115 protein-coding genes, 1 tRNA gene and 1 pseudogene (2 of these 117 only partly in view) are annotated in these 110,809 nt (G+C 59.6%); 40 read left to right on the plus strand and 77 right to left on the minus strand.

What is annotated here, in order from left to right; all coding sequences use genetic code 11:
- Together phoR and phoB are read right to left on the minus strand one after the other, a co-directional pair.
- Nucleotides 1-198, minus strand: the 5' end (the start) of a protein-coding gene (gene phoR / locus ACUTQY_RS12275; protein ID WP_004940434.1) for a phosphate regulon sensor histidine kinase PhoR. The gene continues 1,119 nt to the left of window position 1, outside the view; the window shows 198 of its 1,317 coding nt (coding positions 1-198); its start codon is at nt 196-198; its stop codon lies beyond the left edge, outside the window.
- Between the two features lie 24 nt (nt 199-222).
- Entirely contained in the window at nt 223-912 is a 690-nt protein-coding gene (gene phoB / locus ACUTQY_RS12280) for a phosphate response regulator transcription factor PhoB (protein ID WP_004940438.1), read from the minus strand.
- Between the two features lie 215 nt (nt 913-1,127).
- Here phoB and sbcD point away from each other — a divergent pair, with 215 nt between their 5' ends.
- The 3 genes from sbcD (at nt 1,128) to licT (ending at nt 6,688) form a co-directional block, all read left to right on the plus strand.
- Nucleotides 1,128-2,360, plus strand: coding sequence for an exonuclease subunit SbcD (gene sbcD / locus ACUTQY_RS12285; RefSeq protein ID WP_033651069.1), 1,233 nt, complete (start codon nt 1,128-1,130; stop codon nt 2,358-2,360).
- Nucleotides 2,357-5,608 carry an exonuclease subunit SbcC gene (gene sbcC / locus ACUTQY_RS12290; protein ID WP_342188273.1) on the plus strand — a complete coding sequence of 1,084 codons (3,252 nt, stop codon included), beginning with the start codon at nt 2,357-2,359 and terminating at the stop codon, nt 5,606-5,608. The genes sbcD and sbcC overlap by 4 nt, the downstream gene beginning before the upstream one ends.
- A 231-nt stretch (nt 5,609-5,839) precedes the next feature.
- Complete coding sequence (licT, locus tag ACUTQY_RS12295; RefSeq protein WP_033642044.1) at nt 5,840-6,688, plus strand: BglG family transcription antiterminator LicT; 849 nt, start codon at nt 5,840-5,842, stop codon at nt 6,686-6,688.
- Here licT and ACUTQY_RS12300 read toward each other — a convergent pair.
- From ACUTQY_RS12300 to mak, 3 genes are all read right to left on the minus strand, one after another.
- Complete coding sequence (locus ACUTQY_RS12300) at nt 6,685-7,071, minus strand: type II toxin-antitoxin system VapC family toxin (RefSeq protein ID WP_033651066.1); 387 nt, start codon at nt 7,069-7,071, stop codon at nt 6,685-6,687. The genes licT and ACUTQY_RS12300 overlap by 4 nt on opposite strands.
- On the minus strand, nt 7,068-7,301 hold the full coding sequence (locus ACUTQY_RS12305; RefSeq protein WP_004940455.1) for a type II toxin-antitoxin system Phd/YefM family antitoxin: 234 nt from the start codon (nt 7,299-7,301) through the stop codon (nt 7,068-7,070). Before ACUTQY_RS12305 ends, ACUTQY_RS12300 begins: the two co-directional genes overlap by 4 nt.
- A 102-nt stretch (nt 7,302-7,403) precedes the next feature.
- Complete coding sequence (gene mak / locus ACUTQY_RS12310; RefSeq protein WP_046688346.1) at nt 7,404-8,318, minus strand: fructokinase; 915 nt, start codon at nt 8,316-8,318, stop codon at nt 7,404-7,406.
- A gap of 216 nt (nt 8,319-8,534) precedes the next feature.
- On the opposite strand from mak, the gene rdgC reads away from it, so the two are divergent.
- The gene (gene rdgC, locus ACUTQY_RS12315; protein ID WP_004940461.1) at nt 8,535-9,446 is read left to right on the plus strand and encodes a recombination-associated protein RdgC; all 912 of its coding nucleotides are present in this window, start codon (nt 8,535-8,537) and stop codon (nt 9,444-9,446) included.
- Between the two features lie 65 nt (nt 9,447-9,511).
- On the opposite strand, the gene ppnP is transcribed toward rdgC, so the two are convergent.
- The 10 genes from ppnP to ACUTQY_RS12365 form a co-directional block, all read right to left on the minus strand.
- A complete protein-coding gene (gene ppnP, locus ACUTQY_RS12320) occupies nt 9,512-9,802 on the minus strand; it encodes a pyrimidine/purine nucleoside phosphorylase (protein WP_004940463.1) in 291 nt (96 codons plus the stop codon).
- Nucleotides 9,803-9,953: 151 nt separating this feature from the next.
- Nucleotides 9,954-10,745, minus strand: coding sequence for an energy transducer TonB (locus ACUTQY_RS12325; RefSeq protein WP_046688345.1), 792 nt, complete (start codon nt 10,743-10,745; stop codon nt 9,954-9,956).
- Nucleotides 10,746-10,747: 2 nt separating this feature from the next.
- Nucleotides 10,748-12,079, minus strand: coding sequence for an HlyD family type I secretion periplasmic adaptor subunit (locus tag ACUTQY_RS12330; protein ID WP_033642040.1), 1,332 nt, complete (start codon nt 12,077-12,079; stop codon nt 10,748-10,750).
- Nucleotides 12,076-13,854: a type I secretion system permease/ATPase gene (locus tag ACUTQY_RS12335; RefSeq protein ID WP_046688344.1), complete on the minus strand. Its 1,779-nt coding sequence runs from the start codon at nt 13,852-13,854 to the stop codon at nt 12,076-12,078. The genes ACUTQY_RS12330 and ACUTQY_RS12335 overlap by 4 nt, the downstream gene beginning before the upstream one ends.
- Before the next feature lie 72 nt (nt 13,855-13,926).
- Complete coding sequence (locus ACUTQY_RS12340; RefSeq protein ID WP_033642038.1) at nt 13,927-14,493, minus strand: heme acquisition protein HasA; 567 nt, start codon at nt 14,491-14,493, stop codon at nt 13,927-13,929.
- A gap of 78 nt (nt 14,494-14,571) precedes the next feature.
- The gene (locus ACUTQY_RS12345) at nt 14,572-17,271 is read right to left on the minus strand and encodes a TonB-dependent receptor (RefSeq protein ID WP_046688343.1); all 2,700 of its coding nucleotides are present in this window, start codon (nt 17,269-17,271) and stop codon (nt 14,572-14,574) included.
- Between the two features lie 157 nt (nt 17,272-17,428).
- Nucleotides 17,429-18,382: a FecR family protein gene (locus tag ACUTQY_RS12350; protein WP_046688342.1), complete on the minus strand. Its 954-nt coding sequence runs from the start codon at nt 18,380-18,382 to the stop codon at nt 17,429-17,431.
- Nucleotides 18,383-18,458: 76 nt separating this feature from the next.
- The gene (locus tag ACUTQY_RS12355) at nt 18,459-18,959 is read right to left on the minus strand and encodes an RNA polymerase sigma factor (RefSeq protein WP_046688341.1); all 501 of its coding nucleotides are present in this window, start codon (nt 18,957-18,959) and stop codon (nt 18,459-18,461) included.
- Nucleotides 18,960-19,102: 143 nt separating this feature from the next.
- Nucleotides 19,103-19,303, minus strand: coding sequence for a YaiA family protein (locus ACUTQY_RS12360; RefSeq protein ID WP_046688340.1), 201 nt, complete (start codon nt 19,301-19,303; stop codon nt 19,103-19,105).
- A gap of 47 nt (nt 19,304-19,350) precedes the next feature.
- The gene (locus ACUTQY_RS12365; protein ID WP_046688339.1) at nt 19,351-19,755 is read right to left on the minus strand and encodes a nuclear transport factor 2 family protein; all 405 of its coding nucleotides are present in this window, start codon (nt 19,753-19,755) and stop codon (nt 19,351-19,353) included.
- A gap of 96 nt (nt 19,756-19,851) precedes the next feature.
- On the opposite strand from ACUTQY_RS12365, the gene ACUTQY_RS12370 reads away from it, so the two are divergent.
- Nucleotides 19,852-20,595, plus strand: a complete 744-nt coding sequence (locus ACUTQY_RS12370; RefSeq protein WP_047572480.1) for a helix-turn-helix domain-containing protein — start codon at nt 19,852-19,854, stop codon at nt 20,593-20,595.
- A gap of 36 nt (nt 20,596-20,631) precedes the next feature.
- On the opposite strand, the gene aroL is transcribed toward ACUTQY_RS12370, so the two are convergent.
- The 4 genes from aroL to ACUTQY_RS12390 form a co-directional block, all read right to left on the minus strand.
- Entirely contained in the window at nt 20,632-21,156 is a 525-nt protein-coding gene (gene aroL, locus ACUTQY_RS12375; RefSeq protein ID WP_033642032.1) for a shikimate kinase AroL, read from the minus strand.
- Between the two features lie 109 nt (nt 21,157-21,265).
- Nucleotides 21,266-21,784 carry a GNAT family N-acetyltransferase gene (locus ACUTQY_RS12380; protein WP_033642031.1) on the minus strand — a complete coding sequence of 173 codons (519 nt, stop codon included), beginning with the start codon at nt 21,782-21,784 and terminating at the stop codon, nt 21,266-21,268.
- Nucleotides 21,785-21,837: 53 nt separating this feature from the next.
- On the minus strand, nt 21,838-23,961 hold the full coding sequence (locus ACUTQY_RS12385) for a TonB-dependent siderophore receptor (protein WP_046688336.1): 2,124 nt from the start codon (nt 23,959-23,961) through the stop codon (nt 21,838-21,840).
- Nucleotides 23,954-25,069: an ABC transporter substrate-binding protein gene (locus ACUTQY_RS12390; protein WP_046688335.1), complete on the minus strand. Its 1,116-nt coding sequence runs from the start codon at nt 25,067-25,069 to the stop codon at nt 23,954-23,956. Before ACUTQY_RS12390 ends, ACUTQY_RS12385 begins: the two co-directional genes overlap by 8 nt.
- Nucleotides 25,070-25,285: 216 nt before the next feature.
- On the opposite strand from ACUTQY_RS12390, the gene ACUTQY_RS12395 reads away from it, so the two are divergent.
- Complete coding sequence (locus ACUTQY_RS12395; RefSeq protein WP_033642028.1) at nt 25,286-25,747, plus strand: GNAT family N-acetyltransferase; 462 nt, start codon at nt 25,286-25,288, stop codon at nt 25,745-25,747.
- Here the strand turns inward: ACUTQY_RS12395 and ACUTQY_RS12400 are convergent, their stop codons facing one another.
- Nucleotides 25,748-26,305 carry a class I SAM-dependent methyltransferase gene (locus ACUTQY_RS12400; RefSeq protein ID WP_033642027.1) on the minus strand — a complete coding sequence of 186 codons (558 nt, stop codon included), beginning with the start codon at nt 26,303-26,305 and terminating at the stop codon, nt 25,748-25,750.
- A gap of 240 nt (nt 26,306-26,545) precedes the next feature.
- Nucleotides 26,546-26,830, minus strand: coding sequence for a YdgH/BhsA/McbA-like domain containing protein (locus tag ACUTQY_RS12405; protein WP_033634035.1), 285 nt, complete (start codon nt 26,828-26,830; stop codon nt 26,546-26,548).
- A 309-nt stretch (nt 26,831-27,139) separates the two neighbouring features.
- On the opposite strand from ACUTQY_RS12405, the gene ACUTQY_RS12410 reads away from it, so the two are divergent.
- Nucleotides 27,140-28,315, plus strand: coding sequence for a low temperature requirement protein A (locus ACUTQY_RS12410; protein WP_046688333.1), 1,176 nt, complete (start codon nt 27,140-27,142; stop codon nt 28,313-28,315).
- Between the two features lie 200 nt (nt 28,316-28,515).
- Here the strand turns inward: ACUTQY_RS12410 and ACUTQY_RS12415 are convergent, their stop codons facing one another.
- On the minus strand, nt 28,516-29,877 hold the full coding sequence (locus tag ACUTQY_RS12415) for an esterase-like activity of phytase family protein (RefSeq protein ID WP_046688332.1): 1,362 nt from the start codon (nt 29,875-29,877) through the stop codon (nt 28,516-28,518).
- 426 nt (nt 29,878-30,303) lie between these two features.
- On the opposite strand from ACUTQY_RS12415, the gene aqpZ reads away from it, so the two are divergent.
- Nucleotides 30,304-30,999 carry an aquaporin Z gene (aqpZ, locus tag ACUTQY_RS12420; protein WP_033642023.1) on the plus strand — a complete coding sequence of 232 codons (696 nt, stop codon included), beginning with the start codon at nt 30,304-30,306 and terminating at the stop codon, nt 30,997-30,999.
- A 57-nt stretch (nt 31,000-31,056) separates the two neighbouring features.
- On the opposite strand, the gene ACUTQY_RS12425 is transcribed toward aqpZ, so the two are convergent.
- The gene (locus ACUTQY_RS12425) at nt 31,057-31,827 is read right to left on the minus strand and encodes a class I SAM-dependent methyltransferase (protein ID WP_046688331.1); all 771 of its coding nucleotides are present in this window, start codon (nt 31,825-31,827) and stop codon (nt 31,057-31,059) included.
- A 117-nt stretch (nt 31,828-31,944) separates the two neighbouring features.
- Here ACUTQY_RS12425 and ACUTQY_RS12430 point away from each other — a divergent pair, with 117 nt between their 5' ends.
- The 3 genes from ACUTQY_RS12430 to ACUTQY_RS12440 all read left to right on the plus strand — a co-directional run bounded on the left by ACUTQY_RS12430 (nt 31,945) and on the right by ACUTQY_RS12440 (nt 34,231).
- Nucleotides 31,945-32,748, plus strand: coding sequence for a helix-turn-helix transcriptional regulator (locus tag ACUTQY_RS12430; protein ID WP_033642020.1), 804 nt, complete (start codon nt 31,945-31,947; stop codon nt 32,746-32,748).
- 107 nt (nt 32,749-32,855) lie between these two features.
- Complete coding sequence (locus ACUTQY_RS12435; protein WP_033642019.1) at nt 32,856-33,587, plus strand: DUF2076 domain-containing protein; 732 nt, start codon at nt 32,856-32,858, stop codon at nt 33,585-33,587.
- 95 nt (nt 33,588-33,682) lie between these two features.
- Nucleotides 33,683-34,231: a GNAT family N-acetyltransferase gene (locus ACUTQY_RS12440; protein ID WP_046688330.1), complete on the plus strand. Its 549-nt coding sequence runs from the start codon at nt 33,683-33,685 to the stop codon at nt 34,229-34,231.
- On the opposite strand, the gene ACUTQY_RS12445 is transcribed toward ACUTQY_RS12440, so the two are convergent.
- The 5 genes from ACUTQY_RS12445 to ACUTQY_RS12465 all read right to left on the minus strand — a co-directional run bounded on the left by ACUTQY_RS12445 (nt 34,222) and on the right by ACUTQY_RS12465 (nt 37,193).
- On the minus strand, nt 34,222-34,473 hold the full coding sequence (locus ACUTQY_RS12445) for a hypothetical protein (RefSeq protein ID WP_033642017.1): 252 nt from the start codon (nt 34,471-34,473) through the stop codon (nt 34,222-34,224). The genes ACUTQY_RS12440 and ACUTQY_RS12445 overlap by 10 nt on opposite strands.
- 86 nt (nt 34,474-34,559) lie before the next feature.
- Nucleotides 34,560-35,012 carry a thiol-disulfide oxidoreductase DCC family protein gene (locus ACUTQY_RS12450; protein WP_033642016.1) on the minus strand — a complete coding sequence of 151 codons (453 nt, stop codon included), beginning with the start codon at nt 35,010-35,012 and terminating at the stop codon, nt 34,560-34,562.
- Nucleotides 35,013-35,087: 75 nt separating this feature from the next.
- Nucleotides 35,088-35,417: a hypothetical protein gene (locus ACUTQY_RS12455; RefSeq protein WP_042783760.1), complete on the minus strand. Its 330-nt coding sequence runs from the start codon at nt 35,415-35,417 to the stop codon at nt 35,088-35,090.
- Nucleotides 35,418-35,568: 151 nt separating this feature from the next.
- Nucleotides 35,569-36,195: an isochorismate family cysteine hydrolase YcaC gene (gene ycaC / locus ACUTQY_RS12460; RefSeq protein ID WP_004928476.1), complete on the minus strand. Its 627-nt coding sequence runs from the start codon at nt 36,193-36,195 to the stop codon at nt 35,569-35,571.
- A gap of 116 nt (nt 36,196-36,311) precedes the next feature.
- The gene (locus ACUTQY_RS12465) at nt 36,312-37,193 is read right to left on the minus strand and encodes a pirin family protein (RefSeq protein ID WP_016928920.1); all 882 of its coding nucleotides are present in this window, start codon (nt 37,191-37,193) and stop codon (nt 36,312-36,314) included.
- A gap of 125 nt (nt 37,194-37,318) precedes the next feature.
- On the opposite strand from ACUTQY_RS12465, the gene ACUTQY_RS12470 reads away from it, so the two are divergent.
- Nucleotides 37,319-38,227 (plus strand): LysR family transcriptional regulator, encoded by a 909-nt coding sequence (locus ACUTQY_RS12470; protein ID WP_033642013.1) that lies wholly within the window; start codon nt 37,319-37,321, stop codon nt 38,225-38,227.
- Here the strand turns inward: ACUTQY_RS12470 and ACUTQY_RS12475 are convergent, their stop codons facing one another.
- Together ACUTQY_RS12475 and ACUTQY_RS12480 are read right to left on the minus strand one after the other, a co-directional pair.
- On the minus strand, nt 38,228-38,611 hold the full coding sequence (locus tag ACUTQY_RS12475; RefSeq protein ID WP_046688328.1) for a VOC family protein: 384 nt from the start codon (nt 38,609-38,611) through the stop codon (nt 38,228-38,230).
- A 2-nt stretch (nt 38,612-38,613) separates the two neighbouring features.
- Nucleotides 38,614-39,396, minus strand: coding sequence for a DeoR/GlpR family DNA-binding transcription regulator (locus tag ACUTQY_RS12480; protein ID WP_033642011.1), 783 nt, complete (start codon nt 39,394-39,396; stop codon nt 38,614-38,616).
- A gap of 138 nt (nt 39,397-39,534) precedes the next feature.
- Between ACUTQY_RS12480 and ACUTQY_RS12485 the strand changes: the two genes are divergently transcribed.
- Both ACUTQY_RS12485 and ACUTQY_RS12490 read left to right on the plus strand, forming a co-directional pair.
- Entirely contained in the window at nt 39,535-40,224 is a 690-nt protein-coding gene (locus tag ACUTQY_RS12485) for a hypothetical protein (RefSeq protein WP_033651048.1), read from the plus strand.
- A 106-nt stretch (nt 40,225-40,330) separates the two neighbouring features.
- Nucleotides 40,331-40,948, plus strand: a complete 618-nt coding sequence (locus tag ACUTQY_RS12490) for a hypothetical protein (protein WP_046688326.1) — start codon at nt 40,331-40,333, stop codon at nt 40,946-40,948.
- A gap of 36 nt (nt 40,949-40,984) precedes the next feature.
- Here ACUTQY_RS12490 and ACUTQY_RS12495 read toward each other — a convergent pair whose 3' ends face one another.
- The 4 genes from ACUTQY_RS12495 to ACUTQY_RS12510 all read right to left on the minus strand — a co-directional run bounded on the left by ACUTQY_RS12495 (nt 40,985) and on the right by ACUTQY_RS12510 (nt 43,141).
- Nucleotides 40,985-41,248 (minus strand): putative hemolysin, encoded by a 264-nt coding sequence (locus ACUTQY_RS12495; protein ID WP_019454261.1) that lies wholly within the window; start codon nt 41,246-41,248, stop codon nt 40,985-40,987.
- Nucleotides 41,249-41,299: 51 nt separating this feature from the next.
- The gene (locus ACUTQY_RS12500) at nt 41,300-41,788 is read right to left on the minus strand and encodes a DUF2501 domain-containing protein (protein ID WP_033651046.1); all 489 of its coding nucleotides are present in this window, start codon (nt 41,786-41,788) and stop codon (nt 41,300-41,302) included.
- A gap of 126 nt (nt 41,789-41,914) precedes the next feature.
- Nucleotides 41,915-42,505, minus strand: a complete 591-nt coding sequence (pagP, locus tag ACUTQY_RS12505; RefSeq protein ID WP_033642007.1) for a lipid IV(A) palmitoyltransferase PagP — start codon at nt 42,503-42,505, stop codon at nt 41,915-41,917.
- A 156-nt stretch (nt 42,506-42,661) separates the two neighbouring features.
- On the minus strand, nt 42,662-43,141 hold the full coding sequence (locus tag ACUTQY_RS12510) for a universal stress protein (protein WP_046688325.1): 480 nt from the start codon (nt 43,139-43,141) through the stop codon (nt 42,662-42,664).
- A 671-nt stretch (nt 43,142-43,812) separates the two neighbouring features.
- Here ACUTQY_RS12510 and ACUTQY_RS12515 point away from each other — a divergent pair.
- On the plus strand, nt 43,813-45,492 hold the full coding sequence (locus ACUTQY_RS12515; protein ID WP_033642005.1) for an alpha-keto acid decarboxylase family protein: 1,680 nt from the start codon (nt 43,813-43,815) through the stop codon (nt 45,490-45,492).
- 52 nt (nt 45,493-45,544) lie between these two features.
- Here the strand turns inward: ACUTQY_RS12515 and ACUTQY_RS12520 are convergent, their stop codons facing one another.
- Nucleotides 45,545-46,648, minus strand: coding sequence for a DUF1615 domain-containing protein (locus tag ACUTQY_RS12520; RefSeq protein ID WP_042783757.1), 1,104 nt, complete (start codon nt 46,646-46,648; stop codon nt 45,545-45,547).
- Nucleotides 46,649-46,826: 178 nt separating this feature from the next.
- On the opposite strand from ACUTQY_RS12520, the gene tehB reads away from it, so the two are divergent.
- Nucleotides 46,827-47,690, plus strand: coding sequence for an SAM-dependent methyltransferase TehB (tehB, locus tag ACUTQY_RS12525; protein WP_046688324.1), 864 nt, complete (start codon nt 46,827-46,829; stop codon nt 47,688-47,690).
- Here tehB and ACUTQY_RS12530 read toward each other — a convergent pair.
- Together ACUTQY_RS12530 and ada are read right to left on the minus strand one after the other, a co-directional pair.
- Nucleotides 47,685-48,398, minus strand: coding sequence for a 2OG-Fe(II) oxygenase (locus ACUTQY_RS12530; protein ID WP_046688323.1), 714 nt, complete (start codon nt 48,396-48,398; stop codon nt 47,685-47,687). The genes tehB and ACUTQY_RS12530 overlap by 6 nt on opposite strands.
- Entirely contained in the window at nt 48,395-49,450 is a 1,056-nt protein-coding gene (ada, locus tag ACUTQY_RS12535) for a bifunctional DNA-binding transcriptional regulator/O6-methylguanine-DNA methyltransferase Ada (RefSeq protein WP_046688322.1), read from the minus strand. Before ada ends, ACUTQY_RS12530 begins: the two co-directional genes overlap by 4 nt.
- A gap of 237 nt (nt 49,451-49,687) precedes the next feature.
- Between ada and leuE the strand changes: the two genes are divergently transcribed.
- Entirely contained in the window at nt 49,688-50,326 is a 639-nt protein-coding gene (gene leuE / locus ACUTQY_RS12540) for a leucine efflux protein LeuE (protein WP_004940625.1), read from the plus strand.
- A 159-nt stretch (nt 50,327-50,485) separates the two neighbouring features.
- Nucleotides 50,486-51,985, plus strand: coding sequence for an aldehyde dehydrogenase family protein (locus ACUTQY_RS12545; RefSeq protein ID WP_042783752.1), 1,500 nt, complete (start codon nt 50,486-50,488; stop codon nt 51,983-51,985).
- Between the two features lie 33 nt (nt 51,986-52,018).
- On the opposite strand, the gene feaR is transcribed toward ACUTQY_RS12545, so the two are convergent.
- From feaR to ACUTQY_RS12560, 3 genes are all read right to left on the minus strand, one after another.
- On the minus strand, nt 52,019-52,918 hold the full coding sequence (gene feaR / locus ACUTQY_RS12550; protein ID WP_046688588.1) for a transcriptional regulator FeaR: 900 nt from the start codon (nt 52,916-52,918) through the stop codon (nt 52,019-52,021).
- Between the two features lie 138 nt (nt 52,919-53,056).
- A complete protein-coding gene (locus tag ACUTQY_RS12555) occupies nt 53,057-53,698 on the minus strand; it encodes a DsbA family protein (protein ID WP_046688321.1) in 642 nt (213 codons plus the stop codon).
- A 233-nt stretch (nt 53,699-53,931) separates the two neighbouring features.
- Nucleotides 53,932-54,336, minus strand: coding sequence for an Exc2 family lipoprotein (locus ACUTQY_RS12560; RefSeq protein WP_046688320.1), 405 nt, complete (start codon nt 54,334-54,336; stop codon nt 53,932-53,934).
- Nucleotides 54,337-54,528: 192 nt separating this feature from the next.
- Here ACUTQY_RS12560 and ACUTQY_RS12565 point away from each other — a divergent pair, with 192 nt between their 5' ends.
- Entirely contained in the window at nt 54,529-54,777 is a 249-nt protein-coding gene (locus ACUTQY_RS12565; RefSeq protein WP_046688319.1) for a hypothetical protein, read from the plus strand.
- On the opposite strand, the gene ACUTQY_RS12570 is transcribed toward ACUTQY_RS12565, so the two are convergent.
- Nucleotides 54,774-55,541, minus strand: coding sequence for an NAD(P)H-dependent oxidoreductase (locus ACUTQY_RS12570; protein WP_046688318.1), 768 nt, complete (start codon nt 55,539-55,541; stop codon nt 54,774-54,776). The two genes, ACUTQY_RS12565 and ACUTQY_RS12570, sit on opposite strands and share 4 nt — an antisense overlap.
- An 84-nt stretch (nt 55,542-55,625) precedes the next feature.
- Here ACUTQY_RS12570 and ACUTQY_RS12575 point away from each other — a divergent pair, with 84 nt between their 5' ends.
- The 6 genes from ACUTQY_RS12575 (at nt 55,626) to ACUTQY_RS12600 (ending at nt 61,763) form a co-directional block, all read left to right on the plus strand.
- Nucleotides 55,626-56,006, plus strand: coding sequence for a winged helix-turn-helix transcriptional regulator (locus ACUTQY_RS12575; RefSeq protein ID WP_046688317.1), 381 nt, complete (start codon nt 55,626-55,628; stop codon nt 56,004-56,006).
- A gap of 128 nt (nt 56,007-56,134) precedes the next feature.
- Entirely contained in the window at nt 56,135-57,736 is a 1,602-nt protein-coding gene (locus ACUTQY_RS12580; protein ID WP_033641991.1) for an ABC transporter substrate-binding protein, read from the plus strand.
- Between the two features lie 269 nt (nt 57,737-58,005).
- Nucleotides 58,006-58,530: a cytochrome b561 gene (gene cybB / locus ACUTQY_RS12585; RefSeq protein WP_079451037.1), complete on the plus strand. Its 525-nt coding sequence runs from the start codon at nt 58,006-58,008 to the stop codon at nt 58,528-58,530.
- 53 nt (nt 58,531-58,583) lie between these two features.
- Complete coding sequence (locus tag ACUTQY_RS12590) at nt 58,584-59,870, plus strand: hypothetical protein (protein ID WP_046688316.1); 1,287 nt, start codon at nt 58,584-58,586, stop codon at nt 59,868-59,870.
- Complete coding sequence (locus tag ACUTQY_RS12595) at nt 59,867-61,042, plus strand: hypothetical protein (RefSeq protein WP_128868777.1); 1,176 nt, start codon at nt 59,867-59,869, stop codon at nt 61,040-61,042. Before ACUTQY_RS12590 ends, ACUTQY_RS12595 begins: the two co-directional genes overlap by 4 nt.
- Before the next feature lie 16 nt (nt 61,043-61,058).
- Nucleotides 61,059-61,763 carry a hypothetical protein gene (locus ACUTQY_RS12600; RefSeq protein WP_046688314.1) on the plus strand — a complete coding sequence of 235 codons (705 nt, stop codon included), beginning with the start codon at nt 61,059-61,061 and terminating at the stop codon, nt 61,761-61,763.
- Between the two features lie 3 nt (nt 61,764-61,766).
- Here ACUTQY_RS12600 and ACUTQY_RS12605 read toward each other — a convergent pair whose 3' ends face one another.
- Entirely contained in the window at nt 61,767-62,864 is a 1,098-nt protein-coding gene (locus ACUTQY_RS12605) for a hypothetical protein (RefSeq protein ID WP_128868776.1), read from the minus strand.
- 500 nt (nt 62,865-63,364) lie between these two features.
- On the opposite strand from ACUTQY_RS12605, the gene ACUTQY_RS12610 reads away from it, so the two are divergent.
- Entirely contained in the window at nt 63,365-63,898 is a 534-nt protein-coding gene (locus tag ACUTQY_RS12610; RefSeq protein ID WP_046688312.1) for a hypothetical protein, read from the plus strand.
- A 50-nt stretch (nt 63,899-63,948) separates the two neighbouring features.
- Here ACUTQY_RS12610 and ACUTQY_RS12615 read toward each other — a convergent pair whose 3' ends face one another.
- The 5 genes and pseudogenes from ACUTQY_RS12615 to ACUTQY_RS12635 all read right to left on the minus strand — a co-directional run bounded on the left by ACUTQY_RS12615 (nt 63,949) and on the right by ACUTQY_RS12635 (nt 68,519).
- Nucleotides 63,949-64,167: a TM2 domain-containing protein gene (locus tag ACUTQY_RS12615; RefSeq protein ID WP_033641985.1), complete on the minus strand. Its 219-nt coding sequence runs from the start codon at nt 64,165-64,167 to the stop codon at nt 63,949-63,951.
- 841 nt (nt 64,168-65,008) lie between these two features.
- Nucleotides 65,009-65,571: pseudogene (locus ACUTQY_RS12620) on the minus strand (toprim domain-containing protein); the annotation flags it as partial.
- Between the two features lie 81 nt (nt 65,572-65,652).
- Nucleotides 65,653-66,522 (minus strand): SMP-30/gluconolactonase/LRE family protein, encoded by an 870-nt coding sequence (locus ACUTQY_RS12625; protein ID WP_089194322.1) that lies wholly within the window; start codon nt 66,520-66,522, stop codon nt 65,653-65,655.
- A 108-nt stretch (nt 66,523-66,630) separates the two neighbouring features.
- A complete protein-coding gene (locus tag ACUTQY_RS12630; RefSeq protein ID WP_046688587.1) occupies nt 66,631-67,104 on the minus strand; it encodes a DMT family transporter in 474 nt (157 codons plus the stop codon).
- Between the two features lie 14 nt (nt 67,105-67,118).
- A complete protein-coding gene (locus ACUTQY_RS12635) occupies nt 67,119-68,519 on the minus strand; it encodes an amidohydrolase family protein (RefSeq protein WP_046688310.1) in 1,401 nt (466 codons plus the stop codon).
- A 144-nt stretch (nt 68,520-68,663) separates the two neighbouring features.
- On the opposite strand from ACUTQY_RS12635, the gene ACUTQY_RS12640 reads away from it, so the two are divergent.
- Nucleotides 68,664-69,569, plus strand: coding sequence for a LysR family transcriptional regulator (locus ACUTQY_RS12640; RefSeq protein WP_046688309.1), 906 nt, complete (start codon nt 68,664-68,666; stop codon nt 69,567-69,569).
- A gap of 163 nt (nt 69,570-69,732) precedes the next feature.
- On the opposite strand, the gene ACUTQY_RS12645 is transcribed toward ACUTQY_RS12640, so the two are convergent.
- Together ACUTQY_RS12645 and ACUTQY_RS12650 are read right to left on the minus strand one after the other, a co-directional pair.
- Entirely contained in the window at nt 69,733-70,314 is a 582-nt protein-coding gene (locus ACUTQY_RS12645) for an NAD(P)H-dependent oxidoreductase (RefSeq protein ID WP_046688308.1), read from the minus strand.
- A 127-nt stretch (nt 70,315-70,441) separates the two neighbouring features.
- The gene (locus tag ACUTQY_RS12650) at nt 70,442-71,632 is read right to left on the minus strand and encodes an MFS transporter (protein ID WP_046688307.1); all 1,191 of its coding nucleotides are present in this window, start codon (nt 71,630-71,632) and stop codon (nt 70,442-70,444) included.
- A gap of 87 nt (nt 71,633-71,719) precedes the next feature.
- Between ACUTQY_RS12650 and ACUTQY_RS12655 the strand changes: the two genes are divergently transcribed.
- Nucleotides 71,720-72,514: an AraC family transcriptional regulator gene (locus ACUTQY_RS12655; protein ID WP_046688306.1), complete on the plus strand. Its 795-nt coding sequence runs from the start codon at nt 71,720-71,722 to the stop codon at nt 72,512-72,514.
- Nucleotides 72,515-72,684: 170 nt separating this feature from the next.
- Here the strand turns inward: ACUTQY_RS12655 and ACUTQY_RS12660 are convergent, their stop codons facing one another.
- A complete protein-coding gene (locus ACUTQY_RS12660) occupies nt 72,685-73,119 on the minus strand; it encodes a winged helix-turn-helix transcriptional regulator (RefSeq protein ID WP_197665291.1) in 435 nt (144 codons plus the stop codon).
- Between the two features lie 70 nt (nt 73,120-73,189).
- On the opposite strand from ACUTQY_RS12660, the gene ACUTQY_RS12665 reads away from it, so the two are divergent.
- The 6 genes from ACUTQY_RS12665 (at nt 73,190) to ACUTQY_RS12690 (ending at nt 79,276) form a co-directional block, all read left to right on the plus strand.
- Entirely contained in the window at nt 73,190-74,128 is a 939-nt protein-coding gene (locus ACUTQY_RS12665; protein ID WP_046688305.1) for an aromatic alcohol reductase, read from the plus strand.
- A 574-nt stretch (nt 74,129-74,702) separates the two neighbouring features.
- Nucleotides 74,703-75,701 (plus strand): ABC transporter substrate-binding protein, encoded by a 999-nt coding sequence (locus ACUTQY_RS12670; protein ID WP_046688304.1) that lies wholly within the window; start codon nt 74,703-74,705, stop codon nt 75,699-75,701.
- Nucleotides 75,701-76,738, plus strand: a complete 1,038-nt coding sequence (locus ACUTQY_RS12675) for a FecCD family ABC transporter permease (protein ID WP_342188282.1) — start codon at nt 75,701-75,703, stop codon at nt 76,736-76,738. Before ACUTQY_RS12670 ends, ACUTQY_RS12675 begins: the two co-directional genes overlap by 1 nt.
- Complete coding sequence (locus ACUTQY_RS12680; RefSeq protein ID WP_128868775.1) at nt 76,738-77,499, plus strand: ABC transporter ATP-binding protein; 762 nt, start codon at nt 76,738-76,740, stop codon at nt 77,497-77,499. The genes ACUTQY_RS12675 and ACUTQY_RS12680 overlap by 1 nt, the downstream gene beginning before the upstream one ends.
- A gap of 11 nt (nt 77,500-77,510) precedes the next feature.
- Nucleotides 77,511-78,752 carry an MDR family MFS transporter gene (locus tag ACUTQY_RS12685; protein ID WP_342188283.1) on the plus strand — a complete coding sequence of 414 codons (1,242 nt, stop codon included), beginning with the start codon at nt 77,511-77,513 and terminating at the stop codon, nt 78,750-78,752.
- Between the two features lie 152 nt (nt 78,753-78,904).
- Complete coding sequence (locus ACUTQY_RS12690; protein WP_206358902.1) at nt 78,905-79,276, plus strand: hypothetical protein; 372 nt, start codon at nt 78,905-78,907, stop codon at nt 79,274-79,276.
- Between the two features lie 850 nt (nt 79,277-80,126).
- Here ACUTQY_RS12690 and ACUTQY_RS12695 read toward each other — a convergent pair.
- The 13 genes from ACUTQY_RS12695 to gpt form a co-directional block, all read right to left on the minus strand.
- Entirely contained in the window at nt 80,127-82,460 is a 2,334-nt protein-coding gene (locus ACUTQY_RS12695) for a primase-helicase zinc-binding domain-containing protein (protein WP_089194319.1), read from the minus strand.
- A gap of 10 nt (nt 82,461-82,470) precedes the next feature.
- Nucleotides 82,471-82,806 (minus strand): DUF5375 family protein, encoded by a 336-nt coding sequence (locus tag ACUTQY_RS12700; protein WP_089194318.1) that lies wholly within the window; start codon nt 82,804-82,806, stop codon nt 82,471-82,473.
- Complete coding sequence (locus tag ACUTQY_RS12705) at nt 82,803-83,066, minus strand: hypothetical protein (protein WP_015376194.1); 264 nt, start codon at nt 83,064-83,066, stop codon at nt 82,803-82,805. The genes ACUTQY_RS12700 and ACUTQY_RS12705 overlap by 4 nt, the downstream gene beginning before the upstream one ends.
- Nucleotides 83,063-83,608 carry a host cell division inhibitor Icd-like protein gene (locus ACUTQY_RS12710; protein ID WP_089194316.1) on the minus strand — a complete coding sequence of 182 codons (546 nt, stop codon included), beginning with the start codon at nt 83,606-83,608 and terminating at the stop codon, nt 83,063-83,065. The genes ACUTQY_RS12705 and ACUTQY_RS12710 overlap by 4 nt, the downstream gene beginning before the upstream one ends.
- Entirely contained in the window at nt 83,595-83,807 is a 213-nt protein-coding gene (locus ACUTQY_RS12715) for a hypothetical protein (protein ID WP_232092559.1), read from the minus strand. Before ACUTQY_RS12715 ends, ACUTQY_RS12710 begins: the two co-directional genes overlap by 14 nt.
- Complete coding sequence (locus ACUTQY_RS12720; RefSeq protein ID WP_063990842.1) at nt 83,807-84,070, minus strand: helix-turn-helix transcriptional regulator; 264 nt, start codon at nt 84,068-84,070, stop codon at nt 83,807-83,809. The genes ACUTQY_RS12715 and ACUTQY_RS12720 overlap by 1 nt, the downstream gene beginning before the upstream one ends.
- Nucleotides 84,071-84,849: 779 nt before the next feature.
- Nucleotides 84,850-86,031, minus strand: a complete 1,182-nt coding sequence (locus ACUTQY_RS12725) for a tyrosine-type recombinase/integrase (protein ID WP_046688294.1) — start codon at nt 86,029-86,031, stop codon at nt 84,850-84,852.
- A 162-nt stretch (nt 86,032-86,193) separates the two neighbouring features.
- Nucleotides 86,194-86,269: transfer RNA gene (locus ACUTQY_RS12730), tRNA-Thr, on the minus strand.
- Between the two features lie 191 nt (nt 86,270-86,460).
- Nucleotides 86,461-87,714, minus strand: a complete 1,254-nt coding sequence (gene proA / locus ACUTQY_RS12735) for a glutamate-5-semialdehyde dehydrogenase (RefSeq protein ID WP_046688293.1) — start codon at nt 87,712-87,714, stop codon at nt 86,461-86,463.
- Nucleotides 87,715-87,723: 9 nt separating this feature from the next.
- Nucleotides 87,724-88,827: a glutamate 5-kinase gene (proB, locus tag ACUTQY_RS12740; RefSeq protein ID WP_033651028.1), complete on the minus strand. Its 1,104-nt coding sequence runs from the start codon at nt 88,825-88,827 to the stop codon at nt 87,724-87,726.
- 116 nt (nt 88,828-88,943) lie between these two features.
- Entirely contained in the window at nt 88,944-89,345 is a 402-nt protein-coding gene (gene crl, locus ACUTQY_RS12745) for a sigma factor-binding protein Crl (protein ID WP_033641981.1), read from the minus strand.
- Nucleotides 89,346-89,405: 60 nt separating this feature from the next.
- On the minus strand, nt 89,406-90,653 hold the full coding sequence (frsA, locus tag ACUTQY_RS12750) for an esterase FrsA (protein WP_046688292.1): 1,248 nt from the start codon (nt 90,651-90,653) through the stop codon (nt 89,406-89,408).
- 141 nt (nt 90,654-90,794) lie between these two features.
- A complete protein-coding gene (gpt, locus tag ACUTQY_RS12755) occupies nt 90,795-91,253 on the minus strand; it encodes a xanthine phosphoribosyltransferase (RefSeq protein WP_025301674.1) in 459 nt (152 codons plus the stop codon).
- A gap of 338 nt (nt 91,254-91,591) precedes the next feature.
- Between gpt and pepD the strand changes: the two genes are divergently transcribed.
- Nucleotides 91,592-93,052: a beta-Ala-His dipeptidase gene (gene pepD, locus ACUTQY_RS12760; protein ID WP_046688291.1), complete on the plus strand. Its 1,461-nt coding sequence runs from the start codon at nt 91,592-91,594 to the stop codon at nt 93,050-93,052.
- Nucleotides 93,053-93,094: 42 nt separating this feature from the next.
- Here pepD and dinB read toward each other — a convergent pair whose 3' ends face one another.
- A complete protein-coding gene (gene dinB / locus ACUTQY_RS12765; protein ID WP_042783740.1) occupies nt 93,095-94,156 on the minus strand; it encodes a DNA polymerase IV in 1,062 nt (353 codons plus the stop codon).
- 183 nt (nt 94,157-94,339) lie between these two features.
- On the opposite strand from dinB, the gene ACUTQY_RS12770 reads away from it, so the two are divergent.
- Nucleotides 94,340-95,236 carry a glycerophosphodiester phosphodiesterase family protein gene (locus tag ACUTQY_RS12770; protein ID WP_342188286.1) on the plus strand — a complete coding sequence of 299 codons (897 nt, stop codon included), beginning with the start codon at nt 94,340-94,342 and terminating at the stop codon, nt 95,234-95,236.
- A 66-nt stretch (nt 95,237-95,302) separates the two neighbouring features.
- Here the strand turns inward: ACUTQY_RS12770 and ACUTQY_RS12775 are convergent, their stop codons facing one another.
- Together ACUTQY_RS12775 and ACUTQY_RS12780 are read right to left on the minus strand one after the other, a co-directional pair.
- Nucleotides 95,303-95,722, minus strand: coding sequence for a putative T6SS immunity periplasmic lipoprotein (locus ACUTQY_RS12775; RefSeq protein WP_046688289.1), 420 nt, complete (start codon nt 95,720-95,722; stop codon nt 95,303-95,305).
- 4 nt (nt 95,723-95,726) lie between these two features.
- Nucleotides 95,727-96,260 (minus strand): hypothetical protein, encoded by a 534-nt coding sequence (locus ACUTQY_RS12780; RefSeq protein WP_046688288.1) that lies wholly within the window; start codon nt 96,258-96,260, stop codon nt 95,727-95,729.
- Nucleotides 96,261-96,481: 221 nt separating this feature from the next.
- Between ACUTQY_RS12780 and ACUTQY_RS12785 the strand changes: the two genes are divergently transcribed.
- Nucleotides 96,482-96,703: a hypothetical protein gene (locus ACUTQY_RS12785; protein WP_046688287.1), complete on the plus strand. Its 222-nt coding sequence runs from the start codon at nt 96,482-96,484 to the stop codon at nt 96,701-96,703.
- A gap of 32 nt (nt 96,704-96,735) precedes the next feature.
- On the opposite strand, the gene nqrM is transcribed toward ACUTQY_RS12785, so the two are convergent.
- Genes nqrM through ACUTQY_RS12825 form a run of 8 tightly spaced genes read right to left on the minus strand, consistent with a single transcriptional unit; the run spans nt 96,736 to nt 103,845 of the window.
- Nucleotides 96,736-96,963 (minus strand): (Na+)-NQR maturation NqrM, encoded by a 228-nt coding sequence (gene nqrM / locus ACUTQY_RS12790; RefSeq protein ID WP_016928987.1) that lies wholly within the window; start codon nt 96,961-96,963, stop codon nt 96,736-96,738.
- 7 nt (nt 96,964-96,970) lie between these two features.
- Complete coding sequence (locus ACUTQY_RS12795; RefSeq protein ID WP_122016491.1) at nt 96,971-98,002, minus strand: FAD:protein FMN transferase; 1,032 nt, start codon at nt 98,000-98,002, stop codon at nt 96,971-96,973.
- Nucleotides 98,003-99,226 (minus strand): NADH:ubiquinone reductase (Na(+)-transporting) subunit F, encoded by a 1,224-nt coding sequence (gene nqrF, locus ACUTQY_RS12800; protein ID WP_033634097.1) that lies wholly within the window; start codon nt 99,224-99,226, stop codon nt 98,003-98,005. It lies immediately after the preceding gene.
- A gap of 15 nt (nt 99,227-99,241) precedes the next feature.
- The gene (gene nqrE, locus ACUTQY_RS12805) at nt 99,242-99,838 is read right to left on the minus strand and encodes an NADH:ubiquinone reductase (Na(+)-transporting) subunit E (RefSeq protein WP_004930235.1); all 597 of its coding nucleotides are present in this window, start codon (nt 99,836-99,838) and stop codon (nt 99,242-99,244) included.
- A 6-nt stretch (nt 99,839-99,844) separates the two neighbouring features.
- Nucleotides 99,845-100,474, minus strand: coding sequence for an NADH:ubiquinone reductase (Na(+)-transporting) subunit D (locus ACUTQY_RS12810; protein ID WP_004930232.1), 630 nt, complete (start codon nt 100,472-100,474; stop codon nt 99,845-99,847).
- Nucleotides 100,467-101,261, minus strand: a complete 795-nt coding sequence (locus ACUTQY_RS12815; RefSeq protein WP_033651018.1) for a Na(+)-translocating NADH-quinone reductase subunit C — start codon at nt 101,259-101,261, stop codon at nt 100,467-100,469. Before ACUTQY_RS12815 ends, ACUTQY_RS12810 begins: the two co-directional genes overlap by 8 nt.
- Nucleotides 101,251-102,492, minus strand: coding sequence for an NADH:ubiquinone reductase (Na(+)-transporting) subunit B (locus ACUTQY_RS12820; RefSeq protein WP_016928991.1), 1,242 nt, complete (start codon nt 102,490-102,492; stop codon nt 101,251-101,253). Before ACUTQY_RS12820 ends, ACUTQY_RS12815 begins: the two co-directional genes overlap by 11 nt.
- Nucleotides 102,493-102,495: 3 nt before the next feature.
- Nucleotides 102,496-103,845: a Na(+)-translocating NADH-quinone reductase subunit A gene (locus tag ACUTQY_RS12825; protein ID WP_042783737.1), complete on the minus strand. Its 1,350-nt coding sequence runs from the start codon at nt 103,843-103,845 to the stop codon at nt 102,496-102,498.
- Nucleotides 103,846-104,397: 552 nt separating this feature from the next.
- Here ACUTQY_RS12825 and dpaA point away from each other — a divergent pair.
- Complete coding sequence (gene dpaA, locus ACUTQY_RS12830) at nt 104,398-105,165, plus strand: peptidoglycan meso-diaminopimelic acid protein amidase (protein WP_033641973.1); 768 nt, start codon at nt 104,398-104,400, stop codon at nt 105,163-105,165.
- Here dpaA and ACUTQY_RS12835 read toward each other — a convergent pair.
- A complete protein-coding gene (locus ACUTQY_RS12835) occupies nt 105,100-105,903 on the minus strand; it encodes a class II glutamine amidotransferase (protein WP_019454310.1) in 804 nt (267 codons plus the stop codon). The two genes, dpaA and ACUTQY_RS12835, sit on opposite strands and share 66 nt — an antisense overlap.
- Before the next feature lie 103 nt (nt 105,904-106,006).
- Complete coding sequence (lpcA, locus tag ACUTQY_RS12840) at nt 106,007-106,588, minus strand: D-sedoheptulose 7-phosphate isomerase (protein ID WP_004930220.1); 582 nt, start codon at nt 106,586-106,588, stop codon at nt 106,007-106,009.
- 246 nt (nt 106,589-106,834) lie between these two features.
- On the opposite strand from lpcA, the gene fadE reads away from it, so the two are divergent.
- Entirely contained in the window at nt 106,835-109,291 is a 2,457-nt protein-coding gene (fadE, locus tag ACUTQY_RS12845; RefSeq protein ID WP_004930218.1) for an acyl-CoA dehydrogenase FadE, read from the plus strand.
- 289 nt (nt 109,292-109,580) lie between these two features.
- A complete protein-coding gene (locus ACUTQY_RS12850) occupies nt 109,581-109,733 on the plus strand; it encodes a Hok/Gef family protein (protein WP_004930217.1) in 153 nt (50 codons plus the stop codon).
- 73 nt (nt 109,734-109,806) lie between these two features.
- On the opposite strand, the gene ACUTQY_RS12855 is transcribed toward ACUTQY_RS12850, so the two are convergent.
- Nucleotides 109,807-110,809, minus strand: the 3' portion of a protein-coding gene (locus ACUTQY_RS12855; RefSeq protein WP_046688284.1) for a HoxN/HupN/NixA family nickel/cobalt transporter. 41 nt of this gene lie beyond the right edge of the window; only the last 1,003 of its 1,044 coding nucleotides appear in the window; its start codon lies beyond the right edge, outside the window — the gene reads right to left on this strand; its stop codon occupies nt 109,807-109,809.

Genomic DNA, 110,809 nt, shown 5'->3' on the forward strand with positions numbered 1-110,809 from the left:
CGGCGGCGTCATGCTGCGGTCGATCCACAGCCAATGGGAGAGTTTGAGCTGGTTGTAGAAATTCCACACCAGCGCAGCCAGCGCGGAGGCCAGCAGGAACCAGGGCAGATAACCGAAAATCAGCCCCAGCAGTAAGGCGGGCAAACAAAAAAGAGCCAGCTCCAGAGCCAGCCTCTTCCACGACAGACGTTCTAACACGGCATATTCTCCAGCGCAGCGCGATCAGTAGCGCGTTGAGAACCGGTAGCCGGTGCCCCGAACGGTTTGAACCATTTTATCATGCCCACTGGTTTCTAACGCCTTGCGGAGCCGACGGATATGCACGTCAACGGTACGGTCTTCCACATAAACGTTAGTGCCCCAGACGTGATTAAGCAACTGCTCACGGCTATAAACCCGCTCCGGGTGGGTCATAAAGAAGTGCAGCAGCTTGAACTCGGTCGGCCCCATGTCCAGCGCCTGATCGTTCGCCATCACGCGGTGGGAGGACGGGTCCAGGCTCAGCCCTTGCATTTCAATCACCTCCTCCACCGCCATCGGTGAAATGCGGCGCATGACCGCCTTGATGCGCGCCACCAGCTCCTTGGGCGAGAACGGCTTGGTGATGTAATCATCCGCCCCCACTTCCAGGCCGCGTACCCGGTCTTCTTCTTCGCCGCGCGCGGTCAACATCATCACCGGGATATCGCGGGTCAGCGCTTCGCGCTTCATATGTTTGATAAACTGAATGCCGGAACCCCCGGGCAACATCCAGTCAAGCAACACCAAATCAGGGAACGGCTCAGACAGACGCGTCACGGCGCTGTCATAATCCTCGGCTTCCAACGGTTGGTAACCATTTTGTTCCAACACAAAGCACACCATCTCACGGATCGGCGCTTCGTCTTCCACCACCAGTATGCGTCTTGCCATCGTCAATCCTGCCAATGTGTTAGCGACTTTTCGGGCGCCATTATGCGTCAGTTTTGTGACACTTTTATGAAAAAAACCGGCTGTTATAGGCAGTAAGCATAGCGATTATTTCCCGGCGCAAAGAAAAATCATTCCATGGTCATCGCCATTGCGCCGGGACAGCCGCCGCCGCGGCCTTTATAATCATCGCCATTATCTTTGCATCCGGGAGTGTCATGCGCCTGATCCACACCTCTGACTGGCATCTTGGCCAGTACTTTTTCACCAAAAGCCGCGCCGCCGAGCACCAGGCTTTTCTGAACTGGCTGATCGAGCAGATCGAGCAGCAGCAGGTGGATGCGCTGATCGTCGCCGGGGATCTGTTCGATACCGGCTCACCGCCCAGCTATGCCCGCGAACTGTACAACCGCTTCGTGGTGGAACTGCAGCGCACCGGCTGCCAGCTGGTGGTGCTGGGCGGCAACCATGACTCGGTGGCGACGCTGAACGAATCGCGGGAGCTACTCTCCTGCCTGAACACCACGGTGATCGCCAGCGCGCAGGGCGCTCCGGAACAGCAAATCGTGGTGCTGAACCGGCGCGACGGCCAGCCGGGCGCGGTGCTGTGCGCCATTCCGTTCCTGCGGCCGCGCGATCTGCTCACCAGCCGCGCCGGCGAATCCGGCGCACAGAAACAGCAGGCGCTGCAGGAAGCCATCGCCGAACATTATCAGACGCTGTATCAGGCGGCCTGCGAGCGCCGCGACCAGCTGGGCTTGCCGCTGCCGATCGTCGCCACCGGCCACCTGACCACCGTCGGCGTCACCACCTCCGACTCGGTGCGCGACATCTATATCGGCACCCTCGACGCCTTCCCGGCGCAGGCTTTCCCGCCCGCCGACTATATCGCGCTGGGCCACATTCACCGCGCGCAGAACGTCGCCAAATCGGAGCATATTCGCTATAGCGGCTCGCCGATCCCGCTCAGCTTCGATGAGCTGGGCAAAGCCAAAAGCGTCTTCCTGGTGGATTTCGCCGACGGCACCCTGCAGCGGGTTGACGCGTTAACGATCCCGCAGTTCCAGCCCATGCAGCTGATCAAAGGCGATCTGGCCGAGATCGAACGGCAGCTGCGGCAATTTGCCGACTATGCCGGCGAGCGGCCGGTGTGGCTGGATATCGAAGTGGCGACGCAGGACTACCTCAGCGACATCCAGCGCCGCATCCAGCTGCTGGCGGATGAGCTGCCAGTGGAAGTGGTGCTGCTACGGCGCAGCAAAGAGCAGCGCCGCCAGGCGATTGCGCAGCAGGATAAGGAAACGCTGAACGAGCTGAGCGTCAACGAAGTGTTCGAACGGCGCCTGGCGCAGGAGGCTGAGATGCCCGAAACGCGTCAACAGCGGATGCGCCAGATGTTCCGCCAGGTGGTCGAGGCGGTGCAGCATAACGCCGAGGAGACGAATTCATGAAGATCCTCAGCCTGCGGTTAAAAAACCTCAACTCGCTGCAGGGCGAATGGAAAATTGACTTCACCGCCGAGCCTTTCGCCAGCAACGGCCTGTTCGCCATTACCGGCCCGACCGGCGCGGGCAAAACCACCCTGCTGGACGCCATTTGCCTGGCGCTGTATCACCAAACGCCGCGCCTCAACGTCACGCCGAGCCAGAATGAGCTGATGACCCGCCACACCGCCGAGTCGCTGGCGGAGGTCGAATTCGAGGTCAAGGGCATCGGCTATCGCGCCTTTTGGAGCCAGCGCCGCGCCAAAAATGCGCCGGACGGCAATCTGCAGGCGCCGAAGGTCGAACTGGCGCGCCGCGAGGACGGCAAGATCCTGGCGGATAAGGTACGCGACAAGCTGGAGATCACCGCCGCCATCACCGGGCTGGACTTCGGCCGCTTCACCAAATCGATGATGCTGTCTCAAGGGCAGTTTGCCGCGTTCCTCAACGCCGACGCCAACGATCGCGCCGAGCTGCTGGAAGAGCTGACCGGCACCGAAATCTACGGGCGGTTGTCCGAACAGGTGTTCGAGTCGCACAAGCAGGCCAAAACCGACCTGGATGCGTTGCACCAGCGCGCCAGCGGCATCGAGTTGCTGAATGATGAACAGCGCCACTCCCTGACTGAACAGCTGACGGCGCTGAGCGCGCAGGAAAGTGCTCTCGGCGAGCAAACTCAGCAACAGCAACAGGCGCTGAGCTGGCTGCAGCAATGGCAACGCCTCCGGCAACAGCAAAACGAGGGTCAACGGCGGCTGGAAACCGCCCAGCGCGAGCAGGCCGAGGCCGCCCCGCAGTTGCAGCGGCTGGCGCTCAGCGAACCGGCCGAGAAATTGCGGCCGCTGCGCGGCGAACGCGATCGCTGCCGCACCGAGCTACAAACGATACAACAGCAGGCTGCCCAGCTGACGCAGCAACAGGAACAGCACTCGGCGCAGCTGGCACCGCTGCAGCAGGCGGTGGAAAAAGCCCGCCTGGCGCAGCAAACCCATGCCGAGCATATGCGGCAGCAGCAACAGCTGATCGATGAGCAAGTCGCTCCGCTTGACCACCAAATAGCCCAACTGCAGTCGACACAGGCCGAACGGCGACAGGCCGTCGATGCCGCCGCGCAGCAGTGCGCCCAGCAGCAAACGACGCTGGAGCAGCTCACCGCTCAGCGCAGTTTGCTGACGACGCAGGCCGCACAGCATCAGCAGCAGTTGAATGCGCTGAGCGAAGCGCTGGCCGCTCAACAGCAACAGCAGCAGGCGTTGGAGGCGCAAACGCCGCTGGCCCCGCTGCGCCAGCGCCTGAGCACCCTGGCAGACCTGCGCCCGACGCGCCAGCAGTTATTTACGCTCGCTTCCCTTTACCGTCAGACCCGCGAGCGTCTGGCCCGGCAACAGGCGGAGCACGCCGAGCGGCAAACGCAGCTCGCCGGGCTGCAACACCAGCTGGAGAACGCGCGTCAGCAATTCAAACAGCACAAGGCGCAGCTGCAGGAAGTGGAGCGGATCCACGAGCTGGAAAAACGCATCGTCAGTCTGGAAGCGGAGCGCGCCCTGTTGCAGAGCGGCGCCCCCTGCCCGCTGTGCGGCTCCACCAGCCATCCGGCGGTCGAGCAATATCAGGCAGTGCAGCCTTCGGCGACGGAACAACGCTTGGTTGAGATGCGCACCCTCGCCGAGAAACTGCAAACCCAGGGCACCGAGTTGCGCACCCGCTGTGAAGGCCTGCGAGAGCAGCAGCAACGCCAGCAGCAGGCTATCGCGCAGGATGAACAGCAGCTGGCTGCCCAACAGCAGCAGTGGCAGCAGCTCAGCGCACCGCTGGCGTTCGACTTTACGCTGGCGGAGAGCGAGCGACTCAGCGCCTGGCTGAGCGGCTGCGACGACGAAGAGCGGTGCGGGCAACACGCGCTGCAGCAGCATGAACAGGCGGCGCAGGCGGTACAGCAGGCAAAAGACGCGCTCGCCGCTCTGCAAACGCAGCAGCAGCAGGCGCAGCAACAGCTGGCGCTGCTCGAAGAGCGCTTTACGCTGCTGCAGAAAACCCATGCCGACAGCCTGCAACAGCAGCAAGAGCTGCAACAACGCTGGCAAGAAGGCGAGAAAACCCTCGCCGAGCGGCGTACGCAGCGGTTGGCGCTGTTCGGCGAACAGCGGGTCGCCGAGGTGCGGGAACAGCTGCGCGCCAAACAAACCGCCTGTGAACAGGCTTGCTTGCAGGCCGCCGAGCGGTGGCAAAAGGCGCAGGAGCTGCGCGAACGCCTGGCCGGCCAACAGGCCGGGTTACAACAACAGCACACCCAAATGCAGGAACGGCTGCAGCAGGCGCAGCAGCAATGGCAGCAGGCGCTGGCCGACAGCGAATTCGCCGATGAAACCGCCTTCGCCGCCGCGCTGCTGGACGACGCCCTGCGCCGCGAATTGCAGCAGCGCAAAGAGCAACTGCAACAGCGGCAGGTAGAGGCTGCGGCCCTGCTGACTCAGGCGACGCAAACGCTGGAGCAGCATCGGCTGAACCTCCCTGAATGGGTGGATGAAGCCAACGCGGATCTCGACGCGCTCACCCAATCGCTGGCCGAGCTGGCACAGCAGTTGAAGGCGCTGCAGCTGAGCCAGGGCGAACTGCGCAACCAGCTGGAAAGCGACGCCGCCCGTCGTCTCAATCAACAGGCGCTGTTCGAGCAAATCGCCCGCAGCCAGCAAGACTACGACGACTGGAGCTACCTCAACCAGCTGATCGGCTCGAAAGAAGGCGACAAGTTCCGCCGTTTCGCTCAGGGGCTGACGCTCGATCATCTGGTCTATCTGGCCAACCGGCAGCTCGGCCGGCTGCACGGGCGCTACCTGCTGCAGCGCAAAACCAGCGACGCGCTGGAGCTGCAGGTGGTGGACACCTGGCAGGCCGATGCGCTGCGCGATACCCGCACCCTGTCCGGCGGCGAGAGCTTCCTGGTCAGCCTGGCGCTGGCGCTGGCGTTGTCCGATCTGGTTAGCCACAAAACCAGCATCGACTCGCTGTTCCTCGACGAAGGCTTCGGCACGCTGGACGCCGAAACCCTCGATACCGCGCTGGACGCGCTGGACAGCCTGAATGCTTCCGGTAAAACCATTGGCGTGATCAGCCACGTCGAGGCGATGAAAGAGCGTATTCCGGTGCAAATCAAGGTGAAAAAGGTCAACGGGCTCGGCGTCAGCCGGCTGGAAGCGCACTTCAGGCTGGAATGATCCCGCGGCTCGCGGCGCAGAAGTGTGACCGCGGCGGCACTCCGCGGTGAAAAGCGTTGAGCCGCGGCGGGCACGGGTTATTATGCCAGCATAACAGGATTGTTACTGTATCCCCTCCGCCGCTCAGGCCGCAGGGCAGAAAGATAAAATACAGGCAAAACCTGACGCCCGGGATCGCTTCCGGGCGTCAGGTTTTTTCGTTTTCAGGATGCTGAAACACCGGGAAAAACCATGAAAATCGCTAAAATACTCAATAATAACGTGGTGATTACGCTGGACGACCGTCAGGCAGAGACGGTGGTGATGGGAAAAGGAATCGGCTTTAAAAAGAAGCCCGGCGATACGCTGGACGAAAGCCTGATCGAAAAGGTCTTCACCCATAACGGCGGAGAAATCGCCGAGCGCTATAAAGAGCTGCTCGCCGAGATCCCATTGGCCTGCGTCACCACCGCCGACAGAATCATCACCCTCGCCCGCGAACGCCTGCCGGGCAAGCTGCATAACATCGTCTACATCACGCTGACCGATCACATCCACTTCGCCCTGCAGCGCCATGCGCAAGGGCTGGATATCAAGAATGCGCTGCTGTGGGAGATTAAAAAACTCTATCCGGCCGAATTCGCCGTCGGGCTGGAGGCGCTGGCCCTGATCGCACAGCGGCTGGATACCGTGTTGCCGGAGGACGAAGCCGGATTTATCGCCCTGCACCTGGTCAACGCTCAGCTTAACGACGAGATGCACAACACGCTGCACATTACCCGCGTGATGCAAGAGATCCTCAACCTGGTCAAGTACCATTTCCGCTTTGATTACAACGAGGAATCCCTGAGCTACCACCGGTTCGTCACCCACTTGAAATTTTTCGCCCAACGGCTGCTGGGGAAAAACTACGTCGACAGCGACGACGATTCGCTGTATCAGGTGGTGAAAGAGAAGTACCCCGAGTCATTCGCCTGCGCCGGTAAGATCAACCGCCACATCGAAAAGCACTATCAGCATCAGCTCACCACGGAAGAGATGATGTTTCTGACCATTCATATCGAACGGGTGCGCAGCGAAAGCGAGGAAAAGCCGGCTTAACGGCGGGCGTCCGCCACCCGCACGCCGTACTGCGGAAACACCGCGTCGGCGGAGATCAGCGTCAGCCCCTCGGCCTGCGCCTGTGCGATCAGCATGCGATCGAAAGGATCTTGATGATGGGGCGGCAGCTGCCCGGCCTGTTGGCAGTGAAAGGCGTCCATCGGCAAAGACAGAAAATCCTCGGCCTCGATGATCGCAAAGATGTCTTCCGGCAGCGCCAGTTTGCCCAGCGCCTGCTTGATCGAGATCTCCCAAATGCTGGCCGCGCTGACGTACACCGCATTGCCCGGATCGGCGATCTGCCTTTTGGCGTTCACGCCCAGGCAGGCGTCGTCGATCAGCCACCACAGCAACGCGTGGGTATCCAGCAACAGGCGCTTCATTCATCGCCCTCAAACAACGCCGCAATGGCCGCATCCCCGGCGTTGAAATCCGCCGGCACGGTGAACCTGCCCTTGGCGGCGCCAGGGCGGCGCGCTTCCCCCTTGATGGCGACCAGCTGTACGTACGGCTTCCCTGCTTTTGCAATAATCACGGTTTCTCCCTCCGCGGCTCTGTCCGCCAACTGGCTCAGATTGGATTTGGCTTCGTGCATATTGGCCTGAATCGGCATACGCGTCCTCCTTAGCTAAGTTAGCTAAAGCATAAAGCGCCGTCCAGTTTTTGTACAGTGAAGGGTTTAAAGCGCGAGCAGCCTCGCGCTTTGTTGCAACGCTTAGCGCTGCTGTTGCGGCCACAGCCAGGCCGCACCGCGCACGCCGCTGGAGTCGCCGTGAACGGCCTTGCGGATCGGCGTTTCACACTCGCCGCCGAACACCCAGCCTTTCACCAGTTGCGGCACCGTGCGATACAGACGATCCACGTTGCTCATACCGCCGCCGAGCACCACCACATCCGGATCCAGCATGTTGATCACGTGCGCCAGCGATTTCGCCAGCCGCATTTCGTAGCGGCCAATCGCCTGCTCCGCCAACGCATCGCCCCGCTCGCTCAGCGCCATGATCTCATGCCCTTGCAGCGCATTGCCGCTCAGGCGCGCATAGTCGGTGGCGAAACCGGTGCCGGAAACAAAGGTTTCGATGCAACCCGGCTTGCCGCAGTAACACGGCACTTCGCGGGCGTAACGCAGCTCATCGTCATCCTGCCACGGCAGCGGATTGTGCCCCCATTCACCGGCGATGCCGTTGCCGCCGGCATGCGCCTGGCCGTTCAGCGCCACGCCGGCGCCGCAGCCGGTGCCGATGATAACCGCAAACACGGTTTTCGCGCCGGCGCCGGCGCCATCGGTGGCTTCCGACACCGCCAGACAGTTGGCATCGTTGGCGATGCGCACCTCTCGCGTCAGCAGCGCAGACAGATCCTCGTCCAGCGGTTGGCCGTTGAGCCACACCGAGTTGGCGTTTTTCACCCGCCCGGTAAACGGCGACAGCGTGCCGGGAATGCCGATCCCGACCGATCCCCGTTCGCCGGTATGATCCTCGGCCAGTTTCACCAGCCCGGCGATCGCCGCCAGAGTTTGCCGGTAGTCATGGCGCGGCGTGGCGATACGATGGCGAAACAGCTCCCGCCCGTCGTCCGCCAACGCAATCACTTCAATTTTCGTTCCACCCAAATCGATGCCAATGCGCACGTATTTTTCTCCTCGATGCCGCGCAGCGTTGCCACAGCCTAATGTAAGCGCGCGAATGAATCACCTGTTTCCCACCCTCCGTCCCGTCCTTTCTCGCTGCGTAAAGCGACGCAATTCAGAGAGAATGGGGCGATTTTTCAGCGTCAATTCGTTATCATGCCGCCCTGCTTTTGACGAATCAGCGTGCCGAACGCACGCCCAGCCTGGGATAACATTATGCTGTGGTTTAAGAATTTGATGGTTTACCGTTTGAGCCGCGAAGTGGCGCTAAACGCGGATGAAATGGAAAAACAACTCAGCGCGTTCGCCTTCACGCCGTGCGGCAGCCAGGACATGGCGAAGACCGGCTGGGTCTCCCCGATGGGCTCGCACAGCGATGCGCTGACGCACGCGGTCAACGGTCAGATCGTCATCTGCGCGCGCAAAGAAGAGAAAATCCTGCCGTCGCCGGTCATCAAGCAAGAGCTGCAGGCCAAGATTGAGCGCCTGGAGGCGGAACAACACCGCAAACTGAAGAAGACCGAGAAAGACGCGCTGAAGGACGAAGTGCTGCACAGCCTGCTGCCGCGCGCATTCAGCCGCTTCAACCAGACCTTCATGTGGATCGACACCGTCAACGATCTGATCATGGTCGATGCCGCCAGCGCCAAACGCGCCGAAGATACGCTGGCGCTGCTGCGCAAAAGCCTCGGTTCGCTGCCGGTGGTGCCGCTGACGATGGAAAGCCCGATCGAACTGACGCTGACCGAATGGGTGCGTTCCGGCGAGATGCCGGCCGGCTTCGCCATTCAGGATGAAGCGGAATTGAAAGCGATTCTGGAAGAAGGCGGCGTGATCCGCTGCAAAAAACAGAATCTGATCAGCGACGAAATCGCGGTGCACATCGAAGCCGGCAAACTGGTGACCAAGCTGGCGGTGGATTGGCAGGAGCGCATTCAGCTGATGCTGTCGGACGACGGTTCATTAAAACGTCTGAAGTTTGCCGACACGCTGCGCGAGCAGAACGACGACATCGATCGCGACGACTTCGCCCAGCGCTTTGACGCCGACTTTATCCTGATGACCAGCGAGCTGGCGGCGTTGATCAAAAACACCATCGAAGCGCTCGGCGGCGAAGCCCAGCGTTAATCCCGCCTCAGAAACGACCAGGGCCCAGCGTTCGCTGAGCCCTGCGTTCCCCTAACGAGCAACCTTTATTTGCTCAGGTAGCGGCACAGATAGGCGGTCGCGTCGGCCACCTGCAGGTTGAACTCGCTGTGCCCCGGCACGAAGAATTTCTCGCCCGGCGTAAACACCTGCCAGTCCGGCGCGCCCGGCAGCAGCACTTTCAGCGCCCCGGTGATCACCGTCATTTCTTCCGGCTGCGCGGTGGAGAAGGTGTATTCGCCCTCTTCCATCACACCCACGCTGGTAAGACCGATGCTGCTACTGTCAAAACCGATAGACTTCACTTTTCCGGCAAAATACTCATTCACTTTCAGCATAGACTGGCACCCGCGTCATCATCTTGTATGGAAAATCCATATTGGGGGATTGCGGTTGATCTGTCACTGGTTTTTCACGCGAAATGCGATCGCGGCGCAGAGGCAAAGGTTACCGTGCACAACGCCCAGGCGTCGGCATGAAACCACCGCGTCAAAAACCCACGCCGCGTAAACTGAAATCGATCGGCAACGTCAACTCCACCGTGCCGTTGACGTAAGCGTCCGCCGGCGGCGTCGGCAGCGGCGAAGCGCGCTTGACCAGCGCCTGGATTTCACGATCCAGCGACGGCAGCCCGGCGCTGCTGACCAGCGTTACCGCCAGCACATGGCCCTGCCTGTCCAACGTAAAACGCACCTGCCCGACGCCCTGGCGCTTCAGCCGCAATGCGTCTTTGGGGTAACGCTTAAAGCGATTAAGGCGGCTGTTGATGCGGCTGCGCCAGCTATCCTCTCCTGTCTGCGCATAGGGCATCAGGCGGGTTTGCGGCGCGGCCGTTTTATCCGCCCGGCCCGGCGGCGGCGCGCCGGCGCTTTGCTCCTGAACCTTCGGCGGCGCGATCGTTTTCTCCTGCGGCGGCGTGCGCGACAGGTTTTTTTTCTTCACCGGCTTGGGCGGTTTTTTCTGCTTCGGCGGTACGGCGATGTTCGGCCGTACGGCTTCAGGCACCTTCACCGTCGGCAAGGGTTCCGGCGGTGCCGGCGGTTCAACCTGAGGCGGCGGCGTCCTTTGTCCCGGCGGTTGTTTTACCTCGGCCGGGGCCTGCGGTGCGGCGGCCATCAGCACCATGACCGCCGGCGGTGGCACCCACGGCGGCGCGGCCTTGTCTCGCCAGGGCCAGAGCAGCGCCGCGGCCAGCAGATGCAGCGTCAGCACCAGCACCAGGCAGCGGCGCCAGGGCATGGCGGCACCGGGTGCGGCGAAAGGCAGCGACGAAACCGACATGCTCACTCTTCCGTCAGCGCCAGATGAAGGCGATCGGTCAGCGGTTTGAACAGGTAGTTCATCATCGAACGCTCGCCGGTGCGGATGAAGCCTTCGACCGGCATCCCCGGGCGGATCTCCAACCCGTTCAGGCGTTGCAGCCCCGCTTCGCTGACCTTGGCGCGCACGCTGTAATAGGGCGCGCCGCTTTTCTCGTCGGTCAGGCGATCGGCCCCGACCAGCGTCACCTCGCCCTCGACGCGCGGCGTGGTGCTTTGGTTAAACGCCGAGAACAACAGCTCGACCGGCAATCCCACCTGCACCTTGTCGATCAGCTCGACCGGGATACGCGCCTCCACCTGCAGCCCCCGATCGCTGGGCACGATCTCCATCAGCTGCTGACCGGCGCCGATCACGCCGCCTTCGGTGAACACGCTCAGCCCCACCACGGTGCCCGCCACCGGCGCTTTCACCTGCGTATGGCCCAGATCGGCCTCCGCCTTGGCCAGGCGGTTATCCAGTTCGTCCAGCTTCATCCGCACCTCGGCCAGCTGGCTGCTGACCTCTTTCTGATACTCTTCCCGCCGCTGGATCGCCCGCAGCTTCAGCTCCAGGATCTGGCGCCCCAGGCGGCCGATATTGCCGGTATCCTCGGATGCCTGGCCGTCAATCTGCGCATACTGTCCTTCCAGATCCAACAGCCGGTTGCGCGCCACATACCCCTGCGCCGCCAGCTTGCGCATGCCGCCCAGCTGCTCCTGCAACATGGCCTTTTGCCGCTGTTTGCTGGCGTAAGACTGCCGGATCCCCTCCAGCATCGCCTGCGATCCGGCGATGCTCTCCGCGATCGCCGCCAGCTCGCTCTGCAACGCCGCACGGCGGCTGGTGAACAGCTGCTGTTGCAACAGCATCAACGACATCACCTCCGGCTCCTCCCGCCGCGCTTGCAGCAATGCCGGGAAAGCGATCGCCTGCAGGCCGTCGCGCTCAGCCTGCAGCCGCGCCCGCTGCGCGGCGTTGCTCAACTGCTGGCTGCGCAGCGCATCGCGCTGGGTGCGGCTGTCGACGGTATCCATCAGCAGCAGCACCTGCCCGGCGTGAACCCGGTCGCCTTCATGCACCTGAATTTGCGACACCACGCCGCCGCTCGGGTGCTGTACCGCCTTGCGGTTACCGGCCACCACCACGCTGCCGGAGACCGGTACGCCTTTGTCCAGCGGCGCCAACAGCCCCCACAGCAGGAAACCGCCAAACCCCAACAGCACCAGCCAGCCGCCGAGCCGCAGATGGCGCCCTTCGTCGAACTGCCGGGAAAGGGCGTCGATATCGCCGGGGATCACACTCTGATTGCTCATACTTTTCGTTCACCGCTGGCCGTTTTGGCAAAGTTGGCGTAGTTGACGTTGAAGCCACCGCTGCTGCGGCCGACGTTGGCCGGTACGGCAGCGGGCGCAAAACCAGGCAACTTTTTCAGGATGGCGTCACTGGGGCCGAAGTGCTGCACCTGGCCAGCGGCCAGCACCAGCAATTTGTCGGTGGTCGCCAGGATCGCCGGTTTGTGAGTCACTAACACGATGGTGGTGCCGCGCGCCTTCAACGCTTCGATCGCCCGCTGCAGCGCCTCTTCCCCTTCACGATCGAGGTTGGCATTCGGTTCATCCAGCACTACCAACGCCGGAGAACCGTACAGCGCGCGCGCCAGCGCCACGCGCTGACGCTGGCCGCCGGACAGGCCGCTGCCGCCCTCACCCAGCTCAGTTTCATACCCTTTGGGCAAATGCAGGATCAATTGGTGCACGCCGGCCAGCGCGGCGGCGGTCACCACCTTCTCGGCGTCAACCTGGCCAAAGCGGGCGATGTTTTCCGTCAGGGTACCGGCGAACAGCTGGATATCCTGTGGCAAATAGCCGATATGCGGCCCCAGCTGCTGTTTATCCCACTGCCGGATATCCGCGCCGTCCAGCCGCACGTCGCCGCTGAGCGGCGTCAACGCGCCGACCAGTTGGCGCATCAGCAGCGTTTTGCCGGAGCCGGATGCGCCAATGACGCCCAGTACCTCACCGGCCTCCAGACGAAAACTGACGCCGTGCAATACCGGTGCGCTCCCGCCGGGCGCGCTGGCGGCCAGCTGATTCACGGTCAAGGTGCCATTGGGGGCCGGCAGCGGCAGGCTCGCCGCCTGCGGCGGGTTGGCGGCCAGCATCACCTCCAGCCGCTGCAGGGACTGGCGCGCCGACGACCACTGCTTCCAGGCGCCGATCAGCTGATCGATCGGCCCCAGCACCCTGCCGATCAGGATCGATCCGGCGATCATCATGCCCGGCGTAATGTCGCCGTTGACCGCCAGCAGCGCGCCGCAGCCCAACATCAGCGACTGCAGCGCCAGCCGCACGGTTTTCGACCAGGCGGTGACGGCGGCGATTTTCTCGCTGGCGCGGTTCTGCAACAGCAGGAACTGCTGATGCTGCCGCAGCCAACGCAGACGCAAGTCGGTCAGCATCCCCATGGCGGCAATGGCTTCGGCGTTGCGCAGGTTGCCGTTGGCCTGCTGCGTGGCGCTCAGCGCGACCCGGCCGGCCTCCGCGAGCGGCGCCTGCGACACCCGCTGGTTGAGCCAGGCCAGCAGCACCAGCACGATTACCCCGGCGCTGGCCAACGCGCCAAGCCAGGGGTGGAGCAGAAACACCACCAGCAGATAAACCGGGAACCAGGGCGCATCGAAGAACGCAAACAGCGCATTGCCGGTGGCGAACTGGCGCAGGTTGGTCAGATCGTTCAGCGCCTGTCCCGCCAGCGGGTTGCCGGTTTTCAGATTGGTTTCGAAGGCGGCGTCGTAGACCCGCTGATTCAGGCGCATATCCATCTGGGCGCCGAGGCGGATCACCACCTGACTGCGGACCCACTCCAGCAGCCCCATAAACAGGTAAAGGCCGACCACCATCAGGGTCAGCATCGCCAGCGTCATGCGGTTGCCCGACGGCAACACGCGATCGTAGACCTGCAGCATGTACAGCGCCGGGGCCAGCATCAGCAGGTTGATCACCGCGGTAAACAGCGCGATGCCCCAAAATCCGCGCCGGTATGCGGCCAGCACGCTCATCACTTCTCCGCGCCTGACGGCGTTTTTCATGGCGTTTTCCATCGGCTAAAAACGAGAAAATGCCCACCGGGGCGCGCGGCGCCGGCGGGCAAACGGCCGCGATCAGGCCGCCAGCAGTTCCGGGCTGTCGGCATGCTGCACGCCCACCGCCGTCGCCGCCGCCACCTGATCGAAGGTGGAATTGACGCTCAGGCCGTAGTCGTCGAGGATGCCGTTCAGCGCGGTTTCCAGCGCGCCGGTATCGCCGGACATCAGGCCGTACACCACCTGGTGCACCACGCCATCGTGGCCCTGCGCCTGCAGGCTGCTGAGGTTCAGGCCGCCGAAGCTGACGTCAGGCACCTGGATGTTGTACGGCGTGGAGCCGCCGCCGTTCAGGCCGTCGCCGAACGACAGCGAATCCAGCTGGCCGTACAGGGTGTGCGCCGGGGCATTGAACAAGGTGTAGGTCAGGTTGCCGCCCGCCACGAACGAGGTAACGTTGTTGGCGGTGCTGGTCACGGCGTATTGGCTGCCGGACAGGCTGCCGCCATAGAAGCCGCCGCTGTTGGAGTCGGTGACGTTACCGTTGGTGTGGTTGATATCGCCAAATGACGACGCCCACTCGTTCAGATAGTTATGGATGCTGTAGCTGCCGAAGCTGCTGTCATAGTTGACTGAAAATGCCATTTCTCTATCTCCATTGATGAATGGCGCCCCTTGCGAGGCCGCCCTTGTGCTCAAGAATGAGCAACGCCCTTTTACTGCTTAAAAACGGTATTCCACCCCGCCCTGCACGGTGCGGCCGCGCCCCAGCGTGTTGGCCAGCGTCTCGCCGTAGCTGACGACGTAGGCGCGGTTGGTCAGGTTCTCCACCGAGCCGCGCAGCGTCAGGCTGTCGGTCAGCTTGTAGCTGGCATACAGATCGAACAGGGTGTACTTCGGCCAGTCGGCCAGGTACGGGTAGTTGGACGGCACCGAACTGTCCTGATAGCCCGGCGCGAAGCGCACGGTCACCCCGGCGTCCAGCTTGCGATCGAAAGCGCGGCCGCCCAGCGTGACCGAGCCGCGATCGCCCGGCAGATAGGCGGCAGTGCCGAACTGCGAGCCCCCGTCGCACGTGACGGCATCATTGGACGCGGCATCCGGTTCAACATAGAAGTTGCCGCGGCGCGAACCGTCGCCATAGCGCAGGCGTCCTCCCAGCCAGGCTTTGTTCGAGCAGAACTCGTTTTTGCCGATCATGTGGGTGTAGGTCAGATCGGCGTAGAACACCCCGGCGTCATAGTTGAGCTGGTACTCCAGCCCGCGGAAGCGGGTTTTCGACAGGTTGTTGACGTAAGCGGCATTGCCGATGCTCGGCTGCACCAGCCCCGGTTTATTGCGGTCTATCGCCAGGTTGATGTAGTTATCCACTTTGGTGTCGAAGTAGGCCACCTTGGCCACCAGCCGATCGCCCTCAAACCACAGATCCGGCTGCTGCACGTTGAACCCGACTTCCCAGGCGCGCGAGCGCTCGGGCTGCAGAAACGGGTTGGGGTATTGCGTGGAGGAGCCGTGCGCACTGCCGTTGGTCAGCGTTTCGGTGATCGCCGGCGGCCGCCAGGATTTGCCGTAGGTGGAATACAGCTCCAGCCACTCCACGCCGGGACGCACCGCCACCGCCAGCGTCGGCGACAGCTTGCCCTGATCGCGATCCACGTCCCAATCTTCGCGGGTGGTGGTTGAACAGCCGGTCAGACGCAGCGCTTTGCAAGGATTGTCAATCGTGTAGCGTTGCCCATCCTTGGCCAAATCCGGATAGCTCAGGCCGGTCTGGCCGCGCAGGCGATAGCGGTCGTAACGCAGCCCGCCCTCCAACGTCAGCCAGCCGTCGTAGTCGTAGGTCAGGTTGGCGAACAGGCTGGCGACCGAACGGTTGCCGGCCGGCGTCACCCCTTCCATGCCCTGACGAGAAGAGTCGCTGGTCGCCTTGTCGTAATAGAACTCCAACCCGTAGTTGGCGCGGAAGTCATGCCCCGGCGCCAGGCTGAAGCGCGAGGTGTTTTGCGCCTGCGCGCCATAGGTACGCAGCCGGGTACGCGTCGCGTAGCCGTTGTCCAGCAGCGAGCTGGTGCTGTAGGTGTCGCTGTCGTCCTGAGTATCGACGTAATACAGCTTGGCCTGAAAATCGAGCCAGTCGACGCCTTCCGGCGCCAGGCTGTAATCAAACGCCGCGTTGCGCGCCATCACGTCGCTGTAACCGGTGCGCTTCCAGCCCAGTTCATAGGGTGGGCGAGTGCCCAGGTTGGTCAGCGTGCCGGCGATCGGCGACGCAGTCTGGGTCTGCAGATAGCTCAGCTGCAGGCGCTGATTGGCGGGCAGATTCCAGCCCACCTTGGCCAGCCGCGAGTGCATGCGGTAATTTGTGTCGGGGATTTTGTTGTTCTTGATGCTCTCGGCGTAGCGATCGTAATTGCCGGTGTCATTATTGATACGAATGTTACCGATATCGCCCTTGTTGCCGGGCCAATAGTCGCCGAGGTGGCGTTCGCTGGCGGCCAGCAGGATATCGCCGGTTTCGTTGCCCAATGCCAGTATGCTGCTGCCGATGAAGTGGGTGCCGTTATCGCCGGTGCTGGCGTGCAGCTTGCCGCCCAGCTCTTTGCCCGGCGCCAGGAAATCGCTCGCGCTGACGGTATTGAAGGTGGCGATGCCGCCGAGCGTGCCGGCGCTGCCCATGCCGCCGGTGGTGCCCTTGTCGATGGTCACGCCGGACAGCAGTTCGGAATCGATGTACATGGTGCCATTACGCTGGCCATGGCCGCTCTTTTGAAAATTCTGCCGCATGCCGTCGATGTTCATGTTCACCCGGCCATAGTCTTGTATGCCGCGGATGTTGACCGACAGCGCCGGATCTTGCTGGCTGACGCTGGAATAGGCCCCCGTAGTCTGCTCCAGAATATCGGCCGCGTGCCGCGCCGGGCGGTTGTCCATCTGTTCGCGGCTGATGACGCTGACCGAGCGCGGTTCGTCGTAAACCCAATCGTTGGCGTTGATGCCGCCGGCGCCCAGCACCGTCAGGCTGTCCAGCGCCAGCGCGCCACCGTCGCCGTTTGCCGCTGGCAACCGGCTCAATACGATCTGCCCCTGCGGCTGCAGGCGGAAAGCCACCGGATTGTTGCCAATCAAGCGCCGCAGGCCCTGTTCAACGCTCATGCTGCCGTTCAGCGCCGCCGCCTGCATGCCGTCGAGCTTCACCTCGTCGAAAAATACCTGCATATCGGCCTGCTCGGCGAAGCGCAACATGGCGCTCTGCAGCGGCTGCGCCGCAATGTTGAAATTCTTTTGCTGTGCGGCCTGCGCGCTGCTCGCATCAGCCTGGGCGGCGAGCGCTACCGCCGGCTGAGTCAGCATCATCGCCGCCAGCGCGGCGCGTACCGCCGTGGCCAATCGGCCGGCCGGCGTGGTTCCCTTGTGAATAAACATGCGTGTGTGTTCCACCCGAAAGAATGCCAAACTAAGTGATAATGGAAATCAATCTCGTTTAAACATAAGGACGTTCCGGGAGGCAAAAACCCGTAAAGATTTTTTACAGAAAGTGAAAATAGCGGCGAAACGGGCATCCCGGCCCGCCTTTAGCCGCTCAGTAAAGCAATGTGATGCCGGGGAGATTCAGTTGGCGGGCGGAGAGTTCCTGACGAATGGCGCCGACGCCGTCGTCGAGTTTATTGAGCGCGAACACGCCGCTCACCGTGCGCGCTCTTAGCGCGGGATTGACCGCCACGATGCGGGTTTCGCGATAGCGATTGAGCTGCGCGAGCGCCTGCGTCAGCGGTTGGCGGTCGATCACCAGCCAGCCGCGCCGCCAGGCGTCATCGCCGGCCGTTTGCCTCGTCAGCCACAGCAGGCCGCTGCGGTAATGCGCCGCCTGACGTTGCGCGACCACCAGCGAGCGCTCGCCGCGCTCGAGCGTCACCCGCACGCTGTGCTGATGCACGCTGACGTCTACGCCCTGCCCGGTGCGCGCCACGCTGAACTCGGTGCCCAGCGCCTGCGTAACGCCGTTTTCCGCCTCCACCCTGAACGGGCGACGTTCCGACCCGCCCAGCGGCGCGACGATAAAATAGGCGGTACCGCGCAGCAGCCGCACCTTGCGCTCGTCTGCAGAATACGCCAGCGCGATCGCGCTGCCGCTGTCCAGCGCCACCCGGCTGCCGTCCGGTAGCGCGACTTCGCGCACCTCGCCGCGAACGGTTTGATAATCCGCCTGCAGGCCGCTCCACAGATCCGGCCCGCGATAAACGCCGAAGGAAACGGCGATCGCCACCGCAGCCGCCACCGCCCAGCGGGGCCATCGATGGCGAGAGGGCGTTTTCAGCGCCGCCACCTGCGGCTGTAGCGCCTGCCGCTGCTCTGGCGGCAGCTGCCCCAGCGTCGCCCAAAGCAGGCGAGCCTGACGCAGCGCCGCCGGATGCTGCGGATCAGCGGCCAGCCAGGCGTCCAGCGCTTGCCGCCGATCGTCGGGCAGCGCCCCTTCGGCCAGGCATACGGCCCAGGCCGCCGCCTGCTGTCGCACCTGTGCGGTTAGCGGTTTCATGATGACGTAGACCCCTGTTTTTTCTGGTTATAGGTTAAGACGTCTGAGGGCGGATAAACCCGTAAAAAAATTGCCATTATTGTTCGCCCATCCGCGCCATCAGCCGCTCCAGCGCGCTGGCCAAGTGTTTCTCCACCGTGCTGAGCGACACCCCCAGCTGCGCCGCCACCTGCGCCTGGGTCAGCCCGTCGAGCCGGTTAAGGCGGAAAACCTGCTGCGTGCGCGGCGGCATGCCCGCCAACGCCTGTTGCAACAGCTGCAGCAGTTGGCCATCGATCGCCCGCTGTTCGAGCGCCGGTTCGCCGGAGGGGTACTGCGCCAGAATGTCGTCTTCTACCGCTTCGGTTTGCCGCCGCTGCTGCTGCCGCAGATGGTCGAGCATCAGATTTTTGGCGGTTTTATACAGGTAGGCCTCGATATCGAGAATATTGCCCTGCGGGTATTGCTCGGTGAGGCGGGTAAAACTTTCCTGCGCCAAATCCGCGGCCAGCTGAGGGTCGCGCAGTTTGGCATTCAAATAGGCTTGCAGCGGCCGCATGTGGCGCAGAAATAGCGCCTGCAACTCGGAATTGGACATCTCTTTTCCCAGAAGTGAAACACCCAATAGGGGCGATAAAAATCACATAAATGATTATCATTATCAATATTGTTCTGGGAAATATGTGCTAAGGCGGGAATAACAGGAAACCGGCCTGACGCCGGTTTCCGCTGGGCTGCAGGTCAGAGCTCTAACGCCTCGTCCTCATAGCGGTGCTTGGCGTCGAGCGCTTCCTGCTCGGTTTCATGTTCACTGAGCAGCGTATTCGGCTCAATGTCGTCGGTGCGCACTTCAAAACGGCGCAGATGCAGACTCGGGTCGCCCCGAAACACCTCTACGACGCGGGCGCTCCGTGGATAAGCAGGTTGATCATTTTCGCGCATGCCGTTCTCCCGTGTGTTTCACACAGTAGCAAGTATAGCAGCCGCCCTCATTCCGACACGCGCGAGCCAAGATCGCGATCGCCGGGGGCGCCCACCAACAGCTCGGTCAATTCGTCGCAGGCGCAAATGCGGCCTTCACGCACGGTGAAGTGCGCCAGCACCCGCACGCGGCTGCAGGAGCCATCGCGCTTTTCCACCTCGACCAGATGGTGGGTCAGCACCGCCTCGCCCTGCGCCGCCGCCGCGATCACGCTCAGCGTCATGCGGCGAGTTTGCCGCTTCAGCAGCGCCATGTGTTGCTCAAACTGCTCGAAGTTCAGCACCTTGCCATCCACCTGCTGGCGGTAGCCTGCGCTGAAACGGGCGGCGAGCTGCGTCGGCCGATGTTCCGGGCTGGCGACAACCTGCTGCAGCGTATCGAGTACCAGGTTCAGCGGGGTAAGTTGAGTCATCACGTTTCTCCGAAATGGGGGGAATGGCGATCCTATCCCGGCCAGGCGATGGCATAATAACCGCATCAAGACTTTCAATAACGTTAAACGGCCAATATGACGCAGATCCGCAGCCAACGCCTTCAGCATGAAAGAAAGCACCTGACGCCCTGGCACCGGCACGACGGCGGCCAGATCTATCTCTTGACGCGCGGCATGCTGGCGCTGGAACTGCCTGGCCGGCAATGGGCGATCACCGGCGGTGCGCTGGGCTGGCTGCCGCCGGGGTGCCCCCATCAGGCACTGGCCTGTGGCGATGTGGCGGGCTGGAGTCTGTATCTGCCGGTGGAAAGCGCGCCGGAGATGCCGCCGCAGCCGCAGCTGTTCACCGCCTCAGCGCTGTTGCAGGCCCTGGTGGAACGCATCGCGCAGTTCTCCGCCGGCCCGATGAGCGCGCCGCAACGGCGGCTGCTGCAGGTGCTGCTGGATGAAATGCACACGGCAAGCCGCGCGCCGTTGCAATTGCCGCTGCCGCAGGACGCCCGGTTGCTGAACATCGCCCGGGCGCTGCTGAACGATCCCGCCAGCCTGCACAGCCAGCGCGACTGGGCCGCCTGGGCCGGGCTCAGCCCGCGCACCCTGAGCCGCCGCTTTCTGCAGGAAACCGGCATCAGCTTCGCGCTGTGGCGCCAACAGGCGCGGGTATTGCGTTCACTGGAGGGATTATCACGCGGCGAAGCGGTCAGCGAGGTGGCCGACGCCTGCGGCTATGACAACGTCAGCGCCTACATCGCCGCCTTTCGCCGCCGCTTCGGCGTCACGCCCGGCGCGTACTTTGCAGCCGCTCGGCAAAGGGAATAAGAAAACGGGCGCCCAGCGCCCGAAGAGAAGAAAAGGTTATTTCACCGTCTCACGCGGCAGCACCGCGAGGATTTGTTCCACCACCCGCTGGGGATCGGCGGCGCCGTCCATCACGTAATGCGCGGCATCCTGATACAGCGCTTCACGCGCGGCCAGCACCTCGAGCATCTCTTCGGCGATCGGCCTGCCGGTGAGCGTCGGGCGCTGCGCATCTTCCGGGTACTCTTCCAACCGCTGCGCCAACACGCTGGCCGGCGCGCGCAGGTAGATAACGGTGCCATGCTGGCGCATAAACTGACGGTTTTCCTCCGCCAGGATCGCCCCGCCGCCAGTGGCAACTATAGTTGACGGCTTGGTCACGGTTTGCAACGCGATGGTCTCGCGGCGACGAAACCCCAGCCAGCCCTCGCGCTCGACCATTTCCGCCACGCTCATCTGCGCCGCCTGCTGCATAAACAGATCGGTATCGACGAACTGATAGCCCAACGCCAGCGCCAATGCGCTGCCTACCGTGGTCTTGCCGGCTCCGCGAGCGCCTATCATGAATAGGGTTTGTGTCATTACGGGTTGTCCCTTATGCGGTGACTTGAGTGCATTGCATACCAAAATACCGAGCGGGTGCGATGGCGTGGTGGCAGCATCATACCCCGCCCACTCTGTATTTCAATATTTACGATAGTGTAAATTCCATGGCACAGCGACTGCCAGCGGCAAAGCCGTGCGCCAGATCCTCATCCAGATGCCGCCGCAAGGCGGCCGTGAGCCGCGCGTCGTCGAGCGGCCGGAACCCCAGCCGCCGGTAATAAGGCGCATTCCACGGCACGTCAATGAAGGTGGTGAGCGTCAGGCGAGCGGCGCCCTGGCGTTTGGCTTCTTCCGCCACCGCCCCGATCAGGCGGCGGCCGACGCCCTGCCGTTGCCAGGCGCCGGCGACCGACAATTCGGCGATATGCCAGTCTTCCCCCTGAGCCTGCACGGCGATAAAACCGGCGCACTCGCCGTTGTCGCTTTCGGCCAGCCATTCACGGCGTTCGGCGATAAACGCGGCGTGCTGTTGCGGGCTCATCACCTCGCCTTCGGCGATAAAGCGCCACGCCGGCTGCTGGCGAAACAGCTGCGCCGCCGAGCGTTCAACCGCCATCAGATGCGCGATATCCCGCTGCTGCGCCAAACGAATTTGCAGGCTCATGGGTTCTCCTTAACGTTGGGGCGGTTATTTAAGCAAATTTCACCGCCCGCGGCTCAGAAATCGATACTGCCGCGCAGCACCACCTCACGCGGTTCCCCCACCGCCACGCGCAAATTGCCGCCGCTGGACGGGTAATAGGTTTTATCGAACAGGTTCTTCACGTTCAGCTGCCATTTCACCCGATAGCCGTTGATCGGCATGGTGTAAGCGGCGAACGCATCGGCAACGGTGTAATTATCCAGATTGAAGCTGTTAGCGGCATCGCCCGGGCGGCGGCCCACGTAGCGCGCACCGGCGCCGATACGCATCTCATCGCCGCTGTACAGGCCGGGGCTGCCCAGGTTCTGGGTCAGGAACAGCGAGGCGGTATGGCGCGCCACGTTGGTCATCTCTTTGCCCTTGTTGTCCGGATCGTCCACCACGCGCGCGTCAGTATACGCATAGGTACCGATCAGGCTCAGCGAGTCGGTGAGGTTACCGGCCACGTCCAGCTCCACGCCCTGCGAACGCACGCGCCCGGCGGTGCGCGTCACGGTTTCACCCTCCACCAGCTCACTGACCATGACGTTGCGTTTGGTGATGTCGAACAGCGCCAGCGTGCCGGTGACGCCGTTCGGCAACGCCAGCTTGCCGCCGACTTCCCACGACTTGCCCTGTTCCGGCGGCAGCGAATCAATTTGGGTGGCGATGGAGGAGTTAGGCTTGAACGACTCGGTATAACTGCTGTACAGCGACACGTAAGGCGTCAGCTTGTAGACCACCCCGGCGCGCGGCACCAGCTTGCCGTCCGAACTGTCGGTGTTGGTCTGGAACGGCCGCCCCTTGCCGGCATAGACGTCGAAAGCGTCGTAACGCAGCCCGCCCATCACCAGCCATTTATCGGTCAGTTGGATGGAATCCTGCATAAACCAGCCGTAGCTGGTGAGATTTTCCCGCTGGTCGCTGTCTTTGGCGCTGACCGCGGTCGACGGCGGCATCAGGCCGTATACCGGATGATAGATATTGAAATCGCTGTTCTTTTTACCGCGAATCATGTCGCCACGGTAGGTACGGTTATCTTCAAAATCGAAGCCGAACAGCATCTGGTGGTTGATGCGCCCCCAGTCCACGTCACCATTGAGCGTCAGCTGCACCGCATTGGCGTGGCTGACAGCATGGGCGGTCGAGTCGGCCTGGCGGCTCAACACGCCGGTCACCGGGTTCAGCGCCGTGGCGCGCGCCTGATTGTCGCTGTAGCTGTTGCGGCTGTAGGCGTAGGTCAGCGAGCTTTTCCAGCGCTCGTTGAGCGTTTGATCGATCTGCAGAGTGACGCTGTCCTGATCGCCGCGGGTGGCGTTATAGGCTTCGTCGAAACGGCGATCGCGCGGCGTATTCACCGGTTTGCCGGTGCGCGAATCGATAATGGTGCCGCGATCGAACGGCACCCGATATTCCATATGTTCATAGGCCAGCCGCACGGTGGTGTTCTCGCCATACCACATCAACGAGGGCGCGATCACCGTCTGGCGGTTGCGGCCGAAATTGCGCCAGTAGTCGGTTTCATCGTGATCGACGATCATGCGATAGGCGAATCCCGACGTGCCGAGCGGCCCGGTGACGTCGAGCTGGCCGCCGCCGCCGTTGAAGCTGCTGCCCCAGCCTTCCACATGAGTGCGCTGCTGCAGCTGGGGTTTTTTGGTGATCATGTTGATCATGCCGCCCGGTTCCCCCATGCCGTACAGCATCGAAGCCGGCCCCTTGAGCACCTCTACCCGCTCGGTGGTCGGCGTGAAGTTGCGCGCCTGCACCGAGCGCACGCCGTCGCGCAGAATGGAGCCGTCGCGGTTGTCGCCGAAACCGCGTTTCATTACCGCGTCCTGGGTGCCGCCCAGCGTGTTGGCCTGGGTAATGCCGCTGACGTTGTACAGCGCTTCATCCAGGCTGCTGACCGCCTGATCGGCAATCACCTGCTGCGGCACCACGTCGATCGCCTGCGGCACGTTCAGCAGGTTGGTTTCGCTGCGGGTGCCGGTGACGCTGGTCAACGGCTGATAGCTCTGCACGCCGTCGGCGTCTTTGCGGCCGATCACCACCAGGCTTTCTTCCTGCGACGCGGTTTTTTCCGCCGCCCACGTCGGCGATGTCGCGCAGGCCGCCAACGGCAATGCGCACCACCAGCCGCGTTTGTTGTTATTCATTATCTAACTGACTCCAATAGGTCCCTGAAAAAGGTAACGGCAAAAACTGCTGATACAGCTGTTGGAAGGTCTGCTGCGGGTTGATGTCGGCGAACAGATCCGGGTAAAACGCTTTGGCGAACACCTCGACCAGCACCACGTGGTACGGGCTGAGGTAAAAGTTGTGCCAGACGCTCCAGGCGCGGTGGTTTTTCACCGCCTGCAGGTTGGTCAGCATCGGCTGTTTGGCGATCAGCCGGCGGAAGCTGTCGGCGGCCTCTTGGCGGCTGACCTGCGGCCCGAGGCGCAGATCGGACAGCCGTTTGCCCTGCGGCCCGGCCATGCCGGTGGCGAGGTACACGTCGGGATTGGCGCTCAGAATGGTTTCCGGGTTCAGCTCGCCATACACCCCTTTGACGCTGGCGTTGGCGATGTTGTCGCCGCCGGCGAAGGTCAGCAGATCGCCGAGGTTGCCGTGCGCGGCGGTGGTGCAACAGGTGTCGCGCCGCCCCAGATGCAGGTGCAGCATCACTTTGGGCTTCGGCCCCTGATAGCCCGCCAGGCGCTGCTGAATCACAGCCATATGCTGCTGATAAAACTGGATGAACTGCTCGGCGCGCTGCCGGCGATTGAGCACGTCGCCCAGCAGCCGCACGCTCGGCACGGTGTTGTTCAGCAGATCGATGCGCAGATCGACGTAGATCACCGCCACGCCGGCCTTGTTCAACGCAGAAACCAACCGATCGTTGTCGCCGTCTTCACGCGCATAGCGCGCCAGGATCACCAGATCCGGTTTCAGCTGCAGCAGGCTTTCGACATTGACCTGGCGAAAGTTATTGCCGCTGATGACGGGGATCTGGGCTATCTGCGGAAACTGCTGCGTATAAAGCTGCCAGCTTTGCGCATCGAAACGCGCCAGATCCGCCGGCCAGCCGACGATGCGCTGCGCCGGGTTGCCCGGCTCCAGCAGCGCCAGCGTATACAACATGCGGCTCTCCCCCACCACGATGCGCTGCGGATTGTCCGGCACCACAACCTGACGGCCGGTGATATCGGTCACCGTCTTCGCCTGGGCGGAGAACACGCCGAACCACAGAGAAAGCAGCAGTAAAATGAGGAAATTGCGCATGATTGAGCCGAAAGGGGGAAATAATGTGCGCATGATAATCACTCTCATTAGCACTTGCAATCCCGCGCCGCCATTGCCAAAAGAAATCCGGGAAACGGCGCCGGGCGTGCGGCAAACACGGCGAAACCGCTAAAATAACGGCTTTAAAAAGTTAAAAAAATGGCGGGGAAATCGGTTAAATAGAACGGGGAAACAGCTAAAAACCGGGAGACCTCCATGACTCAACGCATCATTCCGCTGTCGGATTGCCCGCAGTTTGCCGATGTGTGCGCCGCCTGGGCATTCGGCCAGTGGGGTTCACAGCGCGGCGGCTCGCTGGAGCGCACCCAGCTGCGTTTCGCCCAATGCAGCCGACCGGGCGACGACCACCTGACGCTGATGATGATCGACGGCGATCGTCCGGTGGGCATGGCCAGCCTATGGCCCAGCGACGACCATCAGCGCCAGGATCTCACCCCGTGGCTGGCCGGCGTCTTCGTGCATCCCGATCACCGCCGCAAGGGCATCGCCCGCCGTCTTGAAATGGCCATCGTCGAGGCGGCGCGGCAGCGCCATCACTCGGTTCTGCATCTCATTACCGACAAATCGGAAGCGCTGTACGCCGGCTGGGGTTGGCAACCTCTGGAGCGCCGGCGGCAGCATGACGAAGAGGTGGTGGTGATGGAGAAAAAACTGTAGCTAACGCGGCGTACAGACATACACCAGCGCCGGCGGGAAGTTGCGCACCACCCGCAGGCGCTTCCAGTGAAAATAGCGCGACAGCAATTTTTCCGACAGGTGGCTGTATTGGAACAGCACCAGCGTGCCGTTGCGCGCCAGCAGCCGCTGCCGGGCCTGCTGAAGAATGCGTACGCTGATCCTGACCGGGATCGACAGCAGCGGCAGGCAGGAAAACACCACGTCGTAATCCGTGGCCATCCGGGTCGCCGAATGGCCCATCACCTGCAGCCGCCGATCGTCAATCCCGCGCAGCCGATGCACGAAATGGGGTTGGATCTCGAAGGCCTCCAGCGCCGCATCGGCGCGCATCCGCCCCAGAATGCGTTTGGTCAGCACGCCGTCCGCCGCGCCCAGTTCCGCGATCGACAGCGCCCGGGTCCATTCAACCTGATTCAGCATCGCCTGACACAGCCACGGGGAAGAAGGCGCCAGCGTACCGACGGTGCGCGGTGAAGCCATAAATTGCTGCAGGTAAGCGAAGTGATTCATCAGTTGCAGTCGGGTCGCATTTAACATTGAGGCCTCCTTGGGTTAAGCCCTCAATGTGAGCCGAATTTCTTAAGTAATCATTAACATGATTCCGAAAGCGGCGGACACAGTTGTAATAAAATGCAACCTCATCAGCGGCGCGCAAAGAAAAACGGTCGCAATAATGATCTGAGAATAAGCGGTTTATGCGCCGACCGTTCAGATAATTATTGCGACCGTTTATTTTTTTGGCCGCGTTGCCGCGGCCAGAGGGTAAAAAGCTAACGCTTAGCGATAAATTTCCGCATTGCCGCGCCAGTTGCTGGAGTCCCCGGGGGTGTCCAGACCGATAATGCGATAATGACTGGCGCCGTCCGCCGCGGCTTTTTCTTTCAGGGCGGTGATGGCGTCATGCGGTGAGCCGCTAACGCCGGAAACCGACACGACGCCGAGGCTTTGCAGATTGGCGGCCTGCTCGCTGTTGACCTGTTTTACCGACGACAGCGGCGCGGCGAAAGTGGAAAATGAAGCGGCGGCGATCAATACGGCTGCGATGCTTGGGATAAGTTTCATGATTGACTCCAGGTGTTCTTGTTTATTCGCTCGTTGTCAGTGATGTTAATTATCCGCTAGCCAATGAAAACGGACGTCATGCAACGTAAAGAACATCAATCATTGTGAGGAGAATAAGGAGGAAGTGAGAGCGGGTGTGTATTTTCAGGCGAGAATGACTTTATAGGCTTCACCTTACCCCTATTTGATGAACAATTAAAGACGGCGCGTGATAAAGAATGCGCGCCGCGTCTATTTAAGATTTTTTACCCGCCGGAGCGCGCTGAGCTACGCTGAATTTTGTGGCTTACCCTTTAAGGAAGAACGCTTATGTCGCAAAAACTGCTGCGCGTGCGTGACGGTCAGGGCGCGTCGGTCTCATTTTCCGAGCTGCTGTTCGATCTGATCTACGTTTTCGCCGTGACCCAACTTTCCCACTATCTGTTGCATCACCTGACGCTGACCGGCGCGCTGGAAACCCTGCTGCTGTGGTTCGCCGTCTGGCTGGCCTGGCAATACACCGCCTGGGTCACCAACTGGTTCAATCCGGATACCCGCCAGATCCGCCTGTTGCTGTTCGCGATCATGCTGCTGGGGCTGTTCGCCGCCGCCGCGTTGCCGCAGGCGTTTGGCGAACGCGGTCTGATCTTCGCCCTGTTCTACGTCGCCATTCAGGTCGGGCGCTCCGCCACGGTATTGCGCCTGCTGGCGCCCGATCATCCGTTAAAACAAAACTTTCGCCGCATTCTCGGCTGGCTGTGCATCTCCGCCGTCTTCTGGATCGCCGGCGGGCTGGCGGAAGGCCATGTTCGCCTGGCGCTGTGGGCGATCGCCGTCTTGTGCGAATACGTCTCGCCGATGTTCGGTTTTCGCCTGCCGGTGCTGGGGCGCTCGGACAGCAGCAGCGAATGGACCATCGAAGGCCACCATCTGGCGGAGCGCTGCCAGCTGTTCGTGATCGTGGCGCTGGGGGAAACCATTCTGATCACCGGCGCCACCCTGAGCGAAATGGAAAGCTGGAGCCTGCCGGTGCTCATCGCTTCGCTGGTGGCCTTTCTCGGCAGCCTGGCGATGTGGTGGGTTTACTTCGACACCAGCAGCAAAGCCGGCAGCCACGCCATCAGCCAGGCGGAAAATCCCGGCCAGCTGGGCGCTTATTTCCATTATGTGCACGTCGCGCTGGTGGGGGCGATCATCGTCTGCGCCGTGGCCAACGAGCTGGTGATCGCCCATCCCGACGGCCGCATCCAACACGCCACGGCGGCGGTGCTGCTGCTCGGCCCGGCAATTTACCTGTTCGCCAACGCGCTGTACAAACGGCTGGTGTATCGCCGCTTCCCGCTGTCGCATCTGGTCGGGCTGCTGGCGCTGGGGGTATTGGCCCCGATCGCCTATTTAACCGACCTGCTGATGGTCAATGGCCTGACGACGCTGATCATGGTGGTGGTGGCGGCGTGGGAGAGCATCTCGCGCGGCAGAGCGCCGCAGCGGCACGCGCAAGCCTGAATCAAACGGGGGCGCAATCGCCCCCGCTGTGAGATTGATGACAAACCTCATGCCATTGCCGGGTTTGCAGAGAGCAGTGGATAAAAAACAAGGAAAATCAATTTATTGATTTTCGGCTGATGGCCACAAAGGAGGAAAAACCCATGTTTTTTCCTCCTTTGTCAGCGGTCTGACGGGGGCGCAATCGCCCCCGATGTCGGTCACTTCAAGGATTGCGGCAAGGTGAGCACCCAGAGCTCACTCAGCGATTCCGGCTGCTCCAGAGGGCGCAATTCGATGCGGGCGTCGGTTTTGTCACCGTCGAGGCTCAACCGCCCTCCTTTCTCCAGCTGATAGTCGCCGATTTTCTTGCTCTTTGGCGACGCCTCCACCAGCGTGGCCTGCAAGCCGAAATCGTTGTCATTGATCACCGCCAACGTGCGATCGTCGATCAGCGCCAACCCTTCCGCTTTCTCCTGGCGCCAGCCCAACTGACGCAGATCCGCCACTTCCCGTTTCTGCGCCAGCTTCACGCCGCGTTTAGCCAGATCTTTCGCATCGTCGAACTCCAGCGCTTTACCCTGGCCGTCAAACGCGCTCAGATCGCTGGCCTGCGCGAGATCCACCAGATAGATCTTGTTGATCATCGACTTATCTTTACCGGTTCCCTGTTCAATCAACAGGATGCGCTGGTTGTCCAACGCCACGACATCGCCAATTTTGGCGTCTTTGGCTTTTTTATAGCTGTCGATATCGATGGGATAGCCGTACATGGCGGTTTTGCCACTGCGCGGATCGAAGCTCACCAGCCGGGTAAACTGCGCCTTGTTTTTGCTTTTGCCATCGACATCCAGCGTGCTCTGCACCGCCGCCAGAATTCGCCCGTCCGGCATCCGGGTCAATCCTTCAAAACCGCGGTTGGGCTGACGCCATTTCAGGATGTTCGGCAAACCGCCCGCCACCGCTTGTTCGCCGGCCTGCGGCGTTGGGCCATATTTGGCGAGGATTTTACCTTTGCCGTCGATATGGATCAGAAACGGGCCGTACTCATCACACAGCCAATAGCCGCCGTTGCCGTCACCGGTCACCCCTTCGGTATCCAACCCGCGGCGATCGCCGGACAGCGGCTGCAACGCGTCGTTCAACGCCACTTCGTTTGTAGAACCAATCAGCTCGCCCGGCAACGGCAGCCCGCCGATCGGCCCTTTTTCGTCGTGCAAGGGCCGCGCATTCTCGGCTACGGCCTTGCCGCCGCCGATACGAATGTCCATCAACAGAGGCGTGAATTGCGGATTGGCGAAAATCTTGGCCTCTTGCTTGCCTACCGCAGGAGCATCAGCATTCGGGCCGCGATCGGTCAGCGTCGTCAGCACCAAATCGTCGCCCTGCTTCTTGTTGAACATCAATCCGGAGCCGATCCCTACCGGCAATCCCTGCGGGAAATGCTTGGCGAACACCCCCTGATAGGCGACGCGTTCCCCGCCGGGGAAACCGACCACATAACGCGCCACCTCAATGTCGGCAGCGTGAGCCAATACCGGAAACAGTGAAGCCAACAACAGGGAGAGCGATTTTATTTTCATATTTTTTACCCGAGGTTAAATGAAGCGTTGTCAGGCAGAAGACGATATTAATTTAGCATGACACTTAGATGACAATAGGCAATTCGTCAAATGCACATCAGGCAATAAGGCTGGCTGGCAAATAGAAATTAGCAATTAACCTGAGCATATTGAATGGAGAAAACCGCTGGAAAAAACCGCCCGGAAATAGCCCGCCGTTTTGCTTAGGGTAAATTCTTATAACAAAGATAAAAAAATCGGCAAACGCGCGTCAACACGGCGAAAAACGGTGTTTTTCTCATAGACAAAATAAAATGTCAGGGATTTAATACCGCCGTTATTCAAGGTGCATTAAGAAAATTCTATAGAATATCTGCATGAACTTAAAAAGCTGTTCTATAGTTTTTAGTGCTAACGCCCGTTAGTCTATTCCGCAGGATGGAATCTATGTCAAAGCGACTTTTTGCTGAATTTTTTGGCACATTTTGGTTGGTGTTTGGTGGTTGTGGTAGCGCAGTATTGGCAGCGGCATTCCCACAGCTGGGTATTGGTTTCCTCGGCGTCGCGCTCGCTTTCGGTCTGACCGTAGTGACGATGGCCTATGCCGTCGGCCATATTTCCGGCGGGCATTTTAACCCGGCGGTCACCGTCGGCTTATTCGCCGGCGGCCGTTTCGCGGCGAAAGACGTGATCCCTTACGTTATCGCACAGGTGATCGGCGGTATCGCCGCAGCGTCGGTGCTGTATTTGATCGCCAGCGGCAAAGCCGGTTTCGACGCCACGGCAGGCGGTTTCGCCTCCAACGGTTACGGCGAACACTCACCGGGCGGTTACTCTCTGCAAGCCGCAATCGTGATTGAGCTGGTGCTGACCGCCTTCTTCCTGATCGTTATTCATGGCGTGACCGACAAGCGCGCGCCGGCAGGCTTTGCCCCGCTGGCTATCGGCCTGACGCTGACGCTGATCCACCTGATCAGCATCCCGGTGACCAACACCTCCGTCAACCCGGCGCGCAGCACCGGCGTAGCGATCTTCCAGGGCACCTGGGCGCTGCAGCAGCTGTGGGTGTTCTGGCTGGTGCCGCTGGTCGGCGGCATTATCGGCGGCCTGATCTACCGCTGCCTGCTGGAAGACAAAAAATAAGCGTATCGCAGTCGATCGCGTTTCACGGGGCAGCCTTCATCGGCTGCCCCGTTGCTTTTAGCCCTTCATCACTTCAAACATCATGATATCGCTGGTGAAGGAGCCGTCCGGCTGGATGGCGAAATGCTCCGCCACCTCCTGCGACACGCTTTGCTGCAGCGCGCGGATCGCGGTGACGAAATGCGCCGGCGTGCGCATGCGCGCCACCCAACTGCCGAACTCCAGCGTCAATCGATCCGACGTCACCTCGCGTACCACCAGCCCGGCCTCGGTCAGCAACGTCAGCCACTCGCCCGGCGCATAGTTGCGCACGTGCGAGGTGTCGCGCAGCACTTCCACGGTTTGCAGGTAGATATCCAGCAGCGGGTGCCCCGGCGAGACCACGTCCATAAAGATCGCGCTGCCGCCCGGTTTGAGTACCCGCCTGACCTCGCGCAGCGCCTGGCCGACATCGCGCCAGTGGTGCGCCGAATAGCGGCTGATGACCAGATCGAAACTGGCGTCCTCAAACGGCAAAGACTCCGCCACGCCCTGCTGCTGCTGAATGTTGTTCAGGCCTTTTTCCGCCGCCGCCTGCTTCACCACCGCCAACATTTGCGCCGACAGATCGTAGGCCACCACCTGCGACACGCTGGCCGCCGCGGTGAAGCTGGCATGCCCCGCGCCGCAGCCCAGATCGAGCAGGCGCGCTTCGGCGTGCGGCGCCAGTAACCGCGCCAGACGTTGCAAATCCTTGCCCTGCGCATGCACCGCGCTGGTTAAATAGGCATTGGCCTGCTCGCCGAACTGCCGGTCTACCGCATTGTTATGGCTGTTGCTGTTGCTCATGTTTGCTCCTGTTATTATCCGGCTTGCGCCTGTGCCTGAAGGCTTTCGGCTACTATAATCAGGCTACTATACGGGTACAATATGAGCAGTTATCCTGGTATAAATAGGTACCATGCTATGTCATCAGAAGCCTTATCCGGGCCAAAAGCCCTCGGCGCGTTTCTGCGCGCGCACCGCGAACGCATCACGCCGGAAATGATCGGCCTGCCCAGCTCTTCGCGCCGCCGCACCAGCGGCCTGCGCCGCGAAGAGCTGGCGCAAATCAGCGGCATCAGCGCCACCTGGTATACCTGGATCGAACAGGGCCGCGAGGTGTCCATTTCCCCTTTCACGCTGGCGCGCATCGCCAAAGCGCTGCGGCTCGGCCCGGCCGAACGCCACTACCTGTTTACCCTGGCGCGTATCGCCGACCCCGAGCAGGAAGCGCACCGCGAAACCGCCAATGACGCGGTGCTGCAAAGCGTGCATCAGATGACGGTGCCCTGCTATCTGCTGGACGTGAGCTGGAACGTCGTCGCCTGGAACCCGCAGGCGGCGGCACTGTTCAGCGGCTGGCTGGATGTGGCCAACAGCCCCAACCTGCTGCACTTCATGTTCTTCCACCCGTTGGCGAAAACGCTGGTCAGCGATTGGGAAGAGCGCGCGCGCCGCGTGGTGGCCGAGTTTCGCGCCGAGACCAGCCATCATCAAAATACCGAAGAGATGCGCGCCTTCGTGCGCAACATGACGCACAACAGCGCGGACTTTAATCACTGGTGGAAGCAACATGACGTCATGGCGCGCGAAGGCGGCGAAAGAGCGTTCGAGCATCCTCAGCGAGGCGCGCTGCGCTATCGCCAACTCACCTTCCATCCGGCGGAGCACGCCGGTCTGAAGCTGGTGATGCTGATCCCGCTGCCGCAATTGGTAACAAATTCATAGGCAGGTTTACCCGCCATTTATTTATTGGTTCATGTAAACGCGCTAGGGTAATTGATACCGATGATAGTGATCATCCAGCACCGTTATTTATCTCCTGAGGTACTCCTATGCAATCCGAAGAACAACGCCTTATCGATGGTCTGTTTGGCCGCCTGAAAGAAGCCGAGACCAAGACGGGCCCACGGGATCTCCAGGCAGAGCAGCAAATCAACCAGCATATTCGCGAGCAGCCTTCCGCCCCTTATTACATGGCGCAGGCGATGATTATTCAGGAAGCGGCGCTCAAGCAGATGGATCAGCGGGTCAAAGAGCTGGAGGCCCAGGTGGCGCAGCTGCAGCAAACCGCCAACGGCCAGCAGAGCAGCGGCGGCTTCCTGGCCGGCCTGTTCGGCGGCGGCAGCCGCAGTACGCCAAGCCCGCGCGAACAGTATCAGGCGCAGCAGCAAAATACGGCGGCCTGGAACAACGCGCAGCAGCCGCAGCAACCGGCCTATGCCCCACCGCAGCAGGCGGCGCCTTCACGCGCCGGCGGCTTCCTGGGAGGCGCCTTGCAAACGGCGGCGGGCGTCGCCGGCGGCGTAGTATTGGCCGACATGCTGACCGGCATGTTCCGCCATTCACAACCACAGGAAATCGTAAATATTATCGAGGAAACCCCGGCGCCGCTGGACGACAGCGCAATGCGCAATTTCGACGCCTCCAACAACCTGGATACCTTCAACAACGGCGATGGCGGCAGCTTCCTCAACCAGGACAACGGCTTCCAGAACGCCAACTATCAGGACGACACGGACTACGCCGACGACGATTACAGCGACGACGACGACTCCTTCCTGTAATTCCCTTCGCCCCCTCTCACCCGCAGAGGGGGATTTCCCGTTTCGCCAATCTGGTCTACAGTGAACGCTGTTCATTTATCCAGCAGAGAGAAACGATGACAAGCTTTAATCCTTCCACCCCTTTCTTCAGTGAACGCCTGCAGATGCGCCCACCGGTGATGGCGGATCTCGCGCGTTTCTACGCCATCTTCGGCGATCCGCAAACGCAGCGTTTCAATCCCGCCGGCCCACTCACCAGCGAAGCGCAGGCCGCATCGGCGCTGCAAGAGAGGATTTCCGGGTGGCAACAACAGGGTTACGGTTCCTGGGCGATCGCTCTGCGCGAACGGCCGGATTGGATTATCGGCTTTGGCGGATTGTCCCGGAAACCGCTCGGGGCGCAGCGCACCGTGAACCTCGGCTATCGCTTCGATACTCGCGTCTGGGGCATGGGATTGGCCACCGAGATGGCGCGGGCATCGCTGCAATACGGTTTTGCCGGATTGGCGCTGGAGGAGATTTCCGCCATTGTGCGTGCGGAGAATCAGGCGTCGTGGCGAGTGCTGGAAAAGATCGGCATGCAGCGGGTGGATACGCTGGATGACGTGCCCGGCGCGGCGCCGAGCCTGGTGTATACGCTAAAGCGCTGCGACTATCAGGGCTGATCGTCGCTGATTTTGGCCAACGCCATGCGGTAAGATTTGACCTTCTGGCGCTTTTTCAACCAGGTGGCGGTAGAGACAATGAATACCGCGCCCGACATCGCCAATACGCCGGTTGGATGGCCATAAAACACCATCAAGGCAAAGTAGACGGCGGAAACGATCGCCACCCATTTCGCCGTATTGCCCATGTCGTTTTTCTCTTGGGTCAAACGGCGGATGTGCTCTTCTTCACTGATTCCCATACGCGCTCCTTGTTGGCTGAATGACCCATTATATGGAGCTGGAGTGCTGATATTTCAAGCGGTTGGATGGTAAAGAAGCGTAAAGCTCAGGCCGGCGGCTCCCGCCGCCGAGGCAGATAGCGCCCGGGCTGGTCGGCACCCGGCAGGCCGCTGCCGTCGTTGCGGCCAAACAGCCGGTAGCGATTGCCGGCGACCGCATCGTAGATCTTGTCCGCCAGTCGCGGCGGCAAGCAACGCGCCAGCGCCAGCGCGCGGTACGGCCATCCCACTTGGCGCAGCGCCCGAAACAACGCCGCCGAACGCAGCCAACAGCGCCCCTGTTCCACATAGACCACGGAATCGAAACGGTCGGTCGGCAATCCCAGCGCCTGCAGGATTGCCTGCCCTTCGACGGATTGCACCGTCGCCAACAGAATGCGCCGCTGCCGATCGGCGCGAACAAGGTATCTCACCAGCCCATGACACAGGTTGCATTCGCCGTCGAACAACAACGCGCGATCGCCGGGCTGCAGATAAGGCAGCTGTGATAAAGGGGTCATCCCGCCTCCCGAAAAATGCTCGCCTTAGCCTAACGCGCCTGGTGCGCCCAGGCCAGAGCGGGATGACGGGGCGTGTTAAGGCCCGGGCGGTGCGTCAGGCACCGCCACCACCGCGACGCGCACTTCGTAATGTTTGGCGCTGCCCGCCGGGATCACCGCCGTCAGTTTGTTGATGGTTTCCACCGGATTGTCGCTGGCCGAGGTGGCGCAGAACAGCTCACCGCCGCGGCAGAACCCCGGCTTGGGCGGGTGCCCGCCCGGGAAAGGCGGCATGCGCATCGGTTCATCCGCCACAGGCGGCAACGCTTTGGCCGCAGGCGCCTCGGGGGCAGACATCGCGCTCGCGCTGAACAACAGCGCCATGCCCATGCAGGGCAGCGCCAGGATCTTGATTGCTTGTTTCATTGAATTAGCCTCATTTGCCGGGTTCGGGATTACGCTACCCCGCCCCCGGCCCATGAGAAAGCCGCTTTTCGCTACCTTTTCGCCCCGCTGCGCTTTGCTTACACGCGCTTAACGTGATGAGAGGCAAAAGGTTGGGTAAAGGGCCGTCGCGTTACTTGCCGTTCGTCAGCGTGTTGTAGCTGGTCATCAGATTGCGGTAGTCCGGGATATGGTTGGAGAACAGCGTGCCCAGGCCTTCGATGTCGTTGCGCCAGTCGCGGTGCAGCTCGCAGGCGACGCCGAACCAGGTCATCAGCTGCGCGCCGGCGGCCTCCATGCGGCTCCAGGCCGACTGACGCGTCAGCTCATTGAAGGTGCCAGAGGCGTCGGTCACCACAAAGACCTCGAAACCTTCATTGAGCGCCGACAGCGCCGGGAATGCCACGCACACTTCGGTCACTACGCCGGCGATGATCAGCTGCTTGCGGCCGGTGGCTTTTACCGCCTTGACGAAATCGTCGTTGTCCCAGGCGTTGATCTGGCCAGGGCGAGGAATGAAGGGAGCATCGGGGAATTGGGCTTTCAGTTCGGGCACCAGCGGGCCATTGGGGCCGTTTTCGAAACTGGTGGTAAGAATGGTCGGCAGGTTGAAGTACTTCGCTAAATCACCCAGCGCCAGCACGTTGTTTTTAAACCGATCGGGATCGATATCACGCACCAGCGAAAGCAGCCCTGCCTGATGATCCACCAGCAATACGGCGGCCTGGTCTTTGTCGAGGCGCTTGTAATTTGCAGTCATGGTTTTACTCCTGTGGGGTTGATGTTGCGGATGAAACGCCCCGCCGCAGGGCGGGGCGTTGAGGTTTAAGTGTAGCGCCTGAGCCGGGGAACACTGTCCGCCCCAGGCGCCAAGGTTCAACCGGCGCTCGCTTCGGCGTTCATGCTGCCGAACTTGCCGCTGTTGAAATCGCGGAACGCCTGCTGGATTTCCGCGTCGCTGTTCATGACGAACGGGCCGTAGCCGACGATAGGCTCATCGATCGGTTCGCCGCTCAGCACCAACAGCGCGACGTCGTTGTTGGCTTCGATGGTGATCGAATCCCCCGCCCGGTCGAAACGCACCATTTGGGTTTCGCGCACCACGTCTTCGCCGTTAACCAGGATCGCGCCGTGCAGCATCACCAGCGCCAGCGTATGGCCTTCTTTCACCGTCAGCGTGGTGGTATGGCCGGCATTCAGCTTCATATCCCACACGTTAAGCGGGCTGAAGGTGCGCGCCGGGCCGGCGTGGCCGCCAAAGTCACCGGCGATCACCCGCACCTGCCCTGCGCCGTCCGCCAGAGGAACCACCGGAATATCGGCGTTCAGCAGCGTCTGATAGCCCGGCTCGGCCATTTTGTCCTTGGCCGGCAGGTTGACCCACAGCTGCACCATTTCCATGGTGCCGCCCTTGCGCGAGAAGTCCCGCGAATGGAACTCTTCGTGCAGAATGCCGGAGGCGGCGGTCATCCACTGGACGTCGCCGGGGCCAATCACCCCGCCGCTGCCGGTCGAGTCGCGGTGTTCCACTTCGCCCTGATAGACGATGGTCACCGTTTCAAACCCGCGATGCGGGTGTTGACCCACGCCACGGGTGCCGGAGGCGGAGCGGAATTTGGTTGGCGCTGCGTGATCCAGCAGCAGGAACGGGCTCATTTCCGCTCCCAAATCGTTATAAGAGAACAGCGAATTCACCAGGAAACCGTTACCGACCCAATGTGCTTCCGGGCTGTTGTGAATACCGAGGATTTTTTTCATCTTGAACTCCCGTTTCAGACCTCACGGCCTTAAGTTGATGTCAGAAGTTTAATCCGCCGGGGTTTGCTGCAGTAGTAGGCAAGATGTACACTCAGCGTTCTACTGGTAGAACGATAAGGGATGCGATGCTGACCGATCTGAACGACCTGTTTTTCTTCGCCAGCGTGGTCGATCACCAGGGATTCGCCCCCGCCGGCCGGGCGCTGGGCATTCCCAAATCCAAACTCAGCCGCCGCGTGGCGCTGCTGGAAGAGCGGTTGGGCGTGCGCCTGATCCAGCGCTCGACGCGGCGCTTCTCGGTGACCGAACTCGGCCAAACCTATTACGCGCACTGCAAGGCGATGCTGGTGGAAGCGGAAGCCGCGCAGCAGGCGATCGAACAGACGCGCGCCGAGCCCTGCGGCACGGTGCGCATGTCCTGCCCGGTGGCGATCCTGCACACTCGCGTCGGCAGCATGGTGGCAGCCTTTATGGCCGATTATCCCAAGGTGACGGTGCATCTGGAGGCCACCAACCGCCGGGTGGACGTGGTGGGGGAAGGGTTGGATCTGGCGATCCGCGTGCGGCCGCCGCCGCTGGAGGACAGCGATCTGGTGCTGAAGATCCTCGCGCAGCGCACCTGGTGCGTCGCCGCCAGCCCGGCGCTGGTGCGCACCCTCGGGCCGGCGCAAACGCCGGAAGACCTGCGTAAATACCCGACGCTCGATCTCGGCCCGGCGCGCGCTCAGCACCAATGGCGGCTGACCGGCCCACAGGGTGAACGGGTGGAGTGGGAGCACTCGCCGCGGCTGGTCACCGACGACATGCTGATGCTGCGCACCGCCGCCATCGCCGGCGCCGGCATCGTACAACTGCCGGCGATGATGATGCGCGACGACATGCTGCGCGGCGAGCTGGTGCAACTGTTGCCGGGCTGGCAGCCACAGGGCGGCGTGGTGCACGCGGTCTACCCGTCGCGCCGCGGCCTGCTGCCGGCGGTGCGGCTGCTGCTCGACTATCTGGGGGAGCAGTTCGCCAGCATTGAAGAAGAGTGATCAGGCGGTGATTTCGATCGCGTTGCCATCCGGATCGCGAATGACGGCCTCGTAGAAGCCGTCGCCGGTCCAGCGCGGCGCGGACAGCAAGATGCCCTCCTGCCGTGCGCGCTGCGCCAACCGATCGACCTGCCGCTCATCCCCCAGCGACAGCGCGATGTGCGCCCAGCCCACCCGCTCCTCCTGCGCCTGCGCCGGCAGCAACGTCGGCACGCGCATGATCTCCAGCGTCGGCCCTGCCGCCAGATTGACGAAGCGGGAAACGAACCCCGGCCGATTGCGGCTGACGTACTCCTCTCCCGCTTCACCGTTGAAATAGCGCTGCCAGAACGCCAGCTGCGCGTCGATGTCACGGGTCCACAGGGCAACATGGGCTATTTTCATCATCATTCTCCGGTCGATAAATCGCTGTGCCAGATCTGGCCGCCGCCCTGCGCCACCTGCTGCTCAAGCTGCGGGTGCGCGCCGCGCGCCGTCACCAGATGATCCACCCGCCCGGCGGGCAGGAAGGGGTAGGGGGCGTAGGTATTGAGTTTGTCGCGGGTGCACAGCACCGCCACGCTGCCGGCGCGCGTCAGCAACCGCTTTTTGAACGTGGCGTCCTGGTAACTCAACGCGGAGAAGCCGCCGGCCGGGTCGTAGGCGCAAATGCCGGTGAACACCAGATCGAAATGAAATCCGTCGATCTCTTCCGCCGCCTTGGCGTCCACGCAGCCGCCGACCTGCGCATCCAGTTCGCCGCCGATCAGGATGGTGCGGATCCCCGGCCGTTCCAGCATTTTGCCGGCGATGCTCAACGCATTGGTTACCACCGTCAAACGCCGATCGCGCGGCAACAGATCCGCCAGATACAGGTGGGTGCTGCCGGCATCGAGGAAGATCAGCTGTTCTTCGCCGATCACCCCCAGCGCGGTCTGCGCCAGCGCCAGCTTCTCATCACCGCTGAGGGCAATGCGCGCCGCAACGGGGCCTTCGGCCGGCGTCGGCGCCAGCGCACCGCCATAGATGCGTTTGCACAGATTTTGCGCCGCCAGCTGACGCAGATCGCGGCGGATGGTCGCTTCGGTGGTATTCAGCCGCTGCGCCATCTCCAGAGCCAGCACTCGCCCCTGTTGGCGGAGCGTGTCGAGAATGGCCTGATGGCGCTCATTCGGTAACAGTTTGGACATCATGTCAATCCGGCGATGCTAAAGTGATCATGAATGTACACAAACGTACACAATCGAACAAACACTTTTTTGGCAACACTCAAGCGGCGGCGCTCGTCTAGACTGAAAGTGACATCACAGATAAGGGATTATGACGCGATGACCTCCGCCGTGCTTTATACGCTGTTTCCCGCCGCAGCCACCGTCGTCGGCGCAGCGGTGGCGCTCTATCGCCGCCCCGGCGACGCCGCGATGCGCGTCATCCATCACTTTACCGCCGGCATCGTGTTCGCCGCCGCCGCCACCGAAATCTTGCCCGATCTCAAACAGCAGTCGCCTTTGGCGGTGTTGCTGGGCGGCGCTGTGGGGGTGCTGTTAATGTTGCTGGTTCGGCGGCTGGGCGAAAAAGCGCAGGGGCCGGTCGGTTTTATCGCCGCGGTCGGCGTCGATATCTTTATCGATGGGCTGGTGCTGGGCATTGCCTTCGCGGCCGGCGCCAAAGCCGGCCTGCTGTTGACGCTGGCGTTAACGCTGGAAGTGCTGTTCCTGGGATTGTCGATCGTCGGCGATTTGCAAGACTTTCTCGGCAGGCGGCTGCGCGTCATGGCGGCGATAGTTGGCCTGGCGCTGCTGTTGCCCATCGGCGGCCTGCTGGGGGCGCCGGTGGCCATGCTGGGCGCATTTTGGCTGACCGCCTTTCTGGCCTTTGGCCTGATCGCCCTGCTCTACCTGGTGACCGAAGAGCTGCTGGTCGAAGCGCATGAAGGCGGAAAGGAAACCCCGTTCGCCGCCGCGATGTTCTTTGCCGGCTTCCTGCTGCTGTTGCTGTTGGAAGAAGGTTTAGGATAAAAAAACAGGAATTTCATGGCGCATGCCGCCCGGCGGCAACGCTTTGGCTATACTGAGGCAAGCGAAGTTACCGCAGACGTAACGGCTTGGGCGTAAAGGGAAAACGATGTTATTGACGATCGCAAGGTGGCTGTTTCAATTACCCGGGAAGCTGTTTGGGCTGATTTTTAAAAATCGCCTGAGGGTATTTCTGTTCTTCATGCTGGTCGCCCTCGGGGTGCTCGGCGTCAAGCGCTATCTGCTCACCCACCAGTATGACGACGAATTCAGCCTCGCCGCCCCCACCGATTACAACCGCGCCATCAAGCGCGAAATGCCGCAGCGCGAAGCACGTGAGCAATGCGGCGGGCCGCTGCACGATAATGCCGGGCAACCCTGGCCCGCGTCAGCCGGCTATCTGCATCAGCCGACCGGCCTGCCCGCAACCGGCCTGCATCGGCTGACGCTGGACAATCAAGGCAACGATTTCGCGGTGTTGGTCAAAATGGAAACGCCCGCCGCGCCGCAGCAGCTGGCGGAAGTCTTTATTCCGGCCGCCGGCAGCTTCGAGGTTAAAATGAATGCGGATGCGGAACACGTGATGAAAATCAAGAACATCAAGACCGGCTGCATGTTCCGCTCCAGGCCGTTCAACCTGGATAAACGGAGCGATTGGCGCATACCGTTATCGCTGCAAAAGGACGGCAGCCTGCAGCTGCAGCCGATAGGCGATCGGCAATTCTGATCGGGCGCCGGGCAGAGTCACCGGCGCCGCAAAAGGTTACTTTTTCACCGGATGATCGCGGCGGAACAGCTCCCAACTTTCAATTTCCTGCCCATTCGGCAGCGTACAGGTCGAATACTGGCCCGCCGCGTTTTCTTTGGCGTTCAGCTTACCGCCGATTTTGGTGCAATACACGTCGGCCGGGTTCGCCATGCCGATCGGTTTCACCTGCGGCGGTGGCGGCGCATCGTTGGATTTCACGGAACACCCCTGCAACATCGTCATCCCTGCCAGCAGGGAAAGCATCAACGTTTTTTTCATTTTTCCAGCTTATGCAAAATACCCACGGCGGAACGCTCCGCCGTGGGTTGATCATGAAATAAAGGATTTGCCCTGTTTCAGCACCAGATCGCAGGCTTTTTGTTTCACCTTCTCGGTGATCTGCGAGGTGCCCAGGCTGTTGAGATCCAGGCTCTTGCCTTCACCGGTCTGCAGCAAGCCACCCAGGCCCTGCTGATAATCCTGGCTCTTGGCGTTTTCAGTGCTGGTGATGCCCAGTTTGCTGAGCAACTGATCTTTCACTCCTTCGGCGCCGTTAGCCGACAGCACGTTGTTTTTCACACAGTACTGCAGGATGCCGGCGGCGTTGGTCATGCTGCTGGAGCTTAACGCCTTGTCGCCGCCGTTCAGCAGGCCGGTCAACGAGGAGAGCGACATGCCGCCGCCGCTTTCGCCGCCAGACTTGCTCAGTTCGCCCGCCGCGCTGTTGAGAGAATCCATCAGACCGGCGGCCTGGGTGGCGCCGCTGGCCAGGGTCGCGGACAGCGCCAAAGCCAGCAGTAAACGATGTTTGGTGATCATAGTGATAAAACTCCTGTAAGAACGGCATGCAATCGGCGCAGCGCGCCGGGATACCTCTCCGACGCCGCCTGCGGCGACAAGTTCCTTTTATCTCGCCGCCGCGCCGTTTTTCGGAATTCAGGAAGTTTAGAACTGCCAGCGCAGCCAGGCGAAGAACACGTTGCCGTTGTTATAGGTGCCGGGAATGTAGGTCGCCTGGAACGTCAGCCGCTGATAGCCGATAGAAGCCAGCGGCAGCGGCGCCGGGATAGGAATATATTTCCAGTTATCGCGCGCGGTGACGCTGGCGGTGAAACCCAGCCCCAGGCGGAAATCCTTGTCATCCAACGGACGCCAGATCTTCTCGTAGGCGTAGCCGCCGATCGGCTCCCACTTGTTGAAGGAGTCCTTGAACGCCATGATGTAGATGCCGTGCCAGTCACCGTCGCTGTCGTAGCGGGAGATGCCGTAACCGGCGCCCCACGGGCGCTCGTTGTACTTATCGATATGTTCGTCATCGTAAGTCCAACGGTTATGCCAGGTGATGGCCGGAATATAGAGATCGTGGTTCGGCGAATTGTTCCAGGTCTCCGACACGTTATGGGTAAAGCGCTGCCATAGACCCGGTTTTTCGGCCTGCGCGGTATTGCCACTTTCTGTACTAACCTCAGCGTAAGAAGGCAGTGCAGGAAATATCAACGCCAGAGAACATGCCAACAGAGTCCGTTTGAGAAACATGGTAAAGCTCCTGTAAAAATACGGCCGAAGATTTTTACCTATAGCCCAGGCAAGATCAAGCTGTATCCAATTTATCCAACGCCCGTTTCGCCTTGGTTAAACTTAGCATCGGAAAATTCGCATTGGTTTATAACGGGTTGCACCGACATCTGCATGTTAGCGCCTTTCGGACGGCAAAACCGTGGGAAAAGTCCGCTTTGTCGTTCGCCACTCGCGGGCCAGGTGCTTGACCAACACATCGACATCGAGGCGGTTCACGAACGCCAGAGAATACGAGGAATAAAGGCCGAACAGGCGGTTTTGGTGCCCGACCACCACCAAATCGATGCCGGCCTGGTGAATAAAATCGCTCACGTCCTTAAAGCGGCGAATGGTAACGATCTGCTTCACCGCCACCGGCGCATCGACGGCGCGCACCAGCCGGCTCAGCATCGCCTTGGCGGCGATCACCTCCTGCGCCTGGCGATCCTTGATTAACGCATCGCTGCCGTACTCCAGCTCGGCATAGTCGGCGTTCAGGTGGCCGACGGTGATGGCGACAGGCAGCCCATGCACCATCGCCGCCGTTTGGCGCAGCAACGGCAACCCATCACGCTCGTCGTGGATCAGCACCAGCACACGTCGATAGCTTTTCATGGCTATTTCCCCCTCAGACGAGCCCCGCTGGGACGCAGGCCCTTTGGTAGGTATACGCCATCCAGGCGCACGTAGAGAAAAGTTTACGTATCGGCCCCAAGGAATGTGATGGTCGCCACGTTATATTAGCGCTCGTAACGACGCTTGTTTACGCCGGCCCGAGGCGGCGCGCATTGCAGCCCCGTAAAGTAAAACTGACAACACGACGCGAATAAAAAAGCGACATTGTTAATTTTTTGTTTTTGATTGGTTGCGCGATGGTTTCATGAAATAAGCGTGCGGCGGATCACCAAAATGCCTCTTTGCGCCGGCTTCTGCCTTTCTTTACCAGCAAAAGAGCGTTACGCCACCCGATGGGATTTAACGCGACCTCAAAAGTACCGGATGCTTCGCCCTGCATCATGATAAATGCCAATACGCCGCCATTTTTCTGTCGATATACCGCCAGGGAAAAATACCGCACTGTCCACCTGCATAATAACCACACTATTTATACATTATTCAATCGCGTAAAGCGCCGAATACAAACCGCCTATTCAACGGCTGCCACGTCTGTCTTGAACAAGCCGACACTTTAAATAACTGTTAATGCTAACGACACAACATCGCCAGCAATTTATTTTTGCTGATTTTCGCCTGACAAAATAAAGATAAATAATTCGGAGCAATCAATGAAAATAACTATCGGGTCATTCATTCTGCAACAGCTTCACGCCCTGAACGTCGATCGTATTTACGGCGTGCCCGGCGACTATAACCTCAGCCTGCTGGAGCTGCTGGAAAACGACGAGCGGCTGGCGTTTGTCGGCAACTGCAATGAATTGAACGCCTCCTACGCCGCCGACGGTTACGCCCGCATGAAAGGCGCCGGCGCGCTGATCGTCACCTACGGCGTCGGCGATCTGGCCGCGCTGTCCGGCATCGCCGGGGCCTATGCCGAATCTTCGCCGGTTATCTGCATCGCCGGCACGCCGCCGCTGCATGCGATGAAAAATCACCAGCTCTTGCACCATACCCTGGGCGATGGCAATTTCGACAACGTCATGAACTGCTTTAAACAATTCACCGTTGCGCAAGCCTTGATTACACCGGAAAATGCCGCACAAGAAATCCCACGCGTTATTTCCCGCGCCTGGATAGAGAAGAAACCGGTGTATTTACAGCTGCCGTCGGATATTTGCGATGTGGAAATTGAAATCGCCGCGGCGGCGACGGCACCGCAATTACCGGCCAGCGATAAATACAATGTGCAATTAGCGGCGATGGCGCTGTTAACCAAAATCAAACGCGCCCAGCGCCCAATCATGTTGGTCGATCAAATGGTGGATCGCTACCAGTTGCAGCAGTTGGTCATCGCGGTCGCTCACCGCTTCGCCATTCCGCTGACCAATATGCCCACCGCCAAATGCATTATCCCGGAAAACACCGCCGGTTGGATGGGCGGCTACAGCGGCAATCTGTCGCGCCCCGAACTGTATGAACACATGGCCCACTCGGACTGCGTGCTGAGCTTCGGCGTGCGTTTGGTGGATTCCACCACCGGCTATTTCTCCCAGCACATTCCCGCCGCCGCTCAGGTGGACATCCAACCGTTCTCAATGAAGCTGGACAACACCTCCTACCCGGCGGTGTCGACGGCGGATCTGCTGCAGGCGCTGTTGGATCTGAGCGAAGACGCGCCGGCGCAGCCCCTGGCGCCGTTGGCCAGCCCACATGAGAAGCTGGCGACGCCGAGCGACGCGCCTATCGACCAGGCCTATCTGTGGCGGCGCATCCAACGCTTCATCCGGGCGGATGACGTGGTGGTGGTGGAAAACGGCACCTCCGGCGCGGCCATCGGCGGCATGCGCATGCCGGACGGCGTCAAGGTGGTCAACCAACCGATTTGGGGCTCAATCGGCTATACCCTGCCGGCGCTGCTCGGCACTCTGATGGCGGCCCCTGAACGCCGCCACCTGCTGTTCATCGGCGACGGCTCTTTCCAGTTGACCGCGCAGGAAGTGTCCACCCTGCTGCGCTGCGAGCAAAAGCCGATCATCTTCCTGATCAATAACGACGGCTACACCATCGAACGCTATATCCTCGGCGAAAGCTCGTCCTACAACGACATCAGCCCGTGGGACTACGCCAAACTGCCGGCGGTGCTGAATACTCGATCGCAGCCGTTCAGCGTGGCGGTGGAAACCACGCAACAGCTGGAAATGGCCCTGGAACACGCCTCGCGGCAGGATAGGCTGGCGTTTATCGAGGTGAAAGTGCCGATGATGGACACGCCGCCGGTGATGAAAGAGTTCTGCAACCGTTGCAACAGCTTTAACTTCGGCCTGACCAACCCGCGCCGCAGCGCCTGATGCGCGATCGCGCCGCCGGTGACTCAGGCCACCGGCGGCGTTTTCTTTAGGGTTAACCGCCGGCGCGCGCCATGCAGCGCTGGCGGCGTTCATCCACCCGCTTGGCGAACCAGGCGGTAGTCAACTTACGGGTGATTTTCGGGCTTTCCAGTTGGATGCCCGGCAGCATCTCGCGCGGCAGCTTGCCGCCCGCCAGCGCATAGACCTTCTTATACAGGTCGGTATCGGCAAAGCCGGCCGTGTCGCCTTTCTCCAGCGCCCGGCGAATGGCGCTGTCGCTCATGTTCAGGCGCTTGCCGAGCGTGCGCACCGCCAGCTCGGTGGAGCCGGGCTTGTCGCTGCCAAAGTCGATCAGATCGCCGTCCAGCGCCAGCGGAATGGCGCTCGCCCGGCTGACCGCGTTTTGGAACGCCGCGTTGCGGCTGGCATACCAGCCGGCGTTGAAGTCGGCAAAACGGTAAATTGGCCGGCTATAGTCGGCCGGGTACCCCAGCAAATGCATAATGCCGAAGTACATGCCGCCACGTCGGCTGAAGACTTCGCGCCGAATCGAACCGTCAACCGGATAAGGATACCCTTTGGCATGCGCCTCGGCGAAGGCGACGCTCACCTGCATCGGGCCGCCGGTATGAACCGGGTTCAAATGACCGAACAGCTTCTGCCCCATCGGTACGCGGTCGATCATGTCATCGAAGATATCGCTCAGATCCTTTTCGGTGCGCACCTTATCCAGGCGCTCGCTGTAGCTCTGGCCGTTCGACGACGAGATCTTCAACGCGGTATGCACCAAAAAGTTCGGGATGTGCATCTGATCGGCGCGGCGGTCGATCTCTTTCCAGGCGATCTTCGGCAGCCCCGGCACCTGCGGGTTAGCCTGGAACGTCGACTCTTGTTCGGTCACCGCCAGCACCGAGCACAGGTTCTCATCGCTCGGCTCGATGCCCTGCGCGGCAAACGCGGCGGTGATATCGGTGGCCCAACCCTGACGATCGCCGGCATTGGCCGGGATCAGCGTCATCAGTCGCGCTTTGACGTCGGCGGGGCGCGCCGCCGGCGAGGTGGTGGTGGTTTTGCTGGTACAGCCCGCCAGCGCCAGCAGCGCGGCCAGGCTCAGCAAACGGAGGGGCTTCGGGTGGCATAAACGGCGTATCGGCATCTTTTCCCTGAACGTGATGACATGAACAGCACTGAAATTAGCCCAGCCGCCGCGCACAATCCAGTATAAAGATCTCCCCGCGCCTTTCCTTCAGGCTGCTATGTTCAAACGATCGATAAAGATGTATTTTATATACATCATATAAATCACTTTGCTTGCCCAGCCAGAGGAGCCCCCTATGGAGCAGCAGTTGCTTTGCTATAAAACCCTGCCGGAATGGAACAGCGAAACGCTGCCGGAAGCCTTTCGTCAGCGCCACAACACCCAGAGCGGCACCTGGGCGAAGCTCACCGTGCTGAGCGGCAGCCTGACGTTCGCCATGATGACCGAAGACGGCGCCACCACCGAGACCTGGCAGTTTAGCCCTGAAAGCCAGCCGCCGTTTATCGCCCCCCAACAGTGGCATCGCATCGTTTCCTTTTCGGACGACATGACCTGCCGGCTGGCGTTTTACTGCACGCCGGAAGATTACTACCACAAGAAATACGAACTGACGCGCACTCACTCCGAAGTGGTTGAGGCGGCGGCGCGCATCGCGCCGGGCAAGGCGCTGGATCTGGGCTGCGGCGGCGGGCGCAATTCGCTCTATCTCAATCTGAAAGGTTTCGATGTCACCGCCTGGGACAAGCATGCGCCGTCGATAGCCCGCCTCAATCAGATCGTCGACGCCGAGCAATTAACCCGCCTGAGCGCCAGGGTGCAGGATCTCAACACCCACCGCTTCAGCGGCGACTACGACTTTATCCTGTCCACCGTGGTCTTGATGTTCCTCGAGCGGCAACAGATCCCGCATATCGTGCAAGACATGCAGGACAGCACCGTGCGCGGCGGCCATAACCTGATCGTGGCGGCGATGGATACCGAGGATTATCCCTGCCCGCTGCCGTTCCCGTTCACCTTCAGCCCGGGTGAGCTGAAGCATTATTATCGCGACTGGGAGATCCTCAAATACAACGAAGACGTCGGCCAACTGCACAAAACCGACGCCGCCGGCAACCGCATCTCGCTGCGCTTCGCCACCCTGCTGGCGCGCAAGCTATAGCGCGTCGTGAAAGATTACCCCCAGCGTGTGGCGTTGGCCGGTGCGTATCCGGCTGACGCCGTGGCGCAGATTGACCCGATAGTAGCCTTTCACTCCCGCTACCGGCCGGTGATGCACGGCGAACACTACTGCATCGCCCTGCTGCAGCGGCACCACCTCCGGCCGGCTCTGCATCCGCGGCCGCTGTTCGGTCAGCACGAATTCGCCGCCGGTGAAATCCCGTTCGGGGGCGGAGAGCAAAAACGCCACCTGCAGCGGAAATACCCGCTCGCCGCACAGATCCTGATGCAGGCAGTTGTAATCCCCCGTTTCGTAACGCAACAGCAGCGGCGTCGGTCGCCGTTGGCCGGCCCGGTGGCATTCGGCCAGGTAAACCTCATGTTCGGCGGGATAGCGCGCCGTCAGGCCCAATAAGGCGTTCCAGCGGTTGGCCACCGGCGCCAGCCGCGCATACATCAGGCCGCGCGCTTCGGCCACCGGCGGCGGCAACGGATAGGCGAAATAGCGGTATTCGCCGCGGCCAAAACCGTGCTTCGCCATCACGATGCGGCTGCGGAAGTGCGCATCCTGCGGGTAGAGCGCCGCCAGCTCGCGGCACAGGTCATGGCTGAACACGCCGGGCAGCCGCGCGCAGCCCTGCGCATCGAGTTCACGTTCAATTGCCGCCCAGTCCAATTCGGCCAGCCGCGCCGCCAGCGCGCCGCTCATCGCTGCGCCTCTTTTTCCAGCAAGGCTTTCTTGCGCTCGACGCCCCAGCGATAGCCGGACAAGGCGCCGTCGTTGCGCACCACCCGGTGACAGGGGATCGCCACCGCCAGCACGTTGGCGGCGCAGGCGCCGGCCACCGCGCGTACCGCTTTGGGCGCGCCGAGGCGCCGGGCGATATCGGCATAGCTGACGGTTTCGCCGACCGGTATCGCCTGCAGCGCCTGCCAGACCCGCTGTTGAAACGCGGTGCCGCGAATATCCAGCGGCAGCGCCAAGCCGTTCTCCGGCGCTTCAATCAGGCCCACCACCTGCGCCATCAGCGCTTCATACTGCGCGTCGCCGCCGATCAGCTCGGCATGGGGAAATGTGTCCTGCAGATCCTGCACCAGTTGCTGCGCATCGTCCCCCAGCAGAATGGCGCAGATGCCCACCTCGCTCTGCGCCGCCAGGATCTCGCCCAGCGAACAGCGCCCGACGGCGAAATGGATGCGCATGCCTTTGCCGCCGGCCCGGTAGGCCTTCGGCGTCATGCCCAGCGCGGCGCTGGCTTGTTGGTAGAAGCGGCCGTTGGCGCCATAGCCGGCGTCGAAAATCGCGTCGGTCACCGTCTCCTGCTCCGTAAGACCGGCGCGCAAGCGTCGGCTGCGCTGCGCGTCGGCGTAGCCTTTCGGCGTCAGGCCGGTGATCGCTTTGAACAGCCGGTGGAAATGGTACTGGCTCAGCCCAACGTGGCGCGCCAGCGTCTGCAGCGACGGCGCTTTCTCCGCCCGTTCGATATAGCGGCAGGCCTCGGCTATCTGCCGCGCATGCTGCTCCGTCAACGGGGTCAGCCCCTGTCGGCAGCGTTTGCAGGGCCGATAACCCGCCGCTTCCGCCTGTTCGGCATCGTCGAACAGCTCCACGTTTTGCCGATTCGGCTGGCGTGACGGGCAAGAAGGCGAGCAATACACGCCGGTGGTTTTCACCGCGTAGATAAAGCGGCCGTCGGCATGCTTGTCGCGGCTGACGATCGCCAGCCAGCGCGGATCGGCGCTGTCGATTACGTTTTTCATCATCCGTTCCTCACTGCGGTTTCGATGTTAACCAGCATAGTGATGGGGCGTTGGCGAAACACGCCGACTCTTGCTTTTTAATTCGGCGCCGACGTTTTCAACAATGTTTCGATAATTTTTAACCAACAACATGAAGTTTATTACGTTGCCAACCCGGTTGCACAGCGTTAGGATCGCGGCCGGCCACGGGCGTGGCCAGTGTTTTTGCCTGTTAGTTGCGCGCATGGAGAGGTTATTGTGTTAGAGAGTTTTGGCGTCCTGAATTTATGGACCTATTTGGCCGGGGTGGTCTTCATCATCATTCTGCCGGGGCCGAATACGCTGTACGTGCTGAAAACCGGCATATCGCGCGGCGTGCGCGCCGGCTATACCGCGGCGCTGGGCGTGTTTATCGGCGATGCGATCCTGATCTTTTGCGCCTATATCGGCGTGGCTTCGCTGATCCGCACCACGCCGTTCCTGTTTACCCTGGTGCGTTTTCTCGGCGCGATTTACCTGCTGTTCCTTGGCGCAAAAATCCTCTACGCCACCTTCGTGCAGAAGGCGCAGGCGCAACAGCAGCAAATTGAAGGTGGCCACAGCATTCTGCGCAAATCGCTGACGCTGAGCCTGACCAACCCGAAAGCTATTCTGTTTTACGTGTCGTTCTTCGTGCAGTTCATCGATTTCAACTACGCGCACACCGGGCTGTCGTTCACCATTCTGGCGCTGATCCTCGAAGCCGTCAGCTTTATCTACATGAGCACGCTGATCTTCTCCGGCGCGATGCTGGCGCATTTCTTCAACCACAAGAAAGGCCTAGCGAAGCTCGGCAATGGCCTGATCGGCCTGCTGTTCCTCGGTTTCGCCACCCGTCTGGCAACCCTGAGTTCGTAATCCTTCCCGGCCGGCGCCCGCCGGCCGCGGTTTACTGTTCCGTCACGGCAAAATGACACGCAGGACAAATCGAATGTCAGGCAGAGCAAAGCCGCCGCTTTACCGCTGATCTAGACTCTCAGGGTTAACGATAACCTGATGAGCCTGATCGGAGGATGTATGTCTGACAATACCGTAGCCGTGCTGGATAGCGTGTCGCGTTTTCTCGATCGTCAGCATGGGCTGTATATCGACGGCCAGTGGCGCGCGTCCGCTGCGGAAGGCCGCCTGGCGGTGTATAACCCCGCCAATGGGCAGCAAATCGCCACCACCGCCGACGCCAACGAACACGACGTGGCGCAGGCGGTGGAGTCCGCCCACAAAGCCTTCAGCGAAGGCGTCTGGGCGCAGCGTCTGCCGGTCGAGCGCGAACGCATCCTGCTGCGCTTCGCCGATTTGGTGGAGCAGCACGCCGAAGAGCTGGCGCAGCTCGAAACCCTGGAGCAGGGTAAATCCATCAACATCGCCCGCGCTTTCGAAGTCGGCAGTACCCTGAACTGGATGCGTTACACCGCCGGGCTGGCGACCAAAATCACCGGTCAGACGCTGGACGTGTCCATTCCGATGCCGCCGGGCGCCAAATATCAGGTTTATACCCGCAAAGAGCCGATCGGCGTGGTCGCCGGCATCGTGCCCTGGAACTTCCCGCTGATGATCGGCATGTGGAAAGTCATGCCGGCGCTGGCGGCGGGCTGCTCCATCGTCATCAAGCCGTCGGAAACCACCCCGCTCACCCTGCTGCGCATCGCCGAACTGGCGAGCGAAGCCGGCGTACCGCCGGGCGTGTTCAACGTGGTCACCGGCCGCGGCACCGTGTGCGGCAAGGCACTGACCGAACATCCGCTGATCGCCAAAGTCAGCTTTACCGGCTCCACGCCGGTGGGCAAAAGCATCGCGCGCGCGGCGGCGGATCGCCTGACCCGCGTGACGCTGGAGCTGGGCGGTAAAAACCCGGCCATCGTGCTGCAAGATGCCGATCCGCAGCAGGTGATCGAAGGCCTGATGCTCGGCAGCTTCCTCAACCAGGGTCAGGTGTGTGCCGCAAGCTCGCGAATTTATATCGAAGCGCCGATTTACGATCGGTTGGTGGCCGGATTCGAACAGGCGGTGAAATCGCTATCGGTCGGGCCGGGGATGGATACCGGGGCGCAAATCAACCCACTGGTGTCGCTCGCGCACCGCAACAAGGTGGCGGCCTACCTGGACGACGCCCGGGCGAAAAACGCCGAGCTTATCGGCGGCGCGGCCGGCCCGGACGCCAACGGCTTCTACATTCCGCCGACGCTGGTGATCAACCCGGATGACCGGCTGAACCTGACGCGCGAGGAAGTGTTCGGCCCGGTGGTCAACCTGATCCGGGTGGCGAGCGCCGAAGAGGCGCTGAGCAAAGCCAACGACACCGACTTCGGGCTGACCGCCAGCCTGTGGACCACCAGCTTGCAAAAGGCGATGGCGTTTACGCCGCGCATTCAGGCCGGCACCGTGTGGGTCAACACCCATACGTTGATCGACCCGAACATGCCGTTCGGCGGGTTCAAACAGTCGGGCAGCGGCCGTGATTTCGGCCCGGATTGGCTGGATGCCTACACCGAGTCGAAATCGGTCTGCATCCGCTATTGAGTGCAGCGGCGCGGGCCTGGCCCGCGCCCTGACTTATTGATACTGCCGACGGTACTCGCTCGGCGACATGCCGAAACGCTGCTTGAAAGCGGTCGAGAAATGGCTGTGATCGGCGAAGCCCCAGTCAAGGCCAATGCCGGCCAGCTTTTCCTGCCCGGCGGCGCTGCGCAGCGCCTGCGCGCACAGATCCAGCCTGCGGTTCCTGATGTACTGCGCCACCACCAGCCCCTGACGGGCGAACACCCGATACAGGCTGCGTAATGACACCCCCAACTCGGCCGCCACCCACTCAGGACGCAGCTGCGCCGACTGTATATGCCTGTCGATCAGCGCCAGCGCCTTGTCGAAGACCGGTTGCTGCCCCTCCGGGCGCGCCTGTTCGAGCGCCAGCGCCGGACGCAACAGCGCCGCCAGCGCATTCAGCACCGCCTCGCTTTCCGCCGCGGCGAGCTGAGGATCCTGCATACTGCTCAGCACCAGCTGGCGGCTGAGGCGCACCGCGCTGAGCTCGGCCCCGAGACGCTGGGCGCAAGGCGGCGGCACCGGCAGGCAGCCGCGCGGCAACAGCAGAGAGATTTGGCGCGAATCGCGCTGGAAGGTGAAGCTGCTGGGCCGTGAGGCGTCGATCAGCGTCATGTCGCCGGGAGAGAGCACCGTTTGGCGATCGCCCTGCTCCATCAACGCGCTGCCGCGCAGCTGGAAGACGGTAAAAAAGTGCGCGCCGTCGCTGCGGGCGATTTCACGCGGCGTGCGATACAGCCGGGCCTGGGCCACGTCGACCACGCTCAGACGCAGCGCATGGGCGCGGAACTCCTGCATCGCCCCGCTGAAACCCGGCCCCAGCGTTTTCGCGCAGAACCTGCCGCAGGCGGTGTTGATTTTGCCCAGCCACTCTTCGAAGCCGGCGTCGCGGAGCGTTGCCAATGCCGTCATGATCTCTCCCTTCAAACGCCGGCGGCGCTGCGCCGTTGAACAGAAAATCACCATAACAATCCGTTAACACACAATCAATGGCGAGCGGGGGATTTGGCGCCGCGATCACAGATCATCGGGCGCCGGAGGGGAATCGCCTTAAGGCTGCGTATCCAACAGATGGCGCACCACCGCCGCGTACTCTTTGGCGTAGCCTTCAACGCTGGTGCTGGCCATGCCGGCATTGTCTATCTTGTATTTGCCCGCCACGTAGAACGACGGGGTACCGCGCACGTCGAACGCTTTCACCGCTTCGTTCTGCTTGGCGATCAATCCTTTGACCAGCAGGCTGTGGCGCGCGTTTTCATAGGTGGCGGCATCGATGCCGGCCGCCGTAAACACCCGCTGAATATCGTCGGCGCCGTTGACGGCGCGTTGTTTCTGCACCGCGTCGAACATCGCCCCTTCAATCTTGTCTTCCACGCCCAGCACCGTCGCCACCGCCCAGGCTTCGGTCAGCTCATTGCCCAGTTTACCCATCAGGCTGACGTGATATTTGGTGACTTTCTCACCGGCGGGCAGCGCCTGCGCCACGGTGCTGCCTACGCGGTAGGTTTCGGCGAACTGATAGCAAGGGCCGCAGTAGAAGGAGAAAAACTCCACCACCGCCGGCGCGGCGGCCACCGGCTTATCCAGCCGGGTGTATTGCTCGCCCGCACGGTAATCCGCGGCCTGAACCGCAGGCAGCGCCAACATCAATACGACGGCGGCGGCGAACGAACGCTTAACTTTTGCCAACATAAACACTCCTGGTTTCATCTATGAACATCGTCCTTAGCGGCGGTTTTTATAATCAAATAACCGCCAGAAGACCAGTTTTTATTACCTTCTATACCCTAAATAATTGGAGTTGCATCACGGCGGCAAGAGCGGGAGTCCCCAGGAGCTTACTCAAGTAAGTGACTGGGGTGAGCGCTCGCAGTCAACACTGATGCAGCTTCAAGTATGACGGGTATATTTGTGAGGGGTTATGTTCAGCGCCCTTCGTAACCGTCCCAGTAGGCGCCTACCGCTTCCTGCGAGAGCACCTGACGGCGTTTAGGATTGTCGGCGCTGCTGTAGGCACGGTTGATGAAAATGGTTTTGTGTTCCATGTTCTGCTGGAACTCCGCGCTGGCCAGATAATCGGCCTTTTTCTGCGCCTCGCTGCGCGCCACGCCCGCCACGCGATCCTTTTTCCCCCATTGGTAGAACTGTTCGAACATCGGCACGGCGTTTTTAATGCTGCCGTTCACATCGGTGCGGAATTGCGGATCGAAGTCGTCGCGCGTTTGATAAATGTAGTGCTTGGCATGCTGCTCGGCGCTGCTGAGGTGATGGGTGCAGGCGCTGAGCGCCAACAGCGGCAACAACAGCGCCGCGCTTTTCAGTCTTTTCATGTCGTCTGTCCCTGTCAGTGAGGAAGGTCCCTTTAGCGCCACGAGCATAACGCCGCCCCCCGGCGAACGTCAAACGACAAAACGCGCATCACCTTGTTTTATATTAATATTATATACATTTATTGGTATTCATTGCCTGAAACACTATGCTTTAACAGACAGGGTAAACACTCACCGACAGCGAGGCGGCCAATGAAAACGATCGACAAAAGCGTGGGGGAGTACGACCTCACGGCGGAAAAAAAAGCGGGCATGATCACCGGCACCATCCGCGGCGAACTGCCGGACAGCGACGCGAACCTGCCGCTGCTGCCCTTCTCCGGCACCTTCGCCGGCCCGAACGTGGCCGAAGCCATCGCCGATATTCAGCAGCAGTTCCCCGACATCGAACCGGCGATTATCGACGATTTGCGCGAGGAACTGCTGAAGGCCGGATTCTAATCCGGATCGCAATGCCGCACGAACGGACTGTACACCGGCGCGCCGGGCTTCAGCGCCAGATCGGCGTCAAAATCTTCATTGCGGTTGAACGGCACCACCGGCCAGGCGGAAAACGCCTTCAAACCGTCCCGGTACGCCTGCGTCACCTTCGCCAACGCGGCATTTTGCGCCTGCAGAGCCTCGCCCGCCAACCCGCCGCGCACGCCATAGACCAGGAACGGCTCCAGCACGCTAAAGCCAATATAGTGCAACGCATGCATGATGGGCCACAGCATCAGCCGCATATCGCCGTCACGCCCGTTCGGCGCGCAGGCCTGTGCGGAAGCGCCGGCGGTGACGGTCAGCAGTGCCCGTTTGCCGCGCATTACGCCGTTCTCATGGCGGTGGCGGCTGTCGTAGATCCCGCCGTAAACGAACACCCGATCCATCCAGCCTTTGATGATGGCCGGCGCGCCGAACCACCAGAAAGGAAACTGCAACACCAGCGTATCCGCCCAGTGCAGCAGCCCGATATGCCGCCGGATCTCCGCCGGCAGCGCCTGAGTCGTCCAGTGATGGCGCTGCTCCTGCATCGCATCAAATCTGTCCGCCTGCTTTCTGCTGGGGTAATGGCCGGCGCTCTCGCGCGGATCAAATCCCTCCTGATACAAATCGACCGTCTTCACCTGATGCCCCTGCGCCAGGCAGGCCTGCCGCGCCTGTTCGGCCAAATGGGCATTGAAGGAATGCGGCTCGGGGTGAGCCAGCACAATCAGCACGTTCATCCTGTTTCTCCCGTTGTAAGGTGGTGCTGCTATGCTGTGGCTTTATCGCACCCTTGGCAATTACGCACCTGAAGGTAACCCCCAATGGCTTATCCCGGCGACGTCTATTCGAGCAAGTGCTCCGCGCGCGATGCGCTGGCGCTGATTTCCGGCAAGTGGGTGATGTTGATCCTGCCTGCGCTGGCGCAGCGGCCAATGCGCAACGGCGAACTGCTGCGCCGCATCGACGGCATTTCGCAGAAGGTGCTGACGCAAACGCTGCGCCAGTTGGAACGCAACGGGCTGCTCGAGCGGCTGGATTTAAGTGAAAAAAATCAGGCGCATGTGGAATATCGGCTCAGCGCCGTCGCCTGCTCGCTGGTCGAGACGCTGACGGCGCTGGACCGCTGGGCGGAATACCATTTCCCCGAGCTGGACGCCGCCCGCGAGCGCTATGATGCCGACCGCAAGCGCGAGAGCGAGTAAAGCGGTTTGGCAAGCAACGCGCGGCGCACAGAATGCGCAGGTGAGACGCTTGTTCCCGGTCTCGCCATCCGTTATCTATAGTTAATTCAATTCGCCGGTAACGGCCCACTCCACCTGAGGATCTTGCCTTGACGTTTTTAAAACACCCAATCGCCGCGCTGGTGCTGGCTGGCTGCGGCCTGCTGTCGGCGGGCGGCGCGCTGGCCGCTTCCGATGCGCTGGTGTACTGTACCGTTGCCTCGCCGGAATCGTTCAACCCGCAGCTCTCCAGCTCCGGGCCGACCTTTATCGCCACCTCGCAGGTGCTGTACAACCGCTTGGTGACGCTGCGCGAAAGCGATAAAACGCCCGCCCCGTCGCTGGCCACCGAGTGGAGCGTCAGCCCGGACGGCAAGACCTACACCTTTACCCTGCGCCAGGGGGTAAAATTCAACAGCAACAAATACTTCACCCCAACGCGCGACTTCAACGCCGAAGACGTGGTGTTCACCGTGATGCGGCAGAAGGATCCGGCCAACCCGTATCACAAGGTCTCCGGCGGCAACTATGAATACTTCACCGACATGGGTCTGGATAAGCTGATCACCAAGGTGGAAGCGGTGGACGAACACCACGTGCGCTTCACGCTGAGCCAGCCCAACGCCGCGTTCGTCGCCGACTGGGCGATGGATTTCGCCTCGATCCTGTCCGCCGAGTACGCCGACGCGATGCTGAAAAAGGGCACGCCGGAATACGTCGACAACTGGCCGATCGGCACCGGGCCGTTTGCGCTGCAGCAGTACAAGCAGGATTCGCTGATCCGCTACATCGCCAACCCGCACTACTGGCAGGGCGAAGTGGCCAGCAAGCACCTCATCTTCTCCATCACGCCGGATCCGCAGACCCGGCTGGCCAAGCTGAAAACCAACGAATGCCAGATCATCCCCGCGCCGCTGCCGGAACAGTTCGCCGCCATCAAGGCCGACGGCAACCTGCAGTTGCACGACATTACCGGGCTGAACGTCGGCTATCTGGCGTTCAACACCCAGAAAAAACCGTTCGACAACCTGCTGGTGCGTCAGGCGCTGAGCTACGCGGTAGACAAGAAAGCGATCGTCGCCGCGGTGTTCAAAGACAGCGGCACACCGGCCAATTCGCTGCTGCCGCCGGGCATGCTGGGCTACAACGACAAACTGCCGGAATACGCCTACGATCCGCAGAAGGCGCGCGAGCTGCTGAAGCAGGCCGGGCTGGAGCAGGGTTTTGAGACCGACATCTGGTCGATGCCGGTACAACGCCCTTACAACCCGAACTCGAAGCGCATCGCCGAAATGATCCAGAGCGACTGGGCGAAGGTGGGCGTGAAGGCCAAGATCGTCACCTGGGAGTGGGGCCAGTATCTGGCCGGGCTGCGCAAAGGCGAGCAGCAGAGCGCGCTGTACGGCTGGGTATCGGACAACGGCGATCCGGACAACTTCGCCACCCTGCTCGGCTGCGCCGGGGTGCAGAGCGGCGCCAACGTGGCGCGCTGGTGCGATAAGGATTACGACCGGCTGATCCAGCAGGCGATCCAGGAGAACCAGCCGCAAGCGCGCGCCAAGCTGTACCAACAGGCGCAGGTGATCTTCGCCAAACAGGCGCCGTGGCTACCGCTGGCCACCGGCAAAGTGTTCTACGCCACCCGCAGCAACCTGAGCGGCTACGTGGTGGACGTGAACGGCAGCGATTTCGCCAAGGCCAAATTGAACTGATCCCAGGCGCCGCAGCGAGGGCTGCGGCGCAACCCGCTTCATCACTTAATAAGCTGCCAGCCTCTGAAACTGTCGTCCATTAGCTTCACAACTTACGATGCCCCTCTACCGCCTGGCGCATAACCCACTAAACCAATCGATTAATAAGTGAGTTGAGCCTGGCGTTTTGCCTAAATTGCGCGCACGCGCTTTCCTCCGATGTAACATTTCGTTACCATCGGCGCACAGACCCTTTAACATCAAAAGGTAACCCGGTGCAGAACACCTATATGCCGTGGCAAATTCGCCTGCACTGGCTGGTGGCGATCCTGCTGGTCATCACCTGCGTCACCATCGAGCTGCGGGGCTTTGCCGAACCGGGCAGCGCCCCCTGGTACGTGCTGGTTGTCACCCACTTCAGCTGCGGCGTAACGGTGTTTGCGCTGATGATCGCCCGCCTGTTCCTGCGCTGGCGCCGCCCCTCGCCCGCCATCGCGCCCAAACCGCCGAAGTGGCAAACCGGCCTGGCGCACCTGACGCACACCCTGATTTACCTGCTGCTGCTGACGCTGCCGGTGCTGGGGGTGTATTCGCGCTATCTGGGCGGCAAGGAGTGGTTTCTGTTCGGCCTGCCGATGCCGTTCGCCGACGTGGCCGATCGGCCGCAGGCGCGGACGATTATCGGCTGGCACAAAACGCTGGCGTCATTCGGCTACTGGCTGATCGGCCTGCATGCCACCGCCGCGCTGTTCCACCACTATATCGTCAAGGACAATGCGCTGGTGCGCATGCTGCCGCTGATGAAAAAGCGCTGACCAGCCGGCGCCAGGGAAGAATTTTCGGGCCACGCCCGCTGACAGGGAATGATATGCAAACCCAATTTTTTAATGTGACCGTCGAACAATGCGCCTGCCAGCAGACGGCGCCCGACAACCTGGTGAGGATCATCGCCTCCGGCCAGACATTCTTTTTTTACCGTGACGACTTCAGCGACAGCGAAAATCTGCTGGCCAGGCTCGCCGCCGGCGATCGGGTGAAGATCGGCGCTCACCGCCTGCGTGACGGCAGCTACTGGCTGCACTGGCTGCTGCACGGCACGAAAGGCCGGCTGGAACCCGACAGAACGCTGAAATACAAGCTGAAATACTTCGCCCTGCTGGTGCTGGGCGCCGCGTTGGCCGGTGGCTTCCCGGCCGCCTTTTTCATCATGGACCGGGAAGATTCCTGGCTGACCATTGTCCTGTTCTTTATCGCCATCATCGCCGGCCTCATCGGCATCGGCATGGTGCTGTTCGTCGGTTCAGAGCTCTTGCTGATCGGGCATCGCGGCCGCAGGCGCCTGCTCAGGGCGCTGGATCGCGTGCTGCTGGGGCAAGACGTCACGCCGCCCGATTCGCTCAGCCTGAAAATCCCCGGCATCAGATACCGGGCCGTCCGCAAAGACGCCGTGCCGACGACCGCACCGCTGCAGACCGCACTTCCCCTTCCTGACGGCGTCGAGGCCTCCGGCATCGAGACGGTCAACGCCCTGAGCTACGAACTTCGCCACTATGAGATCCCGCGGCAGGTGCAGTATTTTGACACTTACGCGTGGCGTCAGAACGAGACGCACTTCGCGGTGACGACCCGCGCGCTCAACGTCCCTACGACCAAACTGCATCCGGTATTTCGTCGGCAGCATCCGCTTTTCATCGCTAAGGGCGATCCGCTGCAGGTGTTGTACTGCGAGAACGACACCGTCCCCGAGTTGCCTACGGTGCGTGGGATCATCAATCATCGCGACCGCCAGACCTATCTCATCGGCGGCAATCGCTACTTCACCGAAGCCGGCCTTAACCTGAGCGCGCGTGTCGTTTTCATCCTGGGCGCGATCATGATGTGTTTGATGCTCGGTCTGATCGTGTGGGATAACGCCGATACCCCAGCGGGCTTTTACCTGGATGCCTGGACCCTGAAGCGCCTCGGCAGTGAGTTGCCGCCGATTCTGCTGCTGATGATGCTGATGGTCAGCGGCCTGGCGCTGCTGATCGAGGGCTTCGCCCAGATCTGCCGCCTCTACGCTTTTGAGCAGCACCGCACGTTTAAGACGTTCAAATACCTGCGCAATCTGCGCCGCAGGCTATGGCGGCAGGAACAGGTGACGGAGCTGAAATGATGACGCTAGCGCTTTATAAAAGACCCCTTATTATCCTGACGCTGTTTTTGGCCAGCGCGGTGGGCGTCTATTTCCTCGCCCCTGAACAACGCTATGCGCAGTGGCAATGGACCCAGAGCGACGAGACGTTGCCGACAATAGCCCGTTACGATCTCATCCACAGCTACCCGGCGCAGAACGGCGCTCTGCTGCTCATCAGTAAAAGAAGTGAGACCAGCGCCTACAACAGCTTCTACGGCTGGGCGGCCAACTACCTCAGCCAGGTGTTATTCACCGGCCCGAAGGGGTTGCAGATGCTGGGGCAACTCGACGAATCAATCTACGATGCGGTTTGCGTCGAGCAGGAGTGCATGCTTTTTCTGTCCAAAGGGCGCCGGCTGGTCGATGTGCAACGGGGCACCATCGGGGCGCTGATCCCCTGGTCGGAGGGCGACGACAATCTGCCTTCCTTTATCGGCGGCAAACTGGTGGCGCTGTCGGGAAAGCGCGCGCTGTATTTCATCAGCACCGAAGGCGTATTCTACAGCCCGGACTTTGGCGCCCATTGGCGGCAGACGCTGGATCTGCCGGCGCTGTTGGATGAGCGACAGCTGCTGGGCTTTGAGCGCGGCGAGGAGGAGTCACCGACGGCTTACGCCTCCGGTAAGCGCAAATCCATGCCCGAGATCTTTACCGCCGTTGATGGCGATCGCGTGCTGTTTTGGATGAACCCGGTGCTCGGTTCCGGCGCCTTGCACATTGCCGTTAACGGCAAAACCGGCGAGGTGGCCGAACTGCATTGGCTAACGGTGCGCGTCAAGGAAAGCGCGCAATCTCCGGACGGCGGCATCTACCTGATCGCCCAAACGCTGGACAGAGGACTGTATCAGCTTCTGCGTTATCAATCCGACGGGCAGTTGGCGGTGCTGTTGGAAAACGGCGATAAATCGCTGTATCAGCTGTGGGCGGGCAACGACAAGCTGGTCGCCCAAACGGATAACGGCGATGCGCGCCTTTCGCTGATTTTCGATCTGCGTTCATCCGAAGTGCGCTACCGACAGCCGTTGGAGTACCGCTACAACGGGCGCGACGACGCACGCCAAACCGTGATCGAACCGGAAAGCCACTATGGCGATGACGGGGAGACCCCGGCGCTGCCCTACTTCGTTCGCTATCGCTCCACCACGCCATGAACATAAGGAACTTGCCATGCTGTTAGGTTATGGCGCCGGCGCCGCCGGCCTGCTGGCGCTGTTATTGGCCCTGCTGCTCGCCGGCATCCTGCTCGCCTGGTGGGGCTGGCGATACGCTGCCGCCCGCTGCGGCCGCCCGCGCCCGCCGCTTTCCTGGGGCGGCTATCTGTTGGCCTCGGCGCTGGCGATCTACCCGGTGGCGTTCGCGCTGATGCTGATCGACATTGCCCTTCAGGATCTCAAGAGCCAGCGGGCGGAAGAACGCTGGAATCGGCGCAGTTACCTGACGCTCGAGGCGGCAAAACCGTTCGGTGAAATCACCCTGCCGAAAGGCAGCTGGGTAAACCGGCAGGAGCCGCGCCAGCCCGGCACCGAAGACAGCCCCATCACGATGAACGGCGTGACCGCCGTGCGCTTTCCTCAGCCGCAGAGCGTGGCCGGCGTGCCGATCATCGCCTTCGAGGTTTTACCGCCGGTGATGGAGCTGGCAGGTGCGCATACCTTCACCCGTCCAACCGGCCAAACGGTGCACTGCGAAGCCGGTTGGCTGGTCTCTTTCTCTTTACCGCCGGATAAGCCGACCCCGCAGTGGGAGGAGTGGCAGGCCGGGCTGCCTGCGGCGGCGTTTCGGCCCAGCGACTGGATCTTTAGGGAGTGCTTCTCCGGCAGCCCGATCGCGGTGCTGACCATGCACAACGGCGAAGTCAGGGTGCTGCCTTAAGCCTTACGCCGTGGCGTTGGGCAAACGCACGGTCACGCGGTTGTTGGCCGTTGGCAACTGCAGCGGCGTTTCCTGCCAACTTACCGCGATAACCAATACCGGCGGGGCCGGCACGCGCGGCTCACGCCCGCCTGGCCCCACGCTGTAGGCATCCCATTCAATCACAAACACCCCGCCGTCTTGCGGCTCGACCCGCTCGACGAAAAAGGTGGTGTCCGAACCGCGCCCGCCCGCCGGTTTATGCGCATAAGAGAGCAGGCTGAACCACTCGCCGGCGAAGTAGAGATGGTATAGGCCATCGACGATATGCTCGCCGCGGAACTGGCAGCCGCCGACGCTCAAACCGTCACCCGACGGGGATCCCGCCACGCGTTCGAGATCGCGCACGAAGCGATCGGTCGGCCTGTTATCCAACAACAGTTCATAAGGCGGCGTGTGCAGCAGCGCGGCAGGATCGTCCGCCTGGCGCAGATCCGCCGGCAACATCGAGCGCGCCGCCAGCACGCGGCCGCTGGGCAACGTGATCTCCAGCCGATCCGCCGGATCCGCTACCCACTGCGGCACCCACAGACCGCGCACAAGGTGCAACGGCGTGGCTTCCACCTGCCGACACGTCGCCCGCAGCCGCGCCAACGCCTCAACGGAACCGGCGGCCAAGGCTCCCAGCTCGCGATCGGTCAACGCAGGCAGCGCATACATCGCCCGGGCGGCGGGCTCGTAGACCGTCAGCTCCTCTCCCTCGCGGCTGCGGGTCGGTATCAGGCGCAGCTTGCCATCGTCCACGTCCTGCGGCGCGGCGCAAGCGCCATGCACAATCGCCCCGTCGCGCAGCAGCAGCGTCCAAAAGCTGGGGCCGCCCATGCCCAGTTCCCCCACGCCGCCAATCTGCCGGTCGCTGTCGCCGGCGTGCGCCATCTCAATCGGCTGCGAACGCCAGTCGGTCTTGCGCCACTCTGCCGCTTCTTCGGGTTCTTGCCCGCTTTTAGCGGCGCGCTTCGCCCATTGCAGCGCGGCAAACAGCGCGATGCACAGCACACCCCAAACCGGGTGATCCTGCCAAATCAATAACCAACCGACGATCAAAAGCGCCCAGGCGGCCATGGCGATATCCTTTTCGAAGAGAAAACCGCCTGATTCTAGCTCAGGCGGTTAGTGGGGTTGAAGCCTATGCCATGAATAATTAGCCGTTAAATAGAAAGGTAATAATTTCAGCGTTATTTCTGTGACTATGAAGATCACATAAATAACGCTTTACCGAGTGGTCCCAGCGTAAAAACATAACTCTCTGTATCTCAATAAATATTTATTGCTCGATTAAAAAACAGAAAGCGTAAAGAGAAAAAAATCGCAATAATTTGTACATATTCTAAACATTGACTATGTTTAGACATACTATTTATATGCAGGAAAAACACCGAATAAAAAATCAGAAAGGCGCTTAAAAAATTAACACAGCCTTGCTTGCCGCAAGGAAGAAAAACTCTTTTCCAGCAATATTCCGCAGATATTTTATCTCTACGGAACGGGTCACTTTGCGTTTTATCAGGCCAATAGGCTACACACCGCAATTAATATCATTATTAGCATTCCGGAGACCGACAATGAAAATCGTTACGGGCATTATCCTTACCTCTGTAGCCGCCTTCAGCGGCGCGGCTTACGCGGCCGATGCACAACCTACCACCGGCAACGCGGAAGTGATGCTGGAACACGTGCACGCCGTGATGGAAAACGGCAGCCCGGCGCCGCAGCACGACGCCGCCTGCCAAAAAGAACTTTCCATGCCGGAATCGAAATATATGGGCATGAAGGTCAAAACCGATTACACCATCAACAGCAGCACCATGATGATGTCGGCCAAGTCGATGTTCCCATCACCGGATTCCATGAAACCCATGGAGCTGACGGTCGATCTCTCTGCGCTGGGCCTGGCGGATATCTATGCTTTCGGCGCCTTTAAACCGGCTGCACTACCGCAGGCCTATATTTATTTCACCATCGACAAGGATTTTAAAAATCCGGTCAGCACCTTTATGATCATTAACCAAGGCAAGCAATATAACTGTGTGATCTCCAGCTCGAATAAAATGATGAGCAAAGAGATGCGCGGCAAGATGATGATGAAGAAACAGTAACGGAATGAAAAACGGCGCTTCCCGCAACAGGAAGCGCCGTCAGAAAAGCCTTAAATCAGACCAGGATTGTATTTCTGGTTGAATTTCTCTTCCGATTGGAACAGATAAATAATGCCTTCGATAAAGCCGACAATCGATGGGATCCCCGTCCAGCAGAACAGCAGGTAGAACAGCCCCCACCACTTCATCCCTAAGTAAAACTTGTGAATGCCCAGTCCGCCCAGGAAGATGGCCAACAGGGCCGCCGCGAGCTTGTCTTTTCTGCTCATAGTTCACTTCTCCTAACTTCTCACCGAACCACCGGCATGCCTAAAAACGGATGCCGCTCCACAGAGCGCCGCATCGCAATGCTTGAGGAGGAAAACATTCATCCATCAAGGCTCAACAGGGGTAATTATAACAGTGATTAATTAAACGGTTGTTTAACCGGAGAAAGGGTAAGCAGAGGGAGTATGGAGAGGAGATGGTGCCGATAATAGGAGTAAAATAAAAAACATAACACACTGTTTTAAAGGGCAATTAATTAAAAACATCATATCTTTATACATGAATCTACACATAATAAAATAGTGCACAACAAATCGAATAAATTATAAGCAATTAGCACCCACCCACCGCTCATAATATAAAAAAGATTTACAGGAAAACTGTTCACCCTATACACCTTTTTTATTTACCCTTTAATTTCAATTAGTTGATTGACACATAGCTACCTTCTTGGTGTACATCCCTGTTCACCTACAGGGTGAACAGTCCGAATTGTAGGCACAAAAAAACCGGCCTGAGCCGGTTTGGGGAGCGCTTGTCGTTATGATATTGGCCGTTCAGCGGCCGATAGAATGCCCTGGTGTTGCTGTTCATTATTCACTGCAACTATAGGCGGCGTAGTGATTGAGCGTCCAATGGGTTTGGCAGATCAATAATGGCCCATTGATCGTCTCGGCCGATCAACTCACTTATCGTCACAGCGCGCCGCACTTCGGCAGCCAGTCCACCTCACATTCCTCACTCAATATCAGGTTCCCTATTTGGTGCGGCATTTCAGCAGCGTATGCTCATACTCTTTCAGCGTCTGCGGCACCGCCTAGCCGAACGCAGTCAGGTTCATCACGTGCTGATAACCCCTTTCCGGCCATAAACGTCGTTCCAGTCGCCCTCTGTAGGCGGCAACGCCGGAGTGCCGCCGGTGAGTGTGGCCGCCTCGACGGCGCGAGTCTACCCGGTACCGTTCCGATCATTATCAGCCGCCAGCAGCAGCCGTGCGTCCGGATAGTGGCTGCGCAGTTGCTGCGCCACGGCCTCCAGGTAGTCGGCGCTCAGTGCCACGCAGACCGTCTCACCGGTAAGGCAGTGCACGGTGAGGCCGGTGGCGTAGCCTTCGGTGAGCCAGATAACCGCGTTGTCTGGGCCGTTCAGGGTATGGCAGGCGGCTTTCACCTGCCCGCCCGCAGGCATGCGCATGTCGCCGCTGGCGTTAATCAGCTGCACGTTGACCACCTCGCCCACGGCGTTATGCTACGGTAACAAGAGGTCGCCGGGCTGGAAGGTGAGACCACCAACGCGCAGTGGCTGGCCGTACAAGGTCAGGGTTCCACCTCCGGCCAGCCCTTGGCGCTCAGGTAGGTATTGCCGGTCTGAGACTGAGCAGTGGCGACCAGAGCCTGTGCCTTTTTGGTGAGATGTATATCAGGATTGATTTTTAGACAGCTTCGGTACTCACCCGCTAAGAAACAGCACTGCCGAACATAAAATAATTAGTGTTGTTGATATGTTACTGCCGCAAAGCGGCTTTCAGGCAAACCGGCAAATACGGCTGGTTCGGCTTTCAATAACGCACCGTCATACTTCGATGGTGTAGATAGAGCTATGCTGGCACTGGTGCAATATAGCGTTGTAAATGCCTCGCCCCCCAGCGTCGGACAGGTGGTCTGAATACCCGGGGATGGCAGAATGCGGTCGAGCGTACCGTCTGGGCAATACCGTACAACACGATTTCCTCCCCACTCTGCATTCCATAAATAGCCCATTGCGTCCACGCAGGAGCCATCAGGTGCCCCTTTTCCTTCTGTCTCAGTAAACACGCGTTGGTTATCCAAAGTGGGGTAATCACAGCAGAATATGCGTCCCTGCATTGAGTCGCAATAATACATCGTGCCGCCGTCCGGGCTGAAACAGATGCTGTTCGGGATGGCAACTTCGGTTAGGGAAAGCGTCTCAACTGTCAGAGTAGCTGCGTTAAGTCGGTGAAATTGACCGATGACTTTGGGAGGATGGTTATCATCCATGGTTCCAAACAAAAAATTGCCCGAGCGATCGCAACGCCCATCGCCTATTCGTGTTCCGCTAACCCCCGGTGATGCACTCACCGTGCTAAAAACCTGGGTATTCAGATTATAGAGGCCGAGACGTGATGCTAACCCCATCAGCAGTACGTCAGCCTTTTCAGTAAGGGCAAACGATCCGAGCCGCTCAGGCAGAGACCATCGCATCACGACGTTTTTATCTTTTTCTAAGGCGAGCAGTTCACTGCCTTCAATGTCAGTCCAGAACAGCCTGCGTGTTCTTTCGCACCACAGGGGGCACTCTCCCAGTGTATTTCTGACATCTGCTGCAATTGAAAACATGTTAATACTCCATAGAGGAAAAGTATGTATTACGCTTTTAAGACATGCTTACGGACGTCTGCGCTAGGGCAAATATCCGCAACGATTAGGGAGCTGTGTGTCATTCTGTCAGTGCAGTAAACGCGCAGACAGTCGATCGCCGAACAACATGACGGCAAGCCCGACCAGCATGACCAGCATCCCCCCCAGCTTAAGCAACGACACCGGCCGGCGTAGAGCACCCAATAGACCAAAATGATCAATTACCTGCGACGAGAGCAACTGCCCGACAATCGCCAACCCAAGCAGGGCTGAAAAGCCGATTTTAGGTGTGAGCACGACATAGCTGAACAAGGCGCAGGCACCGATCAGCCCTCCCGCCAGACTCCATAGCGGTTGAGACGGAATGGCTGCAAGTGAGGTGAATAATCCCCCGCGCAGCAGCGAGTAAATCCCGAGGCTGAATGCCCCGGCCGCGAAGGAAAACAGCGCGGCTGTCACCGAATCGCCTCCGAGTCCTCGCGCCAGCTGGCTGTTCAGGGTGGTCTGCAGGGTGATCCCGAGACCGGCGGCAAAAGCGATTACGTAATACATCATGCTCATGCGTTTCATCCCTGTCAGTGCGCCTGTTTCAGCGGCAGGAAGGTTTCCGCAAAAATATCAGGCTCATACCCGGCGGCGGCAAACAGATGCTCACGTGATTCATCAATCGCTGTACGCAGACGCGCGCTGTCCACGCCCAGGACTTTGCCTTTCTGCTTGACGATGCGACCGCCGATCATGACAGTATCAATATTGCTGCGTTCCGTTGCATGTACCACCGTGCCAAAGGCATTCCCGTTTGGATACAGATTGATGTCGCCGGCGTTGATCAGGATCAGGTCAGCCTGTTTGCCTGGCGCCAGGCTACCGACTTTGTCCTGCAGCCCAGCGCAGGCCGCGCCATCGACGGTCGCCGCTTTGAGGAGCTGTGCTGCCGGAAGCGTTGTCAGCGAATGTGCAGAACCGCAGCAGTGCTGATGCTGATGCATGCCCATAACCCGCTGCAGGTAAAACGCCACGCGCATTTCCATAAACATGTCGGTGCTGTATGAGGTTTCATTGTCGACGCTCAGGCCGGGATTGATGCCATGACGCTGCGCTGCCTGAATGGCAAACATGCCGTTCTCGATGCCGTAATGCGCATCGGAGCGCGGGCAGACGTTGACTCGCACGCCGGCCTCCCGCAGGATTTGCCATCCCTCGTCAGGCAGCGCCGTGCAGTGATTGAAAATATTGTCCGGGCCAAGAAGCCCCCGCCGATGCAGCGATTCAAGCTCCGAAGCCATTCCAGCCCCAAAGAATTCAGTGACGATTGGCAGCCCCAGCCTGCGAGCCTCGGCCCACAACTCCGGTTCCAACTGAGCCATGACACCGAGAGAAACAAGGCTTTCAGGGTTGTTTCTGAAATACTTTTCTTGCAGGCGCTGCCAGTTGCCCGGCCAGTGCGCTCTGTCCCACTCTCCCGATACCGGCGCACCAGAGGCATGGATGGCGCGGATACCCGAGTCAAACAGGGCCTCTACGGCAGCGTCTGAATGCGCGGCGGTGCGGCTGTTATGGGAGTTATCAATGATGGTAGTTATGCCTGCGTCAATAGCGCCCAGGGCAGTCAGCAGGTTGCCGATATAAATATCGCCGGGGCGATAGTATTTGGCGAAAGAGAAGTGCGTGGCGTTGCTGTAGTCGTCCAGACAGGTGGCATTAGGGTTTATGCGGCGCAACTGTCCTTCCCAAGAGTGGCGATGAGAATCCACCATCCCCGGCATGGCAATCATGTTAGTGGCATCTATGATGTGAGCACCCTGTGCGTCCAGGTTTTGACCCACTGCGGTGATGGTTGAGCCAGTGATAAGAACATCACCGCGCTCAATATTACCTACATTCTCATCCATGCTCAGTATCGTTGCGCCACGGATCAGCGTTGTTGGTGGGGTTTTTGTATGATTATTAACGATATTTCTGATGTAATCGGTCATTTAAACAGCCTCTTTCCTCATTAATAGGAAAACAATACGCCACTCAATTAGTGTGAAAAAGATGCTTAACGCGTTTTTATTATTCATAATATGCGAATAATAAAATTGACTGCCGGCGATTTGGCGGCGCGCGGGAGAGGAAATATGGATCGTATTCAGGCTATGCAGATCTTTACGCGGGTCGCTGAAGCCGGAAGCTTCGTGCGCGCGGCAGAAGCGCTGTCACTACCTTCGTCAACGGTAACTGGCACCATAAAAAACCTTGAGAAATACTTGCAGGTGCGGCTGTTGAACAGGACAACGCGGCGGGTGAGCCTCACCCCGGAAGGATTGCAGTATCTGGTGCAGTGCCGCGAAATACTTACGTTAATCGATCATGCGGAAGCTGGCCTGACGGAGGCGGTAAAACGACCGCAGGGGCGTTTGCGGGTTGATATGCCCGGGGGGATCGCCCATTTCATCGTCATGCCTCGTCTGAAAGACTTTTTCCGGCTTTACCCAGAGATTTATCTGATGGTCGGGGTGAGCGACAGGCAGGTTGATCTGGTTCAGGAGGGGGTAGATTGCGTGATCAGGGTGGGGGAGCTGCATAACTCCACGCTGGTTGCCCGCCCGCTGGGGCGGTTTCGCTGGGTCACCTGCGCGTCGCCGAGTTATCTCCGGGAATATGGCGTTCCGCAATCGCCTGACGAACTGTCCCGGCATCGGGCGATTCACTATTTTTCCGGTCAAACCCGGCGTGTGAACGAAATGCGCTTTGTCCGCGGTGCTGAAACACTGGCCGTACCGGTGAACGGGGTGGCCGCCGTGAATGAAACGGGCCTCTACATCAACATGTGTCTTGACGGTTTCGGGTTGGCACAGCTTGCAGAGAGCGTGGTTTCAGCACATCTGCAGGAAGGAAGGTTAATCGAGGTGCTGGTTGACTGGCAGCCGCCGTCGGCGCCGGTCAATTTGCTTTATCCGCATCAGCGCTTTCTTTCTCCCGCCGTTCGCGCCTTTGCTGACTGGGTAGCTGGGCTTATCCGCAGCGCCGGTGCGGGCGACTGAATGCGAAGAGCAGCCCCTGATCACTCAGGGGACGAACGAAGCAAGCGTGTTTGAGCGGAGGACGGTAAGAAATCGAAGCCACACCGCCGCCATCATCAAGCCCCTGTTCTCTGCGCCCTGTGGGGAAAACCACGCCCTTTTCAGGGCGTGGTTTTATCGGCCATTAAGAAAAGAGTGCCGTAAGATGATTGCTGAAACGCCTGATCTCATTCTCTACATCCGGCGCTTTGACCACATCATTGGTGATAAAGGTGGGCAGCGATTGCATGCCTAAGAACTGGTTCGCCTTATGAAAATGCAGGTATACCCCATCCACGCCCTGACCTTCAAAGAACTGGTGCGGATCGTTAAATGCTTCTAATGGGGCGTTCCAGGTAAGAGAAAGCATGTATTTTTTATTCTGCAGGAGACCGCCTGAACCATATTTTCTCGACGCATCAGAGCGTGTACGGCCATCACTTTCATACAGAATGCCGTGGCCGGCTGTAAACACTTCATCGATCCATCTTTTTACAGTCCAGGGTTCGCCCATCCACCAGCCTGGCATCTGATAAATCAAGACGTCACTGTTAAGTATTTTCGTTATCTCGCGTTGAGGATCAAAATCGCTGTCAGCCTTTGTCATGGAAACCTCGTGCCCAAGCTGGCTTAACAATTCATGTGCGGTAGTGGCATAGTGTTCGTTTAACTCACCTTTGGCAAAGTCAAAACGTTTGGCGCCATTGACAATAAGAATATTACTCATGGAATACTGCCTTACTCGTATTAGAAACTGGATTTAGAAGTGTGTTGCACAATATCCGGTATCGAAAAATCCCGGTATAGAAAACATCAGGAGAACGTTCCGCTCTCCCGAAGACAGCAGTCAAGATTCAGCTCAGTGAGGATGCGGGTTCCAGATGGGCGTTTCGTCCGGCCGCCATGCCGGTACAGGCGCCCGCCACCGCGATCGCAGCAGTCACCAGCAACGGCATGGCCCAGCCGCCTGACCAATCATGTACTTTGCCCAGTAGTAGGGGGCCGATGGCCGCCATCAGATAGCCGACACACTGCGCCATGCCTGACAGAGCCGCCGCGTCGCCGGCGTTTTTGGTACGCAAACCGATAAAGGTCAAACCCAGCATCATGCTGGCTCCAGAACCGAACCCTAAAATAGCTGCCCAAAGCATCGCCAGACCGGGGGCATACACGATTCCGATGAGGGACAGCGCCGTTAACAGACTGACAGAGACGGCCGCCAGCTTTTGGTCTTTCAGGCGGCGCAGCGTGGCCGCCAGGAGTAATCCAGGGATAGCCGTGGTCAGCTGCAGCATGCCGTGTACTGTGCCTGCTTTTGCAGAAGATATGCCGCTGTCTGCAAGAATTGCAGGCAACCAGCCCACCGCAACATAAAAAGGCATGGCATTCAGTCCCATAAATAACGTGACTTGCCATGCCAGAGGCGATGTCCAAACCGCGACGGCTGCAGATTTTTTCGGGCCTGGCAACGTTTGCTGATGGTGCTTTTTAAGCTGCGGCAGCCATAAAATGAGCGCAAATAACGGAGCTATGGCGATCAACGCCAAAGCGATGTTCCAGCTCCAGAGCTGCGTCAGTGGAATGATCAGGGCCGAACCGACAGCGCCCGCGGCTCCCATCGTGATGGAATAAGCGCCCGTCATGGAGGCCACGTTTGACGAAAAGTCGCGCTTGATCAAGCCTGGCAGCAAAACATTCCCCAGCGCGATCCCGGTACCTATCAGGATCGTACCGGCGTACAGCGCCCAGATGCTGCCAGCAGAACGCAGCAGGATCCCTGCCGAAATCATCAACAGCGCGCCAAAAAGCGTGCGCTCCAGTCCGAATCGGCGTGCAATGGGCGCGCTTAGCGGGGAAAATGCCGCAAAAGCAAGTAACGGCAGTGAATTGAGCAACCCCACGGCGGTGATACTCAGCCCAAAATGATTCTGGATTAACGGTAAAACCGGCGCTATACCGGTGAAAGGAACTCGTAGGTTAGCGGCGATAAAAAGAATTCCCGTCACAAGTGCCAGGGCCTGCCACTTGTTGGTTGTATTTGACATCTTTCTGACTTTCTCTCAAAAAAGAAGAGACTTTAAGATTCCCAAGATGTACAAAATATAGATAATCAGACAACTTATATCTAAATTATGCCAGACCGCAAAAAAACGGTATCTTCACCTGAAGAGTTTGACTCAGATATTTTCACTCAGGCAGCCGTCGCCCTGAACGTGGCCTCTATGGACGAGTATTCAGGTCTCGGCCCCCATGCTCACCGCAAAGGTCAGCTAATACTGTCTTTACACGGCGCAGTCAGTTGTGAAGTACAGAATGCGCTGTGGCTGGTGCCTCCCGGACACGCGGTCTGGATCCCCGGCGATATGCCGCACAGTTGCCGCGTAACGCAAAATGCCCGTACCTGCTTTCTTTTTATCGAACCCGGTGCGGCGGTTATGCCCAAAATCTGTTGTACGATCGCCATTACGCCGCTTGTCCGTGAACTCGTTCTTCACCTTGCTGAACAGGAACCTCGTTATTCTTCCGAAGGTAAAACGGCCAGACTCGCTGCAGTGCTGCTGGAGCAGATTCCTGACACGCCCGTTACTGCGCTCTATCTGCCCGTATCCGACCACCCTAAAATCAGACACATTGCTGATGTGCTTTTTGCCGATCCTGGCGATCGCACGACGTTGCAGCAATGGGCTAATCGGCTTGCAACCAGCGAGCGATCGCTGTCCAGGCTGGTGCAAAGCGCGACGGGCATGAGTTTTGGACGCTGGCGCCAGCAACTGCATCTGATGATTGCCTTGCGCCAACTGGCTGATGGGCAATCAGTGCAAAATGTGGCGGGCGCACTGGGCTATGATTCGGTGAGCGCCTTCATCACGATGTTCAAAAAAGCATTGGGTAAATCGCCGACACAGTACTTTGCCACTTTGCGTTGACGGGCGGATATACCAACGCAAGCTAACCCTCAACGTGGCAGAAACTCGAACTCGCTAACGTGCCGATGTTGCGAAAGTCGCTTTTCCATCACAGACCTAACATCCACTTCAGATTATTTTGCGCGGCAGTGGGAGGGGGAATGTGGCGTTGCGTTACTCCATAGGACAAGCTACGAGTCCGCATCGCCGTGTTGTTTGTCGAAATTCAATCTTGCCTCTCGGAAGCGATCGGCATTCCCGACGATCCAGGTCCAGAGTGGGATCATACGGACGAGCAGCTCCATGCCCGTATCGGACAATTCATACTCGACTCTGGGAGACGTTTCTTCATAATCATGACGGAGTACTAAGCCGTCACGCTCGAGCTGTCGTAACGTTCGTGTCAACATACGCTGGGTTACCCCATGCATGCGCCTGCCGATTTCTGCGTGGCGCAGTCTGCCATACACGCCTAGCGTGTTGATAATACCGAGTGACCAGCGGCTTCCGGCATGTGCGAGCACTTCCCGCCGCAACCCATCATCATCATCTCTTAGCCCGTTACACACGGCCTGAGAGTATTGGAGAATTTCATCTCTATCGATGTTATTGGCTTCCAGTATCATGCATGTACCTTCTTTTTTACTCGACCATGAATTGTTAGAGTGCCGAAACACATTCTTGACGGGTTGAATTATGAACAATAAAACGCTTGACGTTACGTCTAAAAATATTCTTGTGCTCGGGGCTGGCGAACTTGGCCTACCGGTGCTGCGCAATCTTGCGCGCAGAGCGAAAGACGTAGATGACGCCAAAATAAGTGTGTTGCTGCGAGCAAGTACGGTTGAATCCAGTGATCCACAGAAGCGACATGTTATCACGGAGATCCGTGAACTTGGGATTGAGATTGTCCCAGGCAATCTTGTCACCAGCTCAATTGATGAGCTCGCCGAAGTATTTGCACAATATGACACAGTAATCGGTTGTGCGGGTTATGCGGCTGGAATCGAGACGCCAATGAAATTGGCGAAAGCGGCCTTGCAGGCTCGCATCCAGAGATACTTCCCTTGGCAGTTCGGAGCCGATTTTGACGCAATTGGCCGCGGTAGCCCCCAGAATATTTTCGACGCTCAGCTGGATGTGCGCGAATTGCTGCGCAGTCAGCATCAGACGGAGTGGGTGATCATCTCGACCGGTATATTCATGAGCTATCTGTTTGAGCCGACCTTCGGTGTTGTTGACCTGCAAAATAGCACAGTTAATGCTTTGGGCAGCCTTGATAACACGATGACGTTGACAACGCCGGATGATATAGGGATGCTGACTGCCGCAATCGTGTTTGCAGCACCCCGTATCCGTGACGAAATCGTATATATAGCCGGTGACACAGTGACTTACGAAGAGGTGGCTGACAAGTTACAAGCTGCTCTCGGTCGCCCCTTCACCCGTTCGGTGTGGAGCGAACAGTATTTGCTGGATGAGCTGGCACGCGAACCGCAAGATATGATGCATAAGTATCGTGCTGTTTTTGCTCAAGGACGAGGTGTTGCATGGGATAAGAGTGTGACTTTCAATCAACAGCATGCCATTCCGGTCACCGACGTGGCATCTTGGATCAATGCCAACCTTATTTAGGGCAGCAGTAAATAATCCTTGATTCTGGCAGCTTAATACCTCTGCTCCTGGGCTTTAAGGGTCTGGGAGACAGGTTGCATTATTGCTTTTGAGAAATGATCATCGAATTTTATTAATGACTAACGCATAAGATGAAGTGCTTTTATTGATTATAATCGGATTGTGCTATGTCACTTTTTAAAATAAAGATTGACTTATTTTTCTTTTAAGATTGATTTAAAATAGGACGGAAGTAGTCGTAGCGCTACTCGATTTGTCTATTTTTAGTTTCATATTTGAATGTGAAATAGTGGTTTTAATTCATAATATATCCATATGCTTTCTTATGGCCGGCAGTTCCGTTTAACCTTAATATGGGCAAAGGGCGTTGCATTTGCCACTTAGCTTAGGTGGCTCACCCTGTGGGCCGCTTACTGTTTCATATGCACTTGCCTACGTAGTAGTCACCTTCAGAAATTATCTCTTATTGACACCTCATATGGGCCATTGTATAAAATTCCGCCTCAATAATGAGTTTCATTTACATTAAAAAACATCCTGGATTTTCGAAAACGATTTTAATGAAGGATAGCTAATGAAAAAGGTCATCTGCACGTTGGGTATGATGTTTGCCTCAGTCAGTTCTGCTCAGGCCACTGTCTATCCTCTGACCATTGAAAACTGTGGGTATAAAGAGACATTTACCCAGGCACCTGAACGCGTGGTGGCGCTGGGGCAAAATACCGTTGAAATTTTGCTCCTGCTGGGCCTGCAAGATAAGGTGACCGCCAGTGCGTTTTGGCCGACCAAAGTATTGCCTCAGTTGGCTGAACAGAATGCAAAAATCAAGACGCTGACAGTAGAAATCCCCACCCTTGAATCCGTGCTTGCGCAAAATCCGGATTTCGTTCCCGCTCAGTCACCGTTGTTGCTTGGACCTGAAAGCAAGGTCGCCAAACGTGAAGATCTGGTGACCCTGGGCGTGAACAGCTACGTGTCACCGGGCATGTGCGCCACCAAAAAAGCCACCGGCGATATGTATGGCAGCCGCCAAAAGCTGTGGGATATGACCTATCTCTATAAAGAAATTGCCGATCTCGCCAACATTTTTAACGTTGAAGATCGCGGCCGGGCCGTTATTACCGATTTCAAAAAGCGTGAAGCGAATCTGCGCCAGGAATTCGGTAAAAACAAGAAGGATCTCTCCTTTGTCTTTTGGTTCTCGAGCTCATCCCCCTCAGCTGATGCCTATGTAGGAGGGAAAAACAGCGCATCCGGATTTATCGCGAACGTGCTGGGCGGGCATAACGCCATCACTTCCGAGACAGAGTGGCCGACGGTGAGTTGGGAAAGCATTATCGCAGCGAATCCGGATGTAATCGTGGTCTCCAGTCTGGATCGTAATCGTTGGGCGCTTGACAACGCGGCGGAAAAAATCAAATTCCTAAAAAGCGATCCGGCCATCAGCCAACTGGACGCAGTGAAAAAAGGTCATATCGTGGTGATGGACGGCCAGGCGATGAACCCGACAATCAGGACGCTCTACGGTGCTGAACAGGTGGGCGAACAACTCAGAAAACTGGGACTGAACTAATGACGACCGCCGTTCTTCAGCCACGCAAGAGGCTGTTTCGGAGCTTCACGATCTTGCTCGCCGTGGCGCTGTTATTCCTGGTAATCGCGCTTGGCGTGAGCCTGGGGGAGCTTTCGATCCCGCTGCAAAGCGTCTTTTATGCCATCAGCAATAAAATAGGGCTGACTGAAATGCCGCTCAGTCGCATCCATGAAAGCGTGATTTGGGATTTCCGTCTAAGCCGTGCACTGGTGGCGGCATGCAGCGGCGCCGGGTTAGCCATTTGCGGCGCCGTTTTGCAAAGCTTGCTGAAAAATGCGCTGGCCGAGCCTTATGTGCTCGGCGTTTCTGCCGGAGCATCGACGGGAGCGGTTTCCGTCGTGGTTATGGGCATAGGTACCGGAGCCGTCTCTCTTTCTGTGGGCGCTTTTGCCGGTGCGTTTGCCGCCTTTGCCTTTGTCGCTTTTCTGACCAACGGCGCGCGCGGCGGAAATGAACGTACTATTCTGGCTGGTGTTGCGGCTTCCCAGCTCTTCAATGCGATTACCGCTTACACCATCAGCACGTCAGCCAGCGCGCAGCAGGCGCGTGATGTGATGTTCTGGCTTTTGGGAAGCTTCAGCGGCGTACGATGGCCTGAATTCCAGCTTGTGCTGGCGGTGGTGGTGATAGGGCTTGCCGTATGCCTTTACTATTCCCAGGCGCTGGATGCATTTACTTTCGGTGACGATGCTGCCGCATCGCTCGGCATCGCGGTTCCCCGGGTGCGTCTAATTCTTTTTACCGTCACCGCGCTCATCACCGCGACCATCGTCAGTATGGCGGGGTCTATCGGTTTCGTGGGACTGGTGGTTCCGCATGTGATGCGTTTCTTTTTTGGCCCGCTGCACCGGACGTTGCTGATTGCCAGCGCGTTGGCGGGGGCTATCCTGATGGTGCTGGCCGACATTGCCTCTCGTCTGCTGATTGCGCCGCAAACTCTGCCGGTCGGCGTGGTGACTGCGCTGGTCGGGGTGCCTTTCTTTGCCGTGATTATTTACCGTTCAAGGAATAAGTGATGAGCATATCCGCTGACAACATTACCTGGAAGGTAGGTAAAAAGGTCATCGTCAATGGCGTCTCGCTGAGCGTTTCTCGCGGTGAAACCGTGGGGCTGCTTGGCCCCAATGGTTGCGGTAAATCTTCGCTTTTGCGCATCCTAGCGGGCCTGCGGCGCCCGGATGCCGGCCGCGTGACGCTGGATGGGCAAGACATTGCCCGTATCGCCAAAAAGCGGCTTGCCCGCCGGGTAGCTTTCGTTGAGCAGCATGGCATGACTGAGGCCAACATGCGCGTTCGCGACGTGGTCAAACTCGGGCGTATTCCACATCACTCCGCTTTTTCGAACTGGAGCGCGCACGATGATGAAACCGTCACCGCCGCCCTGCAAAGAGTGGACATGCTGGAAAAAAGCGCTCAAGGTTGGCTGAGTCTCTCCGGTGGGGAGCGCCAGCGGGTGCACATTGCCCGTGCGCTGGCGCAGACGCCCAGCGAGATCCTGCTGGATGAACCGACCAACCATCTGGACATTCACCATCAAATGCAGCTCATGCAGTTGATCAGCGAGTTGCCCGTCACCAGCATTGTGGCCATTCACGATCTCAATCACGCTGCGATGTTCTGTGATTCGCTGATTGTGATGCAGGGCGGGCACATCATCGCCACCGGGACCCCCGAGGCTATTTTGTCGGAAGCACTGCTCTGGGACGTCTTTAGGGTGAAAACGAAAATTGAGATCTCCCGCTTCCATGGTAAAAAGCACATTCATTTTATCGTTTAGGATGCGGCGACATGTTTCTTTTCTCCCTTCGTCCTGCCACAACGCTACGGCCGCCCGTTTTACTGGGCAGCCAGTTTGTTTTCAACATCGGCTTTTACGCGGTCGTCCCTTTTCTGGCGATATTCTTGCGCGACGACATGCGGCTCTCCGGCGGCGTTATCGGATTGATTCTCGGGTTGCGTACCTTCTCGCAGCAAGGGATGTTTATTTTGGGCGGCACGCTTTCTGACCGATACGGTGCAAAGGTCGTCATCCTGAGCGGCTGCATGATCCGCGTTGCGGGCTATTTGTTGCTGGCGCTTGGACAATCCCTGTGGCCCATCATTCTGGGGGCTTGCCTAACCGGCATCGGCGGCGCACTGTTCTCTCCGTCGATTGAAGCGCTGTTGGCTAAAGCGGGCACCGACAGCGAGGTAAACGGAAAACGCAGCCGCGCGGAGTGGTTCGCGCTTTTCGCCGTGTGCGGCGAACTCGGCGCCGTGTTGGGCCCGGTTGTCGGCGCGCTGCTGACAGGGCTCGGCTTCCGCCAGGTGGCACTTGCAGGGGCTGGGGTCTTTGTTGTCGCCTTGGCGGTGCTGTACTTCTGCCTTCCTGACGCTCGTCGCAGCGAGCGGGCACTAGAAATAGTGCCCTGGTGGACGACATTCCGTCAGCCGCGTTTCGTCGCCTTTATCATCGCTTACAGTTCGTGGCTTTTAAGCTACAACCAGCTCTATTTGGCGCTACCGGTTGAAATTCAGCGATCGGGCGGCAGCGAAAAAGATCTCGGCCCGCTTTTTATGTTAGCTTCCGTCCTGATCATTGCCCTCCAGCTTCCGCTTGCACGTTTCGCACGGCGAGTAGGAGCGATCAAAATCTTACCGATGGGTTTTTTGCTGCTGTCTGCCGCTTTTGGGAGTGTGGCCATGTTCGCCGCGACACCGCCGCTGGCTGGCTGGCTGCGGTTAATGCCTTCGGCATGTCTGGTCACACTTTTAACGTTGGGGCAGATGCTGCTGGTGCCATCGGCTAAAGATCTTATCCCGCGATTCGCCGATGAGTCGACGCTTGGCGCGCACTATGGTGCGTTAGCCACCGCCGGGGGCTTCGCGGTGCTGGCAGGTAATTTATTGTTTGGCCCGTTGTTGGATCTAGCGCTGGTGCCTTCAACGCAGGCCATCTATCCCTGGCTGCTGTTGGCGCTGCTTCCCCTGTGCAGTGCTGCGGCTATGGCCGTGATTTGTCGTCCGCTGCAAAGAGCGCCACTCTCGTAAGCCTGAACGCGAGAAGTCAGAAATCAGAGTGGGTAATGCGGCCTCATTTGCTTTGTATTCCAATCTTAATGGATCATCGATTACGATATCAGCCGATTACATTATTTGATCGTAAAAAGACCAACATTTCCACTTCTTATTAATTGGTGATTATGGTTTATAACAATTTGATTATTAAGATTAAATCACTTGTTTTTCAATTTGAAAACAATAAGCAGTATTTTCTTCTTATTACGTATCTTTCAGAAGATTGTCACCATATCTTGTACAGCATGATTGCCAATTCCATTTCGCATGACCTAGTCGGAATTTATATTGCAGCCGGCGAGAGGCTGATCCAGCTTTACCTCCGCAGTGTACTGGCTGCCCAGCGTCCGCGCACTCATCAGCCGGACTGGTGCACTATGCTGACAGAACAGATTCCCATCGCCAGCAACATTGGATTCCTAACAGACTACTGCAGTGAGGAGAACGCAATGGCGGCATCAGATGCCTACAGATCAAGCATATCGACCAGCCTATGATGCTGGATCTCTCACGCTAAGACAGAGCCATCATGTGGGAGAATAACTTCCAGAAAGCCCTATTGCTCGAGCACATCGCACAGCAATGTATACGGCAATGAACAGCAAACTGCTGGAAAAATACGTGCTCTGCGGCTGGTTCACACGAGTAATACTCTGGAGCTACAGTGGCCAAGAGCGATGACCAACACGTGACTAATTTTCTATGAGCGTTTGAACCCGCTATTGGAGTATGAACCGCTACAACAGAAGGTGTTCAAGGTCAATTGACTACGTCAGCACTCCAGACTAGGGTTGGATACACAGTCTCAGTCTGGATTACCGGCATGAGCGGGGACTAGGCCAGCAACTGCTATCCATGTTATTACATGTTTGATAGGTGCTATGTGCATCGACATAGGAATGTGTTACTCATCGGACCGACGGATTGTGGAAATGCCTGCATTGCCTTTGTGAGCGTCCTCCAACGGTATGTTCAGGCAACTTGCTACCGTCTGACACGACTGCTTGATGATCTGAACATCGGTTATACAGAGTGTGGTTATCAAAACAGCTGTTGTAACAGTCCTAAAAGGAGCCGCTGCTCCTAGATTATGGGAGAAAGCTGAACGCCCGGCCAGTATCCGGCTATCGTGGTATGTTAACGATGGATATGGAGCAAAAACCGGCCTGAGCCGGTTTGAGAGCGCTTGTTCTTATGATTTAGGCCGCAAAGCGGCCGGAGGTAATGCCCTAGTGTTGCTGCATATTTTTCACTGCCACTATAGGCGGAGTGACGATTGAGCGTCCAATGGGTTCGGCAGATCAATAATGGCCGATTGATCGGCACGGCCGATCGACTCGCTCATCGTCACACAGCACCGCACTTCGGCAACCAGTCCGCTTCGCACTCTTCACTCAACACCACATTGGTTTGCATCCCCAGCCGGGTTTTACGCTTGAGCAGGGTTTTCTCATACTCTCTCAGCGTCTGCGGTACCGCCAGGCCGAACGCCGTCAGGTTCATCACGTGCTGATAGCCCCGTGCCGCCATAAACGACAGGTAGGCGTGGTACAGATAGCGGCGCGGGTTCGGCGGGGTGATGTTGGCATTGCCTATCATCATCCCTTCTGCGGTGCTGAGCACCGTCAGGTAACCACAAAAATCGACCAGTGGGTCAGCCTGGCGTTTGATAGTCAGCGCCTCGTCCGAGCTTTGCTGCGCCTGAAGCAAGGTGCGGGCCTCGTTCGGGTTGGCGAAGCGCTGCATCAGATGGCGCACAATGACGGCCAGCTCCTGGGTGATTTTGTCAAGCAGCTGCGGGTCGCGTTCAGCGAGCGGTATCGCGTCCGGGAAAGTGATAATCACCCGTCGCCGAGAGACACCGCCGCTGCGGTCGCTGAACTGCATCGGATTGTTGTTGACCGCCAGTATCACCGCCGGGATGTAGGCGGCATAGGCGTCGCGGTATTTCGGGTCAATAGCGACCGCATCACCGCCGGTGATGGCCTTGATACCCGCCCCGTCGCCGCTCCACTTTTCCTGGTCAGGCAGGATAATCAGCGAGTAGCCGACCACGCTGGCCCGCTCGCGCGCCGACTCGAGATTATCGATGGTGGCGGAGGTGGTGTTATCCGCCCCGGCCAGCAGCCGGGCGATGGCCGCCATCACGCTCTTGCCGCTGCCGCCGGGGCCGGTCACTTCGAGGAACAGTTGCCAGTCGTAGCGGTTGGCCAGCACCATAAAGAGCGCCGCGAGGATACGTTCTTGCTTGTCGTGATTGCCTCCAGCGGCCCGTGTCAGCCACTTCCAGAAGTACGGGGCATGGTCGGCCAGGTTCTCCCCAGCACGAGGCGGCGTATAGTCTACGCTGTTGACGGTGCGCAGCCAGTGCTCTTGCCGGTGGGCGCTGAACTGCCCGCTCACGGTATCGAATACCCCGTTACGAAAGCCTATCAACCGGCGAGCCGGGTCGCCCATCTGCGGCACCATCAGCTTGAGGGTGTCCAGGATGCTGTTGATACCGGCGGCGGAGAACGGTGCTCGTACCTTCTGGAACAACGCGGCAATCTCTCGGCTCAGTTGTCGGTGTGGCAGCACCTGCCAGGCGCCGCGGGTATAGCGGCACAGCTCTTCCCCCACCGGCGGCACCGCCAAGGTGTTGCCGTAGTGCTCAGCCAGCAGTTCGGCCTTCTCGCTGGCGCTCATGGCTTTCAGGTCGGCATCGCTCAGCCTGTCGAACGGGCTGGGCTGCGACGGCTGGCTGAACGCCTGGAGCTGTGCCCGCGTGGCCTCAATGCCCTGCTGACAGTAGACATCGTTCCAGTCGCCGATGTCTGTCGGCAACGCAGGGATACCGCCGGTGAGTGTGGCCGCCTCGGCGGCGCGTGCCTGCCCGGTGCCGCTGCGGTCATTATCGGCCGCCAGCAGCAACCGTGCATCCGGGTAATGGCTGCGCAGCTGCTCCGCCACCGCCGCCAGGTTGTTGGCGCTCAGCGCCACGCACACCGTTTCACCGGTCAGGCGATGCACGGTGAGGCCGGTGGCGTAGCCTTCGGTGAGCCAGATAACCGCGTTGTCCGGGCCGCAGAGGGTGTGGCAGGCGGCTTTCACCTGCCCGCCTGCTAACATGCGTTTGTCTCCGTGGGCGTTAATCAGCTGCACGTTGACCACTTCGCCCCCGGCATTGAGCAGCGGCAACAGCAGGTCGCCGGGGTGGTAGGTGATACCCCCGACGCGCAGCGACTGGCCGTGCAGGGTCAGGGTGTCCACCTCCGGCCAGCCTTTGGCGCTCAGATAGGCGTTGCAGGTCTGGGACTGCGCGGCAGCCACCAGAGCCTGTGCCTGTCGCGCGGTTTTGCGCTGAGCGTCAGCCTTGTCTTGTCGTGAATGACCGGCCTCAGCGGTCGGTGGTAAAGTGCTGGCATTATCCCCCATCACGGCAGCCACCTGTTCGGCGGCAGCCCGGGCAGATAGTGACAGGGCTTTTTCCACCAGGTTGAGGCCATCACCGGCCCCACACTGATTGCAGAACCAGGTGCCGCGCCCGTCCTGGTTGTCGAAACGGAAGCGGTCTTTGCCGCCGCAGGTCGGGCACGGCTGCGGCTTGCCATTCGGCCGCAAGGCGATGCCGAGGGCCGGGAGTATCACCGGCCAGTGGCCGGTGGCGGTGCGTACGGTCTGGGAAACGAAGTGGGCGCTCATGCTCTTCTCCTCAGTGTACGGTGGCATGCTGTGCCGCCGACAGGCGCTCGCAGCACAGCTCGTCCATCATCTTTTGCCCCAGCGCGGTCAGGCGCGGCGCGGCCACCAGAACGTCCGGCTGCACCATGTCGCTCAGCATCGTACATGCCATATCCATGCCGTCTTCTGCGCCGTACTGACGCACAAAGTGCCCCTCCAGGCGCAGAGCAATCGTCATCTGCAACTCGTCCAGCGTGAACCCGAGGCTCACCCGGTAAAAGGCGCAGGTGTCCAGATAGGCTTGCGCCACGGCGCGGCGGAAAACGGCGGTGCGGACTTCAATCGGTAAACAGGATGAGGTGTTCATGCGGCAGTGGCCTCCATGCGGGCAAGGATTTGGGTTTCACAGGTGTTGACGACGTGGCCGAGCTGGTCGGTCAGCAAAGCAATGACCGAAGCAAACGACGCCTGTTGCGTGGCATCGGGACGCTGCCCACCGAGGTCAAGGGTGTCCAGCAGGTCAAGGAACAGCACGCCGGTGGCGTGCGCATGCTGGAGACGCAGAAAATCGGCGTGCGGGATAGGGTAATGGGTGTCGCGGTAGTAGCGGTCGGCCAGGGTGTTCATGCTGCCGCCTTAACCGGCAGACGACCGGCAAAGGACAACACGTAATCACGGGCCAGCACGCGGCGGGCATTGCGTTCGCTATCCGCCACGGTGCGCACCATACGGGGCGAAGCCGTCAGAGCAGAACGGCGTACGGCCGCGAACAGAAAGCAGAATGTCGGGTGAGTCGGGGTGAGGGTCGTAGCCATGGTGGCAGCCTCCAATAAGTTTTGGTTATTGCTACCACCGAAGTTCCTACACTTATGGGTGGTAGCCCAGACGGGGGTAGGAATACCGGCCTTATTGGAAACCGGCCAGCCCGAAGGCTGCCCCGCCTGAGCCACCATTGATTGACTGCTGCGATAGCATAACATCCACCGCGCAAAAAATGAGCACACTAAGGCCACGACATAAAAAAACACGCCTGGCGCGTGTTGTGTCGCCAATAAGTAACACGGGTTCCTACGCCCGGCTGCCGATTTTGCGGCAGCGGGAGGACTATAGCGCAGGGCCGGACGTGGGGGCAAGCCGTAAGACGCCCCCGGACGTTCAATCGATCGCATAGTGATCAACCACTTCGCCGACATGGAACAGACTCACTTCGGTCTGGCGCTTCATAAGACGGATCACGCCGTGCTTTTCGCTGTAGTGGACCGGTAAAACGATGTCCGGGTGTTTGCGCTGCAACAAGATCGCTTCCGCCACAAATAAGGCGTCGTTATCGCTCAAGGTGAAACTGTGTCGACCGAGGGTTAACTGCATCACTCAGCGCTCCCCTGATGACGGTTGGCGATACGTTCGTCCATCCACTGTTCGACCTCGGAGGCCAGCCAGGCGACGTTCTTACCGCCAAGGGAAACCTGAACCGGGAACTGCCGGCGGCTCATCATCTCGTACACGGTGGAGCGGGACAGACCGGTGGTGTAGAGCACCTCCGGCAGGCGGATAAAGCGCTCGCGCGGGGTATAGCCGTTTTGAGGCACCGGCGACGGGGTAGATGGGATGGGGGTGGAAACGGTCAACATAAAACGCTACCTCTTTGTGTCCGACCAACGCTGGCCGGGACTGTGTGAACTTCGGTAGCGCCCTATTATGTGAATATTTATCGGGGTGGCAACAAGGCGTTGTTGTGTGGTGGGACAGCTTTTATGCCTATTTTTCAACCAAATGGGCATATAGGTTAATATTGACCTTTATTGGCAAACCTTGGCAAACCCAAAGAAATGAACGAGCCATGAATAGCCGTTTATTAATAGGCAGAAACAGGCGTACAGGCACAACCACAGGCTAGCCAGAGAAAAGGCCCTTTTTAGCCGAGTGAACAGCAGTGAACACCGGGTGATGAGTGCAGAAGTGACCCATCATAGCTTTATTAATTGATTTAACTGTATTTTTATTTAAGTGAACAGTGGTGAATAGTTTAAATAAGAACTAAAATCGCAAAGGTGATTTTGCAATCAATATCTGAGGCAGCCACATAACAAAAACACAGACGGGAAGAAAGGCGGCGTAAGACGCCATCTCTGGCCTCGCTATGATGGGATAATCACGCCCGCTTCCATCACGCGCCCCCAATCCTTCCCCCCAAAAACAGCCTTTTTCCTGGCTAGCGGGTGTCAAAGAACGCGTGCATGCATAGAGTGCATGATTTTGCATGCAAGAAAATGCATTTTTTACCCCCTGCCGCACCAGTAGCAGCGCGGCCTGCGGTCTCTCATGCACCTGCATGAAAAGCGACACATAAAGCGGGCAGGCGTGGCGGGGGTAGCATTGCGCGCCAGTGGGTTTTAACGATTTATTGGCGCTAAGAGTGCTGGGCCAGGCCCGCAATAAAATCGGCGTACCACTGCAACATGTCACGGCGTTTCTCAAGGTACTGAGCGTGGTTGTAAGTGCCGCGAATGGCGTTCTTGTCCACGTGGGCAAGCTGCATCTCTATCCAAGCGGTATTAAAGTCCTGCTCATGCAAAATCGTGGACATCATGTGCCTGAAGCCGTGGCCAGTGAGCCGACCGTGATAACCGATACGCTTGAGGAGCTGGTTGATACTCGCTTCGCTCATCGGTTTGTTCACATCATTCCGTCCCGAGAAAACATAGCGATAGTTACCCGTAAGCGTCTTCAGCTCATTCAATATAGCCACAGCCTGTGTCGATAATGGTACGAGATGGGCTCGACGCATTTTCATGCGCTCCTGCGGAATTTCCCAAAGCGCGTTATCCAGATCAACCTCATGCCATTGCGCCATGCGCAGCTCAATACCCCTGACTCCGGTCAACATCAGTAACTTCGTCGCCAGCTGTACCAACCGACTGCCGGAGTACATCTCCAGCGCCGCAAGAAAATCGGGGATTTCATCAACGGATAAAAAAGGATAATGAGTAGATTTTGGGCTAATCAAAACGCTGGAGAGATCGGCGGCTGGGTTGAACTCCGCTCGCCCGGTTGCCGTGGCATATCGGAAGACCTCACCGCAGCGCTGTCTGACCTTACGCATTTTCTCAAGCGCCCCACGCGCCTCAATTTTGCGAAGCACTGTGAGTAGCTCAAGCGGCTTTATCGCCGAAATGGGATGCTGTCCCAGATAGGGGAAAATATCAATGTTGAACGCGTCCATGATATCGGCCGCATACCCTGCTGACCACGTCGCCAATTTGGACTGATGCCACTCCTTCGCGATCGCTTCAAAGGTGTTCGCATTCCCGTATAGCTGCGCCAGCTTTTTCTCTTTACGAACTGTGCTGGGGTTCTGCCCCTCAGCAACTAACTTTCTGGATTCATCGCGCTTTAACCGAGCATCGGCCAACGAAACGGCAGGATAGACGCCGAATGAAATCATCTTGGGCTTACCGGCAAAGCGATAACGAAAGCGCCAGCTCTTGCTGCCATTGGGTTCAACCAAAAGGGATAAGCCCAACCCATCACTCAACGTGTAAGGTTTAGGGGTGGGTTTAGCATTCCGGATTTGTAAGTTATTAAGTCGCATGTGTATAGAAATTCAAGACCGAACAGAAGTACACGCAATTCTACACACACCTGATATTGGATTCCACAGGACAGCGCCGGACAGTCACGGACATAAAACCCAGTCAATGCATTGTTATTTAATATTTTTTTGGATGATTGCGGACGTTACAGGAAGAAAGAGTGGTGCCGATAATAGGAGTCGAACCTACGACCTTCGCATTACGAATGCGCTGCTCTACCAACTGAGCTATATCGGCATCGAGCCGGGCCTGCGGGGCAAGCCGGAAGTGCGTTGAACAAGGTAGACCTGCGCGCGAAATGAGTCAATAGCCCGCCGGGGCGTTTGGTTGTTTTGCAAGCAACCAGACTGTCGTGCAGTCCCCCTTTTCCAAAAACAATCAGGGCGCAGCCCGCTGCGCCCTGACCTCTTTATTACCGCAATCCGGCCTTAGCTGCGCACCAGATCGTCGCCGTAGCCAATCCACTTGTAGGTGGTCAGCGCGTCCAGGCCCATCGGGCCGCGGGCGTGCAGTTTCTGGGTGCTCACCGCCACTTCCGCGCCCAAGCCGAACTGGCCGCCGTCGGTGAAGCGGGTGCTGGCGTTGACGTACACCGCCGAGGAGTCCACCGCGCGCACGAAGTGCTCGGCGCTGCTCAGCGAGCGGGTGAGGATCGCGTCGGAGTGGTTGGTGCCGTGAGTGCGGATGTGGTCGATGGCCTGATCGATATCGTCCACCAGCAATACGTTCAGATCCAGAGACAGCCATTCGTCGTCGTAATCCTCCGCGTTCACCGGCACCACCGTCGCAGGGCCGCCCTGCAGCAGCGGCAGCGCGTTTTCCGCCGCGTGCAGCGTCACGCCCGCCGCCGCCATTTTGGCGCTCAGCGCCGGCAGGAACTCGGCGGCGATGCTGCGGTTCACCAGCAGCGTCTCCAGCGAGTTACAGGCGCTAGGGCGCTGGATCTTGGCGTTTTCAATCACCGTCAGCGCCTTGTCGAAATCAACGTCGGCATCCACGTAGGTGTGGCACACGCCGATGCCGCCGGTGATCACCGGGATGGTCGATTGCTCGCGGCACAGCTTGTGCAGGCCGGCGCCGCCACGTGGGATCAGCATGTCGACATAGCGATCCAGGCGCAGCAGTTCGCTCACCAGCGCGCGATCCGGGCTGTCGATCGCCTGCACCGCCGCCGCCGGCAGGCCGCACTGTTCCAGCGCCTGCTGGATCACTTTCACCGTCGCCTGGTTGGTGTTGTGCGTCTCTTTACCGCCGCGCAGGATCACTGCGTTGCCGGTCTTCAGGCACAGGCTGGCGACGTCGATGGTGACGTTCGGCCGCGCCTCGTAAATCACGCCGATCACGCCGAGAGGCACCCGGCGGCGCTCCAGCTTCAGCCCGCTGTCCAGCAGGTTGCCGTCCAGCACGTGGCCGACCGGATCGTTCAGGCGGCATACCTGGCGCACGTCGTTGGCGATCGCCGCCAGCCGCGCCGGGGTCAGCAACAGGCGATCGAGCAGCGCTTCGCTCATACCGGTGGCGCGCGCCTGCGCCATGTCTTGTTCGTTCGCCAGCAGGATCGCTTCACTGTTGGCTTCCAACCTGTCGGCCATCACCGACAGCACCTGATTCTTCTTCGCCGTGCTCAGAACCGCCAGCTGCCAGGAGGCCTGCTTGGCGGCCTTCCCCATCTGCTCCAGCATGCTCACTCCTTAACTGACAATCATATCGTCGCGGTGCACTGCCACCGGACCGTATTCATAACCGAGGATCTCGCTGATTTCCTGCGAGTGGTGCCCGGCGATCATACGCATCGCGTCGCTGTTGTAGCGGCTGACGCCGTGCGCCAGATCGCGCCCCGCCTGGTTGCGGATGCGGATCACTTCGCCGCGCGAGAAGTCGCCCTTCACTTCGCGGATGCCTTTCGGCAGCAGCGAGCTGCCGCGCGCCATCATCGCTTCCACCGCACCGTCGTCGACGGTGATTTCACCGGCCGGCGGCGCGCCGAAGATCCAGCGCTTGCGGTTTTCCAGCGGGGTTTCCAGCGCGTGGAAACGGGTGCCCACCGGTTTGCCTTCGATCACGTCCGCCACCACGCCCGGCTTGCTGCCGGCAGCGATCACCACGTCGATGCCGGCGCGGCAGGCCACGTCGGCCGCCTGCAGCTTGGTGCCCATGCCGCCGGTGCCCAGACCGGAAACGCTGTCGCCGGCGATGGCGCGCAGCGCGTCGTCGATGCCGTGCACCTCACGGATCAGTTCGGCCTGCGGGTTGTTGCGCGGATCGGCGGTGTAGAGGCCCTGCTGATCGGTCAGCAGCAGCAGTTTGTCGGCCCCGGCCAAAATGGCCGCCAGCGCCGACAGGTTATCGTTGTCGCCCACCTTGATTTCGGCGGTGGCGACGGCGTCGTTCTCATTGATTACCGGCACGATGCGGTTGTCCAGCAGTGCCGTCATAGTGTCGCGCGCGTTGAGGAAGCGCTCGCGGTCTTCCAGATCGGCGCGCGTCAGCAGCATCTGCCCGACGTGAATGCCGTAAATGGAGAACAGCTGTTCCCACAGCTGGATCAGCCGGCTCTGCCCCACCGCCGCCAGCAGCTGCTTGGAGGCGATGGTGGCGGGCAGCTCGGGATAACCCAGGTGCTCGCGCCCGGCGGCGATGGCGCCGGAGGTGACGATGACAATGCGGTGGCCCGCGGCGTGTTGCTGCGCGCACTGGCGCACCAATTCGACGATGTGGGCGCGGTTAAGACGCAGCGAGCCGCCGGTCAACACGCTGGTGCCCAATTTCACAACCAATGTCTGGCTGCCGTTCATAGTATTTCTGCCGTGTGTAATGATGAGAAGAAGAGTGCAAAGGTCTTTGTAACAGGAGAGACGCGTTATGCCAACAGGCACAACGCGAAATCAGCACAATACGTGGTCAAACGGGGTCAGGCGGAGAGTTTGATCAGTTTTTCTTTGAAATCGTCGGCGGGTTCCAGCCCCAGTTCCATGGTCGCCAGCAGCTCGCCCAGGCGGCGATGGAAGTCGCGCAGGGTGTCTTCCAGTTTGGCGCTCACTTCATCATCCTTAATGTTTTGCGCCGTCCAGTCGCCTTCTTTGTCGAACAGGCCGAATTGGTACGAATAGGTGAAGCGCGCCTCTTCCGCCTGCAGCTCCATCCACCAGCCCCAGAACTCACGCTTCTCCGGAGCGGGCTTCACATTGACGCAGACGGCCAAACAATCAAAGAAAAACCGGTCGTTCTCACATTGCCCTTCACGCAGGTACGGCCCCAAGCTGGCAAAACGTTTCATTAGTCGGCTTTTAGGGTGACCACTCGGTAACGTCATTCTCTAACCTCCTCAATGTAGACCACTCTTTTTAACAAATTGTTAAAATTTAGCAACTAATTAACGCATTTTATCCTTCAGCCAACCGGACATCTGCAGCAACGCCCGGTGGAAGCTGTCATAAACCGGGGTGCGCGGGATGGCGACCAGCTTGCCGCTCACCGAAGAGGTGACGATCAGCTGCGACTCCTCTTTCGGGCTGAGCGTATCGCGCTCCCAGTAGCCGGAGATCATCGGCGTCGGGCAGCGGCGCCCCAGCAGCCCCTGCATTTTCAGCGAGTAGCTGTTCAGTTCCACCTTCAGCACGTTGTCCGAGGCGTTAGCCATGCCCATGCGGCTGGCCAGCACGTCCATATACATGTCCGGCACGTTCAGCTGGGTGCTGCTGTCACACAGCAGGCGATGCACCACCGGTCCCAGGCAGGCCACGCCGCGCAGCCGCTGTGGCTCCAGGTAGGCCAATCGCACCGCCACATTGGCGCCGAAGCGGAAGCCGAAGGCGCTCACCCGCTGATGATCCACCCACGGCACCGAGGCCAGCTGGATCAGCACCTGCTGGTGCAGGTAGCTGGAGTCCTGCGTCAGCTTCCACTTGCAGGAGGAGCCGATCGACGGCATATCGAGCGTCAGCATGGCGATGCCGTACGGCGCCAGGTAGTCGCGGAACAGGCGGTGGTAGTCGGTCTGCAGCGTGTCGAGGCTGCCGCACATCAGCACCGTCGGGAACGGCGCTTCGCCCTTCTCGGGCATGTGCAGGAAACCGGTGACGCAGCCGCCGCCTTCAATGCGAAACTCCAGCTCTTTCAGCTGATACGGCAACAGCAGCGCCGCCTCTTCGTAAGCGCGGTTGGCGAGCATCTCCGCCTGTTCAGCCAGCTCGTCGCCCTTCAGGTGCGGGTAACCGGCGATGCTGTACAGGCTCGCGGCCTTCAGCCAGTACTCGCCGCCGACCAGCGGATCCTGCTGCTCCGTCGCCCGCTGCTGCCACTGCATGCCCTGATGGATCCACTCGTAGATCCAGTTGCCATTGCGGTAGCCCACCACGGTATCCAGCCGCTGCGGATTGCTGCGCTCGGCGTCGGAGGCGGCGATGCGCGCCAGCACTTCGTGGATTTCGATCGGGCTGACGCCACGCCAGGCCCACAGCAGCGGATTCAGCATGCGGTACCAGCTGCCGGTGGTGTCGCCTTCCAATGCGGAATGCATGGCGGCGCTCACTTTGTTGCGCGCACGCAGCACCAGCGTCGAGGTTTCGGGATGTTTGAATTTGGGCTTGAAAAGAATTTCAGAAAGGTTGGCCTGTGCCATGGTAACAACAGCCTCCGTAAATCTGGCGATAGGCCGCAAAAGGCCTACTTAACTGGAGGTAGTGTACCTAACTCTGGCGGGATAAACCAAGATAACGCAAACGCCCGGCATAACCGGGCGTTGGGCTGGAACTGGCTGGACTTAGCGACCGCCGATCGGGGGAACGAAGCTGACGCCCATGTCCCACGGCTGTTCGATCCAGGTATCCTGCGGGATGTCGACTTCGTAGTCGTCCACCAGCGGACGGCCCGCTGGTTTGGCGAAGATGGTGACGAAATGCGCTTTCGGGTACATATCGCGGATCGCTTTCGCGGTGCCGCCCGTATCCACCAGATCGTCCACCACGATGAAGCCTTCACCGTCGCCTTCGGCGCGCTTGAGCACTTTCATTTCGCGTTGGTTGTCATGGTCATAGCTGGAAATGCAGACGGTATCCACATAGCGGATGCCCAGTTCGCGCGCCAGCAGGCCCGCCGGTACCAGACCGCCGCGGCTTACGGCAATGATGCCTGTCCATTTGTCGGCAGGCAGCAGGCGGTGCGCCAGCTTGCGTGCGTGCATCTGCAGCATATCCCAGGTAACAACGTATTTTTCGCTCATAGAATCGTGTCCCAGCCGGCGGTGAAGCGGCTTATTTTATAGTTCAGGGGAAAAAAGGTTGCGCGAGATTATAGAGACTGGCCGCGTTGAATTCCAGCTGTACCGAGGAAAACCTCGTGATTTCCGCCGCGCAGCTTTCCGGTGATTGATGCTGAAAAAACGAACGTTCCCACCGCGAAGCCGTGTGATCAAGCGCTTAAACCGCACAATACGGGGCGCGCACCGCCGGAAATAAAGTGATATTCTCTGATGATCGTGCCACGACGCACAGATGCCCACTCACCTTAACCGCGCGGCACGCCCGTCCTGTCGGAGCCTGCCGTCACAGGAGACTTATAGTGTCTGAATTGTCTCAGCTTTCGCCACAGCCGCTGTGGGATATTTTCGCCAAGATCTGTTCTATCCCACACCCTTCTTATCATGAAGAAGCGCTGGCGCAGCACATCCTCACCTGGGCCAAAGAAAAGAACCTGCACGCCGAGCGCGATCAGGTCGGCAATATTCTGCTGCGCAAACCGGCCACCAAAGGCATGGAAAATCGCAAGCCGGTGGCGCTGCAAGCGCACCTGGACATGGTGCCGCAAAAGAATAACGACACCGTGCACGACTTCGCCAAGGATCCGATCCAGCCTTATATCGCCGGCGAGTGGGTGAAAGCGCGCGGCACCACGCTGGGCGCCGATAACGGCATCGGCATGGCCTCCGCCCTGGCGGTGCTGGCCGACGACAGCGTTGAGCATGGCCCGCTGGAAGTCCTGCTGACCATGACCGAAGAAGCGGGGATGGACGGCGCCTTCGGGCTGCAGCCGAACTGGCTGCAGGCGGACATCCTGATCAATACCGATTCCGAAGAAGAAGGCGAAATCTACATGGGTTGCGCCGGCGGTATCGACTTCATCACCACCCTGCCGCTGCAGCGCGAAGCGGTGCCGGCCGGTTACCAAACCCTGAAGCTGACCCTCAAGGGCCTGAAAGGCGGCCATTCCGGCGCCGAGATCCACGTCGGGCTGGGCAACGCCAACAAACTGCTGGCGCGCTTCCTGTTCGCCCATGCGGAGGCGCTGAACCTGCGCGTGCTGGACCTGAACGGCGGCACCCTGCGCAACGCCATCCCGCGTGAAGCCTCCGCGGTGGTAGCGGTGCCGGCAGAAAAAGCCGACGCGCTGAAAGCGCTGAGCCAAGAGTTCCTGGCCGTGCTGCAGAACGAACTCTCCGCCAAAGAGAAGAACATCACCGTGCTGCTGGAGCCGACCACCAGCGCTTCGCAGGCGCTGAGCGCCGACAGCCAGCAACGCTTCCTGGCGCTACTGAACGGCACGCCGAACGGCGTGATCCGCATGAGCGACGCGGTGAAAGGCGTGGTGGAAACCTCGCTGAACGTCGGCGTAGTCACCACCAGCGAAAACGAAGCGGAAATCATCTGCCTGATCCGCTCCCTGATCGACAGCGGCAAAGATTACGTTGTCGAGATGCTGACCGCGCTGGGCCAGCTGGCCGGCGCCAACGTGGCGCCGAAGGGGGGCTACCCGGGCTGGCAGCCGGACGCCGACTCGCCGGTGATGCACTTGGTGCGCGAGCTGTATCAGGAGCTGTTCAACAAGACGCCGAACATCATGGTGATCCACGCCGGTCTGGAATGCGGTCTGTTCAAAAAGCCGTATCCAAACATGGATATGGTATCGATCGGGCCAACCATCACCGGCCCGCACTCGCCGGATGAGCAAGTGCATATCGAAAGCGTCGGTCTGTACTGGAAGCTGCTGACCTCGCTGCTGAAAGCAATCCCTGAGCGCGCGTAATCTGCACGCTTAACGCAAAAAGCCGGCGACTCGCCGGCTTTTTTATTCCCAAGGCAGCGCCAGCTGCCGCTCCAGCTGCGGATCGAGCAGCGTCACATGCAACCCCACCAGCCGCACGCCGCGCCCTTCGCGCCGCTCGCGCCACGCCTGCCGCGCCACCTCCAGCAAATCCTGCCGGTTCAACACCGGGAAGACGTGCTCCTGGGTGGTTTGCTGAAAATCCTGAAACTTCAGCTTCACGCCCTGCCGGGCGATGTGCAGATCCGGCTTTACCTTGCGCAGCCGCATCTCCAGCTCGGGATAGAGTTTGTCGATAATCAGCGTTTCGCAGTCTTCCCAGTCGTGAATGTCTTCCGCCAGCGTGCGCTCCACCCCCACCGATTTGCGCAGCCGCTCCGCTAAGATTTCGCGCCGATCGATGCCCTGACACCGCTCCCACAACACCCGGCCAAACTTGCCGAACCGCTTGAGCAACTGCGCCAAATCGTATTGCTGCACGTCGGCGCAGGTGATGAGCCCCACTTCCTCCAGCCGTTTGGCGGTCACCTTGCCGACGCCGGGGATCTTGCTGAGCGGCAGCTGCTGCAAAAACGCCGGCACCTGCGCCGGCGTGATCACGTATTGCCCGTTCGGCTTGTTCATCTCGGAGGCGATTTTGGCGAGAAACTTGATCGGCGCGACGCCGGCCGACGCGGTGAGGTTCAGTTCGTCGGCGATCGCCTGACGGATTTCCTGGGCGATCAGCGTCGCCGAGCCGTTGCATTGCGGGCTGTCGGTCACGTCGAGATAGGCTTCATCGAGCGACAGCGGCTCGATCAGCGGGGTATAGCGAGCGAAGATTTCGCGGATGTGCAGCGAAGCCTCTTTATAGGCCGCCATGCGCCCCGGCAGCAGGGTGAGATGCGGACACAGCTTGAGCGCCATCGCCGTGGACATGGCGCTGTGTACGCCGTAGCGCCGCGCCGGGTAGTTGGCGGTGCTGATCACCCCGCGCCGATCGGCGCTGCCGCCAATCGCCAGCGGAATATCACGCAGGCTGGGATCGTCGCGCATTTCCACCGCCGCGAAGAAGCAGTCCATATCGACATGAATGATTTTACGCATCGCACCCTCCAGTAACACTGTATAAGTATACAGTCAGATACCGAAAGCTCAAGGCCGCGGAGCTCGAGGAAAGCGGCGTTTCCGCCAGATATTTCCGCGTTGTTAAAAAAGCTTAATTTTTCAATAGTATGATTTCCGCCATCCCGTGCGGCTCTCCACAACGATAACGACAAGGTATCCTACATGATCAGATTTTCTCATTTGCTGCTGGCTTCCGCACTGTCGCTGAACGCGCTGGCGGCCAGCGCCGCCGCCGGTCATGCGCCGGCGATCGTCGCCCACCGCGGCGGCACCGCCGATGCGCCGGAAAACACCCGCATCGCTATCGAAACGGCATTGAAAAACGGCGCCGACGCCATTTGGATCACCCTGCAAGAATCCAAAGACGGCGTCATCGTGCTGTATCGCCCCTCGGATCTGAAAGCGTTGACCAACCGGCAGGGCCCGGTCTCTGCCTATACCGCCGCGCAGCTGGCCGAGACCGACGCCGGCTGGGCCTTCGCCAAGGGTGACGCCCACCCGTTCCGCGGCCGGGGCATCGGCATTCCGCGCCTCGACGACGTGCTGAAGGCGTTTCCGCACGTCACCTTTTATCTGGACATCAAATCCCCGGACGCCGATCCGGCGCAGTTTGGCCAGGCGCTGCTGGCGACGTTGCAAAGCACCAACAGCCTGAACCGCACCCGCGTCTACTCTACCGACGCCAAATACCTGCAGGCGCTGCCGCCGGCCATCCCGCTCTTTGAAAGCCGCGACGAGACCCGCACGCTGCTGGCCAACGTCACCATGGCGCACCAGTGCGACGTCAAACCGGACAACCAGCAGCCGCGCTGGTACGGGCTGGAGCTGAAGCGCGAGGTGGAGGTGGTAGAGAAATATACTCTCGGCGAAGGGCGTTCGAAGGCATTTCTGACCTGGGATAAAGAGTCGATGGACTGTTTCCGCTCGCAGGGCCCGGCGCACATCATCCTGTTCGGGGTCAACTCGCCGCAGGAATATCAGCAGGCGCTGGCGCTGGGCGCCGACGGCGTGATGGTTAACTCCCCGGCCGAGGCGAAAAGCTTCCGCAAGGCGAAATAAATAACCGGCTACGGCATAAGGCGGTTCGACAAACCCGCCTTATGCCCGCCCAGGTTTCAACATCCGTTAGCGAGCAGGAACCACTTGGATGGTGCCATTTTCATTGCGAACACTAAACCCAGCGCCGAACAGCCGGGCGGCAGGCTCAAGACCTTGACTTCGTTTATCCGGCGACAACAGCGTCACCGATACCCCGTAAGACTTCCCGTCTTCGAATTTATAATTATCGTCGGGAATGCACGTAGCCGCGGTGACCGCAGGCATCTCGTTATCCGTGAAGTGCTTGCCGAAGATAGCGTTGGCATTGCCGATTTCTTCGATAATAACGCCGGCCAACCGCTCGTCCCCTTCAGGTTGAACCCGCACACAAACGTGGTTATCAACGACAGTGACGTTGGCCGCGTAGTTTTTTGGCCTCGGATCGTTCATGTGCATGCAGCCGGCGAGCAGCAAAGCCAGTGTTCCAACCAAAATAATGCGGTTCATCCTGTTACCTCTGCTTAAGAAACTGAGAAAGCGTATATTCGTATTTTCTGGCGATCGTTTTATCCGTTACGCCCTGAAAATTCACGCCATTGTTAATCGCGCCCAGCCAGATAGTGTAACCATACTTCTTCAGGAACCAATAATCAGCGATGATAGAAGCTTGCTGTTCCATGGAGTAGTTATACAACAGCTGTTTACCATCGAGTCGATATTTGTATTCAGCAGCCCAACTCAATAAACCTCGGGTTCTCACCCACATACCTTTTTGGTGCTGCCAGACATGGCTCATTTCGTGGATAAATACATGCTGGAAACCTGCAGCGGCCGTGGAAAAATCAGCCTTATATAAGGCTTGTCTAAACCAGACTTCTCCGTTGGGTGCCATCGCCGTTCTGTTGGCTTGCAGCCCAAACGGCAGATAGCTATCGCAGTGAACAAAGACTTTCTCATAGAAAACTGACCTGCCAAACACGGAACGGGCCAAATTAATTTCACCCACCGTTAACACCCGTTTTATCCCTTCTTGTTGTTGTCCCATCCTGGAACTCCCTAAATCCAAAATAAACCTAATGAGACGATATTTTAACCAATCGAGTCAACAGACTAACCTGCTGAGAACTATCAGGAAGATCCGAATGATTCTAAAATGAGAGATGTATCAACCTTACGATTTAATCCTGAGCAAGATTAAAGATTACGATGGGCGTTTTAGCGATTTCTTTAAATCAAAAGAAGTCTGGTTCTGGCAGGTGAGGTGATATGAAACGGATAGCAGCAATTATTGCCGGTGCGATAATAGGTATTGGCCTCATGCTCCTGGCTTTTCCCTTTCTCTCAGACTGGATTATTGGCCACATTGAGGGCGAGGATCAGATGTCGGCTAACTTCAAGTTGCTGGCGATTGGCCTGATGTTGTGCTGTTTCATGGGCAGTGCACTCGGTAATCTGGCCTATTCAAAATCAAATAACTCCCCCAAATAAAAAACCCGGTCAAGGCCGGGTTTTCGCTACAGCTACAGAATGCGGTGCTTTTCCAACTGCTCGCGCCGCTGCGCCGCTTTGGCTTCGCGTTTTTTGCGCGCATCGCACGGCTCCGGGCAGTCGCAGACTTTCTCCATGCCCAGCGCGGTGATGCCGCCGCAGCTGCCCTGCAGGCTTTTGCGTTTGAACACATAGCCCAGCGACATGCCGCCGACGATCAGCAGAAACAACACGAAGGTAGCGGCGAATACCGTCAACATAGCAACCTCACGAACGCTTTTTCAGATAGGGCTTGAACGCGTCTGAATAACGCTCCTCAAAGCCGTCGGCGGTTTTCACGATCATGAACACCGGGATGCCGAGCAGGTTGGCCAGCGCCATGCCGCGCTCCGGCCCCATCACGTTCAGGCCGGTGGACAGGCCGTCGGCGGTCATGCAGGTCGGGCTCAGCACGGTGATCGACACCAACCGATGATGGATTGGGCGCCCGGTGATCGGATCGATGGTGTGCGAATAGCGCACCCCGTCTTGCTCGAAGTAGTTGCGATAGTCACCCGAGGTGGCGATCGACATCTCCCCGGGTTGGATCACCAGCTGCGCCTGCTGCTGCGTACCGGCGGTCGGGCGCTCGATGGCGATGCGCCACGGCTTTTGTTCGCCGTTATGCCCGCGCGTGCGCACCTCGCCGCCGATATCCACCATGTAGTTCTTCACATGCCGGGACTGCAGATATTCCGCCACCACGTCCACGCCATACCCTTTGGCGATCGACGACAGATCGACGTACAGCTCAGGGATGCTTTTCACCAGCGCGCTGCCCTGCACCGACAGTTTGTCGGCGCCGGTCCAGGCGCGGCGATGCTCCAGCTCCGCCTCGCTCGGCACTTTGTCCGGCCGCCCTTCCGGGCCGAAGCCCCACAGGTTGACCAGCGGCCCGACGGTCACGTCCAGCGCGCCATCGGTGACGCGGTTGATGCGCAGCGCTTCGCGCACCACTTCGGCGGTGGCCGGCGAAACCGGGAACGGCCGGTCAATGTCGCGGCTGGCGTTGAAGCGGCTCAGCTCGGAATCCGGCCGGTAGGTGGACATCTGATCGTTCACCTGCTCCAGCCGTTTGTCGATATCCGCCTGCATCTCGCGCGCCGACGGCGTATCTTCGCCGGTCACGTAACGGATCGAATACGAGGTGCCCATGGTTTTACCCGTCAGGTCCACCTGTTCCGGCCCGCAGCCGGTCAGCAGCAGGGTGGCGCTCAGCGCCACGCCCGTCAGCCAGTTCTTCATCGCCAATGCGCGCATTTAGCCACCAAAGTCATCCAGCATGATGTTTTCGTCTTCGACGCCCAGATCTTTGAGCATCTTGATCACCGCGGCGTTCATCATCGGCGGCCCGCACATGTAAAACTCGCAGTCCTCCGGCGCCGGGTGGTTCTTCAGGTAGTTCTCCAGCAGAACATTATGGATAAAGCCGGTGTAGCCGGTCCAGTTATCTTCCGGCTGCGGATCCGACAGCGCCACGTGCCAGGTGAAGTTTTCGTTCTCCGCCTGCAGCTGGTTGAAGTCGTCTTCATAGAACATCTCGCGCAGCGAACGCGCACCGTACCAGAAGGTGATCTTGCGTTTCGAGTTCAAACGCTTGAGCTGATCGAAGATGTGCGAACGCATCGGCGCCATGCCCGCGCCGCCGCCGATAAAGATCATTTCGGCGTCGGTGTCCTTGGCGAAGAACTCGCCGAACGGCCCGGAGATGGTCACCTTGTCGCCCGGCTTCAGCGACCAGATATAGGAAGACATGATGCCCGGCGGCACGTCCGGATTGTTGGGCGGCGGCGTGGCGATACGCACGTTGAGCATGATGATGCCCTTCTCTTCCGGGTAGTTGGCCATCGAGTAGGCGCGCACCGTGGTGTCGTTCACCGTCGAACGGTAGCGGAACAGGTTGAACTTGTCCCAGTCGCCGCGATACTCCTGCGGCACGTCGAAGTCGGCGTAACTGATGTCGTGCGCCGGCGCTTCGATCTGGATGAAACCGCCCGCGCGGAACGGCACGTCTTCGCCATCGGGGATCTTCAGCTTCAGCTCTTTGATAAAGGTGGCTTTGTTATCGTTGGAGATAACCTCGCACTCCCATTTCTTCACGCCGAAGATCTCTTCCGGCAGCTCGATCTTCAGGTTCTGCTTCACGTTCACCTGGCACGCCAGGCGGCACCCTTCTTTCGCTTCGCGCTTGTTGATGTGCGAGAGCTCGGTCGGCAGGATATCGCCGCCGCCCTCTTTGATCACCACCCGGCACTGGCCGCAGGAGCCGCCGCCGCCGCAGGCCGAGGAGACGAAGATCCCCTGGCTGGAGAGCACGTTGAGCAGCTTGTCGCCCGCAGGCGCATGGAAGCTTTTATCCAGATCGCCATTGATTTCCACCGCGATGTCGCCGGTGTTCACCAGCTTCGATTTGGCGAACAGGATCAGCAACACCAGCACCATCACGATGGCGGTGAACATCGCTACGCCTAAAATAATTTCCATAAATTCTTCCCGCCTTTACAACTGAACACCGGAGAAGGACATGAAGCCCAGCGCCATCAGTCCGGTGGTGATAAAGGTAATGCCCAGACCGCGCAGCCCTGCCGGCACGTTGGCATACTTGAGTTTTTCGCGGATCCCCGCCATGGCAACGATCGCCAGCATCCAGCCGGTGCCGGAACCAAAGCCGTACACCACCGATTCGGCGAAGTTGTAGTCGCGCTGCACCATGAAGGACACGCCGCCGAAGATGGCGCAGTTCACGGTAATGAGCGGCAGGAAGATGCCGAGCGCGTTATACAGCGATGGGAAGAAGCGATCGAGGATCATCTCCAAAATCTGCACCAGCGCCGCAATCACGCCGATGAAGGTGATGAAGTTGAGGAAGCTCAGATCGACGCCCTCCACCAGCGCGCCGTCGCGCAGGATCAGGTTATAGACCAGGTTATTCACCGGCACCGAAATGCCGAGCACGATGGTCACCGCGATGCCCAGGCCAAAGGCGGTCGACACCTTCTTCGACACCGCCAGGAAAGTACACATCCCGAGGAAGAACGCCAGCGCCATGTTCTCGACGAACACCGCGCGCACAAACAGGCTGATATAGTGTTCCATCGGCCTTTACTCCTTTTCGATCTGCGCCGGCTTCAGGGTGCGCAGCACCCAGATCAGCAGGCCGATGATGAAGAACGCGCTCGGCGCCAGCAGGAACAGGCCGTTCGGCTGATACCAGCCGCCGTTCTGCACCGTTTCCAGCACCGGAACGCCGAACAGCTTGCCGGAGCCAATCAGCTCGCGCAGGAAACCGACCAGCACCAGGATCACCCCGTAACCCAGCCCGTTGCCGATGCCGTCCATAAAGCTCTCGATCGGCGGCGACTTCATGGCGTAGGCCTCGGCGCGCCCCATCACGATGCAGTTGGTGATGATAAGGCCGACGAACACCGACAGCTGCTTGGAGATCTCGAATGCATAGGCGCGCAACAGCTGATCGACCACGATCACCAGCGAGGCGATGATCGCCATCTGTACGATGATGCGCACGCTGTTGGGAATATGATGACGGATCAGCGAGATGAAGAAGCTGGAGAACGCGGTCACCAGCGTCACCGCAATGGTCATCACCACCGCCGTTTCCAGCTTGGTGGTCACCGCCAGCGCCGAACAGACGCCCAGCACCTGCAGGGCGATCGGGTTATTGTCGAACAGCGGCCCCAGCAGGACCCGCTTTATCTCTTTGGAATCAGCCATTTTTCAACGCTCCTTCACGAACTTTTTTCAGGAACGGGCCGAAGCCGTGCTCGCCCAACCAGAAATCAAACGTATGCTGCACGCCGTTGGAGGTCAGCGTGGCGCCGGACAGGCCATCCACCCCGTGTACGTCCCCCTGACGCGCGCCGCCTTTCACCACGCGGATCGCCGGCTGGCCGTTGTCGTCGAACAGCTGCTTGCCGACCCACTGCTGGCGCCAGGACGGGTTCTCGACCTCACCGCCCAGCCCCGGCGTTTCCCCCTGGTCGTAGTAGGTGATGCCCTTGACCGTGTTGCCGTCGTTATCCAATGCCACGAAGGCGTACATCATCGACCACAGACCGGTGCCGTATACCGGCAACACAATCTTGTTCACCTGGCCGCTTTCATCGCGCACCAGGTAGATTTCCGCCTGGTTGCTGCGGCGCTTGATGCCGGCCGGATCGTCGCCCGCGGGCAACGCCACGCTTTTGGCGTCGTCGCGCAGCGCGGTGCCCAGATCGAACGCCGCCGCCTTGCCGGCGACAAATTCGCCGCTGTTCAGATCCACCAGGCGCGGTTCGATGCGCTCGCTGTACAGGCGCTTGACCTGCTCGCTCTCCATTTTCGGCTGCAACAGGCCGGCTACGTCGAGAATATTGCGCTGCTTGTCGAGCAGCTTTTGCTCCTGCTGTTTGGACTTCAGGCCGACGGCGGAGCCCGCCACCACCACTGAACACACCAGACACAGCAGCAGCACTACCAGCAGCGTTTTACCGATGCCGTCGTTTTTCGCTTCATTCGCCACGGGCTTTTCTCCGCTTGATGTTGGCCTGCACCACCAGGTAATCGAACAGCGGCGCGAACAGGTTGGCGAACAGGATCGCCAGCATCATGCCTTCCGGATAGGCGGGGTTGACCACCCGGATCAGCACGCACATCACGCCGATCAGAATGCCGTACCACCATTTCCCCTTATTGGTGAAGGAGGCGGAAACCGGGTCGGTCGCCATAAAGATCATGCCGAAGGCGAAGCCGCCCAGCACCAGATGCCAGTACCACGGCATGGCAAACATCGGGTTGGTGTCCGAACCGATGGCGTTGAACAACAGGGCGGAAGCCACCATGCCGAGCATCACGCCGGCGACGATGCGCCAGGAGGCCACGCGGCCGAACAGGATAATCGCCCCGCCGATCAGGATCATCAGCGTGGAGACTTCACCGATGGAGCCGGGAATGTTGCCGAGGAAGGCGTCCAGCCAACTGATGGACTGGCCGGTGGCCACGTTGCTCAGGCTGTGCGCCCCGCCTGCGCTCCACTGCGCCAGCGGCGTCGCGCCGGAGAAACCGTCCGCGGAGGTCCACACCAAGTCACCGGAGATCTGCGCCGGATAGGCGAAGAACAGGAAGGCGCGGCCGGCCAGCGCCGGGTTGAGGAAGTTGCGCCCGGTGCCGCCGAAGATCTCTTTGGCCACCACCACGCCGAAGGTGATGCCCAGCGCGGCCTGCCACAGCGGCAGGGTCGGCGGCACGATCAGCGCGAACAGGATAGAAGTGACGAAGAAGCCTTCGTTGACCTCATGCTTGCGGATAATGGCGAACAACACTTCCCAGAAGCCGCCGACGACGAACACCACGGCGTAGATCGGCAGGAAGTAACAGGCGCCCAGCACCATCTTGCTGACCCAGCCGGCGTCGGCCGCCAGCGAGGCGCCGAGCCACTGCGCCAGGCGATAATGCCAGTCGCCCGCCAGCACCTGTTGCAGCGCGTCGCCGCTGTACAGATGGTGCAGCGCCGGGATCGCCTGCTGGCCGACGTTGTACATGCCCCAAAACATCGCCGGGAACACCGCCAGCCACACCAGGATCATCATGCGTTTCAAATCGATGGCGTCGCGCACGTGCGAAGCGCCGCGCGTCACCGTGCCGGGGGTATAAAACACCGTGGTGGTCGCTTCATACAGCGGGTACCACTTTTCCAGTTTGCCGCCCGGCGTGAAGTGATGCTCTATCTTCTCAAAATAATTCTTCAGGCCCATCGGTTATCCTTCCTGCTCAATCTTGGTCAGCACCTCGCGCAGCACCGGCGCGTACTCATACTTGCCGGGGCAAACGAAGGTGCACAACGCCAGATCTTCCTCGTCCAGCTCCAGGCAGCCCAGCGCCTGCGCACTGTCGCTGTCGCCCGCCAGCAAATCGCGCAGCAGCAGCGTCGGCAAAATATCCAGCGGCATCACCCGCTCATAGTTGCCGATCGGCACCATGGCGCGTTCGCCGCCGTTAGTGGTGGTCGAGAAGGCGAACAGTTTGTTTTTCAGGAAGTGGCCCAGCGTGGTGCGGGTAATGGAGAACTTGTTCGGCGACGGCACGATCCAGCCGAACAGCTCTTTGTCGCGCCCTTCTTCCAGCACCGACACCTGCGAGTGGAAACGGCCCAGCCAGGCGTTCGGCCCGGCGGCCTGCATACCGTTCAGCACCGAACCGGAGATCACCCGGTTCTCGCCCTCTTTCAGGCGGCCGGCGGTCAGCTCATCGAGGCTGGCTCCCAGGCGGGTGCGCAGCAGCGTCGGCTGCGCCACCTGCGGCCCGGCCAGCGCCACGACCCGGCGGGTATCGAGCTTACCGGTGGTGAACAGGGTGCCGATGGCGATCGCGTCCTGGTAACCGATGTGCCAAACGGTTTTCTTCAGGCTGACCGGTTCAAGGAAGTGAATGTGGGTGCCCACCAGCCCGGCGGGATGCGGGCCGGCAAATTCGCTGTAGGCGATCTGCGGGCCGCTCTGCTGGCCAACCGAGGCGCCGGCGGCGTGGCATACGTGTACCTTACCCGCCGTCAGACGCGCCAAGACCACCAGCCCGGCGTTGAACGCCGCCTGTTGTTCGGCGATGATCACCTGCGGATCGGCGGCCAACGGTTGGGTATCCATCGCGGTGACGAAAATGGCGCGCGGTTCGCTGCCGGGGCTTGGCGTTTTGCTGAACGGGCGGGTGCGCAGCGCGGTCCACAGGCCGCTGGCGATCAGTTCGCTTTCGACCTGTTCGCGCGGCAGTTGGCTGAGTTCACCCAACGGATAATGCGCAAACTCGAGCTGATCGTCGCCGCCGTTTTCCAGCGCAATCACCACCGATTGCAAGACGCGCCGCTCGCCGCGGTTAATCGCGACGATGCGGCCGCTGGCGGGAGCCGTGAAGAAAACCCCGGGGTTTTTCTTATCTTCGAACAACGCCTGGCCTTTCTTAACGGTATCGCCTTCCTGCACCAGCATGGAGGGACGCATTCCGACATACTCTTCCCCAAGCAGGGCGACATGCTGAATGTTCGGGCCATCTTGGATCGCCTGAACCGGGGCTCCGGCTATCGGCAGATCTAACCCTTTTCTGATCTTAATCATAGGATTTATACGATGTAGTTTGGTTTACACGTCTGACCGGCCCCAGAGGCGGGTGCTGACGATGCCAGGATTGCCGGGCAGTGCGCACAACGGCACGCCCAACATGAACTTTCTCGCAGTGAAAAACTGGGGTAACGCGCATTCCCTTGAATCCCCCTTCCGTTGTTTGCGCGACAGTCGATGTGTTAACGGCATGTAGCCAAATAACCATCAAAACGGCCGGGTTATATGCAATAACTCTTGCCGCTTCAATCGCCACAGCGCGTTAAATTGAAGAGAGAATATTAACATTGTTCGCAACATTGTTCTGCGTTCCGTCGTGACTTGTGTCAAGCAAACGCAATTAAATTTCGCCTGTTTTTCACTACTTATCGTTAAAATCTGCCGGTCATTTCACTTTTATCGAGCTTTGTCGTTTTTTTATACATATCACGTATTGCTAAAAATAAACGCGCTGGTAATCTGGCGGTGTTTTGCAGCAGTAAAAACAATAATCAGTGGCACGCTGGCCAATCTCATTGCGCCGGCAGATAAATATAAGCAGGAATAATAATGAGCAAAATCGCGCTGTTGTTTGCGATGCTTGTTTCTATGCCGATGATCACGGCCTGCAGCGCCAGCGAGCAGGTACCCGAAGCGCCGGTAGTTAAACAGCAATTATTGGGGTCGCCGGTCTATATTCAGATCTTCAAAGAGGAACGCAAGCTGGAATTGTATGCCAAAATGGGCAATGAATTCCGCTTGGTCAATACGTTCCCGATCTGTAATTTCTCCGGCGGGCTGGGTCCTAAACGTCGTGAAGGCGACTTTAAAAGTCCGGAAGGCTTTTATAGCGTTGACGCGCGCCATCTGAAACCCGACAGCAAGTATTATCGGGCGATCAATATCGGTTTCCCTAATGATTACGATAAGTCGCAGGGCTATTCCGGCGCTTATCTGATGATCCACGGCGAATGTAAATCGATCGGCTGTTACGCGATGACCAACACCTATATGGATGAGATCTATCGCTACGTCGAAGCCGCCTTCGCCTATGGCCAAAGCCGCGTCGACATCAGCATCTACCCGTTCCGCATGACCGAACAGAACCTGAAGCGCCATGCGTCATCCAGCTATATCGCCTTCTGGCGCCAGCTGAAGCCGGGCTATGATTACTTCGCGAAGAACCACCAGCCGCCGATGATGACCGTAGACAACGGCCAGTATGTCTTGGGTCAACCGTTGATGAGCAGCGGCCAGATGACGCAGTACGCGTCAACCAGCCCGACGCCCAACACCAATCCCTTCGCTCAGAACAAGCCGCTCACCGAAGTGAAATAACGCGAACTCGCCTGGCTCAATCTTGTGCCAGGTTTCGTTGGCGGTCAGCGGTTGGGTGGCGATCACCGTGACCACATCGTTCGGTGTGGTCTGCTGCTGAAAATCGATTTCCACGTCCTGATCGAGCAGCGTCGCCTTGCCGAACGGCGCGCGGCGCGTGATCCAATACAGGTTGGTGGAGCAATAGGCCATCACGAAGCGCCCGTCCGACAACAGCATGTTGAACACCCCTTTCTTGCGCAGCTGGCTCGCCAACAGGCCGATATAGCGGAACACCGCCGGCCACTGGCTCGGGGTGCGCGGGTATTTCAACGCCAGCTGATGCAGCAGCCAGCAAAACGCGTATTCGCTGTCGGTCTGGCCGACCGGGCGAAACGTGCCGGTATCCAGCTGGCGATAGCCTTTCAATTGGCCGTTGTGCGCGTAGGTCCAGTTGCGGCCCCACAGTTCGCGGGTGAACGGATGGGTGTTTTCCAGCGCCACTTCGCCGCGGTTGGCCTGGCGAATATGGGACACCACCGCGCAAGACTTGATCGGATAGTCCTGCACCAGGCGGGCGATCGGCGAGTTGAAGCTCGGCTGCGGATCCTTGAATGTGCGGCAGCCGTTCCCTTCATAGAAGGTAATGCCCCAGCCATCCTTATGCGGCCCGGTGCGGCCGCCGCGCTGTACCAGGCCGGTAAAGCTGAAGCAGATATCGGTCGGTACGTTTGCGCTCATCCCGAGCAGTTCACACATCGCCAGCACTCCTTAACCACACTGACATACGCTGTGCGGGCGCGGCATGCATGCGGCGCCCGCTGTCTTATTCCTGGGGGAGCCGGAGCCCCCCCGAAGGCTATCAAGCCTTAACCATCTCTTTTTCGATCAGCTGAATCAAGATGTGAATCGCTTTGATGTGGATTTCCTGAATGCGATCGGCGTAGCCGAAGTGCGGCACACGGATTTCCACATCGGCGGAACCCGCCATTTTGCCGCCGTCCTTGCCGGTCAGGGTGATCACTTTCATCCCCTTGGCGCGCGCCGCGTCGATGGCCTTGATGATGTTGCCGGAGTTGCCGGAGGTGGAAATGCCCAGCAGCACGTCGCCTTCGCGGCCCACCGCTTCCACATAGCGGGAGAACACATACTCATAGCCGAAGTCGTTGCTGACGCAGGACAGATGGCTCACGTCCGAGATGGCAATCGCCGGGTAGCCCGGGCGGTTTTCACGGTAGCGGCCGGTCAGCTCTTCGGCGAAGTGCATCGCGTCGCAATGGGAACCGCCGTTGCCGCAGGAGATCACTTTACCGCCGGCTTTGAAGGAGTCCGCCAGCAGCACCGCCGCGCGTTGGATGGCGTCGATGTTGGCGTCGTCATTGATAAATTTCGCCAGGGTATCAGCCGCTTCGTTCAGTTCACTGCGAATAAGGTCGTGGTACATGAGGAACCTCTTGTTATCGTCAAATCTTCCGCTCCGCAGTGTACCGGATCGCGGAAACAGCGAGAAGCATTCTCAGCCAAACAGCGCGCCGGTTAAGGAAGCGGAGAGGTTTTTGATGATTGGTGCTGTCAGTTTGTGACCTGAGTTGTAATTAAACTGTAAACGCATTGATAAAAATTCTGCCTTGTACTAAAACCTATTACATACACACAACAGGTCAGACCTCTTACTACTTCGGAGCTTCTTATGATGGTTCTTAGTATTGTCGTTTTACTGGCTCTCCTCGGCGTGGTGTTCTACCACCGAGTGAACCTTACCCTCAGCAGCCTGATCCTGGTGGCGTACACCGCCGCCATGGGCGCGATCGGCCTGTGGAGCTTCTGGCTGTTGCTGCCGCTGGCGATCGTGCTGCTGCCGCTGAACCTTTCCTCTGTGCGTCGCTCTCTGCTCTCCGCGCCGGCGCTGCGCGCCTTCCGCAAGGTGATGCCGCCGATGTCCACCACCGAGAAGGAAGCGATCGACGCGGGCACCACCTGGTGGGAAGGCGATCTGTTCCGCGGCGCGCCGGACTGGAACAAGCTGCACAGCTACCCGAAACCGCGCCTGACGGAAGAAGAGCAGGCGTTTATCGACGGCCCGGTGGAAGAAGCCTGCCGCATGGCCAACGACTTCCAGATCACTCACGAACTGGCCGATCTGCCGCCTGAACTCTGGGCGTACCTGAAAGAACACCGTTTCTTCGCGATGATCATCAAGAAAGAGTACGGCGGTCTGGAATTCTCCCCTTACGCTCAGGCGATGGTGCTGCAAAAACTGGCCGGCGTTTCCGGCATCCTGGCGATCACCGTCGGCGTGCCGAACTCCCTCGGCCCAGGCGAACTGCTGCAGCATTACGGTACCGAAGAACAGAAAAACCACTATCTGCCGGGCCTGGCGCGCGGCGACGAGATCCCTTGCTTCGCGCTGACCAGCCCGGAAGCGGGTTCCGATGCCGGTGCCATTCCAGACGTGGGCACCGTGTGCATGGGCGAATGGCAAGGCAAGCAGGTGCTGGGCATGCGCCTGACCTGGAACAAGCGCTACATCACGCTGGCGCCGGTCGCCACCGTACTGGGTTTAGCATTCAAACTGCATGACCCGAACCGCCTGCTGAGCGACAACGAATCCCCGGGCATCACCTGTGCGCTGATCCCGACCAGCACGCCGGGCGTGGAAATCGGCAACCGCCACTTCCCGCTGAACGTGCCGTTCCAGAACGGCCCGACCCGCGGCACCGACGTGTTCGTGCCGATCGATTACATCATCGGCGGCCCGAAAATGGCCGGCCAGGGCTGGCGCATGCTGGTTGAATGCCTGTCGGTCGGTCGCGGCATCACCCTGCCGTCCAACTCCACCGGCAGCCTGAAATCCATCGCCCTGGCGACCGGCGCCTACGCGCACATTCGCCGTCAGTTCAAGATCTCCATCGGTAAAATGGAAGGGATCGAAGAGCCGTTGGCGCGCATCGCCGGCAACACCTATGTGATGGACGCCGCCGCTTCGCTGATCACCTACGCGCTGGTGCAGGGCGAGAAACCGGCCGTGCTGTCGGCCATCGTCAAATACCACTGTACGCACCGCGGCCAGCAGTCGATCGTTGACGCCATGGACATCGCCGGCGGTAAAGGCATTATGCTGGGCGAATCCAACTTCCTGGCTCGCGCTTATCAGGGCGCACCGATCGCCATCACGGTGGAAGGCGCGAACATCCTGACCCGCACCATGATGATCTTCGGTCAGGGCGCGATCCGCTGCCATCCTTATGTGCTGGATGAAATGGCGGCGGCGCAGAACAACGATCTGAACGCCTTCGATAAATCGCTGTTCGGCCACCTGGGCCACGTCGGCAGCAACAAGGTACGCAGCTTCTGGCTGGGCCTGACCAACGGCCGCACCAGCGCCACGCCGACCAAGGACGCGACCCGTCGTTACTATCAGCAGTTGAACCGCCTGAGCGCCAACCTGGCGTTGCTGTCGGACGTTTCCATGGGCGTGCTGGGCGGCAGCCTGAAGCGCCGCGAGCGCATCTCCGCTCGCCTGGGGGATATCCTCAGCCAGATGTACCTGGCTTCCGCCGTGCTGAAACGCTTTGACGACGAAGGCCGTCAGAAAGAAGATCTGCCGCTGGTGCATTGGGGCGTGCAAGACAGCCTGCATAAAGCCGAACAGGCGCTGGATGATCTGCTGCGCAACTTCCCGAACCGCTTTATCGCCGGCGCGCTGCGCTTCGTGGTCTTCCCGTTCGGCCGCGTGCATACCGCTCCGTCCGATCGCCTGGATCATCAGCTGGCCAAGATCCTGCAGGTGCCTTCCGCCACCCGCAGCCGTCTGGGACGCGGCCAGTACCTGACGCCGAGCGAGCATAACCCAATCGGTCTGCTGGAAGCGGCGCTGGCCGACGTGATGGCCGCCGAGCCGATTCACGAACGCCTGTGCAAGGCGGCCGGCAAAAACCTGCCGTTCACCCGTCTGGATCGTTTGGCGGAGCGCGCGCTGGAAGAAGGCAAGATCAGCGCCGACGAAGCGAAGATCCTGGTGAAAGCCGAAGAGAGCCGCCTGCGCTCCATCAACGTGGACGACTTTGCGCCGGATGCGCTGGCGGCCGCCAAGCCGGAAAAGCCGGCGGCGCAGTCTAAGCGCCAACAGCAGACCGAAGCGGCTTAACGCCAATTCCTACTCCACGCATCCAAGGGGCGATCATCATCGCCCCTTTTTCTTTTCTTGCATCACGAACTGCGCACCGCGCCGCAGGTTGGCGCAACGGCGGATTTCACGGGAAGGAAGTTCGGGTAGACTGCGCAGCGGGTGCTCTGGATCTTTCTGTCCGGAGCCTTGGCAAAGGAGAGAAAGAGAAAGGCCCCGAGTCGATATTATCAACCCGAGGCCACTCTGATGCCTAGCAACATCAGGTTAGCCTCTTACCCGCCGCAAGGCAAGGATAGGGAGGTCAAAAATGCAGCAAAAACGGGTCGTGCTTAAGCTGGTGATCGTCTGTATGACGCTGATCGCGTTCATCTGGCTAACCCGCGGTTCGCTGTGCGAACTGCGCATCAGGTTGGGAGACTCGGAGGTTGCGGCCACTTTGGCTTACGAATCCGAACGGTAAGGCAACCCAACGGCGGGGTTCGCCCCGCCCGTTGGCGGATGGTGTCAGGCAGGATCCACGAGCACCCGCCTTTTCAGCCGCTGACCGTCAGCTTGTCATAGCCGCGCAGGCGGTAATTCACCACCGACACCAGCCAGCAGAAAATGAACACGGCGATCACCCAATAACCCATCTCCCCCAGATGATCGTTGAGCCGCGCCACGGCGTCCCACAGCGGGCCGGACAGCGCCAGCTTGTCGGCGATAAGTCCGAGCGCTTCGATGCCGCCGATAAACACCGCGATGATCACCGACGCCGCCGTGATGGTCATGTTGTAGTACAGTTTGCGGATCGGTTTGGAGAACGCCCAGCCGTAAGCGCCAATCATCACGAAGTTGTCGATGGAGTCGATCAGCGCCATGCCGGCGGCGAACAGCGCCGGGAACAGCATGATGCTCCACAGGTTCATGCCGTGGCCGGCGCCGGCAGCCGAAATCCCCAACAACCCGACCTCGGTGGCGGTGTCGAAGCCCAGGCCAAACAAGAAGCCCACCAGGTACATGTGCCAGCTCTGATTCACCAGCCTGAACAGCGGGCGGAAGCAGCGCGCCAGCGCACCGCCGCCGCTCATCAACAGATCCAGCGATTGATGCGCAGGCAGCTCGCCCGCCTTCACCTGCCGGAAAGCGCGCCACACGGAGATCAGCACCAGCAGGTTGATAAAGGCCACCGTCAGCAGAAACAGCGCGGACACCAGCGTGCCGATCAAACCGCCGGTTTCGTGAAACCAGCCCATCTGTCGGCTGAACATCATCGCCGTGGCGGCAATGGCGGCCGAGGCCAGCACCACGATGGTCGAGTGGCCGAGCGAGAAGAAGGTGCCGACCGCCACCGGCGTTTTGCCCTGTTGCATCAGCTTGCGGGTCACGTTGTCGATCGCGGCGATGTGATCGGCATCCACCGCATGACGCAGACCAAAACTGTAGGCCAGCAAGGCGGTACCCATCAGCGCCGCATTGTCTTTGAACACCGCCAGCGCCAGCAGCCAGACAACGACGTTGACCGCCACCAGCCCCAGCAGCAAGGATACCGCCCGA

Source organism: Serratia sp. TSA_130.1, from assembly GCF_052691795.1.

Bases quoted from the DNA above. Each gene is read 5' to 3' on its own strand.
- ACUTQY_RS12500 (WP_033651046.1), bottom strand. From the start codon at position 41,788: ATGATCACCAAACATCGTTTACTGCTGGCTTTGGCGCTGTCCGCGACC.
- rdgC (WP_004940461.1), top strand. From the start codon at position 8,535: ATGCTGTGGTTTAAGAATTTGATGGTTTACCGTTTGAGCCGCGAAGTG.
- ACUTQY_RS12545 (WP_042783752.1), top strand. From the start codon at position 50,486: ATGTCTGACAATACCGTAGCCGTGCTGGATAGCGTGTCGCGTTTTCTC.
- cybB (WP_079451037.1), top strand. From the start codon at position 58,006: ATGCCGTGGCAAATTCGCCTGCACTGGCTGGTGGCGATCCTGCTGGTC.
- ACUTQY_RS12700 (WP_089194318.1), bottom strand. From the start codon at position 82,806: ATGAACACCTCATCCTGTTTACCGATTGAAGTCCGCACCGCCGTTTTC.
- ACUTQY_RS12410 (WP_046688333.1), top strand. From the start codon at position 27,140: ATGTCGCAAAAACTGCTGCGCGTGCGTGACGGTCAGGGCGCGTCGGTC.
- ACUTQY_RS12645 (WP_046688308.1), bottom strand. From the start codon at position 70,314: ATGAGTAATATTCTTATTGTCAATGGCGCCAAACGTTTTGACTTTGCC.
- ACUTQY_RS12835 (WP_019454310.1), bottom strand. From the start codon at position 105,903: ATGTGTGAACTGCTCGGGATGAGCGCAAACGTACCGACCGATATCTGC.
- ACUTQY_RS12475 (WP_046688328.1), bottom strand. From the start codon at position 38,611: ATGAAAATAGCCCATGTTGCCCTGTGGACCCGTGACATCGACGCGCAG.
- ACUTQY_RS12365 (WP_046688339.1), bottom strand. From the start codon at position 19,755: ATGACTCAACTTACCCCGCTGAACCTGGTACTCGATACGCTGCAGCAG.
- dinB (WP_042783740.1), bottom strand. From the start codon at position 94,156: ATGCGTAAAATCATTCATGTCGATATGGACTGCTTCTTCGCGGCGGTG.
- ACUTQY_RS12590 (WP_046688316.1), top strand. From the start codon at position 58,584: ATGCAAACCCAATTTTTTAATGTGACCGTCGAACAATGCGCCTGCCAG.
- ACUTQY_RS12450 (WP_033642016.1), bottom strand. From the start codon at position 35,012: ATGACCCCTTTATCACAGCTGCCTTATCTGCAGCCCGGCGATCGCGCG.
- ACUTQY_RS12850 (WP_004930217.1), top strand. From the start codon at position 109,581: ATGCAGCAAAAACGGGTCGTGCTTAAGCTGGTGATCGTCTGTATGACG.
- ACUTQY_RS12530 (WP_046688323.1), bottom strand. From the start codon at position 48,398: ATGAGCGGCGCGCTGGCGGCGCGGCTGGCCGAATTGGACTGGGCGGCA.
- proA (WP_046688293.1), bottom strand. From the start codon at position 87,714: ATGCTGGAGCAGATGGGGAAGGCCGCCAAGCAGGCCTCCTGGCAGCTG.
- pagP (WP_033642007.1), bottom strand. From the start codon at position 42,505: ATGTTTCTCAAACGGACTCTGTTGGCATGTTCTCTGGCGTTGATATTT.
- frsA (WP_046688292.1), bottom strand. From the start codon at position 90,653: ATGGCACAGGCCAACCTTTCTGAAATTCTTTTCAAGCCCAAATTCAAA.
- ACUTQY_RS12780 (WP_046688288.1), bottom strand. From the start codon at position 96,260: ATGGGACAACAACAAGAAGGGATAAAACGGGTGTTAACGGTGGGTGAA.
- ACUTQY_RS12305 (WP_004940455.1), bottom strand. From the start codon at position 7,301: ATGCCGATTCAGGCCAATATGCACGAAGCCAAATCCAATCTGAGCCAG.
- aroL (WP_033642032.1), bottom strand. From the start codon at position 21,156: ATGACACAAACCCTATTCATGATAGGCGCTCGCGGAGCCGGCAAGACC.
- ACUTQY_RS12570 (WP_046688318.1), bottom strand. From the start codon at position 55,541: ATGAACGTGCTGATTGTGCTGGCTCACCCCGAGCCGCATTCCTTCAAT.
- lpcA (WP_004930220.1), bottom strand. From the start codon at position 106,588: ATGTACCACGACCTTATTCGCAGTGAACTGAACGAAGCGGCTGATACC.
- nqrM (WP_016928987.1), bottom strand. From the start codon at position 96,963: ATGTTGACGGTATTCGCCGCTACCTTCGTGTTGTTTCTGCTGATCGTC.
- ACUTQY_RS12685 (WP_342188283.1), top strand. From the start codon at position 77,511: ATGTTTCTTTTCTCCCTTCGTCCTGCCACAACGCTACGGCCGCCCGTT.
- ada (WP_046688322.1), bottom strand. From the start codon at position 49,450: ATGAAAAACGTAATCGACAGCGCCGATCCGCGCTGGCTGGCGATCGTC.
- ACUTQY_RS12390 (WP_046688335.1), bottom strand. From the start codon at position 25,069: ATGCGCAATTTCCTCATTTTACTGCTGCTTTCTCTGTGGTTCGGCGTG.
- ACUTQY_RS12600 (WP_046688314.1), top strand. From the start codon at position 61,059: ATGCTGTTAGGTTATGGCGCCGGCGCCGCCGGCCTGCTGGCGCTGTTA.
- ACUTQY_RS12300 (WP_033651066.1), bottom strand. From the start codon at position 7,071: ATGAAGCGCCTGTTGCTGGATACCCACGCGTTGCTGTGGTGGCTGATC.
- ACUTQY_RS12725 (WP_046688294.1), bottom strand. From the start codon at position 86,031: ATGCGACTTAATAACTTACAAATCCGGAATGCTAAACCCACCCCTAAA.
- ACUTQY_RS12595 (WP_128868777.1), top strand. From the start codon at position 59,867: ATGATGACGCTAGCGCTTTATAAAAGACCCCTTATTATCCTGACGCTG.
- ACUTQY_RS12330 (WP_033642040.1), bottom strand. From the start codon at position 12,079: ATGAGCAATCAGAGTGTGATCCCCGGCGATATCGACGCCCTTTCCCGG.
- ACUTQY_RS12630 (WP_046688587.1), bottom strand. From the start codon at position 67,104: ATGAGCATGATGTATTACGTAATCGCTTTTGCCGCCGGTCTCGGGATC.
- licT (WP_033642044.1), top strand. From the start codon at position 5,840: ATGAAAATCGCTAAAATACTCAATAATAACGTGGTGATTACGCTGGAC.
- ACUTQY_RS12615 (WP_033641985.1), bottom strand. From the start codon at position 64,167: ATGAGCAGAAAAGACAAGCTCGCGGCGGCCCTGTTGGCCATCTTCCTG.
- sbcC (WP_342188273.1), top strand. From the start codon at position 2,357: ATGAAGATCCTCAGCCTGCGGTTAAAAAACCTCAACTCGCTGCAGGGC.
- ACUTQY_RS12715 (WP_232092559.1), bottom strand. From the start codon at position 83,807: ATGCAGTTAACCCTCGGTCGACACAGTTTCACCTTGAGCGATAACGAC.
- ACUTQY_RS12770 (WP_342188286.1), top strand. From the start codon at position 94,340: ATGATCAGATTTTCTCATTTGCTGCTGGCTTCCGCACTGTCGCTGAAC.
- ACUTQY_RS12435 (WP_033642019.1), top strand. From the start codon at position 32,856: ATGCAATCCGAAGAACAACGCCTTATCGATGGTCTGTTTGGCCGCCTG.
- ACUTQY_RS12470 (WP_033642013.1), top strand. From the start codon at position 37,319: ATGCTGACCGATCTGAACGACCTGTTTTTCTTCGCCAGCGTGGTCGAT.
- ACUTQY_RS12350 (WP_046688342.1), bottom strand. From the start codon at position 18,382: ATGAAACCGCTAACCGCACAGGTGCGACAGCAGGCGGCGGCCTGGGCC.
- ACUTQY_RS12670 (WP_046688304.1), top strand. From the start codon at position 74,703: ATGAAAAAGGTCATCTGCACGTTGGGTATGATGTTTGCCTCAGTCAGT.
- ACUTQY_RS12340 (WP_033642038.1), bottom strand. From the start codon at position 14,493: ATGGCATTTTCAGTCAACTATGACAGCAGCTTCGGCAGCTACAGCATC.
- ACUTQY_RS12560 (WP_046688320.1), bottom strand. From the start codon at position 54,336: ATGAAAAGACTGAAAAGCGCGGCGCTGTTGTTGCCGCTGTTGGCGCTC.
- ACUTQY_RS12705 (WP_015376194.1), bottom strand. From the start codon at position 83,066: ATGAACACCCTGGCCGACCGCTACTACCGCGACACCCATTACCCTATC.
- ACUTQY_RS12495 (WP_019454261.1), bottom strand. From the start codon at position 41,248: ATGAAAAAAACGTTGATGCTTTCCCTGCTGGCAGGGATGACGATGTTG.
- ACUTQY_RS12465 (WP_016928920.1), bottom strand. From the start codon at position 37,193: ATGAAAAAAATCCTCGGTATTCACAACAGCCCGGAAGCACATTGGGTC.
- aqpZ (WP_033642023.1), top strand. From the start codon at position 30,304: ATGTCAAAGCGACTTTTTGCTGAATTTTTTGGCACATTTTGGTTGGTG.
- ACUTQY_RS12425 (WP_046688331.1), bottom strand. From the start codon at position 31,827: ATGAGCAACAGCAACAGCCATAACAATGCGGTAGACCGGCAGTTCGGC.
- ACUTQY_RS12820 (WP_016928991.1), bottom strand. From the start codon at position 102,492: ATGGGCCTGAAGAATTATTTTGAGAAGATAGAGCATCACTTCACGCCG.
- tehB (WP_046688324.1), top strand. From the start codon at position 46,827: ATGGAGCAGCAGTTGCTTTGCTATAAAACCCTGCCGGAATGGAACAGC.
- ACUTQY_RS12575 (WP_046688317.1), top strand. From the start codon at position 55,626: ATGGCTTATCCCGGCGACGTCTATTCGAGCAAGTGCTCCGCGCGCGAT.
- ACUTQY_RS12690 (WP_206358902.1), top strand. From the start codon at position 78,905: ATGGTTTATAACAATTTGATTATTAAGATTAAATCACTTGTTTTTCAA.
- ACUTQY_RS12710 (WP_089194316.1), bottom strand. From the start codon at position 83,608: ATGCGATCGATTGAACGTCCGGGGGCGTCTTACGGCTTGCCCCCACGT.
- ACUTQY_RS12415 (WP_046688332.1), bottom strand. From the start codon at position 29,877: ATGAAAATAAAATCGCTCTCCCTGTTGTTGGCTTCACTGTTTCCGGTA.
- ACUTQY_RS12400 (WP_033642027.1), bottom strand. From the start codon at position 26,305: ATGTTAAATGCGACCCGACTGCAACTGATGAATCACTTCGCTTACCTG.
- ACUTQY_RS12385 (WP_046688336.1), bottom strand. From the start codon at position 23,961: ATGAATAACAACAAACGCGGCTGGTGGTGCGCATTGCCGTTGGCGGCC.
- sbcD (WP_033651069.1), top strand. From the start codon at position 1,128: ATGCGCCTGATCCACACCTCTGACTGGCATCTTGGCCAGTACTTTTTC.
- ACUTQY_RS12665 (WP_046688305.1), top strand. From the start codon at position 73,190: ATGAACAATAAAACGCTTGACGTTACGTCTAAAAATATTCTTGTGCTC.
- ACUTQY_RS12655 (WP_046688306.1), top strand. From the start codon at position 71,720: ATGCCAGACCGCAAAAAAACGGTATCTTCACCTGAAGAGTTTGACTCA.
- ACUTQY_RS12335 (WP_046688344.1), bottom strand. From the start codon at position 13,854: ATGAAAAACGCCGTCAGGCGCGGAGAAGTGATGAGCGTGCTGGCCGCA.
- ACUTQY_RS12430 (WP_033642020.1), top strand. From the start codon at position 31,945: ATGTCATCAGAAGCCTTATCCGGGCCAAAAGCCCTCGGCGCGTTTCTG.
- nqrE (WP_004930235.1), bottom strand. From the start codon at position 99,838: ATGGAACACTATATCAGCCTGTTTGTGCGCGCGGTGTTCGTCGAGAAC.
- ycaC (WP_004928476.1), bottom strand. From the start codon at position 36,195: ATGACTGCAAATTACAAGCGCCTCGACAAAGACCAGGCCGCCGTATTG.
- ACUTQY_RS12355 (WP_046688341.1), bottom strand. From the start codon at position 18,959: ATGTCCAATTCCGAGTTGCAGGCGCTATTTCTGCGCCACATGCGGCCG.
- ACUTQY_RS12675 (WP_342188282.1), top strand. From the start codon at position 75,701: ATGACGACCGCCGTTCTTCAGCCACGCAAGAGGCTGTTTCGGAGCTTC.
- ACUTQY_RS12345 (WP_046688343.1), bottom strand. From the start codon at position 17,271: ATGTTTATTCACAAGGGAACCACGCCGGCCGGCCGATTGGCCACGGCG.
- ACUTQY_RS12640 (WP_046688309.1), top strand. From the start codon at position 68,664: ATGGATCGTATTCAGGCTATGCAGATCTTTACGCGGGTCGCTGAAGCC.
- ACUTQY_RS12720 (WP_063990842.1), bottom strand. From the start codon at position 84,070: ATGTTGACCGTTTCCACCCCCATCCCATCTACCCCGTCGCCGGTGCCT.
- ACUTQY_RS12395 (WP_033642028.1), top strand. From the start codon at position 25,286: ATGACTCAACGCATCATTCCGCTGTCGGATTGCCCGCAGTTTGCCGAT.
- gpt (WP_025301674.1), bottom strand. From the start codon at position 91,253: ATGAGCGAAAAATACGTTGTTACCTGGGATATGCTGCAGATGCACGCA.
- ACUTQY_RS12635 (WP_046688310.1), bottom strand. From the start codon at position 68,519: ATGACCGATTACATCAGAAATATCGTTAATAATCATACAAAAACCCCA.
- fadE (WP_004930218.1), top strand. From the start codon at position 106,835: ATGATGGTTCTTAGTATTGTCGTTTTACTGGCTCTCCTCGGCGTGGTG.
- ACUTQY_RS12520 (WP_042783757.1), bottom strand. From the start codon at position 46,648: ATGCCGATACGCCGTTTATGCCACCCGAAGCCCCTCCGTTTGCTGAGC.
- ACUTQY_RS12650 (WP_046688307.1), bottom strand. From the start codon at position 71,632: ATGTCAAATACAACCAACAAGTGGCAGGCCCTGGCACTTGTGACGGGA.
- ACUTQY_RS12695 (WP_089194319.1), bottom strand. From the start codon at position 82,460: ATGAGCGCCCACTTCGTTTCCCAGACCGTACGCACCGCCACCGGCCAC.
- feaR (WP_046688588.1), bottom strand. From the start codon at position 52,918: ATGACGGCATTGGCAACGCTCCGCGACGCCGGCTTCGAAGAGTGGCTG.
- ACUTQY_RS12455 (WP_042783760.1), bottom strand. From the start codon at position 35,417: ATGAAACAAGCAATCAAGATCCTGGCGCTGCCCTGCATGGGCATGGCG.
- ACUTQY_RS12405 (WP_033634035.1), bottom strand. From the start codon at position 26,830: ATGAAACTTATCCCAAGCATCGCAGCCGTATTGATCGCCGCCGCTTCA.
- ACUTQY_RS12480 (WP_033642011.1), bottom strand. From the start codon at position 39,396: ATGTCCAAACTGTTACCGAATGAGCGCCATCAGGCCATTCTCGACACG.
- ACUTQY_RS12485 (WP_033651048.1), top strand. From the start codon at position 39,535: ATGACCTCCGCCGTGCTTTATACGCTGTTTCCCGCCGCAGCCACCGTC.
- ACUTQY_RS12370 (WP_047572480.1), top strand. From the start codon at position 19,852: ATGACGCAGATCCGCAGCCAACGCCTTCAGCATGAAAGAAAGCACCTG.
- ACUTQY_RS12445 (WP_033642017.1), bottom strand. From the start codon at position 34,473: ATGGGAATCAGTGAAGAAGAGCACATCCGCCGTTTGACCCAAGAGAAA.
- ACUTQY_RS12775 (WP_046688289.1), bottom strand. From the start codon at position 95,722: ATGAACCGCATTATTTTGGTTGGAACACTGGCTTTGCTGCTCGCCGGC.
- ACUTQY_RS12810 (WP_004930232.1), bottom strand. From the start codon at position 100,474: ATGGCTGATTCCAAAGAGATAAAGCGGGTCCTGCTGGGGCCGCTGTTC.
- phoB (WP_004940438.1), bottom strand. From the start codon at position 912: ATGGCAAGACGCATACTGGTGGTGGAAGACGAAGCGCCGATCCGTGAG.
- ACUTQY_RS12440 (WP_046688330.1), top strand. From the start codon at position 33,683: ATGACAAGCTTTAATCCTTCCACCCCTTTCTTCAGTGAACGCCTGCAG.
- ACUTQY_RS12625 (WP_089194322.1), bottom strand. From the start codon at position 66,522: ATGTTTTCAATTGCAGCAGATGTCAGAAATACACTGGGAGAGTGCCCC.
- ACUTQY_RS12515 (WP_033642005.1), top strand. From the start codon at position 43,813: ATGAAAATAACTATCGGGTCATTCATTCTGCAACAGCTTCACGCCCTG.
- ACUTQY_RS12605 (WP_128868776.1), bottom strand. From the start codon at position 62,864: ATGGCCGCCTGGGCGCTTTTGATCGTCGGTTGGTTATTGATTTGGCAG.
- dpaA (WP_033641973.1), top strand. From the start codon at position 104,398: ATGAGCAAAATCGCGCTGTTGTTTGCGATGCTTGTTTCTATGCCGATG.
- ppnP (WP_004940463.1), bottom strand. From the start codon at position 9,802: ATGCTGAAAGTGAATGAGTATTTTGCCGGAAAAGTGAAGTCTATCGGT.
- ACUTQY_RS12680 (WP_128868775.1), top strand. From the start codon at position 76,738: ATGAGCATATCCGCTGACAACATTACCTGGAAGGTAGGTAAAAAGGTC.
- proB (WP_033651028.1), bottom strand. From the start codon at position 88,827: ATGAACGGCAGCCAGACATTGGTTGTGAAATTGGGCACCAGCGTGTTG.
- ACUTQY_RS12325 (WP_046688345.1), bottom strand. From the start codon at position 10,745: ATGTCGGTTTCGTCGCTGCCTTTCGCCGCACCCGGTGCCGCCATGCCC.
- ACUTQY_RS12795 (WP_122016491.1), bottom strand. From the start codon at position 98,002: ATGCGCGCATTGGCGATGAAGAACTGGCTGACGGGCGTGGCGCTGAGC.
- ACUTQY_RS12785 (WP_046688287.1), top strand. From the start codon at position 96,482: ATGAAACGGATAGCAGCAATTATTGCCGGTGCGATAATAGGTATTGGC.
- nqrF (WP_033634097.1), bottom strand. From the start codon at position 99,226: ATGGAAATTATTTTAGGCGTAGCGATGTTCACCGCCATCGTGATGGTG.
- ACUTQY_RS12510 (WP_046688325.1), bottom strand. From the start codon at position 43,141: ATGAAAAGCTATCGACGTGTGCTGGTGCTGATCCACGACGAGCGTGAT.
- ACUTQY_RS12380 (WP_033642031.1), bottom strand. From the start codon at position 21,784: ATGAGCCTGCAAATTCGTTTGGCGCAGCAGCGGGATATCGCGCATCTG.
- ACUTQY_RS12660 (WP_197665291.1), bottom strand. From the start codon at position 73,119: ATGATACTGGAAGCCAATAACATCGATAGAGATGAAATTCTCCAATAC.
- ACUTQY_RS12555 (WP_046688321.1), bottom strand. From the start codon at position 53,698: ATGTTGGCAAAAGTTAAGCGTTCGTTCGCCGCCGCCGTCGTATTGATG.
- ACUTQY_RS12360 (WP_046688340.1), bottom strand. From the start codon at position 19,303: ATGCGCGAAAATGATCAACCTGCTTATCCACGGAGCGCCCGCGTCGTA.
- ACUTQY_RS12490 (WP_046688326.1), top strand. From the start codon at position 40,331: ATGTTATTGACGATCGCAAGGTGGCTGTTTCAATTACCCGGGAAGCTG.
- ACUTQY_RS12825 (WP_042783737.1), bottom strand. From the start codon at position 103,845: ATGATTAAGATCAGAAAAGGGTTAGATCTGCCGATAGCCGGAGCCCCG.
- ACUTQY_RS12610 (WP_046688312.1), top strand. From the start codon at position 63,365: ATGAAAATCGTTACGGGCATTATCCTTACCTCTGTAGCCGCCTTCAGC.
- ACUTQY_RS12565 (WP_046688319.1), top strand. From the start codon at position 54,529: ATGAAAACGATCGACAAAAGCGTGGGGGAGTACGACCTCACGGCGGAA.
- crl (WP_033641981.1), bottom strand. From the start codon at position 89,345: ATGACGTTACCGAGTGGTCACCCTAAAAGCCGACTAATGAAACGTTTT.